This window comes from Sphingomonas sp. RIT328 (genome assembly GCF_000632225.1).
GTDB classification, from domain to species: Bacteria; Pseudomonadota; Alphaproteobacteria; order Sphingomonadales; family Sphingomonadaceae; genus Sphingomonas; species Sphingomonas kyungheensis.
Genome location: NZ_JFYV01000023.1, coordinates 1 through 112,800, shown reverse-complemented (window position 1 = coordinate 112,800; position 112,800 = coordinate 1). Strand labels below are relative to the sequence as shown.

The window sequence follows — 112,800 nt, the reverse complement described above, 5'->3', positions numbered from 1 at the left end:
GGCGACGCTGGCCGTCGCCATCGCCACGACCGCCACCGCGCGACCGCCGCGTGCCGCACCGACGGTTCGCGACGGCGGCGGCAGCGCGGCGCGTGCACGCGCCGACGCGCTGGTCGCGAAGATGACGCTGGATGAGAAGATCGCCTTCCTGCACGGCCTGTTCCCGCCGATGGCAGCGGGCAAGACCGGCAACGAGCTGATTCCGTCTGCCGGCCATATCGACGGCCTCGCGCGGCTCGGCATCCCGCTGGTGCGCGAAAGCGATGCGTCGCTTGGCGTCGCCAACCAGGTCGAACAGCGCAAGGGTGACGTCGCCACCGCGCTGCCCTCGGGTCTGGCGACCGCGGCCAGCTTCGATCCTGCGATCGCCCGCGCCGGCGGCACGATGATCGGCGCCGAGGCGCGAGACAAGCGCTTCAACGTATTGCTTGCTGGCGGCGTCAATCTGACCCGCGATCCCTGGAACGGCCGGAATTTCGAATATCTCGGCGAGGATCCGCTGCTCGCCGGCATGCTGGCCGGCGCCCATATCGCCGGCGTCCAGTCGAACCGCATCGTCTCGACCGTCAAGCATTTCGCGCTCAACAGCCAGGAGACGGGCCGTATGGTCGTCGACGCGCGGATCGGCGAGGCGGCGCTCCGGATGAGCGACCTGCTCGCCTTCGAGATCGCGATCGAGCAGGGCAAGCCCGGTTCCGTGATGTGCGCCTATAACAAGGTCAACGGCGACTGGGCGTGCGAGAACAAGCACTTGCTCACGGACGTGCTGAAGCGCGACTGGGGCTATCGCGGCTGGGTGATGAGTGACTGGGGTGCTGTCCATTCAACCGCCAAGGCCGCCAATGCCGGGCTCGACCAGCAATCGGGGCAGGAGCTCGACAAGGCGCTGTATTTCGCCGAGCCGCTGAAGGCTGCGGTGGAAAAGGGCGAGGTGCCGATGGCGCGGATCGACGATATGGTGGCGCGCTACCTGACCGGGCTGATCGAGACCGGCGCGTTCGGCGATACTGTGCCGGCAAAGGCGGTGACGCCCGACTATGCCGCGCATGCCGAGGTGGCGCAGCGCGCTGCGGAGGCGGGCATCGTCCTGCTCAAGAACGACGGCGACCTCCTGCCGATCGCGCGGGTCGCGAAGCGCATCGTCGTGATCGGCGGCAATGCCGATGTCGGCGTATTGTCGGGCGGCGGATCGTCACAGGTCCGATCGGTTGGCGGTGCGCCGGTTGAGATCCCGCTCGCCACCGGCGGGTCGGCGTCGTTCGCGCGCATCACCTATCACGCCTCGTCGCCGCTGCTCGCGCTTCGCAAGGCTCTGCCCGGCGTGCGGGTCGACTGGGTCGACGGCCGCAGCCTCAACGCCACGGTCGAAGCGGCCAGGAATGCCGACCTCGCCATCGTCTTCGCGACGCAATGGACGACCGAGGCGGACGACGTGCCGAACCTGAATTTGCCCAATCAGCAGGATGCGCTGATCGCCGCGATTGCCGCGGCGCAGCCGCATACGGTGGCGGTGATGGAGACGGGTGGCCCGGTGCTGATGCCGTGGCTCGACAAGGTGCCGGCGGTGGTCCAGGCTTGGTATCCCGGCCAGCGCGGCGGCGAGGCGATCGCCGCGATCCTGACCGGTGCGGTCAATCCGTCGGGGCGGCTGCCGATCACCTTCCCCGCCGACGCCTCGCAGCCGCCACGCCCGCATCCCGTTGGGCTCGACCGGCTGAGCGGGCTGGAGGCGGCTGCGGCGGCCAATCCGGCGGCTGCGTCGGCCCATGTGCTGCAGAGCTTCCCGGTCGACTATGTCGAGGGTTCTGACGTTGGCTATCGCTGGTACGAAAAGAGAGGGCTGAAGCCGCTGTTCCCTTTCGGCCACGGCCTTTCCTACACCCATTTCTCCTATCGCAACCCGGTGGCGAAAGGCGGCCGCACATTGAGCGTAACGTTCGACGTCACGAATACCGGCGACCGCGACGGTATCGACGTGCCGCAGATGTACGTCGGGCGTGAGGAGGGGGGCGCTCCGCTGCGTCTCGGCGCCTTTACCCGGATCGCACTGAAGCGCGGCGAGACCCGGCGAATTACGCTGACCGCTGAGCCGCGCGTCGTCGCTGATTACGACACCGCGTTGCCCGGCTGGCGGATTGGGGCTGGGCGTTATCGGGTCGCAGTGGGACAGGATGCCGCTGACCGAACGACGATGTTGAGCGCCACGTTGACCGCCCAAACCCTCAAGCCCTGATCCTTTCACAAACGTTTGGCATGCGCTGAGGCTTTTGGAAACATATGGCACGGAACCGGAAGGCACCATGACCTTCATCGCTTCGTATATTGCTCTTCCAGAAGCTAAGGCGCTTGTCCTCCCGCTAGAGCTGAAGCCTGTCTTCGGCGAATGACGGGGGTCCGCTCTATTCTGCATAACGCATAGGGAGGTGAGAAGTGTTCGCTATGCTTCCTGCTATTCGGCATCGACGGATGGCAGGGGCAGGTAAGTGGAAAATGGCTTGGATGTCCTCTTATGAGCTGGCAGCCCGAACCGTCAGTTGTGCTCGGTCAGACGACAGGCACTTGCAGGTGATCCGAAGAGGATAGGTGCGCATGCGCCGCAATCCGCCGAGCCGCGTCCGCATCAGACCGACAGCTCCGCCATTATCTCCTGTCCCCGCTACGATCGTCGCGCCACCGCATTTGTCTCCGCCATCGCTCCCGCTGCCGCCCTAAAGGCAGACGGCGTGCCGACGGCCTTGTGTGTCGGCTTTGTATCAAAAGGCCCGATGCGACCGGCAACGATGCAATAATCTTTACCATTCTTGTTCTAAGCCCCTGGCGACAGGGGGTTCAGACACGATGGCAGGGGCATTCCGGGGGGCGGCGCAGCTTGGCCGCAGGCTTTGGCGCGATCGTCGCGGTTCGGCGATCACGCTGATGGTGGTCGGGCTTATCCCGGGGATCGCGGCATTGGGCTCGGCCATCGATACCGGTCGCGTCTACATCGTGAAGTCCCAGTTGCAGGCCGGTGTCGACGCTGCCGCGCTGGCCGGTGCCCGCGCCTTCGCGGTCGCTGACACATCGCCGGCGGGGCGCGACGCTCAGGCGATGGCCTATTTCCGGGGAAATTTCACCGACGGCTATATGGGCACCACCGGACTGACCGTGACGCCGACGTTCACGGCGATCGACGGTCGCAACAATACGACGGTGCGGGCCAGTGCGATCGTGCCGATGTCGTTCATGCGCGCCTTCGGCTTCGACCGGCAAACCGTCACCGCCGTCGCGCGGGCGGAGATCCAGCCGCATCCGCTCGAGGTGATGATGGTGCTCGACAATACGGGCTCGCTCAAGGACAATCTGCCCCGCGACGCCAATGGCGTGGTCAAGACGCGCATCACCGCGCTCAAGGATGCGGCGAAGAGCTTTCTCGGCGTGCTCTATCAGGGCGGTACGGCGCGGCCCGATCTCGCGATGGGAATGGTGATGTATGATATCACCGTCAACGTCGGCAAATTGCTGCCGAACTGGCAGTCGCCGACCGTCATCCGGCAGCAGTTCGCCTTCAATGACCAGTATATGGCGCAATATGGCGGATCCTGGCCGGCCAATCATCTCGCCTGGAAGGGATGCGTCTTCGCCGATGACAGCGTCAAGGATCTCAACAGCACGCTGACCTATCGCGAGCCGGATGCCTGGGATATCGATCGGACCTTACCGGGGGAGGGCGGCCACCCACCGCTCTCACCCTATTTCATTCCGCCGATGTACGTCCCGCAGCTCGCGCAGGATAAGGCCACCGCCGCAGAGCGTGCCCTGAACACCGGCGGTTTCTACAAGGTCGCCGGCGTCGAGCCGAACAACAACCTGTACCGCCTCGACGCCACCTATGCCGACCCCATGCTCAACTACGACGCCTATAGTAACGATTTTCAGAACAACCCGTACCGGCGGTGGCTGTACATGATGTACATCGGACTGAACGACGGTGCCGGCAGTGCGGGCAACGACGTCATCACGCGCACCGATGGCAGTTATTATGATCCCGCGGTGGCACCGTGGAATTTCTCGACGCGCACGGGCACGCCCTTCAAGATCAATTACGGACGGATTCCGAACTTTTCCACCGACTGGAAGGTCGCAACCGAATATAGCGTCAATCCGCTCGGCGGCAGCGTCAACGACGGCACCAAAAACAGGACCGAATTCCCGTCCCCCAATTGGCAATGCCCCGAAGAGGCGCTGCCGGTCGCGTACGGGCGGGACCGCAGCGCCTATACGACGATGATCGACCAGAAGAATGCGGCCATCTATCCGGCCAACGGCACGCTGCACCATGCCGGCTTGCTGTGGGGCTATCGGCTGCTCGTCCGCGACGACGTCTTCCGGCGGACGAACCCGTCGCGGGAATCGCCGAAGCGGGCGCTGGTCTTCATGACCGATGGCGAGACGGCGCTCGGCACCTCGCAAAACGGCTATACCGACCGGACCTGGACCTTCTACGGCAATTACGCCGACAGTCCGATCTCGTCGACGCCGGGCGGATTGACCGGCCAGTCCGAACGGCGCTTCGCCAAGACCTGCGCATCGCTGCAGGCGGAGGCGAATCCGCCGACGGTCTACATCGTCGCGCTCACGACGACCGATGCGAATACGCTGAGCATGTTCGAGAAATGCGCTCCGGGGCATGTCTATCGCACCTCCGATGCGGCGACGTTGACGGCGGCTTTCAACGACATCGCGGCCGAACTCGTCGATCTCCACCTGGTGCAGTGATGATGCGACCTGTCCTTCGCGATGCCCGCGGCGTCACCGTCGTGGAGTTTGCCATCATCCTGCCGGCGATGCTGACGCTGATCTGCGGCACGATCGAAATGGGTCATATGATCCTGGCGCGGCAGGTGCTCGAGGGTGCCGTCGTCGACGCCGCGCGCAAGGCGACGGCCAGTCTGGAAACCGACGAGACGCGTCGTCGGGATATCATGACCGCCAGTATCACCCGATCCATGGCCGCCTTCGCCACCGCGCCCGGACAGACGATGGAGATCCAGACCAAAGTATATGCCGACTTCAGCTCGGCCTACCCCGAAACCTACACCGATCAGAACGGCAACGGGCGCTACGACGCCGGTGAACCGTATGTCGACCGCAACCGCAACGGCAAATGGGACGATACCACGGCGAAGACGGGGGCGCTCGGTGGCCCCGGCGACGTCGTGAGCTATACCGTGCGCTTTCCCAAGCGGCTTTTGTTCGGCTTCGTCGGTCGGTTCATCGGGCGGAGCGTCACGCTGCCGCTCAGCGTGACGACCGTCGTCCGCAACGAAGCCGTGGTGCGCGGTTGAACCGGATGCCGCTTGCGCAGCCATTGCGACGGCTCGCCGGCGACACGCGCGCCGTGTCGATCCTGGAATTCGCGCTGATGCTGCCGCTGTTCCTCGGTTTTGCGCTCACCGGGATCGAATTTGCCAATTACGTCATGGCGAACAACCGCGTGCAGCGGCTGGCGGCGATGAGCGCCGATCTCGTCGCGCAGAGCGGCACCGGCAAGATCGGCATCGGTGAGGGGCAGGTCTACGATCTGTTCAGCGCGATCGATCTTTCCGCGCAGCCGTTCGATCTGCGCCAGTTCGGCCGCATCGTCATCACCGGGGTCCAGGGGACCGATTCCGATAATGACGGCACGATCGAAAATCGCATCCTCTGGCAAAGGTTCGATGGCAATTTCGTCACACCGCCGATGCTGGGCTGCAATCAGTCGACGTCGATCGCGACCTTGCCGCAAAATCGCCAGCTGATCCGGGACGAGATCCTGTTCCACGTCCAGGTGAGTTACAAATATCAGCCGCTGTTCAGCAGTGTTCCGTTCACATGGTTGACCCTGCCGACCAGCTTCACCCGCAGCGCCATGTTCCGCGCGCGTAACAAGGATTTCACGACGCCGACGCCGGATAGCCGTTTCCCGCCGAAGAAGTATTGTACTTCTGCAACGGGGCTGTGAGCCGACGAGCATAACGTTCCGCGGCTCCTGGCGCGGGTCAGGCGGCCGTTCCTTGAATCCGGAACGGCGCGGTGCGGCAGACTCCCTACGCATCCTGACGGAAGCAGGAGTGATAGATGCGGTCGAGCAGGCTGCTGAGGACCTGAAGGTCGTCGGGGCTCAGCGCGTTGAGCACATCACGCTCGACGGTTTCGAGCTTCGCGAACAACCGGTCGAGCGCCGCTTCGCCATCACCGGTGACGTAGAGCGCGTGGCGTCGACGGTCCGCGGTCAACCGGCGGCGTTCGGCGAGGCGCAGGCGTTCGAGGTCGTCGATCACCGCCACCGCGGCGGACTTGTCCAGCCCGACTTCGCGCGCCAGCGTGCCCTGCGATACGCCGGGATTGGCCGCGATCACGGCCAGGGCCGAGAATTCACCGGGGCGCAGCCCGAGCGCGACGCTTTCCGCCGTGAACGCGCTGGACAGGTAGTTCTGGATGCGACGGAGCCGGAAACCTATGAAATTGTCGAGGCGGCCGAGCGACATCGGCTCTGTAGGCGCGGGAGCGGGCATGGCCTTCGGCTGTAGAGGCTGATCCCCCGGAGACAAGGCAGAACCGCGCACCGGTACATCGGCATCCCCCGGCGGCCTTCGGGCCCCGCTGTAAGACGGGCATGCCGCGCAGCGACGCGACCGATGTCAGCGGCGTCCGCCCGCGCGCACGATGCCGGTGCGGCTGTGTCGCGTGCGGCAGGCGGAGGCTCAGCCGCTGCCGTCGTCGGTCAGCACGACCCAGTCGTCCGCCCACGTATAAGCGAGCGGGGGCAGCCCGGCGGCGATGCCGATCGCGTCGATGTAGCGGGCGACGGCCTCCGCCCGCGGCCCGGTCGCCGGCTCCGGGCGGCCGGGCGGGGCGCTCCACATCGGGCGGAAGCCGGCTTCGATACGCCCGTCGTCGCCGATCCGCAGTCGCGCGATCAGGCCGTTGACCGCCTCGGGATGAAAGGGGGCGAGCGGATAGGCGGGGTCAGGCTCGAAGCCGAACATCCGCTGCCGCCGCTCCGCCCATTCGGCGCGCGCGGGATGATCCTGCGCCGGGCTGAGCGCATGCGTGACGACCACGCCATTGCCGAGACCGTGGAAGATCGGCCGGCCGCGATGGAATTCGATGCCGCGCGCGATGTGCGCATGATGGCCGATGACGGCATCCGCGCCGGCGTCGATCGCCGCACGGGCGAGCGGGCGCTCATAGGGAGCGAGCGCGGCGGGGCGGTGGGTGATGCCTTTGTGCAACGCGACGAGGACGATATCGGCGTCCCGTCGGGCCGCGGCGATCGCTGCCTGCATCCGCGCAACCGAGGCGGGATCGGCTTCGGTCAGATCGGCCTGCGGCCGCGTCGGGCTGCCGTCCGCCGTGGCGATGCGAACGAAGGCGCAACCGGCACGATCATCCCCAGCCCAGGCGATCTCCGGACCGACGCAATTGTAGCTGAGCAGCGCAATCCGCCGCCCGTCGCAGATGACGATCGCCGGCGCCTCGGCCGTCGCGCGATTGCGATCCGCACCGGCGTGCGCGATGCCCAGCCGGTCGAGCTCGGCAATCGTATCGGCGATGCCGATCGCGCCGCAATCCGCGATATGGTTGCCCGCCGTCGACAGCAGCCGGACGTTCGCCCGCGCAATCGCGGCGAGGTGCGCCGGGTCGGCTCCCGGTGCGGGAACGTCGCCCGACAGCTCTTCGCCGCGGCGGGTATGCGGCACTTCGAGATGGCCGATGGCGAGATCGGCCTCGCGCGTCACTGCGGCGACGCCGCCGATCCAGTGATCGGGAACGGGGACGTCGAGGATGATGTCGCCGAGCATCATCACGTCGAGCCGGTTCATGCCACCACTCCCTCACGACGCAGGTCGGCGATCTGCGCCGCGTCGAGGCCGAGTTCGCCCAGCACCGCGTCGCTGTGGCTGCCGAGCACCGGCACGGTCGCCGGCGGATGGTTCGCCGTGGCGAAACCGGCGCCGACCACCGCCAGCGGCCGGTCCCAACCGGGCAGTACGACCGGATGCAACGTGCCGCGCTCGGCAAGATGCGGATGCTGCGCGATCTCACCGACCTCGCGCAGCATCGCCGCGGGTACGCGTGCGGCGGCAAGCCGCGCCTCCAGCTCCTCCGCCCGCCAGTCGGCGAGCGTCACGGTCAGCCAGTCGCGCAACGCGTCATAATGGGCGACGCGCGCGTCATGCGTCGCAAAGCGCGGATCGGTCGCCATGTCCGGATGGCCGAGCACCGCGAACAGCGTTTCGACCTGCTGCTGGGTGTTGGCGCCCAGCGCGATCCAGCCCGCCCCCGTCGGATAGAAATCGGCAGTCGCGACGAGGCGGAAGCCGCGATTGCCGGTGCCGCCCGGCGTCCGACCGGTATAGGAATGGACCGAGACGCTGGTGTTGACCAGCTTGAGCGCCGCGTCGAGCATCGCCACGTCGACATGCTCGCCGATGCCGGTACGATCGCGCCGACGCAACGCGGCGAGCAGGCCGATCGTGGCGAGATAGCCGGTAAACCCGTCGACGATCGGCAGGCCGATCTTCTTGGGGCCCTCGGCATCGGCGTTGAGCAGCGCGATCCCCGACATCGCCTGCGCAATATGATCATAGGCGCCGCGATCGGCGAGCGGCCCGGTCTGGCCGAAGCCGGTGATCGAAACGAGCAGCAGCCGCGGGCAACGGGCGTGCAGCGCGTCGAAGCCGAAGCCGAGCCGGTCAAGCGCGCCGGATCGGAAATTCTCGACGAGAATGTCGGCGCGCTCGACCAGCCGCCACAGCACCTCGCGCCCCGCCGCGGTCTTGAGGTCGAGCGCGAGCGAGCGCTTGCCGGCGTTCATCGCCGCGAACGGAATGCTCAGCATCGGTTCGCCGCCATGTTCGGTATAGTGGCGGAAGCCGTCGCCGGTTTCCGGCGGCTCGACCTTGACGACGTCCGCGCCCAGCTCGACCAGCATGTTGGTACAGGTCGGCCCGGCGATCGCATGGCTGAGGTCGACGACGCGCAGGCCCTCGAGGGCATCGATCATCGTGTGCTCCTGTCGCCGGTGAAGACGCCCGCGTCGGCAAGAGCCTGTTGCGCGGCGACGTCGAGACCGAGTTCGGTAAGGATGTCACTCCGTTCCGCACCGGGCAGGCCGGCGGCGCGGTGCGCGGGCGGGTCGATGCCGGCGATGTGGAACGGCGTGCCGATCTGCTCGACCGCTCCGTCGCCGACCGGCAGCGTGACGTGCATGCCGCGCGCCCTCGCATGCGGGTGGCGCAACGCCTCGGCGGGGGTGAGCAGCGGCATCGCCTGCGTGTCCGCGGCGGCGAGCAGGTCGAGCCAGGCGTCGCGCGGGCGGGTGCGGAAGAGTGCGGCGAGATCGTCGTGTATCGCCGGATGCGCGTCGCTGTCGAACTGCCGCGCGGCATAGTCGGGGCGGTCGACCGCGGCGCAGAAACGCTGCCAGTAGCGCGGCTCCATGTCGGTGGTGCAGAGCCATCGATCGTCGGCGCAGCGCCAGACCCCGCCCTTGGGATGCCAACGACCGTCGACCGGGGGAATGGCGTCGGGTGCCGAGCGGCCGAGCGCCACCGCGATCAGCGGCAACGCCGCATCGGTCATCGCAATGTCGACCTGCGTGCCCTTGCCGGTCTGCGCGCGCTGCTGCAACGCGACGAGCATCGCAATTGCCGCATGCGATCCGGCGAGCACGTCGGCGACCTGCACACCGGGCAAGGTCGGCGTCGCAGTGCCATTGAGCCGCGACAGCGCCCCGGCGAGCGCGAGCGCGGCGGGATCGTGGCCCGCGCGGCCGTGCAGCGGGCCGGTCTGCCCGGCGAAGGACACCGAGCAATAGATCAGCCGCGGGTTGACCTTCGCGAGCGCCTCATAGCCGAGCCCCATCGCCGCCATGACACCGGGCCGATAGTCCTCGACCAGGATATCCGCGCTGGCGACGAGCGCGTGCAGCACCGCCTGCGCGGCGGGATGGCCGGGATCGATCACGATCGATCGCCGGTTGCGCCAATAGGACGGGCGGGCGCGGCGCAGCCGTGCCGTCGCGGGATCGTCGTCCTGCCCGAACATCCGCGCATGTTTGGCAAGTTCGCGCGGATTCTCGACGCGGATCACGTCCGCGCCCATGTCGCCGGCGATCCAGCCGGGATAGGCGCCGGGCAGAAATCGTGAAAACTCGATCAGGCGGAGCCCGGCGAGCGGCGCGGTCATGCCGTTGCCCCGCAGCGACGCAAGTCGGCGCACCGCGTCGCCGGCCCTTCGATGAAGGTGGTGATCCGTCGATCGAGCGCGTCGGCGGTGGCCGCGTCCATCGCGAAATTGTCGATGCCGAGTTCAAGCACCGGAATGCCCGCGGCGGCGAGCGCGCGCAATACGAACGGATCGGCATCGGCGAGCGCCACCGCGCCGTCGACCTGATGCGACTGCGCCTCGTGGACGTGCCACGGTCCGGCCCAGCTCGGCATGCGCAGTTCGTCGCCCATCGTCAGGAAGCGCGCCGCGAGCGCACGCATCGGATCGCGGCCGCGATCGAAGCGGCGGATATAACCGTCCGCGGCGAGCGCGAGATACATCGACCAGACGAACACCGCGCCATGGCTCTCCTCCCAGCGCTGGTAGAACGCCGTCTCGCTCCACAGGCCGCGACCGACCCACATCAGCCGGACGCGTTCGTCCGGTACGGCGGCCGCCCCGGCAGCGACGCGGGCGGCGACCTCGTCATAGAAGGCGCGGGCGGCGTCGCGCGCCCAGACGGTGCCGCGGTGCCATTGCGGCACCATCGTCGCCGGCATCGAATCGACGATGCTGATCGGTGCGGGGACGCTGCGCGCGACCAGGTCGCGGGTGCGGCGGTAATAATCCTCCTGCTCGTTGACGAGGTCGAGCACGGCGACGAACCGCGCCTCGTCGAAGACGCGGCCGGTCGTTGCCTCCAGCGCCGCGATGACGTCGCGCAATTCGCTGACCAGCAGATCGATCCGTTCGGGTTCGAGCGCTTCGTCCCAATGGTCGGGCAGCACCTCCCACCAGCGCGTCTCGATGTCGAGCCGCGGATCGACGGTGCGTTCGTAGAGGAAGGCCCGGGCGCCGGTCCGACCGGCCCAGGCGTCGAAGATGCCGATCGTCGCGTCGCTCGATCCGACTGCGTGGAGGGAATCGGGACGGGGCAGACCGCCCCAGACACCCTCTGCGTCCATCGCCGCCGCAAGACCTTGCGCGCTATACGCCTCGACATCGGTCGGATAGCCGGCGTCGCGGAGCAGCATGCGGTAGCGCTGCGTCTGCTGCTTGGCGGCAACGATCGACGCCCACCATTGGTTGACGACGAACGGCACGTCGAGCGCACGCAGGATTTCCTGCGGCGCATTGGCGTTGACCATCGCGAAGGGCGCACCGGCGGCGACCTGCGCACGCAGTTCGGCGAACCAGTCGCGCTGATAGGCACCGAAGCCGGCGAGCGCGGCGAGCGACTTGCGGCTGCGCGGCGGCGGCGCGGCGGCCGGTCGCGCCGGGGCAGGGTCGGCGGCGGCTGGTCCGTCGATCGTCCGCAGCGTCAGCGTCATGCCATCGGGCAGCGCGCGGGCGATTGCCGGCGCGGTCCAGGCGGCCGCCTCATCGGCATCGATCGTCAGGTGAACGATCGCCGCCGCACCGCAGGCTGCGGCACGCGCGACGATCGGCTCGGCGTCGGCAGTCGGGCGGCGTGCGGCGAGCGGCGCAAGGCCGGGCGCGGCAGCGGCGGCGCGGGTGGCGGGTGCGGCGGCGAGCAGGCGGCGATCACCCCATTCGTGGTCGTCGCCGACGATCGTATCACCGTCCGCCTCCAGTGCGCGATAGGACGCATCGCTTTCGGGCGCGCTGCCGGTCACGAAGACGCGCCGGCCGCTGGCGATCTCGGGCAAGGCGTCGAGTGCGGCGAGGAGTTGGGTGAGCTCGGCGGGGGGCAGGATCGTGCTCGCGCCGATGATCCGCAGCCGGTCGCTGCCGCGCAACTGCCTTTCCCCTAGTGCACGTAGGAGCGTACGGGCCGCTTCATCCTCCGCCGCGGCCTGCGCCAGGGCGGCATCGGTGGGTGCCCGTCCGCCCAGCGCGATCAGCCATGCATCAAGCTGCGCCAGCCGTGCCGCATTATAGCGGTTCGAGGCGGGACGATCGTGGTGAAGCAGATCGAGCAGGTGGAAATGCGCCGGCGCTGTTTCGCCGAGTCGGCGGCGCTCGCGCAACGCGGCGAAGATTTGCGCCTGTTCGGCATCGGCGCGGGTGATCAGCACCGCCTCGTCGAGGCGATCGGCGGCGAGCAGCCGCTCGACCAGCCGGTGCGCGCGCCGCCGCCCGGTCGCCGGACCCATGACCGCATCCGCGATCGGGGTCGCCGGTCCCTCCGTCGCGGCGAGGCGGACGGGCGCAAAGCCTGCCGCACGCAACCAGGTGAAGGGCGCGTCGCTGCCGATCGTGCGGATGACGCGCACGCCCTCTGCGGCGAGGCGGTCCGCGACCGCATCGGGGTCCGCATAAGCGGCGGCGATGGCGGCGAGCGCGGCGGCGGCGTCCATCAGATCACACCCGCATCGCCGAGCGCGCGCAACCGCTCCTCGTCATAGCCGAGCAGATCGCGGAAGACGTCGCGATTGTGATCGCCGATGCCGATCGGCAGCGTCGCATCGAATCCGGTGCTCGCTGCCGAGAAGCGGATCGGGATGCCCGCGGTCCGCAGCTCCGACTGATGCGGATAGCGGGGATGCGCGATCGGCATCGTCTCGCCGCGCCCCATGACGCGTGGATCGCTCAGCGCCTCTTCCGGATGACGCACCGGCGCGACCGGCACGCCTTCGGCTTCGAGCCGCGCCACCACCTCGTCCACCGCGAGCGTGCGCGACCAGGCGGTGATCGCCGCCTCCAGCACCGGCGCGTTGGCGACGCGCGAATCGCGGGTGGCGAAGCGCGGGTCGGCGGCGAGGTCGGGCTGACGCATCGCGCGGAACAGCCCCTGCGCGAGCTTCTCGTGCACCGCGACGATCGCGACATAGCCGTCGGCGCATTCGAAGACGCCGAACGGCGACAGCCGCTGGACGGTGAGGCCGGTCCGCGCCGGCATCCCCGCAGCGGCAAGGGCCGACCAATTCTCGATCGCGACGAACGAGGTCAGTGCGCCGAGCATCGAAACGTCGACGTGCTGGCCGACGCCGCTGCGATGCCGCTGTTCGAGCGCGGCGAGGATGCCGATCACCGCGAACACCGGCGCGAGCATGTCGGCGATCGGGATGCCCATCCGGACCGGCGGCGCGTCGGGAGCGCCACTGGTGTACATCGCCCCCGACAGCGCCTGGATGATGACGTCCATCGCCTTGCCGCCCTCCGGCGCGTCGGCGCCGAAACCCGACAGCGAGCAATAGATGATGCCCGGATTGGCCTCGCGCGCGACGGCATAGCCGATGCCGAGCCGGTCGGCGGTGCCGGCCGTGAAATTCTCGACGACGATGTCGGCGGTGCGGCACAGATCGGCGAACACCGTCTGCGCGCCGGGTGCCTTGAAGTTGAGCGATACCCCCTTCTTGCCGCGGGCTCGCGACAGATGGGAGATCGACACGTCGTCGTCGTGCATCCGTTCGATGCTCACGCCGTCGCGACCGACATAAGGGCTGTTCTCCCGCGCGAGATCACCGCCGCGCGGATCCTCGATCTTGATCACCTCGGCGCCGAGGCCGGCGAGCAGCAACGTCGCATAGGGTCCGGCGAGTGCGCGGGTGAGGTCGATGACGCGCAGGCCCTCCAGCGGGCGCGGCGGAGTGGAGGTATCAGTCATGGGCACCTTGCGGATCGGAGGAGGGGCAGGCGGTCGGCATGCTGGCGCGATGCGCCGCGATCAGGCGTTGCGCGGCGGCGAACAGCGGCGTGCCGTCGCGGCCGTAGCGAGCGAGGTCGCGGGCGATGCGCGCGGCATTGGTGTTGTAGAGCGTATCGAACCGGCGCTGGTCGGCGGGGTCTATCGGCAGGAAGGCGACGCCATGGCTTTTGCCGAAGGCGATGCCGGCGCGTTCGGCGGCGTCGATCTCGTCGATCAGGGCTGCTTCCCACACGCCTTCGCTGTCGGCCAGCAGCCGTTGCAAATCGGGCGGCAGCGTCCGCCAGCGACGCAGGCCGATCGCCCGCGCCGGATAGGAGCCGCGGCTGACCTTCAGCGTGGTGAAGAAGCGCGCGACCTCGGCGAAATGAAGGCTCTTGAGGGTATCCGCGGGGGCGACGACACCATCGATCACCCCCTTGGCGAGCGCCGAATAGACGTCTGCCATCGGCATATCGACCGGATCGGCACCGAGGGCGCGCAGCACCTCGAGATTCTCCGCCGGCGCGCGCAGGCGCAGGCCGCGCAGGTCGGCGAGGCGACGGATCGGGCGGTTGCGGGTCAGGATGCCGGGGAAGTTGCCGGGCTGAACGGCGAGCACGCGAAGGCCGTGCAGTTCGTCGTCCAGAGCGGGGAAATGTGCGGCGAGACACTGATAGACGGCGATCTGTTCGGGCATCGACGCGACGCCGCCGTAGAAGCCGGCCTGCGCGCGCTGGGTATGTGCGCCGCCGCGCGTGTAGATGGGGGTGATCAGGCCGATGTCGGCGACGCCGTGGCGGATCTCCTCCATGCTCTGGTCGCTCGACAGCAGCGCACCGGCCCAGAACGGCTTGATGCGCAACCGCCCCGCCGAGGCCTGTTCGACGTGGCGCATCCAACGGATGTCGGCGCGGCTGAACGGATGGCCGGGCGGATAGGGACTGGCATAGGTCAGCGTCGTCACGCCCGCCGGCGGGGCCGGTGCCGCGCCGCAGGCGGCAAGCAGCCACAGCGCGGCGAGGGCGGCGAGATGGCGGATCATGCGAGCGCTCCGGGCAGCCACAGCACCACCGCCGGCACCGCGATGAGCAGCGCGAGATGCAGGAAGTCGGCGAGCAGGAAGGGGACGATGCCGCGGAAGATCGTGCCGAGCGGAATGTCACCGGCGATCCCCTGGATGACATAGACGTTGAGCCCGAGCGGCGGGTGAACGAAGCCGATCTCCATCGTCCGCACCAGGAAGATGCCGAACCAGATCGGACTCAGCCCGAGCTGGTGGACGATCGGCAGGAAGATCGGCGTGGTGAGCAGCATCAGCGCGAGTCCGTCGAGGAACGAGCCGAGCAGCAGCAGCACCAGCGCCATCGCGATGATCGCGATCGTCGGCCCGGCGTCGAGCCCGGCAACGAGGTTGGACAGCATCGCGGCGATGCCGGTGACGCTGATGAAGGTCGCGAACAGCAGCGCGCCGATCACGACGATATAGATCATGCCGGTCGTGCGCAGCGTCGCCTCCAGCGCGCCGCTCACCGCCACGCGGGTCAGATGGCCGCGCTTCCAGCACAGCGCGAGCGCGGCGACCGAACCGACCGACGCCGCCTCGGTCGGGGTGAACCAGCCGACGAACAGGCCGCCGATGACGAAGACGATCAGCAGCCCGACGTCACCGATCTTGCGCAACGCCGGCCAGCGCTCGCGCCACGGCGCGCGTGCTGCCGGCGGCCCGAGTTCGGGGCGGAGGCGGCAGAGCAGGGCGATCGTCGCGATGTAGAACAGCGCCTGGGTGATGCCCGGCACGATCGCGGCGGCGAACAGCTTGCCGATCGACTGTTCGGCAATGATGCCGAAGACGATCAGCGCCCCCGACGGCGGCACCAGCGACCCCAGCGTTCCGCCGGCGGCCAGCGCGCCGGTGGCGAAGGAGGGGGCGTAATTCGCCTTGCGCATCTCGGGCAGCGCGACCGAGGTGATCGTCGCCACGGTGGCGAGGCTCGACCCGCTGATCGCGCCGAAGCCCGCGCAGCCGCCGATCGAGGCCATCGCCAGTCCGCCGCGGCGATGGCCGATGAACCGTGCCGCCGCGTCGAAGAAGTCGCGGCTGGCGCCAGCGGCGAAACAGAGATGCGCCATCAGCACGAACAGCGGCAGCACGCCGAGTTCGTAGCGCGAGATCGTATCGAAGGTGATGACGCCGACCTTGATCAGCGCCGCCTCGGGCGACAGCAGCAGCGTCAGCCCGACCCCGCCGACCAGCGCCAGTCCGACGCCGATCGGGATGCCGAGGGCGAGCAGGGCGAGCAGCACGACGATGCCGCCGCCGCCGATCCATTCGGGCGCGATCACGACCGCGCTCCGCGCAGCGCCCGGCGGGCGAGGATCAAGGCGGTGGCGATCGCACCGGCGATCCAGGCGGCGCGCAGCCAGCGCAGCGGGATATGGAGGATTTCGCTCAGCTCGAATGCCGACCAGAGATCGGCGAGCAACCACGCCGAACCGATCGCGATCCACAGGAAGATCAGCGCGCTGACCGCATCGGCGCCGCGCAGCAGCCGGGCCGATGCGGCGGCGTGCAACCGTTCGAGCAGGATGTGCACGCGGGCGTGACCATCGACGATCGTGGTGAGCAGGATCGCGCTGGTCGCGACCAGCACGATACAGGCCTGGACGATCTCGATCGCGCCGAACAGGCGGATACCGGCGTGGCGACCGGCAACGGCGAGCGCGTCGGTCGCCATCGCCCCGAGCAGCCCCGCCGACCCGATCGCGAGCATGGCCCGCGCCAGCCGCGACGGGCCCGCCCTCGCCGCCGGCATGGGCTCGAGGTCAGCGGTGACGAGCGGCACGCGTGGCTCGGGCCCGATCGGCGTGCCGTCGGCGGCATTCGGGTGATCGGTCACGTCGGTCTCCGCAAGGATCGGCCAGCCCGGATCATCGTCAGAAGCGCTTGCGCAGCGTCACCGCGATCTCGCGCCCGACGGGATTGGCGGCGGTGGCGTCATAGCCGCCGCTGCCGTTGATCGTCGGCGCGAAATCGAGGAACGGCGGCTTGCGGTCGAACAGGTTGAGCGCATCGAACGACACGCTGAAACCGCCGGCGAACAGGCTGCGGCTCGCCGGATCGCCGACATCGAAGGTCACGCCGAGGTCGACGGTGGTATAGCTCGCCACCTTCTGCACGCCGTTGTTGGGCAGGGTGTTATTGTCATAGCCGCCGACATGATTGACGGTAAGCCGCGTGTTGGCGCCGTCATAAGCCCAGTAGAGACTGCCGCGACCCTTGAACTTGAGCGGATTGAACACGGTGTTGCGGCGATCGATCAGGTCGCCCGCCGGAGTGATCGCGCTGCGATAGCGGGTCAGATAGGTGGCGTTGGCATTGAGCGTGAAGCGGCCGGCGCCGTTCGTGTCGAAGGTATAGCTTGCCACCGCATCGATGCCGCTGGTCTTCGAGCGGCCGAGGTTCTGGGTCCGGCCGTCGATGAACAGCGTCGGATTGGCGGGGAGCACGCCGCGCGCGATGGTGATCCCCTGCGCGAGCAACTCCTGCACGCGCGCCGCGGCGGCGGCGCCGCGCAGGATGACGCCGGTGCCGGCGAATTGCGCCTCCCGGCTGAGGATGGCGAGATCGCCGAGGTAGCTGTCGACCTGTCCGGTGTAGTTGACGTCGAAATAGGTCAGGCTGATCCGCCCGCCGGGCAGCGGATCCCAGTCCAGCCCGGCCGACCAGGTGGTCGCCTCCTCCGGGCGCAGCGCGGTATTGCCGCCGGACAAAGCCGCACCCTGGACGATCGCGCCGCCCAGCGCCGGATCGGCATAGGGCTGGACGAAGATGTTCGAGCTGTTGCCGTAGATCTGCGAGAACAGCGGCGCGCGGAACGACGTGCCGTAGCTGCCGCGGATCACCAGCCCGCGCAGCGGCGACCAGTTGGCGCCGAACTTGGGATTGGTGGTGCTGCCGACATCGCTATATTTGTCGTAACGAACCGCAGCGGTGAGCTCGAGCCGGCGCAGCCCGGGCAGGGCATTGGCCGAGCCGAAGATCGGCACGTAGAGTTCTGCATAACCGGAATCGACCTGGCGGTCATAGTCGCGGAAGGTGAGCGGGCTGGTCGGCGCGCCGCGCTGGATGCCGAGCGCGACCTCCAGCTCCTGCCGCTCATAGCCCGCGGCGAGCTTGACGCCGCCGCCGGGCAGATCGAACAGCGTGCCGTTGACCGTCGCCTCGACGCCGGTGAAGCGGTTGCGCGTCGGCGCGTTGAACACCTGATCGTTGATCGCGGCGAGCACCGCCGCCGAGGTGCGGCCGAGGCCATAGGGATCGAAGGCGGTCGCCGGGTTCGAGCTGGCGAGTGCGGCGTTGAGCGCGGGTGTGTTGATCCCGTTGGGGGTGTTCGACACGTCGTCGTTGCGGCCGTAGATCACCTGCCCCTGCACCTCCCAACCGCCGAACTTGGCGCGCAGGCCGCCGGCGGTCTGCCAGCTTTCGGTCGAGCCGAACGACAGATTGTTGGGCAGATCGTCAAGGCGGATCTGTACCGTTTCCGCGCCGGTCGTGCCGGGCGGGCGGGTGAAGAAGGCATTGGTTCCCGGCACGCTTACCGTCGCGCCGGTATAGCCGCCGAACCGCTTGAACTGGCGTTTCGAATAATAACCGTCGCCGAACGCGTCGAGCCAGTCGGTGAGGTGAACGGTAAAGGTGGCGTTGGCGCTGTCGTAGCGCGTCTCCGGAAACAGGTCCTGGCCGGTGAAGCCTTCGCAGAGGTTGGCGGTGCCGGCCACCAGCTGCCCGGCGCTCGCCGGTGTCACGCCGCCCTGCGGAATGGCGTAATTGCGCCCGCCGACGGTGAGCGTGCCGGGATTGCACTGGCTGACGCGGAAATCGCGGCCGCCGTAGCGGCGCTGGTCGCTGGTGAAGAAGTCGCGATTGTCGCCCGACAGATTGCTGCGGAAGACGTGTTCGTAGGCGACCATCACCTGGCCCCAGTCGCCGGTCTTGCCCGCGGCGATGCCGAACTGGCTTTCGTGGAAATTGCGTGCCGCGCCCATCCGCGCGATCGTCTCGACACCGTTGAGGGTGCGGCGCGGGATCAGGTTGACGACGCCGGCGATCGCGTCCGATCCATAGACGGCGGAGGCGCCATCGGCGACCACCTCGACGCGTTCGAGCCCGAGCGAAGGGATGATCGACGGATCGACCGAGCGGCTGTTGTTGACGACGCGGTGGCCGTCGAGGATCGTCAGCGTCGCATAGGGGCCGATGCCGCGGATATTGATCGCGTTGCCGAAGGTGATGTTGCTGTTGCCGCCCGACTGGCCGCGTGAGTTTTCCGACGTGCCGAGATCGAAGACCTGCGGAATCTCCTTGATCAGCCGATCGGTCGTGACCGCCCCCGATGCCTCGATCGCGCGGCGGTCGATCGCGATGACGCTTGATCCGACCGGCGCGGCGCCGCGGATCCGGCTGCCGGTGACGACGATGTCAGCGGCAGGGACGTCCTCCGCGCCGATCGTCACCGGCCCGGCGGCGGCAGCGTCGGACTGTACCGGGGCGGGGGCACCAGTGCGGCCCTGCTGCGAGGCGCTCTGCCCGTCGGCCGGCGTGACGCTGTCGGTGGCCGGTGACGGCGTGTCCTGTGCGGCGGCAAGATTGCTCCAGCCGAGCGCGGCGAGCGCGACACCGGAGACGAGGGCAAGGCGACGACGCGACGTGATGCGATGCATGATCCGTATCCTTGATGAAGTCGGGCGGCCAGGCGCGTCAGCGGAAGCGGACCGGCGCGGTGAAGGGGATGTCGATGTGCGAGGCGGCACCGGTGGTCAGCGTCACCGTCCGCGCCAGTGCGTCGCGGATGGCGGGCAGGTTGCGCTGGCGCGGGTCGGCGCCGGTGATCGTCACGCGCAGCCGATGCCCGGCGGGGATCGTATAGGCCCGCGGCGACAGCGCGAAGGTGAGCGTCTCCGCCCGACCCGGCGTCGCCGGTGCGACATCGGCCCTGAGCCCCGAGTGATAGGGCAGGTCGAGGTGGTTGTAGGGCGCGACACCGGTCTTGCGGTGGCTCATCGCCAACCGGCCGAAGGCGAGCATCGTCACCTTGCCCGTCGGATCGACCGACTCGAGATACCCAAAGACATTGCCGTCGGGGCGGTCGATCGCGGCCCGTACGGTAAGGATCGGAAAGCCCTCGATCGCCGCATCGGCGGCGAGCGGACGGCTGGTGAAGGTCAGACCCTTGCCGTCGAGCGGGCTCGGCCAGAACTGGAAATAATCCTTGGTGGCGACGTCATAATCGACGCGGAAGGGGCGCGGTGCCGCGGTGCCGGCGCGCAAGGCGAGGCTGCCGGAATCGACCGCGGCAGGCGTATCGTTGGCCGCGGCCGTGAGGTAGATGGCGGTGCGGCCGATCCCGGTGCCGGGCAGACGGGCGCGATGGACGAGTGTGCCGCCGCCCTGCCGTTCCTGCCACCAGCTATAGCGCGGCTCGCGATCGATGCCGTTGTCGACGTCCTTCAGATAGCGATCGAAGAAGCGCTTCTGTTCGCCGACGATGTCGAACACCTTGGGCGGTTCGCAATGGCTGCCCGGCCCGACGATCAGCTTGGCGTCGAGATTGGCCGCGGCCTGGATGATCTGTTCGGTCGGCTCGTCGTTCCAATTGCCCCACAGATACCAGGCGAGCTGCGGGCTTTGCAGCGCCTTGAGGTGGGTATAGGGGCCGACCTCTTCCCAATAGCGGTTGCCGGTGAGCGGCGAGACGCTGTCGCGATACGGCATTCCGGCCCACAGCGGTGCCATTGGCGTGTTGCGAACATGGTCGGCGACCGCTTCGCGGAGCAGCGCGCCGTCGCGATCGGCGTCGACCGGTACGCTCGCCAGGTCGACATCGAGCGGTTCGTCGGGGCGGGTATTGAACTGGGCGGTGATGCCGCCGTTGCGGACGAAGGCATATTTGTCGATGTCGGTCGCCGCGGCGAACACCGCCTTCAACGCCGGTGGCAGCGCGCCCGCAACGAGCATCGCGCTGCCGCCGAGATAGGAGCAGCCGGTGATGCCGACTTTGCCGGTGGTGTAGGGGCGGGCCGCAAGCCACTGGACGATATCATTGCCGTCATGGGCCTCGGTCTGGTCGAGGAAGCCGCGTCGCGCCCCGAACGAGGCGCCCTTGCCGCGCACGTCGGCGGTGGCGACGACATAGCCTTCATGGACGAGATCGCGCAGCCCGAAGGTCGTCGAGTCGATCAGATCGACGAGTTCGCCGTCCTTGCGGTAGCGCGCCCGGTACGGGGTGAAGGCAAAGACGACCGGAAAGCGCCCAGCGCGCGCCTTGCCGCCGTCGGCGGGGCGGTAGACGTTTACCGCGAGGCGGGTGCCGTCGCGTACCGGCAAATAGAAGGACGAACGGACCACCGACGGATCGTCACGCACGGTCCCGATCACATCGGTCTGCGCACCTGCCAGGGTCGTCAGTCCGGCGAGCCCGATCGCAGCGGCGCACGGCAGCGCATAGCGTAAAACCGCCATCATCCTCTCCTATCCCGGCAGCTTCTGCGAGCACCGTGAAATCGTGGAGACCACATTTTGTATGATCATACAACTGTTATATAAGAAAACTTATTATGGACCGGGTGGCCTCGCCCGCATCCGGACACATGAGGGACGACGACGGCATCCGCATCGTGCTGTCGTTGACGGCGGGATCGGCCTTCTGCGGTCCTAGACAGGCGGAAAATGCGTTCGGACCGCCGCGGGAACTCTTGGGTTTGAAGCTTGCGCCTCGGTCATGGCCGGATGGCGGACGCAGGGGCATTCCGGACGATCAAGACGCTGCCGAGGTTCGGCTTTGCCTGCCTCTGGCTTTGTCTTGCCCCGGTCGCGATCGCCCGATTCCCTCCTCACCCATTTGCAAACCGAACGGGGTAGATTGCGGAGCGAGGTCGCGCGTTCCAGCCGTCGCGCGACCCTTTCGTAACGTCCGATACTTTTCCGTCGCAACCGTGCGGCGCTGCCGATACACTCTCACGCCAACGATGAGAGGATGCGCCTGATGAAACTCGCCAGTCTGAAGCACGGCCGTGACGGCAGGCTCGTCGTCGTATCCAGCGATTGCGCCTGGTATGCCGAGGCGACGCAGATCGCGCCGACGTTGCAGGCGGCGCTCGACGATTGGGACCGGCTGCTCCCCGATCTGCGCAACCTCGCCACCGATATCGATCATGCGGTCATCCCGCGGCTGCGCTTCCACGAACATGACGCCGCCGCGCCGCTGCCGCGCGCCTATCAATGGGCGGACGGCTCGGCCTATGTGAACCATGTCGCGCTCGTCCGGCAGGCGCGCGGCGCGGAGATGCCCGACAGCTTCTGGCACGATCCGCTGATGTACCAAGGCGGATCGGACGGCTTCCTCGGCCCGCGCGACGCGATTCCGCTCGCCGACGAAAGCTGGGGCTGCGATTTCGAGGCGGAGGTGGTGGTCGTCACCGGCGACGTGCCGATGGGGGCGAGCCGCGACGCGGCGCTCGCCGCGGTGCGGCTGGTCGGGCTGACCAACGACGTGTCGCTGCGCAACCTCATTCCCGGCGAGCTCGCCAAGGGCTTCGGCTTCTTCCAGTCGAAGCCGGCGAGCGCCTTCTCGCCGGTCTTCGTCACGCCCGACGCCTTGGGCGACTGGTGGCGCGACGGCAGGCTGCACCGCGCGCTGCACGTCGATCTCAACGGCCAGCCGTTCGGCCGTGCCGATGCGGGCGAGGACATGACCTTCGACTTCGGCACGCTGATCGCGCATGCGGCGAGGACGCGCGCGCTCGGGGCGGGGACGATCGTCGGCTCGGGCACCGTCTCCAACCGCGGTCCCGACGGCGGGCCGGGCCAGACGATCGCGGCGGGCGGCGTCGGCTATTCCTGCCTCGCCGAGCTGCGCACGATCGAGACGATCGCGGGCGGCAAGCCGGTCACGCCGTTCCTCCGATCGGGCGATACGGTGCGTATCTGGGCGGAGGACGATCGCCACCATCCGATCTTCGGGGTGATCGAACAGACCGTCGCCTGACCTCGACAGGCCACTATCCATCGAAAAGACGCTTGAAATTTAATTACAGGCGCGCAACACGATCCAACAACAGCGCCGACCTCCCGGTCGCGCGTCGAGGAGAGAGATGGTGGCCAGCGAGTTGCCTCGCGCCGATGCACCGCCCCGGAATCTGCCCGGGCTGACGCTGCACGTGCCCGAGCCGAAATTCCGCCCGGGCGATGCGGTCGACTTCGTCGGGATCGAGGTGCCCCCCGCCGGCGCCGCCCGCCGCCCCGACACCGCCGCACCGGCGAAGGACTTCCCCGAACTCGCCTACACGCTCGTCCGCGTGCTCGACGAGGAGGGCCGTGCGGTCGGCGCCTGGGACCCGAAGCTGTCGCCGGATACGCTGCGCCGCATGCTGCGCAACATGGCGCTGCTGCGGGCCTTCGACGAGCGGATGTTCCGTGCGCAGCGCCAGGGCAAGACCAGCTTCTACATGAAGGCGACCGGCGAGGAGGCGGTGGCGATCGCCGCGGCGCAGGCGCTCGCCGACGACGACATGTGTTTCCCCTCCTATCGCCAGCAGGGGCTGCTCATCGCGCGCGGCTATCCGCTGGTCGAGATGATGAACCAGATCTATTCGAACCGTGGTGACAAGTTGCAGGGCAAGCAGCTGCCGATCATGTATTCGGCGCGCGATCACGGCTTCTTCTCGATCTCGGGCAATCTGACGACGCAATATCCCCAGGCGGTCGGCTGGGCGATGGCCTCCGCCGCCAAGGGCGACACGCGCATCGCCGCCGCCTGGTGCGGCGAGGGATCGACCGCGGAGGGCGACTTCCACTCCGCCTGCACCTTCGCCGCGGTCTATCGCGCGCCGGTGATCTTCAACGTCGTCAACAACCAATGGGCGATCAGCAGCTTTTCGGGCTTCGCCGGCGCCGAGGCGACGACCTTCGCGGCGCGCGCGATCGGCTATGGCATCGCCGGGCTGCGCGTCGACGGCAATGATGCGCTGGCGGTCTATGCCGCGACCTTATGGGCGGCGGAGCGCGCGCGGACCAATCAGGGCCCGACGCTGATCGAGCATTTCACCTATCGCGCTGAAGGTCATTCGACCTCCGACGATCCGACGCAATATCGCAGCGCCGGCGAGCCCAATGCCTGGCCGCTCGGCGATCCGATCGCGCGGCTGAAACAGCATCTGATCACGCTCGGCGAATGGGACGAGGCGCGTCACGCCGCGCAGGATCGCGAGCTCGCCGAATATGTCCGCGCCGAGCAGAAGGAGGCCGAGAAGAACGGCATCCTCGGCCATGGCCTGCACCAGCCGCTTGATTCGCTGTTCGACGGCGTGTTCGAGGAGATGCCGTGGCACCTGCGCGAACAGCAGCAGCAGATGATCGCCGAGGAAGAGGCGAGCGGCCGGCCATGGGCGCGCAAGTAATGGCCGCGTTTGCATTCCTCCCCGGCACGGGGAGGGGGACCAGCGAAGCTGGTGGAGGGGGGCTGCCCCAGACGCATCGCTGGTGGAGCGCCCCCTCCACCAGCCTGCGGCTGGTCCCCGTGCCGGGGAGGATTTTGGCGTGACGATGAACGAAGACGAACCCACCACCCGCATGAACATGATCCAGGCGATCAATTCGGCGCTCGACATCTGCATGGCGCGCGATCCCGACGTGCTGGTGATGGGCGAGGACGTCGGCTATTTCGGTGGCGTGTTCCGCGCCACCGCGGGGCTGCAGGCGAAATACGGCAAGACCCGGGTCTTCGATACGCCGATCACCGAGACGGGGATCATCGGCGTCGCGATCGGCATGGGCGCCTATGGCCTGCGCCCGGTGCCCGAAATCCAGTTCGCCGATTACATCTACCCGGCGCTCGACCAGTTGGTCAGCGAGGCGGCGCGGCTGCGCTATCGTTCGGCGGGCGAGTTCATCAGCCCGATGACGGTGCGATCGCCGTTCGGCGGCGGCATCTTTGGCGGCCAGACGCACAGCCAGAGCCCGGAAGGCATCTTCACCCACGTCTCCGGCATCAAGACGGTGATCCCGGCGACGCCCTATGACGCCAAGGGCCTGCTGATCGCGGCGATCGAGGACAATGATCCCGTCCTCTTCTTCGAACCCAAGCGCATCTACAACGGCCCGTTCAACGGCTATTGGGATCGCCCGTCGGAGAATTGGTCGAAGCATCCCGCCGGCGAGGTGCCGACCGGTTACTACAAGGTCCCGCTCGGCAAGGCGGCGGTGGTGCGCGAGGGCGAGGCGCTGACCATCCTCTGCTACGGCACGATGGTCCACGTCTGCACCGCGGTGGTCGCCGAACAGGGCGTCGATGCCGAGATCATCGATCTGCGCACGTTGGTGCCGCTCGACATCGAGGCGATCGAGGAATCGGTGAAGAAGACCGGCCGCTGCATGATCGTCCACGAGGCGACGCGGACCAGCGGCTTCGGCGCGGAGCTGTCGGCGCTGGTGCAGGAGCGTTGCTTCTACCATCTCGAAGCGCCGATCGAACGCGTCACCGGCTATGACACGCCCTATCCGCACAGCCTCGAATGGGCGTATTTTCCGGGGCCGGTGCGGATCGGCCAGGCCCTCAAGAAGATCATGAAGGACGCATAGGATGGCCCGCTTCACCTTCAAGCTGCCGGACATCGGCGAAGGCATCGCCGAGGCCGAGATCGTCGCCTGGCATGTCGCGGTCGGCGACCGGGTCGAGGAAGACCAGAATATCGCCGACATGATGACCGACAAGGCGACCGTTGAGATGGAATCGCCGGTCGCGGGCGTCGTCGTCGAACTCGCCGGCGAAGTCGGCGATCAGGTCGCGATCGGCGCCGCGCTGGTGGTGATCGAGACCGAAGCGGCCGCCGGCGATACGGTGGCGGCGGCACCGCCGAGCGCGGAACAGGCCGAGGTGGCGGCGCAATATGAGGCGGAGAATCCGGGGGTGGAGGAGGCGCAGAGCGCTGCTACCGGCCCGGCGCCCGGTGTTTTTGCCAAGCGCGATACCGCGAATATCGTTGGTGCTGAGCCTGTCGAAGCAGGGGACGCGGGCCGCACGCCCGGGGAAGCTCGTCCTGCGACGAGCGCAGGGCTGACGGGGAAGGGGAGCGAGGCGACAGGCCCGACCAGTTCGGGGCCATCACGGGCGGAGGACAGCGCAGCCACCACCGGCCACGCCCCGGTGCTCGCATCCCCCGCGGTGCGTGCCCGCGCCCGCGATCTCGGCATCGACCTCGCGCAGGTGAAGACCGACGCCGATCGCGTCCGCCATGCCGATCTCGACGCCTTCCTCCGCTACAATGCCGGCCAGGGCTATCAAGCGCCCGGTGCGAGTCGCGCGCGCGCCGACGAGCAGGTCCGCGTCATCGGCATGCGCCGTCGCATCGCCGAGAATATGGCGGCGGCGAAGCGGCATATCCCGCATTTCACCTATGTCGACGAGATCGACGTCACCGCGCTGGAAGGCATGCGCGCCGACCTCAACGATCATCGCGGCCAGCGGCCCAAGCTCACCCTGCTGCCGCTGCTGATCGTCGCGATCTGCCGCACCTTGCCCGACTTCCCGATGCTCAACGCGCGCTATGACGACGAGGCGGGCGTGGTGACGCGCTCGGGCCGCGTCCATCTCGGCATGGCGACGCAGACCGATGCGGGGCTGACCGTGCCGGTGATCCGCGACGCGCAGGACCGCAACGTCTGGCAGCTCGCGACCGAGATCGCCCGCCTGGCCGAGGCGGCGCGCGCCAACAAGCTGCGCCCCGACGAGCTGGGCAACGGCACGATCACCGTCACCTCGCTGGGGCCGCTCGGCGGCATCGCCACCACGCCGGTGATCAACCGGCCCGAGGTGGCGATCATCGGTCCCAACCGGATCGTCGAACGCCCGGTGTTCACCGGCGCCAAGGTACCGGGAGGGGGCGACGAGATCCGCCGCGCCAAGCTGATGAACGTATCGATCAGCTGCGATCACCGCGTCGTCGACGGCTGGGATGCGGCGAGCTACGTCCAGGCGCTCAAGCGCCAGCTCGAAACACCGGTGCTGCTATTCGCCGACTGACCGCCAGCGGCGCTCCGCCGCGGCGATCCGACGTTCGACCCGGCGCAGCATCAGATCGTAGCTGTCGCGCTCGCCCGGCGTGAGCGCGACGCCGCGCGCGAAGGTACGGCCGACGCCGTCGCGGACGCGGGCGAGATCCTGCCGCATGAAGGTCGCGGGGCCGGATGCGATCAGCCCGGCGCGCTGGCGCTGATCGATCCGCTGCCCGGTCTGGATCAGACGCCGCGCGAAATACGCCTGTTGCGCGACGCCGCTGGCAAGCCGCGGGCGTTGCGGTGCATAGGTCGGGCCGGTGGCCGGCGCTGGCGCCAGGACGGCGGCCGCCGCGACGAGCGCGAGAGGCAGGATCGGATGAGCCATGACGTGTCGATAATCGACAAATGTAAACAAGTCCGTAGCGGCCTTAGTCGCGGCATGCTGACCGGCGCCTGCCTGCTGATCGCGGCCTGTTCGGCGGACGATCGTGCGGCGCGGCGGGCGGCGGCGGGGCCATCGCCCGACCGCGCCGACTGGGCGCGCGTCGCCGATGCGCGGGCAGGCGAGCGGCTCTTCGCCCGTTGCGCCGCCTGCCATGCGGTGCACCGCGGCGCCCCCGACCGCAACGGCCCGACGCTGTTCGGCGTAGTCGGCGCGCCGGTCGCCGGCGTCAGCCCGCGCTTCGGCTATACCGCCGCGCTGCAACGGATCGGCGATCGCTGGACGCCCGAGCGGCTCGACGCATGGCTCGCCGATCCGCAGGCGTTCGCGCCGGGCACGTCGATGGGCTTTCCCGGGCTCGCCGACCCGCTCGACCGGGCGGATGTCATCGCTTACCTGAAGGGGCAGCGTTGAGCCGTGCCGGCTATTTCGCCGCCTTCACATAAGGCGTGAAGCGATCGAAGCGGCAATAGGCCGAGGGGATCGACATGCCCGGCGTGATCACCCGGAAACGATCGTTGCGGCACAATTGCCCGCCATAGACTTCGACCACCAGCGTCGTCAGCGGCGCGAGCGAGGGGCAGGCGCCGACCGGCCCCGTCCGCCACACCCGCCCGGCGCCGCGGCGATAGAGGATGGTCTGGCCGTCGATCACGCTCGGCCCGTCGTTGTTCGACAGGCTGATGCAATCGACCGGCGGCTGGGCGACCAGTCCGGCGAACGGGTCGGACTTGGCGGCGAGCAGCGGCAGTGCGAGCGCGACGAGAGCGAGCGGCCGGATCATTTGCCGCTCTTGCTGTAGCGGACGAAGGGGCCGAACGAGCAGCTGCCGCTGAACGTGCGGCTAGCCGAATCGACCGTCGTCGCGATGTCGCCCCGGCACAATTGACCGGTCGGCGTGCGCGTGATGAGAATATCACCGCGGCCGACGCGCTCGCAGCCGCCCGCCGTGTCGCTGCGGTATTTGACGCCGTTGCTGACCACGTAGACCAGCGTCGGGCCGAAGGCCTTGACCTGGGTCGTCGGGAAGGGCGGCAGGCAGGTGGTTCTGTTGCTCGGCGTCAGGCCGGCGAGTTCCTTGGCGAGATCGGCGGCGGCGGTGGCGGATGCCTGCTGCGCGCGCTCGAGTTCCCGGGGGGTCTGGGTGCAGCCGGCGATGGCGATGGCCGCCAGAGCGACGAATGGCCTTGGGATCATCATCGAAACCTCCTGCACCGGGTTACAAAACGTCTCAGCCGCGAAAACTGTCCTTGGCGGCGCGCATCGTCGCGAAGGCCTCGGCATCGGCAGCGCGGAGGAAGGGATTGGTCGCGCGCTCCACGCCGATCGTCGTCGGCACCGTCGCCTCGCCGGCCGCGCGCTGCGCGGTCACCGTCGCCATCCGCGCGACGAGCGCGGCATTGTCCGGCTCGACGGTGAGGGCAAAGCGGCCGTTCGATTCGGTATATTCGTGCCCGCAATAGACCTGCGTCGCGTCGGGCAGGGTCGCATAGCGTTGCATGTTGGCGAACATCTCCGCCGGCGTGCCCTCGAACAATCGGCCGCAGCCGAGCGCGAACAGCGTGTCGCCGGTGAAGATCGCATCGGCCGCCTCGATATGGAAGGCGATATGGCCGGCGGTATGCCCCGGGACATGCCACACCGCCGCCTCGACCGCGCCGATCCGTACACGATCGCCTTCGCCGACGGTCGCGTCGAGCGTTGGAATCTTGTCCGCCTCGGCCGCCGGGCCGGTGATCCGGGCGCCCTGCGCCTGCAGCGCGGCATTGCCGCCGGTGTGATCGGGATGCCAGTGCGTCGTCCACACCTGCCCGATCGTCCAGCCGCGGGCCGCGGCTTCGGCCTGCACCGGTGCCGCTTCGCCGGGATCGACCGCCACCGTCTCGCCGCTCGCCGGATCGTGGATCAGCCACGCATAATTGTCGGCGAGCACCGGCACGCGGACGATCGCCAGCGTCATCTCACCAGCTCCCGGTGTTGGGCATCGACGCCCAGGGTTCGGCAGGGGCGAGCGCGGCGCCGGCCTGGAGCAGCTCGATCGAGATGCCGTCGGGCGTCTTGACGAAGGCCATGTTGCCGTCGCGCGGCGGGCGGTTGATCGTCACGCCTGCGTCCATCAGCCGCTGGCAGCTGTCGTAGATATTGTCGACGCGATAGGCGAGGTGGCCGAAGTTGCGGCCGCTGCCATAGGTTTCCGGCGGAATACCGTCCTCGGCAGGCCAATTGTAGGTCAGCTCGACCTCGGCGCGGCGATCGCCGATCTTCTGATCCTCCGCGGTGGCGAGGAAGATCAGCGTGAACCGCCCCGCCTCATTCTCGATCCGCCGCACCTCCTCGAGCCCGAGCAGGCGGAAGAAGGCGATCGTCGCGTCTGGATCGCTGACGCGGATCATCGTGTGGAGATAGTGCATGGCCGGGTCCTGATTTTGACGGAAGCGATGTACCCCTGCAACGCCCGGCAGGCCAGAGGGTGTCCGTACCGATCAACGTCCCGTCGGTGGCTTCGCCGCGGCCGGCGCGTCCCCGAACTGGGCGAGCGCGGCGCGCGCGTTGCGGCCGGCGGGCGCATCGGGGGCGAGCCGCGCCGCCGCCGACCATGCCGCGCGCGCGCCCGCCTCGTCCTGCGCGAGCGCGGCGATATTGCCCGCCTCGAGCTGCACCGAGGCATCGTCGGGCGAGCGGCGCAGCGCCTCACCGATATCGGTCCGCGCGCGGGTCAGATTGTTCATTCGCCGCGCCAGCGTCGCCGACAGCAGCCAGGCGAGCGGATCGTCGCTCGCCTGCGCCAGAGCGAGATCAAGGTCGCGCCGCGCCGCCGGCAGGTCGTTCGCCGCGACCAGCGCGCGCGCATGATCGAGCCGCGCCTCGCCGAGCGCGAGGCCTTCGAGCGTGCCCGCGACCAGCGCGGTGTCGAGCGAGACCCGCGCCGCCGGCACGTCGCCCGCGGCGAGCTGCGCATTGCCCGCCTGCGCCCAGTAATTGGCGGCACGCTTGTCATGCGCGGCATCGGCAGCCTTGGCGGCGGCGGTGAAGGCGAGCGCGGCGGCGGCGAAATCACCCTGCTGCGCCAGTGCCAGCCCATTGCACTGGCGCGCGAAATAGCCGCCGCCGCGCAGCGACCAGCGCAACGCTTCGGCCTGCGCCGCGGCGGGATCGGTCTGGGCGAGGGCGCGGCAGCGCGCGAACCGCAGCTCGCGTGCGTCGACGTTGGGGACGGTCGCCTTGGCGGGCGCGGCCGGTACGGCGGCGTGATTCGCGGTCACCGCCGGTACGGCGGCGGGGGCGGCCTGGATCAGCGCGGCCAGCAGCAGGATCATCGCATTACGTCCTCGGTCGCCCGGATGATCAGCGCGATGTCCGATTCGCGCGACAGCCGGTGGTCGCCGTCCTTGATCAGCAGCGTCTGCACGTCGGCTGAACGAATCATCTCGCCGAGCCGCACGGTGCGGTGCCACGGCACGTCGCCATCCGCCTGTCCCTGGATCAGCCGCACCGGGCCGTCGAAGGGAATCGTCCCGAACATCAGCCGATTGGCTTCGCCCGCCTGGAAGAAACCGCGGGTGTAGACGGTCGGCTCCGGGCCATAGGGATTGGCGCGCTCGATCCGGCCGTCGCTGAGGATCGTCATCTTCTCCTCGGTGGTGAAGCCCCAGTCGGTGAAATCGGGCGCGGGCGCTATGCCGACCAGCGCGACGACCTGCTCGGGCCGCGCCTTGGCGGCGAGCAGCATCAGCCAGCCGCCCATCGATGATCCGACCAGCACCACCGGCCCCTGCGCGACGTGATCGAGCATCGCCAGCACGTCGTCGCGCCAACCGATCAGCGTCTGCTCCTCGAACGCGCCCTCGCTCTGCCCGCAACCGCCGTAATCGAAGCGCAGGAACGCCCGGCCGCGCGCCTTCGCCCAGGCTTCGAGCGCAAGCGCCTTGCTGCCCTGCATGTCGGAGGCATAGCCGGGTAGGAAGACGATCGTCGGCGCGGTGCCGGGCGTGTGATGATAGGCGAGGCGGGGGCGCTGGGCAGTCATCCCCGCTCTGTATCGCGCCGGCGCGGGTGCGTCATCCTTGGCTTTTCCATCGCTTGACCGCGGCGGCGGCCGGCTAGAAGCGCCATTCGATCCGGTTGGTCTCGCCGCGGCAGATGCCGCGCAGCGCCTGCCAGTCCGCCGGATCGAGCGCAGGCGTATAGCCCGCATCCGCCTTCGCACTGGTCCGGAAACGCGCGGCGCGGGCGTCGGAAAGGGGGTGGCTGGCCAGATAGGCGAACATCCGCTCGGTGCCGGCCTGCGCCTTCGCCAGCCGGGCGAAGAAGGCGGCGGTGGGGCGCGGCGAGACATGCGCCTCGTCGAGCAGCCGGATCGCATAGCCGTCGGCACGCGCCTCCGCCCCGCGCGAATAGGCAGTGGCGAGCAACGCATTGGTATAGCCGCCGACATGCCCCTCCATCCCGCCGAGCAGCACCGACAGGCCGAGCTGGCGCAGCAGCGATTCCATCACGTCGCGGCCGCGGACATGGCCGATCTCATGTCCGATCACGCCGGCGACCTCGTCGGGCGAGCGCGCTGCCTGGAGCAGGCCGTCGAAGACGACGATCCGCCCGCCGGGCAGCGTCACCGCATTGACCATCGGCAGCTTGACGACGTGGATGTCGCGCGTCGGGTCGTCAGGGTCGATGCGCTGCGCCAGCCGGGCGAGCGCGGCGGTGCCGGCGGGGGCGGCGCAGCCGGTGCGGCCGAAGTCGCCGACCATCACCTCGCCGAGCCGCTGCTCGACCGAGGTCGGGATCAGCCGCGCAAGCAATGCCGGCGTTTGCAGCACGATCGCGACCGCGACCGCGGCGAGCATCGCGGAGATCGCCGCCGCCCGCCACAGCCCGAGCCGGTCGATCCAGCCGCCATAGCGTTGCGCCCCCGGCAGTCGTGCGGCGATCTCCGGCGGGACGGGAGCTGCGAGGCCGATCCGCCAGCCCGGCCGTCCGCGCAGTCCGAAGCTGCGCCGGTCGCCATCGGCATCGGCGGGGGTGAGTGCGGCGAAGGCGTGGCGCTCGTCACTGACGCCGTCGCCGACGAGGCGGAAGCCGTCGTCGCCGTCGACGGTCAGCCGTGCCGACCGGCGCAGCGCGCTGCGGCCGTCGTAATGCCAGACCTCGGCGCTTGGGTCGCTCACCTCAGAAGGCGCCGACATCGAAGGCATCGAGCAGCCCTTCGCCCTGACCTGGCGCGCGCTCGCGCGACTGGAGCAGATCATCCACCGCGATCTCGCCATAGGCGTTGAGGTGGCGGATGAAGAACGCCCAGTTGCGATATTGCAGGAAGATCGCGCCGATCCCGAAGGTGACGACGACGAGCGCGAGATTGCCGAGGTAGAGCAGGATCCAGTCGCGCGTCGTCGCCTCGAAGCCGAAATCGAGCGACCCCAGCGACGTCGCGCCCACCGCCTCGCGGAAGAAGGCGGCGTAGAAGGTCATCGCGATGAGCCCGAGCACGCCGAAGAAGACGATATAGAAGGCGAGACCACCGAGCGCGATCGCCAATACCATGCCGGGGCTGGGGACGGTGCTGCGCGGCCCGTCGAACCCTCCGCTGAAGCCAATCGCCGCGACGAGCAGCGCCACCGCGCCGAACAGGATCACCGGCAGGAGGTAGAAGAGCAGGAAGCGTCCGAACACCGGCTGCCAGCGCGCGTGGCTGCGGAACGGCAGCGAGCCGAAACTCATCGCGTTCCAGCGCTGGTTCCACAGCCGCACCATCGACCAGGGCATTAGCAGATAGACGGTGAACGTCGCGACGATCGTCTGCCAGAAATAGCGCCAGCCATAGCCGAGTCCGGCCTGACTGCTGCCGCCGCGGATGCCGTGCCAATAGGTGCGGCTGAGCCGGTAGCGCAGCGCCCGGAAGCGCGCGACGCCGACCAGATAGAGGATGGCGAGATAGACGATCATGCCGGTCACCGCCGCCGCACCCTGATGCCCGCGCATCAGCGTTCCCTGGATCGCGAGATTGACGATGCCGAACGGCAGCACGATCACGAAGAAGGCGATGACATAGCCGAGGAACAGCTCCAGTCCCGTGCCGGTATATTCGAGCCGGTCGTCGATGAAGCGCGTCCGGCTCCACAGATAGCGCCGCGTCCGCGCCCGCCCCCAGAAGGTGTAGATGCCGAGCGTGACGATCGTCAGCAGCAGATTGGTGAAGGCGATCGGCGCATAATCCTGCCACCGCCCGGTGAAGCGGAACGCTCGTACCGGCGCCGCCGATGGATCGCTCATGATAGTCCCCCCGCGGCGAGTGGAGCGGAGCGGGAGGGGCAGGTCAACGGGGGAACGTGGTTAATCGCAAGGCGGGGCCGCGAGCGCGGGTTTCGAGCGCAAGGGTCGCCTATCGGCAGGAGAGCGGGGCAGCGGGGAGCAGATGGCGGATGTCACCCTGTCATTACACGCGCCTCATCGCCTCGGCGGTGTTTGGAGGTGCGGCGGAGGTCGGTCCCCTTGCCGCAAACATTCCCGCGAAGGCGGGAATCCAGTGGCCAAGCAGAACATCGGCTGCTCAAAAGAAGAAACTGGGCTCCCGCCTTCGCGCGAGTACTGGGCGCAATAAGGCGGAGTCTTCCGCCAATCCTCGCCTATCGCGCTGCCGCCCCTCTACTCCCGTCGAACCACGAATGCCGGAACGCCCTCGATGCACCGGCCGGTCGTCACCTGTTCAGATCACGAATTCCACCGTGTTGACCTGCGCCGTGTCGGCGCGCTTGGCGACCATCTCGGCGTGGAGCGCGGCGATGGTGCGGCTGCCGGTGGTCTGGAAGGCGAAGGGCAGCACGCCATGGACCAAAGCGGCAAGGCCGCCGCCGATCATCCGCAGGCCGAACCGCGTCGCGACGCCGAAATGCTCGCCATAGCTTTCGCCGACCGAGGCCGGATGCTGGGTGAAGAGCTTCATGACTACCTCCTGCGTATCACTCTAGCCGCGTCGCCGCAGCGACTCCAGCATCTCCGCGGCGAGCAGGCTCAGCGTGTCGTCGCGCGCGCCCATCACGACGATCCGGTCGCTGGGCCGCGCCGCCGCGACGAGCGCCGCCGCCGCCGCGGCGCGATCGGCGATATGTACCGCATCGCGTCCGCCAGCGCGGATGTCGGCGACGAGGTCGGCGCTGGTCACCTCACGCGCGACGGTGCCGCCCTGATAGACCGGATCGGGCAGCACCAGCCGATCGTCGGGCGCGAGCCGCTCGGCGAACATCGCCGCCAGTTCGTGGCGCATCACCTTGAGCGGGCCATAACCGTGCGGCTGGAACAGCAGCAGCAGTCGGCCGGGAAAGGCGTGGAGCGTGTCGAGCGTCGCGGCGATCTTGTCCGGGTTGTGGCCGAAATCGTCGATCACCGCGACTCCCGCCGCCTCGCCGACCAGGTCGAAGCGGCGGCGCAGCCCGGTGAAGCCGCCGATCGCCACGGCGGCGCGATCGAGCGGCACGCCCGCGGCGACCGCGGCGGCGATCGCGGCGAGCGCATTGGCGACATTGTGCCGGCCGGGCACCCGCAACCGCACCTTTATCGGCGCATTGCCGGCCGCGATCAGATCGAAGCCGATGCCGAACGGCGCCTCGACCAGCGCGTGCGCGGCGAAATCGGCGTCGCGATCGATGCCGAAGGTCGCCACCTGCGCCGGCGGCAGCGTCGTGGTGAGCGCCGCCGCCTCGTCATTGTCGAGGTTGACGATCGCCGTCTCAGCCTTGGCGATGAACGCGCCGAACAGGCCGCGCAGCTCGTCGAGCCCCTTATGGTCGAGGCTGACGTTGTTGAGCACGGCGATGCGCGGCGCATAATGCGCGATCGACCCGTCGCTCTCGTCGACCTCGCTGACGAAGGCGTCGCCGTCGCCGACCAGCGCGCTGGCGAAGGGCGCGTCGGGCGCGGCGAAATTCTTCATCACCGCGCCGTTCATCACCGTCGGGTCGCGCCCCGCCTGATGCAGGATCCAGCCGATCATGCCGGTGACGGTCGACTTGCCGCTGGTACCGGCGACGCCGATCGGCAGCGCGCTCTGGTTGAACAGCGTGCTGAGCAATTCGGCGCGGGTCGCGCGCGCGCAGCCGAGCCGGCTTGCCGCGACCATATCGGCGACCGTCTCCTCGACCGCGGCGGAGGCGACGACGATCTGGTCGGGCGCGACGATACCCCTGCCGTCCTGCGGGAAGAGCGCGATGCCGCGCGCGCGCAATGCGTCGAACTTGGCGGGCACACGCCCTTGATCGAGCCCGCGATCGGAGCCGGCGACGATCGCGCCGCGCCCCGCCAGGATCGTCGCCAGCGGCATCATCCCCGATCCGCCGATCCCCACGAGGAAGAAGCGTTTGCCGGCCACCGGGCCGCCGAGCGGGGAGGGGGAAAGATTGCCGTGCGCCATGACGCTGCGCTATCGACCCGGTCTGGCAGGGGCAAGGCTCTGCGATGCGGCGGAGCGACGGACGGCATGCGAATTGGGGTGGTGGCACCGGCGAGCGTCGGCAACAAGGATGCCGAGGCGCCGTTCATCGCCTTCGCCGCGCTCGCCTATCCCGAGGTCGATCTCGTCATCCACCCGCAATGCTGGGAGGTGGCGGGCCATTTCGCCGGCGACGACGCGCGCCGGGCCTCCGCCTTCCTCGAATTCGCCAACGATCCCGGCTTCGACGCGATCTGGTGCCTGCGCGGCGGCTATGGCTCGAACCGCATCCTGCCGCTGGTGCTGCCGCAGCTCGGCCCGGCGGCGCGGCACAAGAGCTATCTCGGCTATTCGGACATCGGCTTCCTGCTCGGCGCGCTCTATGCGCGGCGGATCGGCCGGCCGGTGCACGGCCCGATGGCGAGCGACATCCGCCGCAAGGACGGCGATGCGACGATCGCCCGCTCGCTCGGCTGGCTGGCGCGCGGCGACCGGGCGGGGCTGGAGCCGGGGCTCGACGGCCGGCCGGCGGCGGCGTTCAACCTGTCGATCCTCGGCGCGCTGATCGGCACGCCCTATCTGCCCGACCTCACCGACCACGTCCTGCTGATCGAGGAAGTGTCGGAGCCGATGTACAACATCGACCGGCTGCTGTTCCACATGGGGCATGCGACGCAGCTCAAGGGCATCGCCGGCGTCCGGCTGGGCGCGGTGACCGCGGTGCAGCCCAACGAGCCCGAATGGGGCGATAGCCTCGAATTCATGATCCGCCGCTGGTGCGGCGACCTCGGCGTGCCCTATCTCGGGCGGGCGGAGATCGGCCACACGCAAGCCAATCGTGTCGTGCCGTTCGGCATCGCCTGAATCCTCCCCGGCACGGGGAGGGGGATCAGCGCAGCTGGTGGCGGGGGGCTTCCACAGGCGGGCCGTCTGATGAGGGGCCCTCCGCCACCGATGGGTGGCGGGGAGGATTTGCACCAGAGCTTGCCTATATACCCCGCGGCGCTTTATTCGCGGGCGCCTCACCCCAGTTGAAAGTTCATCATGTCTGCCATGTTCCGTATCACGCTGCCCGACGGTTCCGTCCGCGAGGTTGCGCCCGGGACTACCCCCGCGGACGTCGCCGCCGCGATCGGCCCCGGCCTCGCCAAGGCGGCGATCGCCGCGCGGATCGACGGGCAGGTGCGCGATCTCAACCGGCCGTTCGAGGGCGACACCAACCTCGCGCTGGTCACCGCGAAGGACGAGGCCGATGCGCTCGAACTCGTCCGCCACGATCTCGCGCACGTGATGGCGGAGGCGGTGCAGCACCTCTTCCCCGGCACGCAGATCACCTTCGGTCCGGCGACCGACGACGGTTTCTATTACGACTTCGCGCCGAAGGATCGCCCCTTCACCGACGAGGACCTGCCCGCGATCGAGGCCGAGATGCGCCGCATCATCGCCCGCGACGAGCCGTTCACCCGCGAGGTGTGGACGCGCGAGCAGCTGATCGAGACCTGGACGAAACAGGGTGAGACCTTCAAGGCCGAATGGGCCGCCGAACTGCCCGACAATGAGGAACTGACGATCTATCGCCAGGGCGAATGGCTCGACATGTGCCGCGGCCCGCACATGGTTTCGACCGGCAAGCTCGATCCCAACGCCTTCAAGCTGACGCGCGTGTCGGGTGCCTATTGGCGCGGCGACCAGAAGAACGCGATGCTCAGCCGCATCTACGGCACCGGCTGGCTCAACAAGAAGCAGCTCGACCAGCATCTCTTCATGCTGGAGGAGGCGGCGAAGCGCGATCACCGCAAGATCGGGCAGGAGATGGACCTGTTCCATCTCCAGCCCGAGGCGCAGGGGTCGGTGTTCTGGCATCCCAAGGGCTTCATCCTGTGGCGCCAGCTCGAAGCCTATATGCGCCGCCGCCTCGACGCCGCCGATTATGCCGAGGTGAAGACGCCGCAGCTGATGGACGCCAAGCAATGGGAACAGTCCGGCCACTGGGGCAAATATCGCGAGAACATGTTCGTCGTCCCCGACGAGGTGCCGAACACCGCCGACGAGGGGGCGGTGCTGTCGGGCGAGGGCGATCTGATGGCGCTCAAGCCGATGAACTGCCCGGCGCACGTGCTGATCTTCAAACAGGGGATCAAGAGCTATCGCGACCTGCCGATCCGCATGGCCGAATTCGGCTGCTGCCACCGCAACGAGGCGCATGGCGCGCTGCACGGCATCATGCGCGTGCGCCAGTTCACCCAGGACGACGCGCATATCTTCGTCCGCGAGGATCAGCTGGTCGATGAGGTGCGCAAATTCTGCGAGCTGCTCGACTCGGTCTACAAGCACCTCGGCTTCGAGCGCTATGCGATCAAGCTCGCGCTGCGCCCGGAGAAGCGGTTCGGCTCGGAAGCGATGTGGGACTGGTCCGAACAGTCGCTGCGCGACGCGGTCGCCGCGACTGGCCGCGACACCGCCGACTATGGCTGGGAAGAGCTGCCGGGCGAGGGCGCCTTCTATGCGCCCAAGCTCGAATTCCACCTGACCGATGCGATCGGCCGGACCTGGCAGGTCGGCACCATCCAGACCGACACGGTGCTGCCCGAGCGACTCGACGCGAGCTACGTCGGCGAGGACGGCAATCGCCATCGCCCGATCATGCTTCACCGCGCGATCCTCGGCACGTTCGAACGCTTCATCGGCATTCTGATCGAACATCATGCCGGCCGCTTCCCGCTGTGGCTGTCGCCGGTGCAGGCGGTGGTCGCGACGATCGTCTCCGAGGCGGATGGCTATGCCGAGGAGGTCGCGGCAACGCTGCGCAAGGCGGGGCTTCGCGTCGAGACCGATCTGCGCAACGAGAAGATCAACTACAAGGTGCGCGAACATTCGGTCGCCAAGGTGCCGGTGCTGCTCGTCGTCGGCAAGCGCGAGGCGGAGGAAGGCAAGCTCGCCGTCCGCCGGCTCGGCAGCCAGGCGCAGCAGATCGTGACTGTGGAGGAAGCGGTCGCTATGCTGCGCGAGGAGGCGACCCCGCCCGATCTGCGCTAACGCCGGGTCACCAGCCAGCCGTCGAGTAGTTCGTATCGGCCCGGTAATCGCAGGACATCCTCCGCAGTGCCGGGCCATCGGATCGGGTGGCCACGACAGAGTTGTGCGCATTCGGCATCGGTCAGTGGGAACGGTGTGTCCGGGTCCCAGGTCCACAGGCCAAGGCGTTCGGCCGTTACCGGTACATCATCGTGCATAGACATCTTCCGAAAGCGATCCGGAAAGCCTATATCTAACCCAAACCACCACAGGAGCTATACCCATACGTCCTCCCATGATGCGCCGACCAAATCAGGCGCCGCCGATGAATGGCCCTCGTTTCAACGAGTGGATCGTCAGCCCCAAGGTCCGCGTGATCGACCATGAGGGCGAGAATCTTGGCGTGATGTACACGCGCGAGGCGATGGCGCAGGCGCAGGAACTCGGCCTCGATCTGGTCGAGGTGTCGCCCAACGCCGATCCGCCCGTCGCCAAGTTCCTCGACGTCGGCAAGTTCAAGTACGAGGCGCAGAAAAAGGCGAATCTCGCCCGCAAATCGCAGAAGACGCAGGAGATCAAGGAGATCAAGATGCGTCCGAACATCGACGACCACGATTACGACACCAAGATGAAGAAGGTCGTCGAATTCATTGAGGAAGGCGACAAGGTCAAGGTGACGATGCGCTTCCGCGGTCGCGAGCTCAGCCACGGCCAGCTCGGCATGGCGGTGCTCCAGCGCGTCGCCGAACAGGTCGCCGAGGTCGCCAAGGTCGAGGCTTATCCGCGCATGGAAGGCCGGCAGATGCTGATGGTGCTCGCGCCCAAGTGAATTCCGGCCGCAATTGCGGCCTGCCGTAGCGTCATGCATTTTCGAACACCGGGTCCGGCGACGGGCCCGGTGTTGCGTATAAGCGACACTCGGTTCGAAAATGCTGGCGACGTCTATAAAATTGTAGACGTTCACGCCTGGGCGATCCTAGCTTCCGAAGAAACCCGATATTCGAAAACGAGATCGGTACAGGGAGAGGATGACCATGCGCCTTACTGCGTATCTGCTGTCGGCCGCCACGATCGCGCTCGCTTCGCCGGCCGCCGCGCAAAACAACTCGCCCGAACCGTCGAGCCCGGCGACGCAGACGACCTCGACGAACGCCGCGGCATCGGTGACGCAGGACGAGGCGCCCGCCGCCGACATCGTCGTCACCGCCCAGGGCCGCGTCCAGGCGCTCGCCGACGTGCCGGTCGCGGTGTCGGCGATCACCGCCGAAACGCTGCAGAACTCCGGCGCGAGCGACATCCGCCAGCTCAACCAGCTCGCGCCGTCGCTGCTCGTCTCGTCGACCGGCTCCGAATCGAACGGCTCGGCGCGCATCCGCGGCATCGGCACGGTCGGGGACAATCCCGGCCTCGAAAGCTCGGTCGCGGTGTTCATCGACGGCGTCTATCGGTCGCGCTCGGGTATCGGCCTCACCGAACTCGGCGAGATCGACCGGGTCGAGGTGCTGCGCGGTCCGCAGGGCACGCTCGGCGGCCGCAACGCCTCGGCGGGCGTGATCAGCATCATCAGCAAGGCGCCGTCGTTCCAGGGGGTCAGCGGCGGCGGTGAGGCGACCTACGGCAATTACAATTTCTACCGCTTCGCCGGCAATCTCAACGTGCCGCTCAGCCAGACGATCGCCGCGCGTGTCGACGGCGTCTACGTCAAGCGCGACGGCTTCTACCGCGACTATACGAACAACACCGACGTCAACGATCGCAACCGCTATTTCGTCCGCGGCCAGTTGCTGTTCGAGCCGACCGACGCGATCCGCTTCCGCCTGATCGGCGATTACACGCATCGCGACGAGAAATGCTGCGCGGCGACCTATGTCGACCGGTCGGTCAACGAGGCGGTCGGCAACCTCAACAACCCCGTCGCCTCGGTCAACGCCGGCCTCGCGGCGGGCGGCAACGGCAACAATATTGTCAACGTCATCCGCGATCTCGGCCAGCCGCTCAACCTCGTCACCAACCCGGGCTACAGCCGCGACGTGTCGACCAGCCCGGGTCGCAGCTTCGCCGGCATCACCAGGGACTGGGGCGTGTCGGGCCAGCTCGACTGGACCTTCGGACGCACCAAGCTGACCTCGATCACCGCCTATCGTGACTATGATTCGGACCAGGGATCGGACACCGACTATAGCCGCGTCGACATCCTCTATCGCGCCGCCGACGGCAATTCGGCCCGGCGCTTCCGCACCTTCACGCAGGAGCTGCGCCTCAACGGCTCGCTGTTCGCGGACAAGCTCGACTGGCTGGTCGGCGGCTTCTTCGCCAACGAAGACCTGCGCGTGCTCGATAACCTGCGCTTCGGCACGCAATATGGCCGATTCGCGACCTGCCGGCTCGTCTCGGGCAGCGCGCTCGCGCCCTTTTACGCGCCGGGCAACACCGGCTGCCTCAGCAACACCGGCCGCGCGGTACTCGCCGGCCGGGTACCCGGCGTCGCCTCGCCCTTCGGGGCGGCGGGGGCGACGATCGTCGGCGCGATCGATACGCTCGATGCGATCAACGACAAGGGCTCAACCCGCGACGTCTACAATCAGAACAGCCGCAACTGGGCGATCTTCACGCACAATATCTTCCACGTCACCAGCACGGTCGATCTGACGCTGGGCGCGCGCTACACCAACGAACGCAAGCGCTTCGACGCGACCTTCACCAACGACAATGTCGGCTGCGTCACCAACCAGCGTGCGCTCGCGCCCTTCCTCGCCAATGCCGGGCTCGCGGCCACCGCGGCGGGGATCATCGGCCTGTCCTGCCAGGGCAACAACACCGCCGAGCTCAACGGCGTGTCGATCAACAGCCGCCGCAAGGAGGATCGCGTCACCGGCACGGCGATCCTGTCGTGGAAGCCGATCGACCATCTGCTGCTCTACGGCAGCTATTCGCGCGGCTATAAGGCGGGCGGCTTCAACCTCGACCGGTCGGCGCTCAAACAGCCGGTCTTCAGCTTCGCGCAGCTCGGCGGCGCGCAGGCGCTCGCCAATTCGCTGCAATTCGCGCCCGAGACGGTCAATGCCTTCGAGGTCGGCGCCAAATACGGCACCGGGCCGTTCACGCTGTCGGCGGCGGCGTTCATCCAGGACTTCAGCAACTTCCAGCTCAACACCTTCAACGGTACCGTCTTCCTGGTGCAGAACATCAACGGCTGTTCGTCGAGCCTCAACGGCGGCGATCGCGATCAGAGCAAGTTCACCGCCGCGAGCAATTACAATGCCGCCGCAACGACCACCGGCGTCTGCCCGTCGGGCGATGTCGGCTATGGCGTCCGCGCCAAGGGCGTTGAGCTGGAGGCGGCGCTGGTGCCGGCACGCGACGTGCGCGTCAGCCTCGGCCTGACCGTCACCGACACCAAATATCGCGACCAGCTCGTCGGCTCCGCGGCGGGGGCGCCGCTCGATCAGGCGCTGCGGCTGCTGCCAGGGCGGACGGTGTCCAACTCGGCGGACATCGTCGCGACCTCGTCGGCGTCGTGGACGCCGCAGCTCGGCGGCGGCTATTCGGCGCTCTTCTACGTCGATACGCGCATGACCGGCGACTATAACACCGGCTCCGACCTGTTTCCGCAAAAGGCGCAGGACGGCTATGCGATCGTCAACGCGCGCATCGGCCTGCGCCTGCCCGACGAGCGGATCAGCCTCGAATTCTGGGGGCAGAATCTGACCAACGTCACCTATGCGCAGGTCGCCTTCAACTCGCCGTTCCAGGAGGGCGCCGCCAACGCGGCATTCCAGGATCCGCAATATCCCGGCGGCCGCCAGCTCTTCTCGCAATATCTCGCCGAGCCGCGCACCTATGGCGCGACGATCCGCGCGCGGTTCTGATCCGCGCGCCGACACACTCTTTCATCAGGCAACGACACTCCGGCCGGCCGCAGCGATGCGCGCCGGCCGCTTTGTGTCAGGCGGCCATCTCGACCATGTCGCCCGCCGCCGCGGTCCGCAGCCGGCGCTCGAGCGTCTTGAGCCGGGCCGAGGCGGTGATGCGGTCACCGGTCAGGTCGGTCACGTAGAAGGTGTCGACCGCGCGCTCGCCATAAGTGGCGACATGCGCCGAGTGCAGCGTCACCTTCGACTGGAACAGCGCCTGGGCGAGCTGGTTGAGCAGGGCCGGCCGGTCGCGCGCATTGACCTCGATCACCGTGAAGCGGTTGGAGGCGTGATTATCGATCAGGACGTTGGGTTCGATGTCGAAGGCATCGGCGCGGGTGCGCGGCGCGGGCTTGGCGACCAGCCGGTCGGTCAGCTTGCCGCGATTGGCGAGCGCATCCTCGATCGCCATCTTGAGCCGCCGGAGCTGCGCGCTGTCGTCGAACGGCCGGCCGAACGGGTCCTGGACGAGGAAATTGTCGATCGCCATGCCGTCGCGCGTCGTGTGGATGCGCGCGTCGATGATATTGCCGCCGGCGACGTGGATCGCGCCGGCGATGCGGTAGAACAGGCCGGGATGGTCGGCGGCATAGATGGTCACCAGCGTCGCGCCGCGCGTCGCATAGACCTGCGCGTCGATCGACAGCTGCGCGGCGCCCGCGGCGTCGATGAAGCGCGCGTTATGCGCGAGCACGTCGTCGGGTTCGGCGATCCAATAGGCTTCGGGGAAACGGCGGACGAAGGCGTCGAACCGCGCCGGCTCCCAGCCGAGCGTCGCCTGCAGCGTCTCCTGCCGTGTCGCGATGCGCTCGGCACGGCCGCGCTGCTTGTGACCGAGGCGCAGCACCTCCTCCGCGCCCTCGTAGAGGTCGGCGAGCAACTGGCGCTTCCAGCCGTTCCAGGTGCCCGGGCCGACCGCGCGGATATCGACGATGGTGAGGACCAGCAGCAGCCGCAGCCGCTCCGGGCTCTGCACGACCGCGCAAAAGTCGAGGATCGTCTTGAAGTCGGACAGGTCGCGCTTGAACGCGGTCGCCGACATCAGCAGGTGCCAGCGGACCAGCCACGCCACCGTCTCCGTTTCGGCGGCGGTGAGGCCGAAGCGCGGGCAGAGCTTCTCCGCCACCTCCGCGCCGAGGATCGAATGATCGCCGTCGCGGCCCTTGGCGATATCGTGGAGCAGCACCGCGACGTAGAGCACGCGCCGCGAGACGATATGGCGGATGATCGCCGAGGCGAGGGGGTGTTCGACCTTGCACTCGCCCTTGTCGATCCGCGCGAGCAGACCGATCGCGCGAATGGTGTGCTCGTCGACGGTGTAATGGTGGTACATGTCGAACTGCATCTGCGCGACGACGCGGCCGAAATCGGGCACGAAGCGGCCGAACACGCCCGCCTCGTTCATCCAGCGCAGCACCAGCTCGGGATCGCGCGGCGAGGTCAGCACGTCGAGGAACAGGCTGTTGGCGCGCCGGTCGCGACGATGGCGGGCGATCAGCTTGGCGTCGCGCGCCGCGGCGCGCATCGCCAGCGGGTGGATCTCGACGCCGTGGAGGTCGGCGAGCTGGAAGATCTCGATCAGCCGGACCGGGTCCTCGCTGAAGAAATCGTCGCGGGGCAACGCCAGCCGGCCGCGATCGAGCACGAAGCCGTGCAGGCGGTCGGGCCGCCGCCGGATCGTCGGCAGGCCGAACCGCCGCCCGCGCGCCGCGAACCGCTCGTCGAGATGCGCAAGGAAGACGCCGGTGAGGTTGCCGACCGTCTTCGCCTGGAGGAAGTAATATTGCATGAATCGCTCGACCGCCGATTTGCCGGGGCGGTCGGAGAAGCGCATCCGCGTCGCGATCTCGCGCTGGACGTCGAAGGTCAGCCGGTCCTCGGCGCGGCGGGTGACGCTGTGCAGATGGCAGCGTACCGCCTGGAGGAAATTGTCGGCGCGGTGGAAGAGCCGATATTCCTCCTTGGTCAGCAAGCCGACCTCGACCAGATCGGCGCCGCGCTGCACGTCGTGGATATATTTGCCGATCCAGAACAGGGTGTGGAGGTCGCGCAGGCCGCCCTTGCCCTCCTTGACGTTGGGTTCGACGACATAGCGGGTGTCGCCCATCTTGCGGTGGCGGGCATCGCGCTCGGCGAGCTTGTCGGCGATGAACTCGCGCTCGGTGCCATGCTGCACCTCGGTCTTGAAGCGGCGCGCAGCCTCGTCATACAATGTCACGTCGCCGGTGACGTAGCGCGCCTCGAGCAAGGCGGTCCGGATCGTCACGTCGCCCTTGGCCTGCCGCACCATCTCGTCGAGCGAGCGGCTCGAATGGCCGATCTTGAGCGCAAGGTCCCACAAGGCATAGAGCATCGATTCGATGACCTGCTCCGCCCAGGGCGTCTGCTTGCCAGGGGTGAGGAAGCCGATGTCGACATCCGAATAGGGCGCCATCTCCGCCCGCCCATAGCCGCCGACCGCGATCAGCGTCAGCCGCTCGCCCGCGGTCGGATTGTGGATCGGGTGCAACCGCTGCGTCGCGAGGTCGAACAACAGGCGCAGCAGCTGGTCGGTGAGATAGGCCTGCGCGTTCGAGGCCTCGAGCCCGCGCGACGGGTGCACCGCCAGCCGCCGCTGGATCTCGGCGCGTCCCTCGGCGAGCGCCTCCTTGAGGATCGCGGTCGCCTGCAGGCGCAGCGCGATGCCGTCGGCCGCGATCGCCGCGATCCGCTCTTCCAGCGCCCGGCGGTTGACGATGGCGCGACGGTTGGGGAGGTGGTCGAAACGAAAGTGCATGACGGTCGGCTATAGCGGCGTGCAGGTTAAGGGGACATGCCGTTTCGCGCCCCGGCTATCCCTCGCGCGCCAGCGCCTTCAGCCGGTAGAGCGTGTCGAGCGCCTCGCGCGGGGTCAGCGCGTCGATGTCGAGCGCCTCCACCTCGGCACGGATCGCGTCGCACGTTGCTTCCTCGACCTGGGCGGCGGCGGCGAACAGCGGCAGGTCGTCGAGTCCCGCGGCGAGGCCGCCGGTCTTGGCGCGCCCCGCCTCGAGCTTGGCCAGCACCGCCTTTGCCCGCGCCACCGTTGCCGGCGGCATGCCCGCCAGCCGCGCGACGGCGAGGCCGTAGCTGCGGTCCGCCGGCCCGGTGGCGAGTTCGTGCAGCAGCACCAGCTCCCCCTTCCATTCGCGCGCGCGGACGTGATGCAGCGTCAGCGCGTCGCAGCGTTCGGCCAGCCGCGTCAGTTCGTGATAATGGGTGGCGAACAGGCAGCGGCAGCGATTGTCCTCGTGGATCGCCTCGACCACCGCCCAGGCGATCGCGAGGCCGTCGTAGGTGCTGGTGCCGCGGCCGACCTCATCGAGGATGACGAAGCTGTTGGGCGTCGCCTGCGCGAGGATCGCCGCGGTCTCGACCATCTCGACCATGAAGGTCGAACGGCCGCGGGCGAGATTGTCCGAGGCGCCGACGCGGCTGAACAGCCGATCGACCAGCCCGAGCGTCGCCCGCGTCGCGGGGACGTAGCTGCCCGCCTGCGCAAGCACCGCGATCAGCGCATTCTGGCGCAGGAAGGTCGACTTGCCGCCCATGTTCGGGCCGGTGACCAGCCACAGTCGCGAATCCGGCGTGAGCGTACAGTCGTTGGCGACGAACCGGTCGCCCGACCTGGCCACCGCCGCCTCGACCACCGGATGCCGGCCGCCGACGATATCGAAACAGGCGTGTTCGGCAAGCGCCGGCCGCGCCCACTGCCCCTCGGCGGCGCGCTCGGCGAGCGCCGCGGCGACGTCGATCCGCGCCAGCGCATCGGCGGTGGCGGCGATCGCCTCGCGGCTGGCGAGCGCGGTGCCGATCAATTCCTCGAGATGCGCGGCCTCGGCGGCGAGGGCATGCGCGCCGGCCTGCGAGACGCGCGCGGCGACCTCGTGCAGCGCCGGCGTGTTGAAGCGGACGACGCCCGCCAGCGTCTGGCGGTGGGTGAAGCCGCTGTCCGGCTGCATCAGCGGATCGGCGGCGCGCGCTGGCACCTCGACATGATAGCCGAGCACGTTGTTGTGGCGGACCTTGAGCGTAGCGATCCCGGTCGCGCTTTTCATCTCCGCCTCGAGCGCGGCGATCGCGCGCCGGCCGCCGGCGCCGGTGTCGCGCAATTCGTCGAGCGCATCGTCATAGCCCGCGGCGATATAGCCGCCGTCGCCCGCCTCGATCGGTGGCGCGGGCACCAGCGCCCGGCGCAGCAGGTCGACGAGCGCGCCATGGCCGCGCAGCCGTGGCGCGATCCGGTCGAGCAGCGCGAGCGGCGTATCGATCGCAGCGAGCCGCTCGCCGAGATGCCAGGCGCCGTCGAGCCCGTCGCGGAGCTGGCCGAGATCGCGCGGGCTGCCCCGCCGCGCCGCCAGCCGCCCGAGCGCACGGCCGATATCGGGAAGCGCGCGCAGTGCCGCGCGCACCGCCTCGCGCTGGGCCGGCGCATCGTGAAAATATTGAACGAGGTCGAGCCGCGCATCGATCGCCGTCCTGTCCATCAGCGGCGCGCCGAGGTCGCTCGCCAGCAGCCGTGCGCCGGCGCCGGTCACCGTACGGTCGATACAGTCGAGCAGGCTGCCCTTGCGCTGGCCGCCGGTGGTGCAGGTGAGTTCGAGGCTGTCGCGCGTCGCCGCGTCGATCGCCATCGTCTCCGCGGCGGCGGTGAGCCGCGGCGGCCGCAGGAAGGGAAGCGCGCCCTTGGCGGTGTGGTCGAGATAGGTGATCAGTCCGCCCGCCGCGGCGAGGCCGGCGCGGCTGAACTGGCCGAACCCGTCGAGCGTCGCGACGCCGAACAGCGCCTTGAGTCGCGCCTCGCCCTCGCCGCTGTCGAACGTATGGCGCGGGCGCAGCGTCGTCGCGCCGGGCTGCTCGCCGGCGTCGGACGCGATCACCTCCGCCGCGCCGAGCCGTGCAAGCTCTGCCCCGAGCGCGTCGGCGGAACAGTCGATCACCTCGAACCGGCCGGTCGAGACGTCGGCGGCGGCAAGCGCCACCGCGCCGGCCGCCTCGCCGATCGCGACGCACCAATTGTCGCTGCGGGCGTCAAGCAGCGCCTCCTCGGTCAGCGTGCCGGCGGTGACGACGCGGACGATACCGCGCGCGACCAAGGCTTTGTAGCCGCCGCGCGCCTTGGCCTCGGCCGGCGTCTCGGTCTGTTCGGCGATCGCGACGCGGTGGCCCGCCTTGATCAGCCGTTGCAGATAGGCGGTGGCGGCATGGACCGGCACGCCGCACATCGGGATCTTCTCGCCGTCATGCTCGCCGCGCGCGGTGAGGGCGATATCGAGCACGCTGCTCGCGATGCGCGCATCGTCGAAGAACAATTCGAAGAAATCGCCCATGCGATAGAAGAGCAGGCAATCCTCCGCCTCGGCCTTGAGGCCGAGATATTGCGCCATCATCGGGGTAGGGGTGGTCATCAGGGTAAGGTCAATCCAGAAGACGGGCGCCGTGGCGGACGGAGAGGATGAACACGGTCTCGTCCGCGACCGAATAGCGGAGAATGTAGGGAGGAACAGAGGTCATCTCGCGAATGCCGTCCTTGGGCCGGCCGCGCCGCGGAAAGATGGCGAGGCTGTTGCCTAGATCGAGCAATCTGGCTGCCACGTCCTACGCCGCGACGGGGTCAAATCGATGGATGTAGCGGGCTATTTCCCGGATATCGTCGACGGCTCCGGGACGCCAGACGACATTCGCCATCGCCTCTATTCATTCTGTTCGGCAAGCCAAAGGGGGAAGTCCTTGAACCCCGGCTGCCCCCAGGTCCGCAGCCACTCACTGACGATGACATGATCGACACCATAGCCGGACTCATAGCCCGCCTTCGCCCGGGCGACGTCATCCCGCGTCGCTGGCCGCGGATAGCGGGGGGGTATTTGAGCATCGGGCGTCATGCCGGCAGCATAACCCCTGACGCTGCGGGTTGAAAGCCCGGCCCGAACCCGTCAAGAGCCGTAGCGTCAGCCCGTCAGCGAGGTCCCATGTCCGACGAAGCGTCCGTCCAATACTCCGAGCGCGAGGCGCTGCTGTTCCATTCGGAGGGGCGTCCCGGCAAGATCGAGATCATCGCATCCAAGCCGATGGCGACGCAACGCGACCTCGCGCTCGCTTATTCGCCCGGCGTCGCGGTGCCGGTGCAGGCGATCGCCGACGATCCCGCCGCGGCCTATGATTACACCGCCAAGGGCAATCTCGTCGCGGTGATCTCGAACGGCACCGCGATCCTCGGCATGGGCAATCTCGGCGCGCTCGCCTCCAAACCGGTGATGGAGGGCAAGGCGGTGCTGTTCAAACGCTTCGCCGACGTCGACTCGATCGACATCGAGTTGAAGACCGAGGACGTCAACCGCTTCATCGACGCGGTCGAGCTGATGGAGCCGACCTTCGGCGGCATCAACCTCGAGGATATCAAGGCACCCGAATGTTTCATCATCGAGCAGACGCTGCGCGAGCGGATGAACATCCCGGTCTTCCATGACGACCAGCACGGCACCGCGATCATCGCCTCGGCGGGGCTGATCAATGCGTGCCTGCTCACCGGGCGCAAGCTCCAGGACGTCAAGCTCGTCGTCAACGGCGCCGGTGCGGCGGCGATCGCCTGCACCGAGCTGATGAAGGCGATGGGCGTGCGCCACGACAATGTCATCATGTGCGACAAGACCGGGGTGATCTATCAGGGTCGCGACGGCGTCAATCAATGGCAGTCGGCGCATGCCGCCAACACCGACAAGCGCACGCTGACCGAGGCGCTGGAGGGGGCGGACGTGTTCCTCGGCCTGTCGGCCGCGGGCGCGCTCAAGCCGGAGATGGTCGCGCATATGGCGCCGTCGCCGATCATCTTCGCGATGGCCAATCCCGAGCCGGAAATCCGCCCCGAGATCGCCAAGGCGGCGCGGCCCGACGCGATCGTCGCCACCGGCCGCTCGGACTATCCCAATCAGGTCAACAACGTCATCTGCTTCCCCTTCATCTTCCGCGGCGCGCTTGACGTGCGCGCGACGGGCATCAACGATGCGATGAAGATCGCCGCCGCCAACGCGATCGCCGAACTCGCCCGCCGCCGCGTGCCGGAGGAGGTGGCGGTCGCTTATGGCGTGCAGCACAGCTTCGGCCCCGAATATATCATCCCGTCGCCGTTCGACCCCCGGCTGATGGAGCTGGTGCCGTCGGCGGTCGCCAAGGCGGCGATGGATTCGGGCGTGGCGCTCAAGCCGATCCTCGACATGGAGGCCTATCGCCAGACGCTGCGCGCGCGGCTCAACCCGACCACCTCGGTGCTCAGCCTCGCCTATGAGGGTGCACGGGCGCGGCCGAAGCGCGTGCTGTTCGCCGAGGGCGAGGAAGAGGTGGTGCTGCGCGCCGCCATCTCGTTCAAGGAAGGCGGCTATGGCACGCCGGTCCTGGTCGGCCGCGATGACGTCTATGACCGGTTGAAGGCGCTGGGCGTCGCCAATCCGCAGGAATATGAGGTCCACAACAGCCGCCATTCGCCGCTCGTCCCGAAGATGGTCGACTTCGTCTACGGCCGCCTCCAGCGCCGCGGCTATCTGCGCCGCGATGTCGAGCGGATGATCAACCAGGATCGCAACGTCTTCGGCGCGGCGTTGCTCCAGCTCGGCGAGGCCGACGTGATGATCACCGGCATCACCCGCACCTGGGCGGAATCGATGCGCCAGGTGAAGCGCGTGATCGATCCCGAGGCGGGGCGCACGCCCTTCGGCATCCACGTGCTGGTCGGCCAGAGCCACACCGTGTTCATCGCCGACACCACCGTCAACGAACGGCCGACCGGCGAGCAGCTCGCCGATTTCGCCGAACAGACCGCGCAGGTCGCGCGCCGCATGGGCCACGAACCGCGCGTCGCGATGCTGAGCTATTCGACCTTCGGCAACCCCAAGGGTGCCTGGGTCGACAATATCCGCGAGGCGGTGGCGGTGCTCGACGGGCGCAACGTCGGCTTCGAATATGAAGGCGAGATGCCGCCCGACGTCGCGCTCAACCCGCGCCAGCTCGCCAATTATCCGTTCGCGCGCCTGTCCGGCCCGGCCAACATCCTGATCATGCCGGGCCTGCAATCGGCGCATATCTCCGCCAAGCTGCTCCGCGAGCTGGGTGGCGACAGCGTCATCGGGCCGATGCTGGTCGGCATGGAAAAGCCGGTGCAGATCGCGCCGATGACCTCGACCGCGAGCGAATTGGTGACGCTGGCGGTGCTCGCCGCAGGCGGCATCGCCCGCTGATCGGGGGCGGGCCGCGCCCCGGCTATCATGGGCTTCACACGCGGGCGACGCGTGTGGAGCCCGTCCTACGATGGGCGCAGGGCTCACGGCCGGGGAAGCGTACGCCTGATCTCCGTCCGTGCTGAGACTGTCGAAGCACGGGCTTCCACACGCGGCGGGCGCATATGGCACCCCCGCCTCGGAGACGCCCAGCGCCCGCTTTGTCGGCGGGCGCCGCCGTCATTACCCCGCGTCGATGCTCGTCCCCAGGGCGGCATGAACCAGGCCACCGTCGACGGCGATCGTCTCGCCGACGACATAGTCGCCCGCGCGGCTGGCGAGATAGATCGCCGTCCCCGCCATATCCTCGTCGACGCCGATCCGGCCGGCGGGAATACCGCGGGCGATCGCATCGCCATGATCGCGCGCCGCCTTGTTCATGTCGCTCGGGAAGGCGCCGGGCGCGATCGAGGTGACGTGGATACCGTCACGCACCAGCCGCGCCGCAATCCGCTTGGTGAGGAAGATCAGCGCCGCCTTGGAGGCGTGATAGCTGTACGTCTCCCACGGATTGAGCCGCAGGCCGTCGATCGAGGTGATGTTGATCACCTTGGCGGGACGGGCGCGCGATCCCGCCGCCTTGAGCAGGCCGTGCAGCGCCTGGGTCAGGAAGAAGGGCGATTTGACGTTGAGGTCCATCACCTTGTCCCAGCCCGCCTCGGGGAAATCCTCGAACGGCACGCCCCAGGCCGCGCCGGCATTGTTGACGAGGATGTCGAGCCGTTCCTCGCGCTCCGCCAGTTGCGCGGCGAGCGCCTGGCAGCCGGCGACGGTGCTGACGTCCTGCGGCAGCGCGATGCAGTTCGGCCCCAGCTCCGCCGCCGCCGCCTCGCACGCGTCCGCCTTGCGCGACGAGATATAGACGGTCGCCCCCTGCGCGACGAAGCCCGCGGCGATCATCTTGCCGATGCCGCGGCTGCCGCCGGTGACGAGGGCGATCCGGCCGTCGAGCCGGAACAGCGTGCTGATGTCCATGTGTCTCTCTCCTGATACGGGGCCGGCTTGGCCGTGACCGTCACGATTGCCGTCTGCGCCACCCCCGATGTCATCCCCGCGCAGGTGGCGATGACGGGGAAGGGGATGAAGCGAACCTCATCCGCCGCGCTTGATCGTCTCGCGTGCGATGATCACCTGCTGGATCTGGCTGGTGCCTTCGTAGATGCGGAACAGCCGGACGTCGCGATACAGCCGCTCGATGCCGTAATCGGCGATATAGCCGGCGCCGCCATAGATCTGCACCGCCTTGTCGGCGACGCGGCCGACCATCTCGCTGGCGAAATATTTCGCCGCCGCCGATTCGAGCACGACATCGTCGCCGCGATCCTTCGCCGCGGCGGTCTCCAGCACCAGAGCGCGCGCTGCCAGCGCCTCGGTCTTCATGTCCGCGATCATCCCCTGGATGAGCTGGTGCTGCGCGATCGGCTGGCCGAACTGGCTGCGGCCGGTGGCATAGCCGACGCTGTCGGCGATCAGCCGCTCGGCGACGCCGACGCAGACCGCGCCGATGTGCAGCCGGCCGCGATCGAGCACGCGCATCGCGATCTTGAAGCCTTCGCCCTCCGCCCCGAGCCGGTTGGCGGCGGGGACTGGCACGTCGTCGAAATGGACGTCGGCGACCTTGGCGCCCTTCTGCCCCATCTTCTTCTCGGGCTCGCCGACCGAGACGCCCGGCAGGTCGCGCGGCACGAGGAAGGCGGAAACGCCGCGCGCGCCCGCCTCGCCGGTGCGCGCCATCACCGTGAACAGGTCGGCGCGATCGGCATTGGTGATATAGCGTTTGGTGCCGGTCAGCCGGTAGACATCGCCGTCGCGCACCGCGCGCGTCTTGACGCTGCCCGAATCGCTGCCGACGTCGGGCTCGGTCAGCGCGAAGCTGGTGATCACCGCGCCGCTCGCGATCCGCGGCAGCCAGTGCGCCTTCTGTTCGGGCGTGCCGGCCATCACCAGCCCCTGGCTGCCGATGCCGACATTGGTGCCGAAGGCGGATCGGAAGGCCGGCGTCGTCCGCCCCATCTCGATCGCGACACGGCATTCCTCGACCATGTCGAGCCCGAGCCCGCCATGATCCTCGGCGATCGACAGGCCGAATAATCCCATCTCGCGCATCTCGGCGACGACCGCGTCGGGGATCGCGTCGGCCGCCTCGACCTCCGCCTCGAGCGGGCGGAGCCGTTCGGCGACGAACCGCCGCACGGTGTCGATCAGCGCATCGAAGGTTTCAGGGTCGAGAGCCATGTCGCTTCCACTGCCATTTGGTTGGCAGAGAGGTAATGCGATGCGCCCGCGCCTGCAAACCCGAACTTCGAAAAACAGGCGGATGCTCTTGAGCGAGGCCATACTGGAACGGCTGCGGAAAAAGCCTTCCGCCATCCCGGACGTGTTGGGGCGTCGACCGGCCGCGGCAATAGGGCCCGTACCTGCCGCCATTCGTCCCGCCGCACGGTCCGGTTTCCGCGCGGGGCTGCGATGACGGGGCGGTAGAGGCGATCGGTCGAGCCCGATGGCGAGGGGCGGCGCGCGGACGATCATCGCATCGTCATGGGAATGACAGGAAACCCACCCGATTCCACATTCTTGCGCCGTTCATCGGCCAGAAAGAGACAAGGCTCCGGACGCATCCCGTCGTCTCGTCGGCGCCGCAACACCGTTCGTCTCTTATGGTTCCTCCGACCATTGGAGAAAAGGAATCGGGCGGCTAGCGACATCCTCGACGAACGGGTTTTGACCGGGGGGTCAGCAAGTGACTGTAAAGACGTTGGCGGCGCGTTTTGCGCTGGTGTTTTCCTGTGCCTTGATGACGACGACGCCGGCATTCGCGCAATTCTGGCAGTGCGCGCCTTATGCTCGCGAGATCTCGGGCATCGATCTGCACGGCAACGCCAACACCTGGTGGGGCCAGGCCGCCGGCCGCTACGAGCGTGGCCATGCGCCGAAGGTCGGCGCGGTGCTCGCCTTCCAGGCGACGCGGCGGATGCGCGTCGGCCATGTCGCGATGGTCTCGCAGGTGGTCAGCGATCGGGAAGTGCTGCTCACCCACGCCAATTGGTCGCGCCCCGGCGGCATCGAGCGCAACGTCCGCGCGATCGACGTCTCCGCCGCCGGCGACTGGAGCGAAGTCAAGGTCTGGTACGGCCCCAACGGCGATCTCGGCACGTCGAGCTACCCCACCAGCGGCTTCATCTACTCGGGCCACGCCCCCGCCGCGACCGCGACCGACGCGGATACCGACACCACCATCATCGCCACCGCCGCCACCGTGCCGGTGGTCCCCGTCGCCGGCGAATAAGTCGGGAGCCTCGCGGGCGTCAGCCCGACAAACCGACCGCCAAGACTTTCTTGTTCGTCATCCCGGCGCAGGCCGGGATCCATGGGCACGGGCGGCACGCCATGGCGCGGGACCGTCCCATTCATCCGCCGCCGACGCCAAACCGAAGCGCGCGCGCCCCCCAATCCACTTCTCCGCGCCTCCGCGTGAACCCTCTTCACCTTCGCGGCATCGCGCCTTCGCGTGAATCCGTCGATCGGTGCGCCTAGCGCGAATCTTTGATTCACGCGGAGGCGCGGAGGCGCGGAGGGGGTGCGATGAAGGGCAGCGATACGCCACGAACGGGCGTGAGTTAGCGAGCGGGCCGCACTCCGCGCCGACTGCTGCGCCGGACGAAACAGCGCCCTCCGGAAGCTCCCGGTTACGCCGGGCGGAAGGTCATCGCGACGCCGTTCATGCAATAGCGCTTGCCCGTTGGCTTCGGCCCGTCGTCGAAGACGTGGCCGAGATGGCCGCCGCACTGGCGGCAATGCACCTCGACGCGCTGCATCATCAGCGATGAATCAGTGCGTGTCGCCACCGCCTGCGGCAGCGGCGCGTAGAAGCTCGGCCAGCCCGTGCCGCTGTCGAACTTCGTGCGCGAGGCGAACAGCGGCAAAGCACAGCCCTTGCACAGGAAGGTGCCGGCGCGATGCTCGTCGTTGAGCGGGCTGGTGAACGGTCGTTCGGTGCTCTCGTGACGCAGCACCGCCCAGGCCTGATCGCCGAGCTTCTTGCGCCACGCCGCATCGCTCATCTGCACCGGGAAACGCTCGGCGGCGGCGGCGGGCGCGCTGCGGCAGCCCCAGAGAGCGACGCCGGCGACGCCTGCGGCAGCCAGCGAAAATAACGAACGGCGAGAAGGATCGTGAGCCATGTCCGCTATGTAAGGCGCCGCCGCCGTCGCCGCATCCCCCGCGCCGCGTCGGTACGCTGGCGTACCCGTCACAGGTTGAAGGCGAACTGGCGGATCACGCCGATATGGTCGGACAGCCGGTCGCCATCGGGCAGCGTGCCGAAGCTGCGCGTCGCGCCCGCCGTGGTCAGCGTGCCGCGATAGGCGACCAGGGTCTTGGCATGCGCCAGCGTCGGCGTCGGCGCGATCGCGCGGCAGGTCGCGCCGCATGCCGTCTCCGACGCGGCGATCGTCATGCCGTCGCCGCCGAGCGTCGCGCCGAGATAGGCCTGCCGCTGCGGATCGTTGCCGACGTTGAAGTCGCCGGCGAGCATCACCGACGCGCCGCCCTCGCCGACGCCGGCGATGAAGCTGCGCAGCGCATCGGCCTGCCGCTGATAGGCATAGAAGCTGCGCGCGTCTTTGACCCCGGAGGCGGCACGCGAGTTGAGGTGGGTGTCGACGACGACCAGCGGCGCGCTCTGCCCCGGCACGCGCAACGCGACCGCGAGCATCCCCTTGTTGGCGAGGCAGTCGAAACCGGCACAGGCATAAGCCGGGAAGGCGACGCGCTTGACCCACAGGATCGGATAATCGGAAAAGACGGCGAGGCCGCTATCCTCGCGCGCGCCTTCGGTCTCGCCATGCCACAGGCTCGCGTCGGCGACGAAGGCGCGCTGGTCGGCGGTCTTCGGCGCAGCGCGATCGTCTGTGGCGCTCGGGCCGTAAGCGACGTAGCGATAGCCGGCGGCGCTGCCGATCGCCTTTTGCGCCGCGCCGAACGCCTCCTGCACCGCGACCACCTGCGGCCCGTCGCCGCGGTCGTGCATCGCGCGCAATTCGGCGGCGATCGTCGCGGCGGCGGCGGTGCGGCCATGCGTCAGCGGCCAGGGCAGACCTTCGACATTATAGGAGAGCACCGTCACCGGGCCGGCCGTGGGCACGGCGTGGACGACCGACGGCTCCACCGCCATCACCGATTTCGGCTCGGCAAGACCGGTGACGAACAGCACCGACGCCAACAGCAGCACACCCGGCATCCGCATGATACGAACCCCCCATCACGTTGGAACCGTCATTAGGCTCAGGCGTGTGACGCGGTGAGGTACGAGCGATGACATAGGTGTCATCTGACATGGGAATCGTGCCGTCGCGGCAGGTTGGCGGCGCTCAGCCGGAGCGGGCGCGCTTCCAGAACGGCCGCGCGCTGCCCGATTGCAGCACGCCGCGGCGGAACAGCCGCGCGCCGAGCGTGATGAAGATCGTCACCCACAGCAATTGCCACGCGATCGCCGCGACATGCGGCCACAGCGACGGCGAGGTCGCCGCCTGGCCCGCCATCGCGAACGGCGACGACAGCGGGAAGAGCTGCGCGGCCGTCGCGATCCAGCTGTCCGGCCGCGCGGTGCCGGCGAGCGCCAGCGCGAGCATCCCCATCTGCACGATCGAGATCGGCAGCGCGAGCATCTGGATCTCGCGCGGGGTCGACGCCTGCGCGCCGACGACGAGGAAGGCGGAACCGAGCAGCAGATAGGCCATGGTGAAATAGAGCACGAACAGTGCGACGAACGCCGGCATGCCGACCGCCGCCTGGATCGCCAGCGCCGAGGCCACGTCGGGCGGCAGCAGCGCGCCGAGCCGCGCGATGATCGTCCCCCAGAAGCCGACGAACAGGATGGCGACGCCGAACATGCCGAGCAGCTTGCCGAGGAACACGCTCTCCAGCGGCACCGCGGCGGCGAGCACCTCGATCACCTTGTTGTTGCGCTCCTCCGCCATCGTGCCGACCACCTGGCTGGCGAGGAACAGGTTGAGCAGGAAGACGCCGAACACCGCGAACGACGCGGACTGGCGGCGATTGGCCGCCGAGCTGCGCGGCCGTTCGCTCGCCGTCTTGACCGCGGCGATTGTCGGCGTCGTGCCGCCGCGTTCCGCCGCGACCGTCTCCGCGGCGAGCAGCGCGAGATAATCGGCGGCGCGGCCGCCGCGCGCGCCATAGGAGATCTGCGGCCGGTCGAGCGGGCCGTAGAGGACGGCGCTCGCCTCGAACTGATCGCTGGCGAAGGCGGCGCGGGCCTGGGCGGCGGGATCGCGGCCGGGCCGTTCGGTGACCAGCACCGGCGGCGCCTCGTCGTCGCGGCGGAAGGCGGTGCGCAGCCGCTTGTCCGCCGCCGCCATCGCGCCCGCGGCCCGATCACCGACGATCGCGATGATCCGCGTCTTGTCGGCACGGCTGTCGGCGACGCTCGCCGCGCCCATCCCGCCGATCGCCGAGAAGGAGCCGAGCAGCACGGGCGCGAACAGGAACAGCAGGAAGACGGGGGTGAACACCGTCGCGACGAAATCGCGCCGCGCGATCGTCAGCGCCTGACGCAGGGTGCGCATCGCGCTCATGCCATCTCTCCTTCGGCTGCGGCGCGGCCGACGATGCGGACGAAGGCATCGTGCAGGCCCGGCCGCTCGATCGACAGGCCAGCGATGCCGTGGCCGCGCTCGATCAGCGTCACCAGCAGCCGCTCGATCCCCTCGGGCGGCAGTTCGAACCGCCAGGCGTCGCCGTCGGCGACCGCATCGGCGGGCAGCACCGCCGCGATGGCGGGATCAGGGCGGCTTGGCAGATAGCGCACGCGGCTCGGCAAGGTGCCACGCGCCGCGTCCACCGTCCCCTCGAAACGGCGCTTGCCGCCGGCGATGATCGCCAGCCGGTCGCAGACGCGCTCGGCATGCGCCATGATATGCGTCGAGAACAGCACCGTCGCGCCGCGGTCGCGCTCGGCGAGGATCAGCGCCTCGAGCTTTTCCTGATTGACCGGGTCGAGCCCCGAGAAGGGCTCGTCGAGCACGAGCAGGTCGGGGCGGTGCACGACCGAGCCGAGCAACTGCACCAGCTGCGCCATGCCCTTGGACAGTTTCTTGATCTTCTCGTCGACGGCATGGCCGAGGCCCGCCGCCTCCATCATCTCGGCGGCGCGGGTGCGGCCGGTGCGGCGGTCGAGGCCGCGCAGCGCGCCCATGAAGGCGATCGCGTCGCGCGCCTTCATCGACGGATAGAGGCCGCGTTCCTCGGGCAGATAGCCGATCCGGTCGCTCGCCTCGCGCGGCGCCTCGTGGCCGAGCACGACGCGCCGGCCGCCATCGGGTTCGACGATGCCGAGCAAGGTGCGCAACGTCGTCGTCTTGCCCGCACCATTGGGGCCGAGCACGCCGTAGATCGCGCCGCGCGGCACCGCGAGATCGATCCCGTCGACCACCCGCCGGTCACCGAAGCGTTTCACCAGCTGTTCGGCGAGCACCGCCCAATCGTCCGCCAAACCCCGTCCCCCGTTCGCCGCGTCACGAGGCGTGTATCGCGGCGCTGCCTGTGGTAGCGGGCGAACGTGCCGCAAGACAAGCCGCAAGCCGATATCGCCAGCAGGATCAAGGCCAAGGCGGCGGAGCTGGGCTTCGTCGCCTGCGGCATCGCGCGCGCCGACGCCGCGCCGCACACCGCCGCGCGGCTGCGCCAATGGCTCGACGAGGGGCGGCACGGCGACATGATCTGGATGGAGGAGCGCGCGCATCACCGCGGCTCGCCTGCCGGACTATGGCCGGCGGTGCGCAGCATCGTCGCGCTCGGCATGAGCTACGCGCCCGCCGCCGATCCGCTGCGGCTGGCCGGGGAGGGGGAGCGCGCGCGCATCTCCGTCTATGCGCAGGGCGGCGACTATCACGATGTCGTCAAGAAGGCGCTGAAGGCGCTCGGCCGCTGGCTGGCGCAGGAGGCGGGCTGCGACCTCAAGGTGTTCGTCGACACCGCCCCGGTGATGGAAAAGCCGCTCGCCGAGGCGGCGGGGCTCGGCTGGCAGGGCAAGCACACCAATCTGGTCAGCCGCGCGCATGGCAGCTGGCTGTTCCTCGGCGCGATCTACACGACGCTCGACCTCGCGCCCGATGCCGCGGGCCGCGACAGTTGCGGCTCGTGCGATGCCTGCCAGCGCGCCTGTCCGACCGAAGCCTTCCCGGCACCCTATCGGCTCGATGCGCGGCGCTGCATCTCCTATCTGACGATCGAACATGCCGGGCCGATCCCGGACCAGTTCCGTGCCGCGATCGGCAATCGCGTCTATGGCTGCGACGATTGCCTCGCGGTCTGCCCGTGGAACAAGTTCGCGGCGGCAGCGGCGGCGAACCTCGCCTTCCAGCCGCGCGCCGAGCTGACCGCGCCCGCGCTCGCCGACCTGCTCGATCTCGACGATGCCGGCTTCCGGCAGGTCTTCGCCGGATCGCCGATCAAGCGGATCGGCCGCAACCGCATGGTGCGCAACGCCGCGATCGCCGCGGGCAACAGCGGCGCGGCAGAGCTGCTCCCGGCGCTCGCCCGGCTGCGGGACGACGCCGACCCGGTCGTCGCGGAAGCCGCCGCCTGGGCGATGGCGCGGCTAGCCGGCTGACCGCAGGACGCGGCGCGCCGGCCGCGCCCGCCGCTGCCGCGCCTGCCAGCGCGTCCGCCAGAAGCCGTAGACGGCAAGGCTGCCGAGCATCGCCAGCGCCAGTCCGGATGTGGTCATCGCCAGTTTCCAGACGATCCCGCCGACCTTGGCGGCATGGATCGGATAGAGCTTCTCGCGCCACCAGCCGCTGCCGGCCGCCTGCGCCGGATCGACGACCCCCGCCACCGCCAGCGTCGCGGGATCGAAATAGAGGAAGGTGCGCCCGTTCGGCGTCCATTCGAACGGCTGCCGCAACCGCAGCGCGATCGGCTTGCCGGGCTTGCGCGGCCATTGCAGCCGCCGCGGCTCGGCTTCCGGGAAGCGGGCCGCTGCCTCGGCGAAGACCAGGGTATAGGCCGGCCGCGCGCCCGCCGGCACCGGCGGCACGTCGGGCAATGCCGGCTTGGTGTCGCGCCCGACCAGCAGGTCGCCGACCGCGGGCAGCGCCATCATCGCGCCGGTGAGCAGCGACACCGCGAGCAGCGGCGCGGTCAGCACGCCGAGATCGCGATGCTGGTGGACGATCGCCCCCGCGGTCATCTTCGCCGGCCACAGCCGCGGCCGGAAGCGCGCGCGCATCCGCCACCACAGGATGACGCCGCTGATGACGAAGCCCAGGCCGATCAGCGCGGCGATGCCGTTGATCGTCTCGCCCGTCTCGCCGAGCAGCAGCCGGTGGTGCAGGTCGAACAGCCACAATTCGGGGCGCTGCCACAGCGACGACCAGCGCGCGACGGTCTCACCGCTCTGGCTGAGATAGGCGCCGCCGCCATCGGCAAAGGCAACCTGATGAACGCCGATCGCGTCGCTCGCGAAGCTGATCCGGTCGATCGCACGGTCGCCCTGTGCCAGCGTGTCGACGATCCGCGCCAGCGCCGCCGGATCGTGGTGCGGCGCATCACCGGCATGCGGCACGAAGGTCAGCCGGTCGCGCCAGACCAGCAGCGCCCCGCTGAGGCCGAGCAGGGCGAGCAGCAGCCCGGCAATCCCGCCGATCCAGCGATGCAGCAGCGACAGCAGCCGCATTGTGATGTCCCCCGATGGTGAAACGCGGGACTTAAACGGCGTGGGATAGTATCGCAAGTGGTTCGCAATAGCGATGAAGGTTTCACCGTGATGTGAGGTACTTGCCGGGTAGGCCCGTCAGGCGGGACGTGCCCGACAGTCATCGGTCGCCGTCGCGGCCGCTCCTAAACGGGGCCAACATGGGTCCCGGAACGAGTCGAAACGTCTGCGGACGTCACGAGCCACCACTCTCACCACCCCGGCGAAGGTCGGGGGCCAGTTGGGGAAGGTCTGTGATGAGGCACCACGGCCCCCCGACTGGACTCCGACCTCCGCCGGGGTGGTGGGTGATTTGGGGCAGGCGTCGCGAACCCACTAACGATGACGATAGGCTCCCGCCCGGCTCGGGCTCGTCACGGTGTTGCGGGAACGGTCATCGCTCAGGCAAGCGACATCACCTCGCTCCCCCGCGCCCCACCAGCGAACCGCCTGCTACTTCCCGCCGTCGCGCCGGGTCAGCGCCGCGACGCAGCTCGCGCGATCGATGCTGCTGCCGTCGGGTTCGCGCGCGTCGAGATAGGTGACGCGCGGCGGCTGCGATCCGTCGGGGTAGAGATAGGCGTCGAGCACGCAGATCGGCCCGGCGAACTGCAGCTTGCGCGCGGCGCCTTCGCGGATGTCGGCGTCGGGCTTGCCGAACAGCGTGACCAGCCCCGCCTCGTTCTGGCCGATCACCCGCTCCAGCCCGGCGCTGGTATAGGGGATGACCGGTTTGCTGGCGGTCGGCGGCGCGACCCCCGGTGCGGCGCACGCTCCCGCCAGCAGGGCCAATCCCAATACCGCAACCGTCTTCACGCCTTCATCCCCTTCGACGCATGGAACAGGTGCGTCGCCATCGCGGCGCCGAGGATCGGCGCGACGAGGTTGACCAGCGGAACCACGAACAGCCCGGTGCCGACAAGCCCGAGGAGGAAGCGCTGCCCCCGCGTCGCCGTGCGCCAGCCCCGCATCGTCGCATCGTCCATATGCCGGCTCGCCACCATCTCGCCGAGGTCGCGGCCGAGCAGCACCGCATTGACCAGGAAGAAGCCGATCGCCGGTCCGATCCCGGTGAACAGCAGCGCGATATAGACGGGCAGCATCAGCAGGTTGACCGCCACCGCCCGCGCCGCCGAGCCGAGCGCCAGCCGCACAGAGCGCGCCGGGCCGACCGTCCGCGCCGCGGCGTGGGCGGCGGGATAGTGGCGCGCCTCGACCGCCGCGACCACCTCGTCGCCGAACAGCCCGAGCACCGCGACCGCGATCACCCGGAACAGCAGCCATGCGCCGAGCACCATCAGCACCACCGCCGCCGCGCCGGCAAGGCCATCGCCATAGCCGCTGCCGAGCCCGCCGACGAGCAACGCCCGCAATCCGACATACAGGCCGGCGCCCAGCGCCGCGAAGACCGCGAGCGTCACCAGCAGCGACTTGACCAGCACGCGCAGCACCGCGCCATCAGTCAATTGGGCGACGGACAGGGCGAGCGCGCGCAGCATCGTCCCGGCGTGACGCGCACCGGCGCCCGCGTCAACCGCCGCCACGTTGCGCGCCCGCCGCGCGCCCTCTAGGGACGGCGTTTCGCTTTCGGAGCCTTATCCTTGTCCCAGCCCAAATATGACGTGGTCGCGATCGGCAATGCGATCGTCGATATCCTTTCGCAGGCGGACGACGCCTTCATCGAATCGATCGGCGTCGCCAAGGGATCGATGCAGCTGATGTTCTCGCCCGAGGATGCCGACGCGCTCTATGCCAAAATGGGTCCGGGACGCGAGGTGTCGGGCGGTTCGGCGGCGAACACCGTCGCCGGCATCGCCGCGCTCGGCGGCCGCACCGCCTTCATCGGCCAGGTCGCCGACGATCAGCTCGGCGAGGTGTTCGCGCACGACATCCGCGCCGCCGGCGTCGATTTCGCCACGCCGGTCCGTCCCGGCCAGCCGACCACCGCGCGCTGCCTGATCTTCGTTACGCCCGACGGCCAGCGGACGATGAACACCTATCTCGGCGCGTCGCAATATCTGCCCGAGCAGGCGCTCGATCTGGCGATGATCGAGGATGCGGCGATCCTCTACCTCGAAGGCTATCTGTGGGATCCCGAGGAGCCGCGCGCGGCGATGCGCGCGGCGATCGAGGCGGCGCGCAAGGCCGGCCGCAAGGTCGCCTTCACGCTGTCCGACGTCTTCTGCATCGGCCGCCACGGCGGCGATTTCCGGCAACTGATCGCCGATGGCCTCATCGACATCCTGTTCGCCAATGAGGGCGAGCTGACCGCGCTCGCCGAGGTCGAGGATTTCGATGCGGCGGTCGCCAAGCTCGCCGCGCAGGTGCCGACCCTGGTCGTCACCCGCGGCGCGGCAGGGGCGAGCGCGATCCAGCACGGCCAGCGCGCCGACGTCGCCGCCGAGCCGATCGCGCGCGTCGTCGACACGACGGGGGCCGGCGACCTGTTCGCGGCGGGCTTCCTCCACGGTCAGGCGCAGGGCAAGGGGCTGGAAGCGTCGCTCAAGCTCGGCGCGATCTGCGCGGCGGAGATCATCAGCCACTTCGGCGCCCGCCCCAACGTCGACATGAAGGCGCTCGCCGCGAGCAAGCTCGGCTGATCCTTGCCCTCTGCGCCGCCGCGTGAGCTTTTGCGCGCGGAGGCGCAGGGGACGCAGAGACAGCGCTTCGGCGATAGAATGTAGCTGCCGGACGCTACCCCGCGTCCGCCGCGCGGCTGCGCAAATATCACGCGAAGACGCGAAGGCGCGAAGATGGCGCGTCCGTCTCGACGCAGCGATTCCCTCGAACGGTAACGGGGCAGGGGCTTGGCCCCGCTCACATCCTCTTCGCGTCTTCGCGTCTTCGCGCGATCATCGTCACGCGAAGGCGCGGAGAAGAGCAGGGCTCATCGCGTCATCGATCGGCGCCCCTCCCGCCACGAAAAAGGCCGGAGGATCGCTCCCCCGGCCTTTCTCATGTCGATCGTCCGGACGGTCAGTCCAGCGGCTTGGCGACTTCCGGTTGCATCGCCGGATCGTCGACGGTGTCGAAGATGCCGCGCCCGACGTAGGAGCGGCGGCGGCTGTAGCCGAAATAGATCAACAGCCCGATCAGCCCCCAGATCGGCAGCACCAGCTTGGCGGTCAGCGGCAGCGACAGATAGAGGCCGACGCAGCCGATGATCGCCAGCGGCGCGACGATATAGACCCCCGGCGTGCGGAACGGCCGCTTGCGGCCCGGATCGGTCTTGCGCAGCACCATCACCGACACCGCCACCATCAGGAAGGCGAACAGCGTTCCCGCGTTGGAATAATCGGCGAGCTTGCCGACCGGCAGCACCGCCGCCGCGATCGCCGCGGCGACGCCGGTGACGACGGTGACGACGTGCGGCGTGTGGAACTTCGGATGCACCGCGGCGAGCCGTTCGGGCAGCAGCCCGTCGCGCGCCATGGTAAAGAAGATGCGGGTCTGGCCGAACATCATCATCAGCACCACCGACGGCAGCGCCAGCACCGCGGCGAGGCCGACCAGCCGCCCGATCGCCGGCCAGCCGATCGTGTCGAGCACATGGACCAGCGCCTCCTTCGAACAGACCAGCGGCTCGACGGCGCCGCCCGCGACGATGCTGGCGCAGCGGCCGGCGAGTTCGGCCGATCCGGGCGCGAGCACCTGACCGGCGCTCATCACCGGCTGCGCGCCGATCGCGCCGATCGCGCCGCTCGCGACGAGCAGGTAGAAGATGGTGCAGATCACCAGGCTGCCGATCAGGCCGATCGGCACGTTGCGCTGCGGGTTCTTGGTCTCCTCCGCCGCGGTCGACACCGCGTCGAAGCCGACATAGGCGAAGAAGATCGACGCCGCGGCGCCGAGCACCCCGACGCCGCCGGTCGGCAGGAAGGGATCGAAATTGGTCGCATTGGCGACCGGCACGGTCAGCGCCACGAAGGCGGTGAGCGCGGCGATCTTGATCAGCACCAGCACCGCGTTGACGCGCGCGCTCTCGGTGGTGCCGATGATGAGCAGCCAGGTGACGAAGGCGACGACGATCACCGCCGGCACGTTGATCCAGCCGCCGACCGACATGGCGGTCTGCAGGTCGGCATTGGGCGTCGCGCCGAACGCGATCTGCATATGCGCCATCAGCGCATCGGCGTTGCTGATCGCCGCGGGGAAGGCGACGCCCAATCCGCGCAGCAATCCGACCGCATGGTTCGACCAGCCGACCGCGACCGCGCTCGCGCCGACCGCATATTCGAGGATCAAGGCCCAGCCGACCATCCAGGCGAGGATCTCGCCCGTCACCGCATAGGTGTAGGTGTAAGCCGATCCCGATACCGGCACCATCGAGGCGAGTTCGGAATAGCAGAGCGCCGCGACCGCGCAGACGAAGCCGGCGACGACGAACGACAGCAGCATGCCCGGCCCCGCCTTTTGCGCGGCTTCGGAGGTGAGGACGAAGATGCCGGTGCCGATGACGGCGCCGATCCCCAGCATGGTCAACTGGAACGCGCCGAGCGAGCGGTGCAGCCCGCGTTTTTCGGCGGTGGCGAGAATGGCGTCGAGAGGTTTGACGCGCCCGAAAATCATGAAGCTCTATCCCCCCAGATGCGGACGGTCGTTGACTGCCGCCGCATGGTGAAGCGAACGATGCTAACCCCTAATGGGGCAGAGGCAATCCCTTATCTGGGTAAGCGGCCCGGCTCACCGCAGCGCGCGGCGCCGGTGCCATCGCCGAGACGGGTGTTTTCAGCCCGCCAGCATCGGCCCCAGCGGACGCCCGCCGAACAGGTGGACGTGGAGGTGCGGCACCTCCTGCCCGGCATCGCCGCCGATATTGGCGAGCAGGCGATAGCCCGGTGCGACCAGCTCGTGCTCGCGCGCGACATGGCCGATCGCGCGGACGAAGCCGGCGATCTCCTCGGCCGAGCCGCGCGCGCTGAAATCGTCCCAGGAGACATAGGCGCCGCGCGGGACGACGAGGATATGCACCGGCGCGACAGGCGCGATATCGTGGAAGGCGACGGCATAATCGTCTTCGTAGACGCGTCGCGACGGGATCTCGCCACGCAGGATGCGGGCGAAGACGTTCTGGTCGTCATAGGGCTGCGTGGCGTCGATCGGCATGTCGGTCCTCCTAGCGCGAGGCTTTCTCGTCATGGCCCGATACGCCCTCGCGCCGGGCCAGTTCGGCGCGCACGTCGTCCAGCCCCAGTCCGGCGTCGGCGAGCAGCACGAGCAGGTGGAAGACGAGGTCGGCCGCCTCGGCGGCGAGCGTTTCCGGCGCGGCGAGCGCGGCGATCACCGTCTCGGTCGCCTCCTCGCCGACCTTCTGCGCGATCTTGGGTCGCCCCTTGGCGAACAGGCTGGCGACATAGGAGCGGCCGGGGTCGGCGGCGTCGCGGCGGGCGCGGATCGTGGCGTCCAGGCGGTCGAGCGGGTCCATCGCCCCCGCTTGGCGCGAGAGGCGGGTGCCGGTCAATCCTTACCTGTGAACCGCCGCCGCAACGCGCGCCGCACCAGCCACAGGCCGAGCGCCGCGACGACGAACAGCGCAAGGTCGGACCATTCGGGGCCGGTGCGACGATGGACGACGCCGGAGTGGCCGCCCGCGACGGAGAGAAGCGCGATCATGGGCGGTTCCGTAGCACGTCTTTGCGGTCCTCACCCCTCGCCGGCTATGCCGTCTCGTCCCCTCTGCCGGCGGGAGAGGGGAAGGCGCGCAGCGCCGCGGGGTGAGGGCAGGGCGATGCGCTCAGTGGCGGCGCACCGGTATCCCCGCCGCGGCGAGGGCGGCGTGCGCGTCGGCGATGCTCGCCTCACCGAAATGGAAGATCGAGGCGGCGAGGACGGCGCTCGCATGGCCGTCGCGCACCCCGGCGACGAGATCGTCGAGGCCACCGACGCCGCCGCTCGCCACCACCGGCACGCTCACCCGGTCGGCGATCGCACGGACGAGGGCGAGGTCGTAGCCGCTGCGCGTGCCGTCGCGGTCCATCGAGGTGACGAGCAACTCGCCCGCGCCGAGCGCGGCGAGCCGTTCGGCATGGGCGATCGCATCGATCCCGGTCGGGCGACGGCCGCCATGGGTGAACACCTCCCAGCGTTCGCCGACGCGGCGCGCATCGACCGAGGCGACGCAGCATTGGCTGCCGAAACGCTCGGCGATGTCGGCGACCACCTCGGGCCGTGCCACTGCCGCCGAGTTGACCGCGACCTTGTCCGCCCCCGCGAGCAGCAGCGCGCGCGCGTCCTCGGCGGAGCGGACGCCGCCGCCGACGGTCAGCGGCATGAAGCAGACCGACGCGGTCCGCCTAACCACGTCGAGGATTGTGCCGCGATCCTCATGGCTGGCGGTGATGTCGAGGAAGCAGAGCTCGTCCGCCCCGGCGGCATCATAGGCGCGCGCCTGTTCGACCGGATCGCCGGCGTCGCGCAGCGCGACGAAATTGACGCCCTTGACGACGCGCCCGTCGGCGACGTCGAGGCATGGGATGACGCGGGCGCGGACGGTCATGACAGGAATGCCCGCACGACGAGGATCGCCGAGACGATCAACAGGATCGCGACACATCCGACCATCGCGACGCTACAGAGCAGGAAGGCGAGCGGATGCTCGTCGCGCCGCACGCCGATCGGGTTGATCCCGCCGAGCGGCATCTCGATCCGGCCGTCGCGGATCTGGTCGCGCAGCGTCGGCACATAGACGCCGGCCACGCCCCCGGCGAACAGACCGGCGAGACCCGGGTTCATCATTCCGCCGCCTGTGCGACGCTGAGCGCGGCGGCGAGGTCGAGCCGGCCGTCGTACAGCGCGCGACCGGTGATGACGCCCTCCACGCCGTCGCGCGCGTGCAGCGCGAGGACGTGGATGTCCGCGATTCCCGCGACGCCGCCGCTGGCGATCACCGGAATGTCGACCGAGCGGGCAAGGTCGACCGTCGCCTCGATGTTCGCGCCCTTGAGCAATCCGTCGCGACCGACGTCGGTGAACAGCAGCGCCGCCACCCCGGCATCCTCGAACCGCCGCGCGAGATCGACGACGCTGGTCGTCGACACGTCCGCCCAGCCCTTGGTCGCGACCATGCCGTCGCGCGCATCGACCGCGACGACGACGCCGCCGGGAAAGTCGCGCGCCGCGCCGCGGACGAATTCAGGATCGTCGAGTGCCGCGGTGCCGATGACGACGCGCGACACGCCGAGGTCGAACCAGCGTTCGACGCTCGCGCGGTTGCGGATGCCGCCGCCGAGCTGCACGTGGCCGGGAAAGCGCGCGACGATGCCGCGCACCGCCTCGCCATTGACCGATTCCCCCGCAAAGGCGCCGTCGAGGTCGACGACGTGGAGATGCTGCGCCCCCGCCTCGGCGAACAGCATCGCCTGTGCGGCGGGATCGTCGCCATAGACGGTGGCGCGGTCCATATCGCCCTCGGCGAGGCGGACGACCTGGCCGTTCTTGAGGTCGATGGCGGGGAAGACGATCAGGCTCACGGCCGCCACTCCAGGAATTTGGCAAGCATCGCCAGGCCGTAGCGCTGGCTCTTCTCGGGATGGAACTGGACGCCGAGCATCGTGTCGCGTGCGATCGCGGCGGTGACCGGGCCGGCATGGTCGCTGGTCGCGATCACGTCCTCGCCCTCGAACATATAGCTGTGCAGGAAATAGGCCTCGCCCGCCGGCACCAGCGGATGGTCGCCGCGCGGCACGACGTCGTTCCAGCCCATATGCGGCACCTTGGCGTCCGTCGTGCCCGGCTCGATCCGCCGCACCCGGCCGCGCACCCAGCCGAGCCCCTGATGGACGCCCATCTCCTCGCCGGAATCCGCCATCAACTGCATGCCGACGCACACCCCGAGGAACGGCGCGCCCTCGCGCCGGACGCGGCGCTCCATCGCCTCGATCATCCCCGGCACGTCGCGCAGCGCCCGCGCGCAGGCGCCGAACGCGCCGACGCCGGGCAGGACGATGCGATCGGCGCGCGCCACCACCTCGGCATCGGCGGTGACGGTAAGGTCGGTGGCGCCCGCCGCACGCAGGGCATTCTCCACCGAATGGAGGTTGCCCGCGCCATAGTCGATCAGCGCGATCGTCATGACAGCAGGTCGCCGAGCGGCAGCGCCGCCATGCTCGCGGTGAAGGGGATGATCTCCGCCGTCGCCAGCCCGCGCGACACGAAGGGATCGGTGGCGATCAGCTCCTCGGTCACGCTCTTGCTGCCGACGACGATGATGATCCCGCCGCTGCGCGGCTGCTTGCGGCCCGAGGCGACGAACCGGCCGTTGGCATAGCCGTCGGCGAGCCAGTCGACATGATCGCTCATCGCCGCGTCGATCGCATCGAGGTCGCCGCCATAGGTCAGCGAGACGATGCACATATGGGCGCCCGGCCGGGCGAAGGGCTCGCTCACAGCACGCCCTTGGTCGAGGGGATCGCATCCGCCTTGCGCGGATCGATCTCGACCGCGGCGCGCAGCGCGCGGGCGAGGCCCTTGAACGCCGCCTCGACGATATGGTGGTTGTTGCTGCCGTACAGCGTCTCGACGTGGAGCGTGATGCCGGCGGTCTGGGCGAAACTGTGGAACCAGTGTTCGATCAGCTCGGTGTCGAGCTCGCCGAGCCGCGACACGGTGAAGGCGGTCTTCCACACCAGCCACGGCCGCCCAGAAATGTCGAGCGCGACGCGGGTCAGCGTCTCGTCCATCGGCGACAGCGCGTCGCCATAACGGCGGATGCCGCGCTTGTCGCCGAGCGCCTGCGCCACCGCCTGGCCGAGCGCCAGCGCCGAATCCTCGACGGTGTGATGCCCGTCGATATGCAGGTCGCCGTCGACCTTGAGGTCGATGTCGATCAGCCCGTGGCGGCTGAGCTGTTCGACCATATGATCGAGGAAGCCGATGCCGGTGTTGATCGAATAGACGCCGGTGCCGTCGAGATTGACGGTGACGTCGATCCGCGTTTCGGCGGTGGAGCGGTTGATCGTGGCGCTGCGCATGTCGGCTCGTCCCATAGGAGCGTGTGGCGTCACACACAATCTTGACCCGTCCGGGCGATACGCTACCCAAGGGGCATGACCGATGGCCTGCCCGATAGCCTTATCCCGTATGACGAGATCGTCCAGGAGGCGCTGCGTGCCGTCGTCGGACGGGTGCTCGGCTCCGTCGCCGAATCGGGCGGCCTGCCCGGCGAGCATCACTTCTACATCACCTTCAAGACGCAGGCGCCGGGCGTCGACATCCCGCAGCGGCTGATCGAACGCTTCCCCGACGAAATGACGATCGTGCTGCAGAACCGCTATTGGGACCTGCTGGTCGACGAGCGCAAATTCTCCGTCGGGCTGAGCTTCAACCAGGTGCCGTCCAAGCTGGTCATCCCCTATTCGGCGATCACCGGCTTCCACGACCCCGCGGTCAATTTCGAACTGCGCTTCCAGGCGACCGAGGACCCGAGCGACGGCCCCGAGCCGCATGACGAGGCGGAGAACGACGGCCCGACCGCGACACCCGCGCCGGACGGATCCAACGTGGTCAGCGTGGACTTCAAGCGGAAGAAATAAGCGTGATCGAGATCGTCGCCGCGCCCGGGGATCGGGAGCGCGAGGCGATCCTCGCGCCGCTCGTCGCCTTCAACGATGCGGCGGTCGGGCCGACCGAGCGTCACCCGGTCGCGATCGTGCTGCGCGACGAAGCCGGCGCTATCGTCGGCGGTCTGTGGGGCATGGCGAGCTATCGCTGGCTGTTCGTGCAATATCTCGTCGTTCCGAGCACAATGCGGGGGCAGGGGCTCGGCCGGCAGCTGATGGCCGCGGCGGAGGCGGAGGCGCGGCGTCTCGATTGCGTCGGCCTGTGGCTCGATACCTTCAGCTTCCAGGCGCGCGGCTTCTACGAAAAGCTCGGCTATCGCTGCTTCGGTCAGATCGACGACTATCCACCAGACGAAGCGCGATTCTTCCTGTCGAAGCGGATCGGCTGACCGTGGCTGGGCGGCGATGCTATGCCGGATCGGGTTTCGTCACTCGAAACAACGGCTTCGCGCACGCATAGGCCGCCTTGTACGGCTTGTCCCAACACCGCGCGAGACCCTCGAAGACGTTCATATTCAACGGCCAGGAGACAGGGTGCGGCTTGCCGTCAGGACCGTTGAAGGTAACGCCGGTCGGGCGCGGCAGCGCGGCGAGCTTGGCCTTCGCCATGTCAAACGCCGGGCGGTCGCGGCGCAGGAAGGCGATCGTGCCGTCGACATAGAGATTCCAGCCGAAGCCATGATCCTGCTCGGCAGTCTTATAGGCCCGGCGGAACAACGCGATCGCCGCAGCGGTCTGGCCTAGATCGGCGCGCAACTGCCCCTCGTGCCAGTACAGGATGGTTTCGCGGGCATGATGCGCAACGCGCCAGTCGCGGATGAGGTCGGCCGCGTCCGCCTCGCACCCATCCTCCTCCAACTTGCGCCAACCGCCGGTCATATCCTGATCGAAAGCGTTCAGATCGAGCGCGAGCAGCCGATCGCGATCATAAGCGCAGGGCGCGGCGGCGGTCGGCTGCGCGACCAGCAGGGCGATCCAAATCATCAGCGCCGAGACTGCGCGACCGCTGCCCTTGAATCAACCCACCCCGACGGTGATATTGCGTCGCATGACCACGCGCACCGAAACCGACTCGATCGGCCCGATCGAGGTTCCCGCCGACGCCTATTGGGGCGCGCAGACCGAACGCAGCCTCGAGAATTTCCCCTTCGGTCCGCGCGAGCGGATGCCGGTCGAGATTGTCCATGCGCTGGCGATCGTCAAACAGGCCGCGGCGCGGGTCAATCGCCGCCATGGCCTCGCCGCCGACAAGGCCGAGGCGATCGAGGCCGCGGCGGCGGAGATCGTCGCCGGGACGCTCGACGATCAATTCCCGCTGGTCATCTGGCAGACCGGCAGCGGCACCCAGTCGAACATGAACGTCAACGAGGTGATCGCCGGCCGCGCCAACGAGCGGCTGACCGGCACACGCGGTGGCAAGACCCCCATCCACCCCAATGACGACGTCAACCGCGGTCAGTCGTCCAATGACAGTTTCCCGACCGCGCTTCACGTCGCCGCCGCGCTGGCGGTGACGCGACAGCTCTATCCCGCCTTGCAGAGCCTGCACGACGCGCTCGCCGCCAAGGCGGCGGAGTGGGACGATCTCGTCAAGATCGGCCGCACGCATCTGCAGGATGCGACGCCGCTGACGCTCGGCCAGGAATTTTCGGGCTATGTCCAGCAGCTCGCCAATGCGCGGGCGCGGATCGAGAGCACGGTCGAACGCGCCATCCTGCCGCTCGCGCAGGGCGGCACCGCGGTCGGCACCGGGCTGAACGCGCCGCAAGGCTTCGCCGAGGATGTCGCGGCGGAGATCGCCGCGCTGACCGGCCTGCCGTTCGTCACCGCGCCCAACAAGTTCGAGGCGCTGGCGTCGAACGACGGGCTGGTCGACCTCCACGGCACGCTCAACGTCCTCGCCGTCGCGCTGACCAAGATCGCCAACGACATCCGCCTGCTCGGCTCCGGCCCGCGCTCGGGCCTCGGCGAGCTCGACCTGCCCGCCAACGAGCCCGGCAGCTCGATCATGCCCGGCAAGGTCAATCCGACGCAGGCCGAGATGCTGACGATGGTCGCCGCGCAGGTGATGGGCAACAATGCCGCGGTCACCGTCGGCGGATTGCAGGGCCATATGGAGCTCAACGTCTTCAAGCCGCTGATCGGGGCGAACGTGCTCCGGTCGATCGCGCTGCTCAGCACCGGCATGCAGAGCTTCGCCGACCGCACTGTCGCCGGCCTCCGCGCCAATCGCGACCGTATCGCGCAACTGGTCGAGCAATCGCTGATGCTGGTGACGGCGCTGGCGCCCGAGGTCGGCTATGACAATGCCGCCAAGATCGCCAAACACGCCCATCAGACCGGCACGACGCTGCGCCAGGCCGTTCTGGCGCTCGGGCTGGTCGACGAAGCGACCTTCGACCGGCTGGTGCGGCCGGAGACGATGATCGGGCGGTAGATGTCGCGATACGGCAGCCGGTGACGCGCTGATCCGGACGCTTTTGCCGGCTGAACCACGTTCGCGGCGCGATCCCGTCCGGGTCGGGACGGGATCGGCGACAGCAATTCCGGTCGCCGCGATACGGAGATCGCCTCCGTATCGGCGGTGAAAATAATTCTTCTTCCGCGTTCGGGCGAAGCCATTCGGATTAACCAGATACTGTCGTCGGGCGGCGGCCACTAGCGGCGAAAGCCGCCAATTCCCTATGCGGACGGCCGCGATGCCGCCGAAATTTGCTCTAGATTAGTTAATCAGAGCGATGGGGGAGGCGGATAAGCGGTGCGAAACTGGATTGTCGGGCGGAAGCGTCCATCGATGGCCGAATTTTACTTCAATGCCTCGCCGGAGGCGATCTACATGGTGCAGGACGGGCGGTATATCGACTGCAATCCTGCGGCGCTGCGGCTGTTCGGCCGCACCCGCGACGACTTCATCGGCCAGCCGCTGGGACTGACGTCCCCCGAATTGCAGGACAATGGCGTATCCTCGCGCGCCGCGACCGCCGCTCTGTTGCAGGAGGTGGAGCGTACCGGCGTCGCGCGGATGCCGTTCCGCGGGTTGCGCAAGGACGGCAGCCAGTTCCCCGCCTTGGTGTCGGTCTTCCTCGCGGAGAATGACGGGCGCCCCGCGATCATCGCGACCTGCATGGACATCAGCGAGATCGACGCGCTCATCACGGCGATCACCGGCGGGCTGAGCCGGCTGGCCGGGGGCGATCTCACCCAGCCGATCGCCACCAGGCTCGATGAGCGGTACGAGCCGGTGCGCGCCGCCTATAACAAGGTGCTCGTCGATCTGCGCGCGATCATCGCCGGGGTCGGCGAGCGTGCCGATGCGATCGATGCCGACACGCATGCGATCCGCCGCGATGCCGAGGCGCTTGCCGAGCGCACCGAACGCCAGGCCGCCGCGCTGGAAGAAAGCGCCGCCGCGCTCGAGGTGCTGACGCGCGATGTCGCGGCGGCGGCGACGGACGGCATCCGCGCCGATCAGCTCGCGGCCGAGGCGAGTGCGGCCGCCGCGGCGAGCGGCGACGTGGCGCAGCGCGCGATCGCGGCGATGCATGGCATCGAGCGGAGCGGCACCGAAATCGGTGACATCATCGCGCTGATCGACGGCATCGCCTTCCAGACCAATTTGCTCGCGCTCAACGCGGGTGTCGAGGCGGCGCGGGCGGGCGATGCCGGCCGCGGCTTCGCGGTGGTGGCGCAGGAGGTGCGCGCGCTCGCGCAGCGGTCCGCCGAAGCCGCGCGCGAGGTCAAGGCGCGGGTCGGCGCGGTCGGCGGCGAGATCGCCACCGGCGTGCGGCTGGTCGGCGAGACCGATGCGGCGCTCCGCCATATCCGCGAACGCGTGGAGGACGCGCGTGCGCTCGTCGCGCGGGTCGCCGACAGCGGACGCAGTCAGGCGGAGGGGCTCGGCCAGATCAACACGGCGATCAACGAACTGAGCGTGATGACGCAAGAAAATGCCGCAATGGCGCAGGAGACCAAGGCGTCCTCCTCCGGCCTGGCCGGTCGCGCCGCCGAACTGGGGCAGCAGATCGCGCGCTTCCGGCTCGAACCCGCCCCGGCCGGCGGCGGGCGGGTGCTGACGCCGATAGCGCCGCGCCGCGCCGCGCTGACCCGCCGGAGCGGGTAGGGCGGGGCCTATCGGCGGCGTGATGGCCTATTCGTACCGGACCGGACCCTAAACGAGGAACTTCCCTTCGACTCGCGCGCTTGCTTTTCCGCAACGTCAAGAGGGGACGCACGTGAGCACCACCACCACCGGCGCGCTGATCGGCGCGGCGATCGATTCGCTGTCCGGCGATGACGACGGCGTCGCCGATGGCGCGATCATCGGTGCGGTGACCGCCAACGTCCTCAAGGTCGTCGCACCGCTCGTCGTCACCTATGCGGTCGGCTGGGGGGTGTTGCGCGGCGCGGCGGAACTCAAAGACTGGATTTTCGGAGAGGTAGAATGATCGGCAGGATTATCGGTGCGCTCGTCGGACGCGAGATGGATCGTCGCGAGGGCGGCGGCGGGCTTAAGGGCGCCGCGATCGGCGCGCTGACCATGGGCGCGATGCGCCGCATGGGTCCGCTCGGCATGCTGATCGGCGGCGGCTACGTCGCCAAGAAGGCCTATGATCGCCGCCGTCAATCGCGCGGCGCCTGACCCCTCCGGCTCCCGCCGCCGCGCGGGAGCCGTGACCTTCCGTGACTTTTCAACGGTCGCGCGCTTGACGCCTGCCCCCGGCAGACGCCACTAGCGCGCATGCCGTCGTCACACCCCGCCGATCCGCACCACTTCCGCCGTCGCGGCGTGTTGTTCGTGCTGTCCTCGCCGTCCGGCGCTGGCAAGTCCACCATCGCGCGCAAATTGCTCGCCGACGAACCCGAACTGGCGATGTCGGTCTCGGCGACGACGCGGTCGATGCGGCCCGGTGAGGTCGACGGCAAGGACTATCATTTCGTCGATCTTGAGGAATTCCGCCGCATGGTCGCGGCGGACGAGTTCCTCGAATGGGCGCATGTCTTCGACCATCGCTACGGTACGCCGCGCGCGCAGGTCGAGGCGATGCTCGCCGCCGGCAAGGACGTCTTGTTCGACATCGACTGGCAGGGCGCGCAGCAGCTGTTCCAGATCGCGGGCGGGGACGTCGTCCGCGTCTTCATCTTCCCGCCGTCGATGGAAGAGTTGCGCGCACGGCTGACCAACCGCGCCACCGACAGCAGCGCGGTGATCGAGGCGCGGATGGCGCGCGCGGCGAACGAGGTCAGCCACTGGGACGGCTACGACTATGTGCTGGTCAACGACGATGTCGAGCAATGCTTCCAGGGGGTGAAGACGATCCTCGCTGCCGAGCGGCTCAAGCGCTCGCGTCAGACCGGGCTGATCGGCTTCATCCGCAAGCTCACCCGCACGTCCTGAGCGCGTTCAGGAACGCCACCGCCGCGTCATAATCGCGGCGGGCGTTGGCGAGCGCCTGCGCGGCGAGCGCATCCTCGCCCCATTGTTCGGCCTGGAACGTCTGGTCGACCTGCGCCGCCGCCCACAGGGTGTCGGCATCGCCGGCCCGGTCGAGCAGCGCGAGCGCGAGCACCAGCGATCCGGTGATCGTCACCACCGGCGACAGGCCGGCGAGCGTGAACGGATCGCCCGCCGCGACCGCCTCGCCGAGCCGCGCCAGCGTCGCCGCTGGCTGCGCCCGCGGCATGACGCCGCTCACCGTCTCGAAATGCACGTCATAGCGGGCGCGCGCCCAGTCGAGCCACGGATCCCACGCCGCCCGCTGCCGCGCGACCAGCGCCTCGGGCGATTCGGCGCGATAATAGAGCAGGTCGCTGTCGGCATAAGCGGCGAGGCCCGCGGCGAAGGCGGCGGGGGCGGGGGCGATCCGGTCGATCGCCGCATTGGCGAGCCCGGTCAGCGGCATCGCGCGCGGATCGATCGTCTCGCCGACCGCACGCCATTCGTCGGCGACCAGCGCGGCGAGCGCCGGCGTCGGCAGGGCAAGCGGCGTCCGCCCCGGCGTGCGCACCGGCCGCCCGTCGAGCGTGACGACGCGATCGGCATCGACGCCGACCTCCTTCCAGAATCGCTTCACAAGCGCGGCGTCCGCCAGCGCTGCGCCAGGCTCGCCGGCACGATCGCGATCACCGCCAGCGCCGACAGCGTGATCGCGACGCCGAGCAGCTTGCTGGGCCAGTCGTGCGCGCGCACCGCCAGCACCAGCCCGAACACCGCGCCGAGGCTGCCGGCGATCCGGCTGCCGACGATCGCCAGCCAGCGGTTGCGTGCCTGTGTATCGTCGCGGCTCATGCGAGGATCTCCAGCAGCGCCTGCGTCCGCGACGCGACGACCTGCGCACCGCCGCGGACCAGATCGTGGACGTCGTGATAGCCCCAGGCGACGCCGACCGCGCGGGCGCCCGCCGCCTTGGCCATCGCCATGTCGAAGCTGGTGTCGCCGATCATCGCGCAATCGGCGGGTGCCGCCCCCGCCTCGGCGATGGCGGCGAGCAGCATCGCCGGATCGGGTTTGGACGGGTGCCGGTCCGCCGTCTGCAGCGTCACGAAATGGTCGGACAGGCCATGGTGGGCGAGGATATGGGCGAGCCCGCGATCCGATTTGCCGGTGGCGACGCCGAGCCGCCAGCCGCGCGCGCGCAGCGTATCGAGCACCTCGACAATCCCCTCGAACAGCGGCTCTTCGGCCATCCGGCCGCTGGTCCGCAACTCGAAGAAGGCGTCCTTGTAATCCGCCGCGATCCGGCGGTGGTCGGCGTCGTCCGCGTGCGGCACCAGCGCCCGCACCGCCTCGACCAGGCTCAGTCCGACGATCCGGCGGATCTCGGCGCGCGGCGGCGGCGGCAGTTTGGCGATGGCGAAGGCGGTTTCCATCGCGAGACAGATATTGGCCTGACTGTCGACCAACGTCCCGTCGCAATCGAACACGGCAAGCCGGATCATGGGCTCAATCCTTGCTGCCGCGGCGCCGGCGTTCGCCGCGATGTTCCTTGCGCATCGTCTTGGCGTGCGCCTTGGCGCGCTGCTTCAGCACGGCCTTGGGGGGCGGGCCCTTCTTCGGCTCCTCGAACGGCATCGCATCGCCCTTCGCCTCGTCGAAGCCGAGCGTCGCCAGGCTCTCCGCGAAATGCGTCGGCAGCGCGGCAGTTTCGTCGATGCTGCCGCCGTCGGGATGGTCGACGCGGATCCGGCGCGAGTGGAGGTGCATCTTGCGGCTGACCCCACCGGTGAGGAAGGCCGCGGCGCCGCCATATTTGCCGTCGCCGACGATCGGATGGCCGATCGCCGCCATATGGACGCGCAACTGGTGCGTGCGCCCGGTGAAGGGTTGCAGCTCGACCCAGGCGCAGCGATTGCCGGCGCGCTCGATGACGCGATAGCGGCTGCGTGCCGCCTGGCCGTTCTCCTCGTCGACGTGCATCTTCTCGCCGCCGGTGCCGGGCTGCTTGCCGATCGGCAGATCGACCATGCCGTCGTCGATCGACGGGACGCCGACCACCAGCGCCCAATAGACCTTGCGCGCGGTGCGGCCCGAGAAGGCCTTGGCGAAGAAGCCGGCGGCGCGCGTCGTCCGCGCGACGAGCAGCGCGCCCGACGTATCCTTGTCGAGCCGGTGGACGAGCTTGGGGCGGCCCTCCGCCTCATATTGCAGCGCGTCGAGCAGGCCGTCGACATGTTCGGAGGTCTTGGTGCCGCCCTGCGTCGCAAGGCCGGGCGGCTTGTTGATCACCAGCGCCTGGAGATCCTTGTGGATCACCATCTCGCGCGCATAGGCGATCTGGTCGTCGCTGAGCGGCGGCCGCTCGCGCTTGGGGCGGGGGGCGTCGGCGGTATCGGCGATCGCCGGTTCGGGCGGCGGCACGCGCAGCGTCTGGCCTGCCTTGATCCGGTCACCGGGCGTCGCGCGCGCGCCATCGACGCGCAGCTGGCCGGTGCGCGCCCATTTGGCGACGGTGGTGAAGCTCGTCTCGGGCAGATGACGCTTGAACCAGCGATCGAGCCGGATGCCGTCGTCGTCATAGCCGACGTTATACTGGCGGACGCCGTCGCGCCCTTCGGTCTTGCCCTCGCTCATGCCGCCGCTCCGCCGAGCACGGCGCGCGTCAGGGCAAGGCCGGCGAACAGCGCGACGATCGATCCGATCACCGAGACGAGGGCATAGCCGAGCGCCGGGCCGATCGCCCCGCGCTCGATCATCGTCACCACGTCGAGGCTGAAGCTCGAGAAGGTGGTGAAGCCGCCGAGCACGCCGACGCCGATGAACAATCGCCACGATTCGGCGCTGCCGCCGGCGCGGGCGAGGATCGCGGTCAGCATGCCCATCAGCAGCCCGCCGATCAGATTGACCGCGAGCGTGCCGACCGGAAACGCCGGCCCGAAGACGGCGAGCGCGGCGCGGCCGGTGAGATATCGTGCGGCAGACCCGAGGGCGCCGCCGATCATGACGAACAGAAGAGGCATGGTGCCAGCCCTAGAGGACTATTCAAGCCAAGGGAATGCGGGGCGTTGGCGCGCCGGTCAGTGCAGCAGCCCGGCGGCGCGCAAGGCGTCGTTGATGACGCCGGCCACACCGCCCGCGCGCTGCGGAGTGGGAGGCGTGACCCGGGTCAGCCTCGGGCGCGCCTCGCCGGTCGAAAGGGCAGGGGCGAGACCCCAGAAGGCGGCGATCCGGCGCGTCGACGAAATGCCGACGTCGAGCATGAACGGCGCGGGCATGCCGCACGCCTCCGGTCCGTGCGCGGCGATCGGCGTGCCATGGCCCATGCCGTGGATGCGATGATCCTCCAGCACCAGCCGCCCGCCGGCGTCGCGCCAGCCGCGATAGGCGCGCTGGCCTTCGCTGGTGCGGATCGCCGGTTCGGCGGACAGGTCGTGCATCGCGCGCCATTGCGTCAGCAGCGCCTCGGCATTGACGGGATCGACGGTGGCGTCGGCATCGCCGTGCCAGACCGACAGCGTCGGCCAGCCGCCGCCGTGCCGCGATGCCTGATGCGCGAGCCGGCCGAGCGCGGCGGCGTCGGGCATGTTCTGCCCGCGCATCCGTTCGAGCGCCTGCATCACCCCCGAAGCGGTGCCATAGGGCAGGCCGCCAAGGATCGCGCCGCCGGCGAACAGCTCGGGATAGGTGGCGAGCATCACCGCCGCCATCGCGCCGCCCGCCGACAGGCCGGTGACGAACACCCGTGCCGGATCGACATCATGATCCGCGCTGACCGCGGCGATCATCTCGCGGATCGAAAACGCCTCGCCGTGATCGTGGCTGACATCCTCGGGCGCGAACCAGTTGAAGCAGAGATTGGGATTGTTGGCGCGCTGCTGTTCCGGGAAGAGCAGCACGAAGCCCTGCGCATCGGCGAGCTGCGACCAGCCCGATCCGGCATCATAGCCGGCGGCGGTCTGCGTGCAGCCGTGCAAGACGACGACGAGCGCCGGGCGGGCGGGCACCGTCGCCGGCACATAGACGCGCGCGCGCAGGTTGCCGGGATTGCGGCCGAAGCCGGGGCGGTCGCCCAGCCGGTCGACCCCGTCGGACGACGGCATCCGTTGCGCCTGCTCGGCGGCGAGCCGGGCGATCGTGTCTGACAAACGACGCATGCGCGCACTCCGAAAGGGACAGGATCGCCACCCGACGTGTGATGCTGCAATGCACAATATGGCGTGGGCGTCAGCGATAGCAAGGAAGCCGCCGTATCTTCTCGCGGCGACTGCCTTTCCTGCGACGCTCAGCGGACGATCAGGTCGATTTCGCTGCCGCCGCCGGGCGCGGCGCTGGCGTAGACGACATAGGCCGAGTCGCCGCGCGTGCCGCCGAGCACGTGTTGCGCGCCCGAGGCCTGATGGTCGACGCTATAGCCGGCGCGGCTGACGCGCGCATTGTACCAGTCGAGGATGCGCCCGACCGGGGCGCTGCTGGTGAAGCTGACGGCGCGAAGGCCGCAGGCATCGTTGCCCGCCGCCTCGCGTACCCGCGCATCGGGGTAGAGCGGCACCGCCGCGGGCAGCCGGTTCGCCCAGCCCGCCGAATAGGTGACACGCTGCGCACAGGCCGCCTGTCCCGCCGACTGGCGCTTGGCGAGCTCGCCGAGCGTCAGGGCGCCGTCGGCGGCCCGGCATCGCGGGCAGTCGCGTCCGGCGGCGGGGGTCGGCTTGAGGTCGGCGGCGGCGACGTGGTCGCTGGTCGGGACGACCGGCTCGGGCGGCGCCGACAGCGGATCGGGGCGGCTCGGCGGCCGGACGACGTTGGTGTTGGCGCTTTGCGTCAGCGCCGGGTCGACCATGATCTGGTCGCGCAGCGCCGCGGTCAGCGTCGGATCGGCCTGATTGCCCGATCCCGCGGTCAGCTCGCGGTCGAGGCTGTCGAGATCCTGCTGCGAGGCGGGCGGCTTGCTGCACGCCGCCAGCGCGAGCGTCAGCAGGAGGAGGGCGGGGCGGGCGGTCACCCCCTTGTCATGGCGCAGCAGCGGTTAAGGCGCCACCGGCATGTGCGGTTAACAGAACGTCACGCGGCGGTGGCTTGTCCCGTGCGGGGACGGCAGCCATATCGTCGCCATGCTCAACATCGTCTCCATCGCCCTCGGTCTGGTCACGCTGACGCTTGGGTTGGTCGCCTTCATTCCGCTGCTCGGCTGGATGAACTGGATCGTCATCCCGATCGGCATCGTCGGCGTGGCGGTCGGCGCATTGTCCTCGTCCAACGGCGGACGCAACCTCAACCTCGTGCTGATCGTGATCTTCGCGATCCGGCTGAGCCTGGGCGGCGGGATCTTCTAACGCTGGTCTAACCCTCGTCGGGTGGGGCGACGGGCTCGGTCTCGACCGCCGTTGCCGCCTCGTCTTCGGGCGTCACCGTCTGCGGCCGATCGCGGAGAGCGGCGCGTCGGTCGCGGCGCAGATCATCGGCGGTGTCATGGCGGTCGCCGTGACGCGCGCGCAGATCGGCGCGGGGATCGTCGTCGCGGCTGTCGTGATCGAGATAATCGCCGCGATGCGCGCGCAGGTCGCCGCGCGGATCATTGTCGGCCAGCGTGTGCGCCCGCAACGGGTATAGGATGATCGTATCGCCGTCGCGCACCTGTCCGGGCGACAGGGCAAGTGCTTCATCGACTCCGGGCAGGGCCGCGAAACCGACGGCGGCGAGGATCAACGGACGCATCGGACCATCCCTGTGGCGGATGGCCGATCGTATACCGTCGGTCGGATCGGTCGACAATGGTCCCCCGGCCGCGGTCGCGGCCGGGAGAGCCCGGCTCAGCCGAAGGTCGTGTCGAGCGTAATGTCGCAGTCGAGCACCTTCGACACCGGGCAGCCCGCCTTCGCCTCATTGGCGATACGCTCGAATTCGGCGCGGTCGAGGCCCTCGACATGACCGGTCAGCGTCAGCGCGGACTTGGTGATGGTGAAGCCGTCGCCATCCTTGTCGAGCGTCACCTTGGCGTCGGTCTTGAGATTGCCCTGGCTATGGCCGGCGCCGGCGAGCGCGAAGGCGAGCGCCATCGTGAAGCAACCGGCATGGGCGGCGGCGATCAGCTCCTCGGGGTTGGTGCCGGGGCCATCCTCGAACCGGGTGTTGAAACCATATTGCGCGTCGGACAGGATACCCGATTGCGTCGAGATCTTGCCCTTGCCTTCTTTGCCAAGGCCTTCGTAGCTCGCCGAAGCGCTGCGCGACACCATCTTCTGTCTCCAATTGGGAAAGGTCCGGTTGCGATACGCAGAAGGGGCGCCGCGAGTTGCCCCGCGACGCCCCTGCCGATCGAATTAGCTGCGGCTTAGCGGCAGCGACGCTTGCCGCCGCGGTCGATCTCACGACCGAGCAGACCACCCGCTACCGCGCCGCCGAGCGTGCCGACCGTGCGGTCGCCGCGCGTGTCGATCGTGCGGCCGAGCAGCGCACCGCCGACCGCGCCGACCACCGCGCCGGTGGTGCCGTCGGGCTTCTTGCAGCGCAGACGGCCGCGATCGTCGCGCCATTCGCGATACTTGTGGCGCTGCGCATCCGCCTTGGAGACGGGGATCGCCATCGTCGCCGGGACCACCATTGCCGCACAGCCCATCGCCAGCATCAAACTCCGCATTCTACTACTCCCGTGGTTCGAAAATCATGTTGCAACAACGTCATCCTGTTAGGCGCGGTTGCATGAACCTGAAACAACGTTCCGTTCAGGAAACGATTTCGGTATCGGCCTCCGCCGTGCGCCGCTTGCGATAGCGGTCGGCGAGCAGCGCCGCGCCGAGGACGAAGCCGCCCGGTGCGAGCAGGATGACGGCGGCGAGCCCGATCTGGGTTTTGGTGATACGCATCCGTCCGGACGTAGCGGCCGGTGATGAACGACGGATGAGGGCGGCCTAGAACTTCGTCTTGAAGTGCAGCATCGCCCGCGGTGCGCTCTTGCCGTCGGGCATCGTGCCCTGTTCGGCCTGTGCCGCCATGTCGACCGTGCCGATCGTCGTGCGGGCGCGGATCGGCCGTTCGGCGTAGCGCGTCGGATCGAGCCGAGGGAGCCGGTCGGCGGTGCGGTCGCGCCCGCAGACGACGATATCGCCCCGTGCGTCCTCCGTCCCGCACGGCACCGCCGCCGTCGCGGGCGCGACCGGGCGCATGTCGGCGGGCAGGGGCGGACCCGCGACCGGCAGGCTCTGCAACGCCATCATCACCGCCAGCCGCATCCCGATCGCCTCCCGACGACGGCGATGCTGCCGAGGGATTGCGGCAAAGGCGTGACGGCTGCTTCGGTAGACCGCAGCGGTTCGGAATTGAAAAGGTTCACGCGGAGGCGCGGAGATGTGGCTTGCGGGGAGGTCCTCCCGATTCCTTGGTCGGAGAGGAGATGCCGCTGACGCGGCGGGCGCGACGCCGCGTGGGGTCCTATCCGCTGGCGGACAGTCCCCCGACCCTAGCGATAGTTGAAGCTGATGCTAATCCGTTCGCCCTTGGCGGCATTGGCGACCACCTCGTGCCGCAGCCAGCTTTCCCACAGGAAGACGCTGCCCGGCTGCGGTGCGGCATAGACGAAGGTGGCGTGATCCTCACCCGCGTCGGCGCGGCGGGTCGGTGCCGCCATCATCATCGCCAGCCGCGGGTCCTCGAGCTTGAGCGCGCCGGCGCCCGGCGGCGTCGCGATATAGAGCGTGCCGCTCACCGCGCTGTGCGGATGGATATGGCCCGAATGCGTGCCGCCCGGCTTGAGCACGTTGACCCACAGGCTGTCGAGCTTGAGCCGCCGCCCGCCGAGGTCGAAGGCACAGGCTTCGGCAAAGCGCGCGACATGCTTGTTGAGCAGCCGGACGAGGTCGGCGAAGCGCGGATCGCGCGCCGGCAGATCGTTGAGCGAGGCATAGGAGGTATAGCCGCGATAGCCATGCGCCTTCGACCAGGCGACGCCGGCGCGATCCTCGCGTGCGAGATCGTGGCACGCCTCCTCGAGTTCGGCGAGCAGCGCGGCATCGCCGAGATCGTCCTCGTAGAAGCGCGTGGCGAAGAGCGAGCGGACGGTCATGCCGCGAGCCGCATCGCGACATCGTTCATAAAGCGGACGTCGTCACCCGCGGCGAGCCACGGCGCCTCCGCACCGATCGCGCCGAGCATGTCGGCGAGCGGATCGAGCTCCGCCTTGGCGTAATTGCCGAGGACATAGCCGGTGACGCGATCCTTGTGGCCGGGATGGCCGATGCCGATCCGCACCCGCCGGAACTCGGGGCCGAGATGCTGGTCGGTCGAGCGCAGCCCGTTGTGCCCGGCGGTGCCGCCGCCGCGCTTCACCTTGACCTTGAACGGCGCGAGATCGAGCTCGTCGTGGAAGACGGTGAGCGCGTCGGGTTCGAGCTTGTAGAAGCGCAACGCCTCGCCGATCGCGCGGCCGCTGTCATTCATGAAGGTGGCGGGCTTGAGCAGCAGCACCTTCTGGTTGCCGACGCGGCCTTCCTGCGTCCAGCCCTGGAACTGCTTCCGGACCGGCGCGAAGCCGTGCATGTCGGCGATCAGGTCGATCGCCATGAAGCCGACATTGTGGCGGTGCATCGCATATTGCGGCCCCGGATTGCCGAGCCCGGCCCAGATCTGCATGGGAAATCCTTCTTCGCTGGCGGCCTCTTAGGCGAGGCCGTCGCCCGCGTCATCCGTGCGTTCGGCAAGGCTGCCGCGTGTCGCGGCGGCGGGGGAGCGGGCCGGCACCGTCATCAGGCACGCAGCAGCCGCTCGGTATCCTCATGCGCCTGTTGCAGCAGCACGATGGTGGCGTCGCGCGCGGCGGCGGGATCGCTGGCCGCGATCGCGTCGAACAGCCGGCGGTGCTGCGGCATCGAATCGCGCGGGCGGCGGCGGTCGCGGAACTTGAAGATCGTCGTCCAGCGCACCGCCGAACCGATGCTGCCCGACAGGCTGACCAGCAGTTCGTTGTCGGTCGCTTCGAGGATGACGTTGTGGAAACACTGGTCGGCGGCCTGGCCCTCGGCGGTGTCGAGCCCGAGCGACGCCATCCGCAGCAGCGCCTCGTCCATCCGCGCCAGCTGATCGGCGCTGCGGTAGCGCGCGGCGAGTTCGGCGGCGGCGGGCTCGACGATCATGCGCAGCTGGAACAGGCTGCGCACGAAGGCGGCGGGCGGTTCGCCCTCGAACATCCAGGCGAGGACGTCGGGGTCGAGCAGATTCCACAGGCTGCGCTCGCGCACCCGCGTGCCGGACTTGGGCCGGCTTTCGACCAGCCCCTTGGCGGAGAGCATGCGCAGCGATTCCCGCACCACGCTGCGCGACACGCCGCGCCGGCCGGCGATGTCGATCTCGCCGGGGATGACGCTGCCGGGCGGATACTGTCCGGTGACGATGGCGATGCCGAGGTCGCGGGCGATCAAACTGTGCGCGGGTTCGCGCCGTTCACCCTTGACCATGCGTTCTCCCTTCTATGTCTGACAAGCGTTAAGCGTCCCGTCGCCGCTTGGGAAGCCTTGGCGCGTCCCGGCATCCGGGCTAGCGCATCCGCCATGGCCGTTACCGACATCGCCACGCGCACCTGGGATCACAATTGGCGGCTCGATCCGATCGTGCGCAGCCTGCTCGACACCGATTTCTACAAATTGCTGATGCTGCAGATGATCCGCCATCTGCACAGCGATACGCAGGCGACCTTCCGGCTGATCAACCGCAGCACCGGCGTGCGACTCGCCGAGGTGATCGACGAGGCGGAGCTGCGCGCGCAGCTCGATCATGCCCGCACCGTCCGCTTCGCCAAGAAGGAGCTGATCTGGCTTGCCGGCAACAGCTTCTACGGCAAGCAGCGCATGTTCGCGCCCGACTTCATCCAGTGGCTGGGCGATTTCCAGCTGCCGCCCTACCATCTGCACCGCGTCGACGGACAGTTCGAGCTGACCTTCGACGGGCCGTGGACGCATACGACGATGTGGGAGATCCCCGCGCTGGCGATCGTCAACGAACTGCGCGCACGCGCCGCGCTGCGCGACAAGGGCCGGTTCGCGCTCGACGTCCTCTATGCCCGCGCCAAGGCGAAATTGTGGGAGAAGGTCGAGCGGTTGCGCGCGCTGCCCGATCTGGTGATCTCCGATTTCGGCACGCGCCGCCGCCACGGCTTCCTGTGGCAGCGCTGGTGCGTCGAGGCGTTGAAGGAGGGGTTGGGCAGCCGCTTCATCGGCTCGTCCAACGTGCTGCTCGCGATGGACAATGATCTGGAGGCGATCGGCACCAACGCGCACGAGCTGCCGATGGTGATGGCCGCGCTCGCCGACGACGATGCCGGCGTCGCGGCCGCGCCCTATCGCGTGCTGCAGGAATGGCAGGCGCATTACGACGGCAATCTGCGCGTCGTGCTGCCCGATGCCTTCGGCACCACCGCCTTCCTGCGCGATGCTCCCGACTGGGTGGCGAACTGGACCGGCTTCCGCCCCGACAGCGCGCCGCCGATTCCCGCGGGCGAGCAGATCATCGCCTGGTGGCAGGCGCACGGCCAGGACCCGCGCGACAAGCTGCTGATCTTCTCCGACGGCATGGATGTCGACAGTATCGAGCGCGTCTATCGCCATTTCCACGGCCGGGTGCGGATGAGCTTCGGCTGGGGCACCAATCTGACCAACGACTTCCGCGGCTGCGACCCCGATGGCGCGGCGGGGCTCGAACCGATCTCGCTCGTCGCCAAGGTGACGCGTGCCGACGGCCGCCCGGCGGTCAAACTGTCCGACAATCCCGCCAAGGCGACCGGCGAACCGGACGAGATCGCCCGTTACCTGCGCATCTTCGGCGCGGACGGGCATAAGGAAAGCGCGGTGCACGTATGACGCCTCCGATCGACATCCTCGCGCTGTCACCGCTGCCCGATACGCTCGCGCCGTCGCTCGCCGGGCGATATGCCACCCATATCGGGCTCGACGATGCGCCGTGCGATCGGGTCCGCGCGCTGGTCGGGGGCGGGGCGATGCAGGTGGATGCGGCGCTGCTCGCGCGGCTGCCGGCGCTGGAGATCGTCGCGATCCACGGCGTCGGCCATGACGGCGTCGATCAGGCGGCGCTGGCGGCGCGCGGCATCCGCCTTGCGATCACTGCGGGAACGCTGACCGAGGATGTCGCCGATCTGGCGATCGGGCTGTGGCTGGCGGTCGAGCGGCGGATCGTCGCCAATGATCGCGCGGTGCGCGGCGGCGGCTGGGACGTGCCGCTCGCCCGGCGCGCGACCGGACGGCGGATCGGCATCTTCGGGCTCGGCGCGATCGGTCGGGCGATCGCCGCGCGTGCCGCGCCCTTCGCCGCCGACCTGATCTACACCGCGCGCAGTGCCAAGGACGTGCCGTGGCGCTTCGTCGCCGATCTTACGACGCTGGCGGCGGAGAGCGACGTGCTGTTCCTCGCCGCCGCGGCCGGTCGCGAGACGCATCATGCGGTCGATGCCGCGGTGCTCGCCGCGCTCGGGCGGCAGGGCGTTCTGGTCAACGTCGCGCGCGGGGCGCTGGTCGATCAGGATGCGCTGATCGCCGCGCTCGCCGAGGGGAGGATCGCCGGCGCCGGCCTCGATGTCTTCGCCGACGAGCCGACGGTGCCCGCCGCGCTGCACCGGGACGATGTCGTCCTGTCGCCGCATCAAGGCTCGGCGACCGTCGCGGCGCGCGGCGCGATGGCGGCGATGGTCGTCGCCAATCTCGACGCGCATTTTGCCGGAGACCGGCCGCCGGGGCTAATCGACTGATTTGGCTGGACGCTTGCAGGCCGCTACAGGCGGTCCGATGCAAGCTGTGATCCTCAGTGCGGGCATCGGTTCGCGGTTGCTGCCGCTGACCCGCGAAATCCCCAAATGCCTGGTCGAGGTCGGCGGGCGCTCGATCCTCGACCATCAGCTCGACGCGCTGCACGCCGCGGGGGTCGAGCGGGCGGTGATCGTCGGCGGCTATCGCTATCGCCAGATCGGCGCGCATCTCGCGCAGGCACGGCCGCCGCTGCCGGTCCGGCTGGTATTCAACCCCTTCTGGGCGGTGGCGAGCAGCATCGGCAGCGTGTGGATGGCGCGCGACCAGCTCGATGCGCCCTTCTGCCTGCTCAACGGCGATACCGTCTTCGCCGCCGATCTGCTCGCCGCGGCGCTGGCGGCGCCGGGCGAGGGCGTCGGACTGCTCGTCGAGCGGCTCGGCGAGGCGGAGCCGGACGACATGCTCGTCACCGTCGCCAATGGCGGCATCTGCGCGGTCGCCAAGGATCTGGCGCTCGACGTCGCGACGCATCGCTCGCTGGGCGTGATCGTCTCGCACGGCGGCGACGCCTATGCGCAGGCGCTCGAACGCGTCATCGCCCGGCCCGACGGGATCGACGCCTTCCATCATGCGGTGATCGCCGAGCTTGCCGGCTATGCGCCGGTCCGCGCGATCGTCGCGGGCGAGGGGGCGTGGCAGGAGATCGACCGCCCCGCCGATATCGCCGCCTGGACCGGGCGCGGCGGATGAGCGCCGATGTCGCCTTCCTGTTCCTCGGCGAGACGCTGCTGATCCCGCACCTCTATCCGGTGGTGGAGGCGTTGCGCGCGGCGGCGCCCGATCTGCGCGTCGATTGCTGGGTGGCGACGTCGATGCACGAGGCGTTGCTCGGCGAGTGGCTTGGTCCGGCGCCGGGGCTGCGCATCCGCCGCGCGCCGGGCTTCCGCGATCTCGGCGACTGGCCGGCCGGGCGCAATCCGCCGCTGCCCGCCAAGCTGCCGTTGCTCGCCCGGCTCGCGCCGCGGCTGTGGCGCACGCGCGTCGTCGTCTCCGCCGAACAGACCAGCCTGTGGATTCCGGCGCTGCTGCCGGTGCCCAGCCGCTACGTCAACATCCTCCATGGCGCCGGATCGATGATGAATCGGGACGACCGCCGGCGCAAGGCGGCGCGGCTGACCATCGTCGCCGCGGAGCGCGAACGTGCGGCGCTGGCGGCGCATGGCGTCGACCCCGCGGCGATCGCCGTCACAGGCTATATCAAGGCGGGCTTCGACCGGCGGCAGGGCGCGGCGCTGCGCTTCGCGGCAGACCGGCCGAAGCTGCTCTATGCGCCGCACTGGCAGCGGCATCGGTCGTCCTGGTGGGACTGGGGCGCGGCGGCGGTCGAGGCGATCGTCGCGTCGGGCCGCTTCAACCTGATCTTCGCACCGCACCAGCGGCTGGTCGAGACCGCGCCCGACGTGCGCGACGTCGCCGCGGCGCTGGCAGGACGCGGCGACGTCCACGTCGACCTCGACAGTTTCGCGATGGTCGACGGCAGCTATACCGCCGCGGCCGACCTCTATCTCGGCGATACGTCGAGCCAGGTCGTCGAATATCTGATGCGGCCGCGCCCGTGCGTCTTCCTCGACCCGCGCGGCGTCGCCTGGGCGGGCGATCCCAGCTACGACATGTGGCGCGCGGGCGAAGTGGTGACTGAGCGCGCCGCGCTGTTGCCGGCGCTCGACCGCGCCGGTGCGCGGCATGGCGACTATCTGGCTGCGCAACGCGCGTTCGCGGCCGAATCGCTCGGCGATACGAGCGGGGCGGCGCCGGCGCGGGCGGCCGCGGCGGTGCTGGCGGTGCTGCGCGGCTAGCCGGATCGTGACACTGTCGCTATCCGGCGGAAATGGTTCCCGATCCTTCTACCTTGCCGACCGTCGTCCCGGTCGGCGACAATCCGACGCCGATCTGGGGCATGTCGGTCGCCGAACGGCTGCGGCGGATCGTCGCGGCGCGCGGCCTGCGCAACGGCGAGGCCGGCGGGGGGGCGGTGCTGCTCGCCAACCTCACCTTCGTCTTCGATCCGTCGTGGCTGCCGCATCTGCTCGCCCGGCCGGGGACGATCCTGACCCGCGACGGCGTGCCGGTGCTCGCGCATGTCGCGGCGGCGGACGCCGACCGGATCGCCGCGGCGATGCGCGCGGATCAGCCGGTCGCGCCTGGCGGCCTCGCGGTGATCGCGGCCGAGGATGAGGCGGGGATCTTCAACGAGGCGCTGCGCAAGCGCGAACGTCCCTTCGCCGAGCGGCTGACCCCGGCGAGCGTGCCCGCGATCGAGCGCGCCAGCTATGTCGGCGCGTACAAGGGCGTCACCGACCTGCTCACCAAATATCTGTGGCCGGAATGGGCCCTGTGGCTGACGCGGCGCTGCGCCCGTGCCGGCATCTCGCCCAATCAGGTGACCGCGATCGGCTCCCTGCTGTGCATCGTCGCGACCGTCGCCTTCTGGTACGGCTGGTTCTGGAGCGGTCTGGCGATCGGCCTCGTCTTCATGGTGCTCGACACCGTCGACGGCAAATTGGCGCGCTGCACGATCACCTCCTCGGCGCTCGGCAATGCCTGGGACCATGGCGTCGACCTCGTCCATCCGCCCTTCTGGTGGTGGGCCTGGGCGACGGGCTGCGCGGCCTATGGCCGGCCGCTGTCGCACGATGCCTTCGTCGCGGTGATCGCCGCGATGCTGTTCGGCTATGTCGCGCAGCGGCTGATCGAGGGCGCGTTCATCGCCCGGTTCGGCATGCACATCCATGTCTGGGAACGGTTCGACAGCCGCTTCCGCCTCGTCACCGCGCGGCGCAACCCGAATATGGTGATCCTGTTCGCCGGGCTGCTGATCGGCCGGCCCGACTGGGGCATCATCGCGGTCGCGGCGTGGACGATGCTGTCGCTCGTCGTCCATCTCGTCCGCCTCGTCCAGGCGATGGCGGCGAAGGCGCGCGGGCGGAGGATCGTCAGCTGGCTGGCGTGAGTTCCGACGACGCCGGACCGGATGCGCCGCGGCTGTTTCCCGGCGGGCCGATGCGGGCGATCGCGCGCAATCTCGGCTGGATGCTGGCGAGCCGCGGCGTGCTCGCCGTGCTCAGCCTCGTCTATCTGGCGATCGTGACGCGCACGCTCGGCGTCTCGGGCTTCGGCCGCTTCGCGCTGATCACCGGCGCGAGCCAGGCGCTCGCCACCGTGGTCGGCTTCCAGACGTGGCAGATCATCGTCCGCTACGGCACCGGCCACCTCGATCCCGGCGGCGAGACGCGGCTGGCGCGGCTGTTCAGGGCGTGCGGGCTGCTCGATCTCGGCAGCGCGATCCTCGGCGTCATCCTCGCCGCGGTGATCATCCGCATCTGGGGCGAGCCGCTCGGCGTCCGCCCGGTGCATATGCGCGCGACGATGCTGTTCACCATCGCGCAACTGCTGTCGATCCGCTCGACCCCGCTCGGCATCCTGCGGCTGCGCGACCGTTTCTCCTTCGCCGCGGCGGCGGACAGCGTGACGCCGGTGATGCGGCTGATCGGTGCGGTCGCCGCCGCGGTGCTGCTGCCGAGCGTCACCGGCTTCCTGATCGCCTGGGGGCTGGCCGAGGTGCTGACCGCCGCGGCCTATTGGGCGGCCCTGGCGCGGACCGGCGACCTCAAATTGCTGTTCGCGCGCGGCATCGGCGTGCGCGACGTCGTTCGCGATCATCCCGGCATCGTCCGCTTCTCGCTCGCCACCAACGCCAGTTCGTCGCTCGGCCTGTCGAGCAAGCAGATCCCGCTGCTGCTCGTCGGCGGCACCGTCGGCACCGCATCGGCGGGTGCGTTCCGACTCGCGCTGCAACTCGCGCAGGCGCTGACCAAGGTGTCGCAGCTGCTCGCCCGCGCCGCCTTTCCGGAAATCGTCCGCGCGGTCGCGGCGGGCGGGCTCGCGCGGGTGCGGCGGATGATCCTGCGCTCGTTCCTGATGGCGACGGTGGTCGGTGCGGTCGCCTTCCTGCTCGTCGTGCTGCTCGGTCATCCGGTGCTGACGCTGATGGGCGGCAAGGCGTTCGGCCGGGCCTATCCGATCCTGCTGTGGCTCGCCGCGGCGGGGTGCATCGATCTCGTCACCGTCGGCTTCGAGCCGTTGCTGCTCGCCGCCAACCGGATCGGCGCGACCTTCGTCGCGCGCGTCGTCGGCATCGTCGCGCTGTTCGGCATCAGCTTCTGGCTGAGCCCGTCGCTCGAGGTGATCGGCGTGTCGATCGCGGTGCTGGTCAACGCGCTCGTCGTCGCGCTGTTGCTCGGCCTGGCGACGCAAAGCTTGCTCCGGGTGAAACCAAGCGCCGCCGACTGAGTTGGCCCAGTCCCGACTGCGTCAGCGAAAATATCACACCGTTCCAGAGCTTTTTATCGTAACGGCCGTAATCCTGCCCCTTTCGTCTGTGACAGTTTGGTGAAAATTGCATGACAAGGATTGCAGATTGGCGACGCGGATCGAACGACGGTGGACGGGGCAGGCGATAGGATCGGCCGGCGCGGCGCTGTTGCGGCGCTCGGCGCCGGCCTGTCTGCCGCGGCCGGAGCGCGCGCCCGTCGCGCCCGCATCGGCACCGTTGCTGGTCGGCGTCATCGCCAACGGGCGCAGCCATCGCAACCTCAAGCACGGCATGCGGCTCGATCACTGGCCCGACGTTGCCTATGACGCGCCCGAGACGTTCGAGGCGCTGGAGGCGACGCTGCGCGACTATGCGGCGCGCGACATCGGCCTGCTGGTGGTCAACGGCGGCGACGGCACGTTGCGCGACGTCTTGACCGCCGCGGCGCGGGTGTTCGAGACGCTGCCGGCGATGGCGATCATCCCCTCGGGCAAGACCAACGCGCTGGCGCTCGATCTCGGCATCCCGCAGGACTGGACGGTGCGCGACGCGATCGCCGCGGCGCGGGCCGGACGCTTCGTCACCCGCGCCCCGATCGAGGTGCTGCGCGGCGACGATCCGTGCCCGGCGGCGCGTGGCTTCCTGTTCGGCATGGGCGGCTTCGTCCGCGCCACCGAACTCGCGCAGAGCACGCATCGCGTCGGCGCGTTCAACGGCATCGCGGTGGCGCTGTCGCTCGGCTGGAGCATGGCGCAGACGCTGTTCGGCGGCGCCGGCAACGTGTGGCGGCGCGGTACGACGATCCGCCTCGGCGAGGACGGCGCGACCCCGGCGACGCGGCAGCTCTACCTGCTGCTCTGCTCGACGCTCGAACGCCTGCCGCTCGGCATCAAGCCGTTCGGCCGCCCGCGCCCCGGCCTCAAGCTGCTCACCGTCGAGGCGCCGCCGCGGCATCTGCTCCGCATCCTCCCCGCGATCCTCAACGGCACACGGGGCAGCAAGGCGGTGGCGCAGGATTTCACGCGCAGCGACCCGGCCGTCATGCACGTCACCGCCGGCGAGGGCTTCATCCTCGACGGCGAACTTTACGAGGGCGGCGAGCTGACCCTGCGCGCGGGAGAGCCGATCCGGTTCGCCGCCGCGTGACGCAGACGCTGCTGTCGTTCGTCGCCGACGAGCTCGACGCGGCGGTCAGCGCCCCCGTGGCCGCCGCGGCGGAGGCGGTGACGCGGCGGCTCGGCGGCGTCGCGGTGCTGTTCTACGGATCGGTGCTGCGGACCGGCGATCTCGACGGCGTGCTCGATTTCTACGTCCTGACGCCGCGCCTGCGCGGCTGGGGCTTGCGCACGCTGGCGACGCGCACGTTATGGCCCGACGTGAGCTTCCACGAGGTCGAGGTCGACGGCATCATGATCCGCGCCAAGGTGGCGACGCTGCCGCTCGACATCTTCTGCCGCGCGGTCGAGGGGCGGAGCGTCGACACGACGATCTGGACGCGCTTCGCGCAGCCCGCGGCGCTGATCTGGGCGGCCGATGCGCGGGTGCGCGACCGCGTCGTCCGCGCCGTCGCTTATGCCACGGCGACCGCGGCGCGCTTCGCCGCGGTGCTGGGGCCGCAGCATGGCGCCCCGGCGGATTTTTGGCTCGCGCTGTTCCGCCAGACCTATTCCGCCGAGCTGCGCGTCGAGGCGCCGGGGCGCGAGCGGCAGATCCTCGCCTTCGTACCCGAACGCTTCGACCGGCTGCTGCCGCTCGCCTGGCAGGGCGCCGGGATCGGCCATCGCCGACAGGGCGGCGACTATGCGCCGATCGTCGCCGAACGCGACGTGCGCGCGACGCTCGCTGCCTGGTGGCTGCGCCAGCGGCTCGGCAAGTGGCTCAACGTCGCGCGGCTGGTCAAGGCGGCCTTCACCTTCGAAGGCGCGGGGGCCTATGGCCTGTGGAAGCTGCGTCGTCACACCGGCGTCGACCTGCCGCTGACCCGCTGGCGCGAACGTCATCCGATCCTCGCCGCGCCGGGCGTGATGTGGCGGGTGTGGCAGGCGCGGGCATGAGCTTCAACGCGCTGGTGCTCGCCGGATCGCGCGGCGGCGTCGATCCGCTCGCCGCTTATGCCGGGGTCAGCGACAAGGCGCTGATCGTCATCGACGGCGAAACGATGCTCGCGCGGGTGATCGGGGCCTTGCGCGCGGCGGGAGCGGCGCGGATCGCGGTTTCCGCCAACGCCCCGGCGGTCCGTGCCGAGGCGCTGCGGCTTGATGCCGAACCGATCGACGCCGCCGCCGGGCCGAGCCGCAGCACGTTGCTCGGGCTGGAGGCGCTCGGCGCGCCGCTGCTCGTCACCACCGCGGATCATGCGTTGCTGCGGCCCGAGTGGATCGCCGACTTCCGCGCCGATACGCCCGCCGATGCGGACGTTGCGGCGCTGCTCGCCCGGCGCGCGCTGATCGTCCGCGATGCGCCGCCGACCCGGCGCACCTATCTGCGCTTCGCCGACGGTGGCTGGTCGGGCTGCAACCTCTTCCTGCTCCAGACCCCGGCGGCCGCAGCGGCGCTGCAGCTGTGGATGGCGGTGGAGCAGGACCGCAAGCGGCCGTGGCGGATCGTCCGGCGGCTCGGCCCGGCGACGCTGCTGCGCTATGTCACCGGGCGATTGACGCTCGATGCGGCGCTGGCGCGGCTCGGCGCGCAGGTCGGCGTGCGCGCCGCGGCGGTGGCGGCGCGACACGGGCTCGCCGCGGTGGATGTCGACACACCCGCCGATCTCGATCTCGTCCGGACGCTGGTCGCGCGCGGCTGAGCCGTCAGCCCCAGTCGACGACTGCCCAGCCACGCTGCTCGGCGACGCGGCGCAGGGCGGCATGCGGATTGACCGCCACCGCCGCATCCGCCCAGGCGAGGCTCGGCACGTCGGTGACGTGATCCGAATAGCAGCGCACCTCCGCCTGCGCGCGGTCGATGCCCTGTTCGGCGAACCAGGCCTCGATCATCGCGAGCTTGGCGGGGCCGTAGCAATTGCCCCCCTCGATCCGCGGCAGCAGGTTGCCGTGCGTGTCGGTCGCGGTGCGGGTGGCGATCAGCGCATCGGCATCGACCGCCTGCGCGATCGCCTTGGCATAGAAGCGATAGGCGGCGGTGGCGATGACGATGCGAAAGCCCGCGGCGCGATCCGCGGCGATCTGCGCGCGCGCGCCGGGGCGGATCTGCGCCGGGCCGAAGCGCGCGACCCATGCCGCCGCCAGCGCCTCGGCGCGCGCCGGCGACAATCTGCCGAGCGCCGCGCGATGCATCACCTGCTTCAGCCGGTCCCGGTGGAGCAGCCCGGCCGCGCGCAGCCCCGCCGCGCCGAGCACCAGCGGCAGCGCCGTCAGCCGCCACGGCGCATGGCGCAGCACCGCGTGGAGCAGGAACGGCGTCCAAGTCGGCGCGCGGGTGATCGTGCGATCGAGATCGTAGATCGCGATCCGCCGGCGCGGCGATGCGGGGGAATCTGTCGGAGCCATGACGCGGCGATGACAAGCGAAGGTGGCAAGCGCGTGGCAGTGTAGAAGCTGTTGCAGGACATTCACCTGCGCGCTACGCGCGAGCTTCCATGCGGTCCTATCAGCCTTCGTCGGACCGTCGCCGGGCGATCTCGCTGACGCTGACGATCCTCGCGCATCTGCTCATCGCCTTTCTGCTGTGGCGGCTCGCCCCGGTGCTCGACCAGACCAAGGAGCCGGGCCGCTCGCTCACCGTCAACATGCTGCCGGTCGGCGACGCCGAATCGACCGCGACGAAGAGCGAGAAGGCGCCCGCGCGCGCCGCCGCCAAGGCGAGCCGCCGCACCGCGCCCGAGCCGCCCGCCGCGCCCAAGACGCCGGCGCCCGATGCCTCCGTGCCGCCGCCGGTCGATACGCCGTTCCCGGGCTATCTGGTGCTCAACAAGAATGATTTCGCCGCCTCCGACGTCGGCAAGATGCCGTCGCGCAAATCGGGCGGCAGCGCCGGCAAGCAACTCGCCGCGGCGGACGGCGCGGGCGACGGCGATGCCGGGGATTCGAGCGCCGCGGCGGGGACGGGCCCGGGCGGCCAGCGGCTGTACAACGCCGAATGGTATGTCGAGCCGGCGCAGTCGCAACTGTCGCCCTATCTGCCGCCCAACGTCCCCAAGGGTGCCTGGGCGGAAATCGCGTGCCGCACCGCTGCCCGATATGCGGTGGAGGATTGCGTCCAGCTCGGCGATTCGCAGCCCGGATCGGGCCTCGCCCGCGCGATCCGCGAGGCGGCGTGGCAGTTCAAGGTCCGCCCGCCGCGGATCAACGGCACGCCGCAGGTCGGCGCCTGGGTGCGCATCCGGATCAGCTTCACCAAGTGATCGGAAGTGGCTTGCACGCGGAGTCGCTGCATAAGGGTGCAGCCCTATCTTCCTCTTCGACCGGTTACAGCGCACAATCTGCCCTTCTGCACACCCCCTCCGCGCCTCCGCGCCTCCGCGTGAACCGAATTTCTTAGCGTCTTCGCGTGATGTAGGTTCCGCCAGCGGGTGGGCAGCCGGCGGATGGTTCACGCGGAGGCGCGGAGGCGCGGAGGGATTGGATCGTTTCAGATGGTGCTTGGCAGAGCGTCGCTGCAAATCGCCGTCGTTACCCCCGCTCGCGCGCGCGGCGATAGGTGCCGAGCAGGCGCAGCCATTTGGAATGGAAGCCGAGTTCCTCCATCGCGCGGTCGAAGGCGGGATCGCCGGGCTTGCCCTCGACATCGGCGTAGAATTCGGTCGCCGCGAACGAGCCCGACCGCTGGTAGCTTTCCAGCTTGGTCATGTTGACGCCGTTGGTCGCGAAGCCGCCCATCGCCTTGTAGAGTGCGGCTGGGACGTTCTTCACCTCGAAGATCAGCGTCGTCATCCACGGCCCGTCGCCCGCCGGCGGCTTGCCGCCGCGCGCCAGCACGACGAAGCGCGTGGTGTTGTGATCCGCATCGGCGATGTCGACCGCAAGCAGGTTGAGCCCGTACAACGCCGCCGCGCCCGGCGGGGCAAGCGCGGCGATGGCGGGATCGCGCCGCTCCGCGACGAAGGCGGCGGCGCCTGCGGTATCGGGGTAGGAGACCTGGTGGATGCCGTGCGCCTTCAACCAGTGCCGGCACTGGCCGAGTGCCTGCGGGTGGCTCATCGCCTCCCGCACCGCGTCGCGAGCGCCGCTGCCCATCAGCGCGTGGCGGATCGGCAGGAAATGTTCGCCGGTGATCACCAGCCCCGATTCCGGCAGCAGGAAGTGGATGTCGGCGACGCGGCCGTGCAGCGAATTTTCGATCGGGATCATCGCGCAGTCGGCGCGGCCGTCGCGGACCGCGTCGATCGCATCTTCGAAGGTGAAGCAGGGCAGCGGCAGGCCGTCCGGAAAGGCTTGCATCACCGCGACATGGCTGTTCGCGCCGGGTGCGCCCTGAAAGGCGACGGCGCGGTCGGGTCGGGCGGCGGCGGCGGCGGTCATCGCGGCGACGATCGGGCGGGCGGGGGCGGCGTAGGTCTCCATCGACCGGCGGCGGTAGAGCGGGCGGCGGGCGGCAGCAAGCGCGCGCTTGCGGAGGGGTTCGCCGTTTCCTATGGGTTCATGGCGCAGAGCAGAACATAGGGGCAGCGTTAGGCAGATGGATAACCGCATCAACACGATCGCCGGGTGGACTCTGGCAGCCTGCGGGGTTGCGCTCGGTCTGTCGATCGTCGGCGGCATGGCCTTCCACAGCGAGCGCCCCGAAAAGCTCGGCTATGCGATCGAGGGCGTCGAGGCCGAGGGCGGCGCGGGCGGCGGTGCCGCCGAGGTGCCGATCGCGACCTTGCTGCCGACGGCGGACGTCGCCAAGGGCGCGGAAGTCTTCAAGAAATGCGCCGCCTGCCATACCGCGACGCAGGGCGGCGCGAACGGCATCGGCCCCAATCTCTATGCGACGCTGGGTGAGCCGATCGGCCAGGGCAAGGGCGGCTTCGCCTTCTCCGACGCGCTGAAGGGCGTCGGCGGTAACTGGGATTTCGACAAGATGAACGCGTGGCTGACCAGCCCACGCAAATTCGCGCCCGGGACCAAGATGACCTTCGCCGGCCTCGGCAATCCGCAGGATCGCGCCAACGTCATCGCCTATCTCAACTCGCAGGGTTCGAACCTGCCGCTGCCCGCCGCGCCCGCCGCCGGTGCCGCGCCGGCCAAGCCGGACGCCAAGGCGCCGGAGGGCAAGGATTCGGTAACCAACACCGATGCGGTCAACAATCTCGCCAACACCGGCACGCCGGCATCGGGCGCGCCGTCGATCGGCCCCAACGCCGCCAAGGAAGGCGCGAAGGCGGGGAAGTAAGCCTCGGGCGTCTCGCCCCTGGCCTTACCCTGCGGCGCTGCGCGCCTTACCCCTTCTCCCGCTGGGAGAGGGGGAAGACGGCGAAGCCGGCGCGGGGTGAGGGCAGGGCGAGCCGGTCGTGAAAGAGGTGCTCACCCCTCCTTCTTCGCCTGCTCCTCGTAGAATTCCCGCACCACGTCCCACGCCTCTTCGGCGGTCTCGACATAGGTGAAGATGCCGAGGTCGCGCTGGCTGACCACGCCCTCGTCGACCAGCGCCTGGAAGTTGACCACCTTCTCCCAGAATTCGCGGCCGAACAGGAGCACCGGGATCGGCTTGATCTTGCCGGTCTGGATCAGCGTCAGCAGCTCGAACAGTTCATCGAAGGTGCCGAAACCGCCGGGGAAGGCGGCGAGCGCCCGCGCACGCAGCAGGAAGTGCATCTTGCGCAGCGCGAAATAGTGGAACTGGAAACTGAGCGACGGCGTCACATAGGGATTGGGCGCCTGTTCGTGCGGCAGCACGATGTTGAGGCCGATCGATTCCGCGCCGACATCCGCCGCGCCGCGATTGGCCGCCTCCATGATCGACGGCCCGCCGCCCGAGCAGACGACGAACTGGCGCATCCCGCGCTGGTCACGCGGCACGCGGCTGGCGATCTGCGCCAGTTCGCGCGCGACCTCGTAATATTTGCTCTTGGCGACGAGCCGTTCGGCGATGCCGCGCGACACGTCGTCGCTCGCCAGTTCGAGCATCGCCTGCGCCTTGGCGGGCTCGGGGATGCGGGCCGAGCCGTACATGACGAAGGTCGAGGCGATCTGCGCCTCCTCGAGCAGCAATTCGGGCTTGAGCAGCTCGAGCTGGAAGCGCACCGGGCGCAGATCCTCGCGCAGCAGGAAGTCCATGTCCTGGAAGGCGAGCTTATAGGCGGGATGCTCGGTCTGCGGCGTCGAGATGGCTTGCTGGGCGCTCGCGGCATCCTGGCTGGCGCGCGGGAAAACCCGTTCGGGAAGGCGTGTGTCGGTCATCCGCGGGCGTTAGAGCAAAGCCCCCGACGGCTCAACGCCCGATCGTCAGCGGCAGACGCCGGCGCGGTCGTCCTCCAGATGCAAGTGATTGCGATGCGCGGCATTATAGCCGGGCGACAGCACCGTGCCGAAGCGCTTGCAGGCGGAAGCGTGGATCGTCGACAGGAAGCGCTGCACCTGCGGGTCGGGCGAGGTCCAGTCGCGCAGGATCGTCACCCGCCGCCCGTCCTTCAGCGTCACCCCGCCGACGTCGATCGCATTGGCGATGGCATGGCCCGACCGCCGGTCGCCGCCGCGCCGCGTGCCGACGACGTTGCGGCAGGCATAGCTGCCCATGCTCTGCACGCTGGCCAGCTCGCTGCCGAGGATCTGATAGGCGGCGGGGGCGACCGCGTTGCGCACCCAGCCGGAGAGGGCGCGCGCCTCGTCGCAGCGGATCGCGGTGATGCCGGTGACGGGTACGCCGATGTCGATCAGCTGGACCGCGCCCGACAGGCCGCAGCCATTGCCGAAATCCTTGTCGGGCAGCGTCTTGTAGCTGACGTCCATGTTGCGCAGATCGGCGAGGCATTGCGCGGTCTGGCGGGAGGAGACGGTGGCGATCGAATCGCGCGGCGGCGCCGGACGTTCGGCGCGCCCGCAGGCGGCAAGCAGGAGGACGAGGCCGAGCGCCAGCGCCCGCCGGTCAGGGCATGGGATCATCGTCCCCGTCTACAGCGCCGCGCTGCGCCGCCAAGAGCGCGGTTTGGCGTGCCAACAGTCTTGCGATGACGCGGGTAGCGAGCAGGGTGAACAGACAGGACGGTGCCGCCCTGATGGAAAAAGCCCGCAGCGGCCCGCCCCGCGAGGGTCCCTTCGCACACCGCTGTCGGGATCATGCGGCGGTATCGGCGGCTCAGCTCCGCCGTCCCCAGCGCCGCGACCCGGTGTTGCTGTGATAGATTAGCGCGACGCGCTGCAACGCCGACAGTTGCAGGATGATGACGGAGAAGACCGCGCTCAACGCGATGTCGACGGCGACCTTGACCAGCAGCAGCATGTCGGCGGTGAGCAGGTCATGCTGCAGCGTGGCGCCGATGTACTGGCGCAGGCCGACGAGGCTGAGCACGCCGTTCGCCAGCCACAGGCCCCACCACCAGCGCAGCATGGCGGGCACCTCGACCAGCGCCGCCGCCTTGGGCGCGACGGAGATGCGCCACGTCTCGCTGATCAGGCCGAGCGGCTTGATCAGCCCGGCGACGGGTACGAAGAACCAGCCGACCGCCCAGGCCGGGCTGGTCTGCGGCGCGGTGGAAAACCGGTCGTCGAGGGCATGCGCGTTGCGGTTGGTGACATAGACCCAGCGCAGCACCGCCAGCGCAGCGAGCGCGAAGGCGACGGCGGTCAGCGCCTGCAAGGCGGACGACAGGGCCGCGACCTGCGTAAACGCCCATCGGGGGATTGCCCCCTTGCCAAGACCGCTGACCGCGCAAATTTCGATGATCCGGCCGATCCCGTCGAGCATCACCGGCACGGTCCACAGCCAGATCGCCCCCACGGCGATGCCGCCGGCGGTGGTGGGATCGCGCCGTTTCGGGTTGGTAACGCCCATTCCGCTTCCTCGTCGCATTGCATCAATGGCTCATTGTAGACGGATCGCCTCGTGTTGGAGCGTCGACAGCCGGGTGATGATCCGGCACGCCGTGCCGGCGAGCGGCAAGGCCGCGACGGCGGCGAGCAGGATCAGCCACGGTCCGGCCGGCGCCGTGGCGGGCAGCAGCGTGGCGAGCGCGTCGGATACGGTGGCGACCAGCCACGATCCCCACCACCAGCGCAGGATCGACGGCGCCGCCACCTCGCCCGGCGCGGTGGGGGAGAGGGTGACGCGCCACGTCTCGTCGAGGTCGCGGAGCGGCATCAGCAGCGTGGCCTTTTCGTTGGCACTCTGGATCTGGAGGCGGTTGATGCCGCCGCACAGGATCATGGTCGCCACCCATAGCTGCCACCAGAGTTCCATCCACTGCGGCGCAGCCACCGCCTCGGGGGCGCCCGGATCGACGGTCGCCGACCAGCTTTGCCGGATGCCTTGATACGGATGGAAGAGCGAGACGACCGGTATGAAGAACGAGACGACATTTCATGCCGGACTGATCGTCACGGCGTCACTCCAGCATCGTGCGTTGCAATTCACCCGATACACCCACCGCAGGATCGTCCCGAACGTCACGATCGAGACGAGCGCGGACGCGGCACTCGAAATCAAGATCACCGGGCTTAGCGTGTTGTGGACGGCAAGGATGGTCGGCGGGTCGGATGCGGCTATGGCGAGGCCGCTTTACGCGGCGAGCGCGAGGTTCGTCGCCAGCCGTATCCACGCCATCCCGCGCGCCGTCTCCGCCGACCCGGTCGGGTCTAGCAACACCTGTCGCCCCCTCGTCGCTTTGCCAAAGTTTCTTGTAGAGGCGTTTTCGCGACCGAAGCTTTTTCGATTGTCACGGTCGCCGCGTGTCTCTAGGGCCGTCGGCGGGCCACGCCGTCCCAACGCGGCGCGTGCTCTCTGTGAGGAGAGACTATTTTGACGGATACCTTCACCGCCCCCGATGCACGGGGTGCGTCCAAGCCCGCCACCAAGCCGGCGCGCCCCTTCTTCAGCTCCGGACCCTGCGCCAAGCCACCCGGCTGGGAGGCGTCGAAGCTCGCCACCGATTCGCTCGGCCGCTCGCATCGTTCGAAGATCGGCAAGCAACGGCTGCAATATGCCATCGACCTGATGCGCGAGCTGCTCGGCCTGCCCGACACGCACCGGATCGGCATCGTCCCCGGCTCCGACACCGGCGCGTTCGAGATGGCGATGTGGACGATGCTCGGCGCGCGGCCGGTGACGACGCTCGCGTGGGAAAGCTTCGGTGAAGGCTGGGTGACCGATGCGGTCAAGCAGCTCAAGATCGATCCCACCGTCATCCGTGCCGATTACGGTCAGTTGCCCGACCTTGCGCAAGTCGACTGGTCGAACGACGTGCTGTTCACCTGGAACGGCACCACCAGCGGCGTGCGCGTGCCGAACGCGGACTGGATTCCGGCGGAGCGTGAGGGGCTGAGCTTCGCCGACGCGACCTCGGGCGTGTTCGCCTATGATATCGACTGGGCAAAGATCGATGTCGCGACGTTCAGCTGGCAGAAGGTGCTCGGCGGCGAGGGCGCGCACGGCGTGCTGATCCTCGGCCCGCGCGCGGTCGAGCGGCTGGAAAGCTATACGCCGGCCTGGCCGCTGCCCAAGGTGTTCCGCCTCGTGTCCAAGGGCAAGCTCACCGAGGGCATCTTCAAGGGCGAGACGATCAACACGCCGTCGATGCTCGCGGTCGAGGATGTCATCGTCAGCCTCGAATGGGCGAAGTCGCTGGGGCAGGGCGGGCTGATCGCGCGCTCGGACGCCAATGCCGCCGCGCTCGACCGGATCGTCGAGGCGCGCGACTGGCTCGGCCATCTCGCCGCCGATCCGGCGACGCGGTCGAAGACCAGCGTCTGCCTCACCGTCGAGGGCGCCGACGAGGCGTTCATCAAGGCGATGGCGTCGCTGCTCGACAAGGAGGGCGCCGCCTATGACGTCGCTGGCTATCGCGACGCGCCACCGGGCCTGCGCATCTGGTGCGGCGCGACCGTCGACACCGCCGATATCGAGGCGCTCGGGCCATGGCTCGACTGGGCCTATGCCACCGCCAAGGCGGCGGCCTAACCCTCTCCCACCCCAGGTTCGTCATTCCGGCGAAAGCCGGAACCCATGGATACGCGACGTGCGCCCCTGATGCGCATCGTGTCCATGGGCCCCGTCTTTCACCGGGGTGACGAAGGGGTGTCCCCCCGACTTCCCTATTCGAAAGCCACACCCATGCCCAAAGTCCTCATCAGCGACAAAATGGACCCCAAGGCCGCGCAGATCTTCCGCGAGCGCGGCGTCGAGGTCGACGAGATCACCGGCAAGACCCCGGACGAATTGAAGGCGATCATCGGCCAGTATGACGGCCTCGCCATCCGCAGCTCGACCAAGGTGACCAAGGAGATCCTGGAGCACGCCACCAACCTCAAGGTCGTCGGCCGCGCCGGCATCGGCGTCGACAATGTCGATATCCCCGCGGCATCCGCCAAGGGCGTCGTCGTGATGAACACGCCGTTCGGCAATTCGATCACCACCGCCGAACATGCCATCGCGCTGATGTTCGCGCTCGCCCGCCAGCTTCCCGAGGCCGATGCCTCGACCCAGGCGGGCAAGTGGGAGAAGAACCGCTTCATGGGCGTCGAGCTGACCGCCAAGACGCTCGGCCTGATCGGCGCGGGCAACATCGGCTCGATCGTCGCCGACCGTGCGCGCGGCCTTAAAATGAAGGTGGTGGCGTTCGATCCGTTCCTCACCCCCGAGCGTGCGATCGAGATGGGCGTCGAGAAGGTGTCGCTCGACGATCTGCTCGCGCGCGCCGACTTCATCACGCTGCACACGCCGCTGACCGACCAGACGCGCAACATCCTCTCGGCCGAGGCGCTCGCCAAGACAAAGAAGGGCGTACGGATCATCAATTGCGCGCGCGGCGGCCTGATCGACGAGGCGGCGCTCAAGGAGGGGCTCGACAGCGGTCATATCGGCGGCGCGGCGCTCGACGTCTTCGTCGAGGAGCCGGCCAAGGCCTCGCCCTTGTTCGGCACGCCCAATTTCGTCAGCACGCCGCACCTCGGCGCGTCGACCACCGAGGCGCAGGTCAATGTCGCGATCCAGGTCGCCGAGCAGATGGCCGACTTCCTCGTCTCGGGCGGCGTCACCAATGCGCTCAACATGCCGAGCCTGTCGGCGGAGGAGGCGCCCAAGCTCAAGCCGTATATGGCGCTCGCCGAAAAGCTCGGCAGCCTCGTCGGCCAGCTCACCACCGGCGCGATCACCCGCATCTCGGTCCATACCGAGGGCGCGGCGGCGGAGCTCAACGCCAAGCCGATCACCAGTGCGGTGCTCGCCGGCTTCCTGCGCAACCAGACCGACACGGTCAACATGGTCAACGCACCGCTGCTCGCCCGCGATCGCGGCGTCGAGGTGCGCGAGGTGCGCACCGAGCGCGAGGGCGATTATCACACGCTGCTGCGCGTCTCGGTGAAGACCGCCGACGGCGAGCGCTCGGTCGCCGGCACGCTGTTCGGCGATCAGGCGCCGCGGCTGGTCGAATTGTTCGGCATCAAGGTCGAGGCCGATCTGGTCGGGCCGATGCTCTATGTCGTCAACGAGGATGCGCCCGGCTTCATCGGCCGGCTCGGCACCGCGCTGGGCGAGGCGGGGGTCAATATCGGCACCTTCCATCTCGGCCGGCGTCAGGCGGGCGGCGAGGCGGTGCTGCTGCTCTCGGTCGACGAGCCGGTCGATGCCGACCTGCTCGCCAAGGTCAAGGCGCTGCCGGGCGTCAAGACCGCGATGGGTCTGACCTTCTAGGTTCGGTCGACGCTCCGTGTCCGGCGCGGCTGTGCCGCGGCGGTCCACCGGTCCGCGCGGAAGCGCGGTGGGCGCGGGGGCGGCTGTGCCCGGGCGGTACGCGCCGGTTCGTCCGCGGCATGGCGTCGCGGTCGCCGGTGCGTCGCCGGCGAACCCTCCGCGCCTCCGCGCGAACCCCGTTGCCCCACCCGGATTCGCGCAACGGTGATCGTCGATCCGTGCCAACCCGCGGTGGGGGCACGCGATCCGGCGTTGCCCCCGTTCCCGCCCGCGGATAGGGGACGGCTACGATGACACCCCTGCTTCCCGAAGGCTTCCGCGACCGGCTGCCGCCACATGCCGATGCTGCCGCCGCCGTCGAGGCCCGCGCGCTCGAAGCGGCGCGCCTCTATGGCTATGAGCGCGCCGATCCGCCGCTCGTCGAATATGCCGATGCTTTGGGCTCGCGGCTCAAGGACGGCGCGCTGACCGACGCGGTGCGCTACGTCGATCCGGTGTCGCAGCGCACGCTGGCGATCCGCCCCGACGTCACCGCGCAGATCGCGCGGATCGCCGCGACCCGCATGGGCCACCACCCGCGCCCGGTGCGCTTGTCCTATGCCGGGCCGGTGCTCAAGCTGCGCAGCCCCGAACTCGCCCCGGCGCGCGAATGGCGGCAGATCGGCTGCGAGCTGATCGGGCTCGATTCGATCGCTGCGGCGCAGGAGGTGGTGGCGGTCGCCGTCTCGGCGCTGACCGCAGCGGGGGCGAGCGGCCTGTCGATCGACTTCACCTTGCCCGATCTGATCGACACGCTCGCCGCCGGGCCGTTGCCGGTCGCCGCGGAGCGGATCGCGCTGCTCCAGGAGCGGCTCGACGCCAAGGATGCCGGTGCGGTCGCGGCGATCGCGCCCGACTATCTGCCGCTGATCGAGGCGGCGGGTCCGTTCGACGGCGCCATCGCCCGGCTGCGCGCCTTCGACACCAGACAGGTGCTCGCCAGCCGGCTCGACGGCCTCGCCGCGATCGCCGCGGGGCTGGGCGAGGACGTCACGCTGACGCTCGATCCGACCGAGCGGCATGGCTTCGAATATCAGTCGTGGCTCGGCTTCTCGCTATTCATCGCCGGCGCGGCGCGCGAGGTCGGGCGGGGCGGCACCTATGCGGTGATGCACGAAGGCGGTGCGGAGGAAGCGGCGACCGGCTTCTCGCTCTACGCCGATGCGATCCTCGCCACCGCGGGCACGGCCGATCGCCGCCGCCTGTTCCTGCCGTTCGGCACGCCGGCCGAGGCTGGGACGGCGATGCGTGCCGCCGGCTGGGTCGCGGTCGCGGCGCTGACCGCGGGCGACACGCCGGAAGCACAGCTCTGCACGCACCTCTATGTCGATGGCGAGGCGCGGGCGCTCTGATCGGCTCGCATTGGTGACGTGTCGGTGGCGGGACGCAATGCGCTCGTCCCGTCACCGACGGCAGAGCCATACCGTTCCTGCCTTCAATTCCCGCCAAGCGGTTGACCCCGCCGGCGCGCGCCGGTAGGCGCGCGGCATCTCAGGACCGTTCGTGTGCCGAGTCCTGTCGAAGGGCGCACGGATCAACGCCGGCAGGCGGAGACCTGTATCCATGGCCAATGTAGCAGTCATCGGCGCGCAATGGGGCGACGAAGGCAAGGGCAAGATCGTCGACTGGCTCGCCGAGCGCGCCGATATGGTGGTGCGCTTCCAGGGCGGCCATAACGCCGGCCATACGCTCGTCGTCGGCGACAATGTCTACAAGCTGTCGCTGCTGCCCTCGGGCATCGTCCGCGGCACGCCGAGCGTGATCGGCAACGGCGTCGTGCTCGACCCCTGGGCGCTCAAGGCGGAGATCGAGCGGCTGGCGGCGCAGGGCGTCACCGCGACGCCCGAGACGCTGCGCATCGCCGACACCTGCGCGCTGATCCTGCCGCTCCACCGCGACCTCGACGCCCTGCGCGAGGATGCGAGCGGCGCGGGCAAGATCGGCACCACCCGTCGCGGCATCGGCCCGGCCTATGAGGACAAGGTCGGCCGGCGCGCGATCCGCGTCTGCGATCTGGCGCATCTCGACGATCTCGGGCCGCAGCTCGACCGGCTGCTCGCACATCACGACGCGCTGCGCGCGGGGTTCGGCTCGCCCGCGATCGATCGCGCCGCGCTGCTCGCCGAACTGCGCGAGATCGCCGGGTTCGTGCTGCCGTTCGCCAAGCCGGTATGGCGCGACCTCAACGAGGCGAAGGGCCGCGGCAAGCGTATCCTGTTCGAAGGCGCGCAGGGCGTGCTGCTCGATGTCGATCACGGCACCTATCCCTTCGTCACCTCGTCCAACACGATCGCCGGTACGGCGGCGGGCGGATCGGGGCTGGGGCCGGCGGCGGTCGGCTTCGTGCTCGGCATCGCCAAGGCCTATACCACCCGCGTCGGGTCGGGGCCGTTCCCGACCGAGCTGGAGGACGAGACCGGCGAGCGGCTCGGCCAGCGCGGCCATGAATTCGGTACGGTGACGGGGCGCAAGCGGCGTTGCGGCTGGATCGACACGGTCCTGCTGCGCCAGTCGGCGGCGGTCGGCGGCATCACCGGCATCGCGCTGACCAAGATCGACGTGCTCGACGGCTTTGAGACGATCAAGATCTGCACCGGCTATCGCCTCAACGGCGAGGCGCTCGACTATTTCCCGGCGCATGCCGCAGATCAGGCGGCGGTCGAGCCGGTCTACGAAGAGATGGAAGGCTGGCAGGAGTCGACAGCCGGGGCACGGAGCTGGGCCGATCTGCCGGCGCAGGCGATCAAGTATATCCGCCGCGTCGAGGAGCTGATCCGCTGCCCGGTCGCCCTCGTGTCGACCAGCCCGGAACGCGAGGACACGATCCTCGTCCGCGATCCGTTCGCCGACTGACGGCGGACACGAAAAAGCCGGGCGGTGTGACCCGCCCGGCCTTTTGTTCGCAGCTTCGAAAAGCTTATTGCGGGGTGGCGGTCCCACCCGTGGTGGTGCCGCCCATCGTCCCGGTGGTCGACGTGCCGCCCATCGTGTCGGTGGTGCCGCCCATCGTGCCCGTGGTCGAGCCGGTGCCGGTGCCGGTCGTGCCGCCCATCGTATCGGTGGTGCCCATCGTGCCGGTGGTCGAGCCGCTCATGCTGCCCGAACCGGTCGTGCGACCGCTACGGGTGCTGCGCGACTTGCGCGACGAACGGCTCTGCGTCGTGGTGCCGCTCGACATCGTCGAATCGGTCGGCGAGGTGGTCGTCTGACCGCCCATCGTACCGGTCGTGCTGCCGCCCATCGTGCCCATGCTGCCCGAGGTGCTGCCGCCCATCGTGCCGCCAGCGGTGCCGCCGGTCGTCGTCTGGGCATAGGCTGCGGCGGGGATCAGCATCGCGGCGGCCATCAGCGGAATGATCTTACGCATCGTTCTCTCCTGCTTTGTCGTCCGCCCCCAACGGGCCGATGCAGGGAGGGTTCCGTTTTATTAACCTTCAGCGCCCCGTCTGGCCGCGATGCAGCAACGCCTGGTCGGCAAGTACTAGGGCGATCATCGCCTCGACCACGGGTACGCCGCGGATGCCGACGCAGGGGTCGTGACGGCCCTTGGTGGCGATATCCGCCGCCGCGCCGCTGCGGTCGATCGTCGGTACCGGGATGAGGATCGAACTGGTCGGCTTGAACGCGACGCGCAGCCGGATCGGCTGGCCGGTGGCGATGCCGCCGGTGATCCCGCCGGCATGGTTGGCGAGGAAATCGGGACCGTCGGCGCCCGGCCGCATCGCATCGGCATTCGCCTCGCCGGTCAGCGCCGCGGCGGCGAAGCCGTCGCCGATCTCGACGCCCTTGACCGCATTGATCCCCATACAGGCATGCGCCAGCTCGGCGTCGAGCTTGGCATAGAGCGGCGCGCCCCAGCCGGCCGGCACCCCGGTCGCCTCGCACGCGACCACCGCGCCGAGCGACGAACCCGCCTTGCGCGCGCTATCGACCAGCGCCTCCCAGCGTGCGGCCGCGGCGGCGTCGGGGCAGAAGAAGGGGTTGGCATCGATCGCCGCGTCGTCAAACGCAGCATAATCGATGGCATCGCCACCGATCGCCTCGACCCAGCCGCGGATGCGCACCTGCGGGATCACCGCTCGCGCCACCGCGCCGGCGGCGACACGCGACGCCGTCTCGCGCGCCGAGGAACGACCGCCGCCGCGATGATCCCGCAGGCCGTATTTGGCGTCATAGGCATAATCGGCATGGCCGGGGCGATAAGCCTTGGCGACCTCGGAATAATCCTTCGATCGCTGGTCGACGTTCTCGATCATCAGGCTGATCGGCGTACCGGTCGTCCGCCCCTCGAACACGCCGGACAGGATGCGCACCTGATCGGGCTCGCGCCGCTGCGTCGTGAAGCGCGAGGTGCCGGGGCGGCGCTTGTCGAGCCACGGCTGGATGTCCGCCTCGCCGAGCGCGATCCCCGGCGGGCAGCCGTCGACCACCGCGCCGATCGCCGGACCATGGCTTTCGCCCCAGGTGGTGAAGCGGAACAGATGCCCGAAGCTGTTGATGCTCATGCGGCGCTACGCTTTGCCTGGGTCATGTGGCCGCGACCGGCGAGCAAGCCCGCGACCGAGATATCCTCGTCGAGCTCGTCCCAGTGCAGACCGCTGGGGCTGATCCACACCTTGTCGCGATCCGCCGCCGATCCGTGCAGCAGCCGGGGATACCAGGCGAGCGGCACGCCCAGGGTGCGGCCATCGTCGAGGCGGACCCACATCTGATCGTCATCGAACTCAACGCTCGTCGCGCGTACCGAAATGCTCATGCCAGGCGCTCGTAATCTCAGGTCGACGAAGGCTGACCTGCTCGATGATCCATCGCAGGGCGCGGGCGTCCAGTCCATGATTATCGGCCAACGTCACCTCGGGATACAGCCAGAGCTTCGCATCACCGATGCCGCGTTTGGCAACATGGACGTGGATCGGCTCGCGCGGGTCACCTTCATTGGAGTAGAAGTGGAACCGCCATCCGCGATCGACGAAGACGACCGGCACCGCCGTCGTCTTACGCCAGCGCGATATCCGGGGCGTCCTCCGCCTTCATGCCGATGACGTTATAGCCCGCGTCGACATGGTGGATCTCGCCGGTCACGCCCGCCGACAGGTCGGACAGCATGTACAGGCCGGCGCCGCCGACATCCTCGATCGTCACGGTGCGGCGGAGCGGCGCGTTGAGCTCGTTCCACTTGAGGATATAGTTGAAGTCGCCGATGCCGCGCGCCGCCAGCGTCTGGATCGGCCCGGCGGAGATCGCGTTGATGCGGATATTGTCGGGGCCGAGATCGACCGCGAGATATTTGACGCTGGTCTCCAGAGCCGCCTTGGCGACGCCCATCACGTTGTAATGCGGGATGACCTTCTCGGCGCCGTAATAGGTCAGCGTCAGGATCGCGCCGCCGTCCGGCATCATCGCGCGCGCGCGCTGCGCCACCGCGACCAGCGAATAGGCCGAGATGTTCATCGTCATCAGGAAATTGTCGAGCGTCGTGTCGTAATAACGGCCGCGCAGCTGCGACTTGTCGGAGAAGCCGATCGCATGGACGACGAAATCGATCGTCGGCCATTCCGCCTTGAGCGCATCGAAGGTCGCGTCGAGCGCCGCCATGTCGGCGACGTCGCAATCGAACAGTCGCGCGACGCCGAGCTGTTCGGCGAGCGGCCGGACGCGCTTCTCCATCGCCGCGCCCTGATAGGAGAAAGCGAGTTCGGCGCCATGTTCGGACAGGTGTTTGGCAATGCCCCAAGCGAGCGACTTGTCGTTCGCCAGCCCCATGATCAACCCACGCTTGCCCGCCATCAAACCCGTCACGCCGTCTTCGCCTTTTCTGTCACCGATTGCCCCTGTAGCGCCGGTTCGGGGGGTTCCGCCAGTGCCGCGTTGAGATGCGCGCCGAACACCAGTCCCAATCCGATCAGGTAGAAAAACAACAGCATCACGACGACCCCGGCCAGGCTGCCATAGGTCATGTCATAGCCGCCGAGATGCCCCAGCACCCATGGCAGCAGCGTCGTCATCCCGACCCACCAGACCGTGGTGAACGCCGCACCCGGCCATTTGCGGCAGTCGGTATAACGATATTTGGACGGCGTCACCGAATAGAAGAGCAGATAGAGCGCGCCGAACATCACCAGCCCCGGGATGATCCGCGACAGGCCGACCCATCCGGCGAGCCCTTCCGCAAAGGGGAGCAGACGGTAGATGAACTGTTCCGCCGCGGTCAGGATGCCCTGGACGAGGAAGCTGAGCAGCGCGATGATCACCGACAGGATGATGACGCCCGACGACGAGAGGCGCGACCGCCAGAACGGCACGCTTGCCTTGACGCCATAAGCGCGATGGAAAATGTCGCGGATCGTCTCGACGAAGCTGCCGACCGTCCACAATCCGACCAGCCCGCCCAGCCACAGCAGCGATCCCGTCCGCGCGAGCAGCACGTCCGCGATCGGCTTGCGCAGGATATCGGCGACATCGGGCGGCAGCACGTGGAGGAACGAGGCGACCGCCCGCTGCGTCTCGGCGCTCTGCCCGAGCAGCGACAGCACCGCCGCGGCGGTGATGAAGAACGGGAACACCGTCATCAGTGCCAGATAGGCGAGATTGCCGGCGTGGATGAAGCCATCGGTGAACACGCCATAGGCGGCGCGCTTGGTAATCTCCCACGCCGCGGGGCCGGGTTTCAGCTTGGCGAGCTGGTGGCGCGCGCGATGATGCGCGCGCGCCTCGGGGGTAAGGACATTCGTTTCGGTCACGACCGCGTCAGACGCCCATGGCGGCTCGCGGGTTCCGCGGGTCGTTCCACCCGGCGACGAACTGTTGCAGCGCTGCATCATCGGCCGGCAGGTCGATCAGCAGCGTGACGAGCTGATCGCCGCGCGTGCCGTCCTTCTTGTGAAAGCCCTTGCCCTTGAGCCGCAGCGTCTTGCCCGAGCTGGTGCCCTTGGGGATGGTCAGCATCACCGGCTTGTCGACGGTCGGCACGCGCACGGTGCCGCCGGCGACCGCTTCCTTGAGCGTGATCGGCAGGTCGAGCCGTACGTCGTCGCCGTCGCGCTCGAAGAAACGGTGCGGCTGCACCTCGATGGCGACGATCGCATCGCCGGCGCCGCCCGGCCCGGCCTCGCCCTTGCCGGCGAGCTTCATCTGCGTGCCGCTTTCGAGCCCGGCGGGCAGTTTGAGGTCGATCGTCTTGCCGTCGCCGAGCGTCACGCGCTGCGGGCTGAGCGTCGCCGCGTCGATGAAGGGCACCTGCAGCCGATAGGTGACGTTGGCGCCCTTGGGCTGCGCACGCCGGCCAAAGCCGCTAGAAAAGCCGCCGCCCCGCGCCTGTCCGCCGCCGAACAGCCCTTCGAAGATGTCGCTCATGTCCGGATCGCCGCCGGCGCCGAATTCATAGCCGGCGCTGTTGAAGCCTGCCGATCCGGCGCGGCCGCCGCCCGGTCGCGCGCCGCCGAAGCCGAAGGGCGCGGCGGGGTTGCCGTCGCCGTCGATCTCGCCGCGGTCGAACTTCGCGCGCTTGTCCTTGTCGTTGAGCAGGTCGTAGGCGTTGGTGACCTGGCTGAACCGCTCGGACGCTTTGGGGTTGTCCTTGTTGCGGTCGGGATGCAGTTCCTTGGCGAGCTTGCGGTACGCCTTTTTGATGTCCGCCTCGGACGCGCCGCGCGCGACGCCCAAGGTTTGATATGGATCGGCCATTGGGTCCCCGTTGGTGTATTACGGACCCATGTGGGGGAGGGCGCGACGCAACGCAATCGCTCGCTGCATCGTTGGGTCTTTCAAGGAGATACGATGTGACCGACAAACAACCGATGCAGGCGATCGACCCGAATCACGCCGAAAAGGCCAAACAGGACGACGGTGTCGAATGGCCTTCGGGCAAGGGCGACAGCGAAAGCAGCGGCGGCGCCTACCCCAATCCGCACACCGGCAAGGGCAAGCAGGACGATGTCGGCGGCGGCTTCCTCGGCCATGGCGGGCAGAGCCATATCGACTATTCGGGCACCGGCGACGACGACACCGACGAAGCGGTCGGCAATGAAAACGCCGTGACCAAGTAAAGCGTGTCCCTTCGCGGTAGATACGTCGCTCCCGTCGCCACTGAACGACGACGGGAGCGTTTTTTTTACCGCTGGCTCAGCGCGCCGGGGTGGGCGCCGGGGCCGGCGCGACCGGCGCGACCGGGGCGGCACCGGCGCGGGGCGCAGGCGGGGCGGCGCCGTTCACCGG

Annotated in this window: 115 protein-coding genes (1 of these 115 only partly in view); 42 read left to right on the top strand and 73 right to left on the bottom strand. The window is 69.1% G+C overall.

What is annotated here, in order from left to right:
• The 4 genes from BW41_RS11425 to BW41_RS11410 form a co-directional block, all read left to right on the top strand.
• On the top strand, positions 1-2,233 hold the 3' portion of the coding sequence (locus BW41_RS11425; protein ID WP_037534525.1) for a beta-glucosidase. It extends 35 nt beyond the left edge of the window; only the last 2,233 of its 2,268 coding nucleotides appear in the window; its start codon lies off the left edge, out of view; its stop codon occupies positions 2,231-2,233.
• A gap of 605 nt (positions 2,234-2,838) precedes the next feature.
• Positions 2,839-4,755 (top strand): TadE/TadG family type IV pilus assembly protein, encoded by a 1,917-nt coding sequence (locus tag BW41_RS11420; RefSeq protein ID WP_081793053.1) that lies wholly within the window; start codon positions 2,839-2,841, stop codon positions 4,753-4,755.
• A complete protein-coding gene (locus BW41_RS11415; RefSeq protein WP_327195594.1) occupies positions 4,755-5,324 on the top strand; it encodes a TadE/TadG family type IV pilus assembly protein in 570 nt (189 codons plus the stop codon). Before BW41_RS11420 ends, BW41_RS11415 begins: the two co-directional genes overlap by 1 nt.
• A gap of 5 nt (positions 5,325-5,329) precedes the next feature.
• Positions 5,330-5,980: a TadE/TadG family type IV pilus assembly protein gene (locus BW41_RS11410; RefSeq protein ID WP_037534521.1), complete on the top strand. Its 651-nt coding sequence runs from the start codon at positions 5,330-5,332 to the stop codon at positions 5,978-5,980.
• An 85-nt stretch (positions 5,981-6,065) separates the two neighbouring features.
• Here BW41_RS11410 and BW41_RS11405 read toward each other — a convergent pair whose 3' ends face one another.
• From BW41_RS11405 to BW41_RS11355, 11 genes are all read right to left on the bottom strand, one after another.
• Positions 6,066-6,506: a MarR family winged helix-turn-helix transcriptional regulator gene (locus BW41_RS11405; RefSeq protein WP_051583450.1), complete on the bottom strand. Its 441-nt coding sequence runs from the start codon at positions 6,504-6,506 to the stop codon at positions 6,066-6,068.
• A gap of 216 nt (positions 6,507-6,722) precedes the next feature.
• Positions 6,723-7,844 (bottom strand): CapA family protein, encoded by a 1,122-nt coding sequence (locus BW41_RS11400; protein ID WP_037534517.1) that lies wholly within the window; start codon positions 7,842-7,844, stop codon positions 6,723-6,725.
• Positions 7,841-9,028, bottom strand: a complete 1,188-nt coding sequence (locus BW41_RS11395) for a CaiB/BaiF CoA transferase family protein (protein WP_037534516.1) — start codon at positions 9,026-9,028, stop codon at positions 7,841-7,843. The genes BW41_RS11400 and BW41_RS11395 overlap by 4 nt, the downstream gene beginning before the upstream one ends.
• Positions 9,025-10,212 (bottom strand): CaiB/BaiF CoA transferase family protein, encoded by a 1,188-nt coding sequence (locus BW41_RS11390; RefSeq protein ID WP_152542278.1) that lies wholly within the window; start codon positions 10,210-10,212, stop codon positions 9,025-9,027. Before BW41_RS11390 ends, BW41_RS11395 begins: the two co-directional genes overlap by 4 nt.
• Positions 10,209-12,554: a 2-hydroxyacyl-CoA dehydratase family protein gene (locus BW41_RS20120; protein ID WP_081793052.1), complete on the bottom strand. Its 2,346-nt coding sequence runs from the start codon at positions 12,552-12,554 to the stop codon at positions 10,209-10,211. The genes BW41_RS11390 and BW41_RS20120 overlap by 4 nt, the downstream gene beginning before the upstream one ends.
• On the bottom strand, positions 12,554-13,804 hold the full coding sequence (locus tag BW41_RS11380) for a CaiB/BaiF CoA transferase family protein (RefSeq protein WP_037534513.1): 1,251 nt from the start codon (positions 13,802-13,804) through the stop codon (positions 12,554-12,556). Before BW41_RS11380 ends, BW41_RS20120 begins: the two co-directional genes overlap by 1 nt.
• Positions 13,797-14,867 carry a TRAP transporter substrate-binding protein DctP gene (dctP, locus tag BW41_RS11375; RefSeq protein ID WP_051583449.1) on the bottom strand — a complete coding sequence of 357 codons (1,071 nt, stop codon included), beginning with the start codon at positions 14,865-14,867 and terminating at the stop codon, positions 13,797-13,799. Before dctP ends, BW41_RS11380 begins: the two co-directional genes overlap by 8 nt.
• Complete coding sequence (locus BW41_RS11370) at positions 14,864-16,168, bottom strand: TRAP transporter large permease (RefSeq protein ID WP_235199739.1); 1,305 nt, start codon at positions 16,166-16,168, stop codon at positions 14,864-14,866. Before BW41_RS11370 ends, dctP begins: the two co-directional genes overlap by 4 nt.
• A complete protein-coding gene (locus BW41_RS11365) occupies positions 16,165-16,722 on the bottom strand; it encodes a TRAP transporter small permease (RefSeq protein WP_037534511.1) in 558 nt (185 codons plus the stop codon). The genes BW41_RS11370 and BW41_RS11365 overlap by 4 nt, the downstream gene beginning before the upstream one ends.
• A gap of 37 nt (positions 16,723-16,759) precedes the next feature.
• Positions 16,760-19,546, bottom strand: coding sequence for a TonB-dependent receptor plug domain-containing protein (locus BW41_RS11360; protein ID WP_037534510.1), 2,787 nt, complete (start codon positions 19,544-19,546; stop codon positions 16,760-16,762).
• A 37-nt stretch (positions 19,547-19,583) separates the two neighbouring features.
• Positions 19,584-21,344, bottom strand: a complete 1,761-nt coding sequence (locus BW41_RS11355) for a CocE/NonD family hydrolase (protein WP_037534509.1) — start codon at positions 21,342-21,344, stop codon at positions 19,584-19,586.
• A 523-nt stretch (positions 21,345-21,867) separates the two neighbouring features.
• Between BW41_RS11355 and BW41_RS11350 the strand changes: the two genes are divergently transcribed.
• From BW41_RS11350 to BW41_RS11335, 4 genes are all read left to right on the top strand, one after another.
• Positions 21,868-22,869, top strand: a complete 1,002-nt coding sequence (locus BW41_RS11350) for a fumarylacetoacetate hydrolase family protein (protein WP_037534750.1) — start codon at positions 21,868-21,870, stop codon at positions 22,867-22,869.
• Between the two features lie 109 nt (positions 22,870-22,978).
• Positions 22,979-24,280: a thiamine pyrophosphate-dependent enzyme gene (locus BW41_RS11345; protein ID WP_443027644.1), complete on the top strand. Its 1,302-nt coding sequence runs from the start codon at positions 22,979-22,981 to the stop codon at positions 24,278-24,280.
• A 172-nt stretch (positions 24,281-24,452) separates the two neighbouring features.
• Positions 24,453-25,460 (top strand): alpha-ketoacid dehydrogenase subunit beta, encoded by a 1,008-nt coding sequence (locus tag BW41_RS11340; protein WP_037534748.1) that lies wholly within the window; start codon positions 24,453-24,455, stop codon positions 25,458-25,460.
• A 1-nt stretch (position 25,461) separates the two neighbouring features.
• Positions 25,462-26,901, top strand: a complete 1,440-nt coding sequence (locus BW41_RS11335) for a dihydrolipoamide acetyltransferase family protein (protein ID WP_037534507.1) — start codon at positions 25,462-25,464, stop codon at positions 26,899-26,901.
• Here BW41_RS11335 and BW41_RS11330 read toward each other — a convergent pair.
• Positions 26,887-27,261, bottom strand: coding sequence for a hypothetical protein (locus tag BW41_RS11330; protein ID WP_037534506.1), 375 nt, complete (start codon positions 27,259-27,261; stop codon positions 26,887-26,889). The genes BW41_RS11335 and BW41_RS11330 overlap by 15 nt on opposite strands.
• Before the next feature lie 54 nt (positions 27,262-27,315).
• Here BW41_RS11330 and BW41_RS11325 point away from each other — a divergent pair, with 54 nt between their 5' ends.
• A complete protein-coding gene (locus BW41_RS11325) occupies positions 27,316-27,732 on the top strand; it encodes a c-type cytochrome (RefSeq protein WP_037534505.1) in 417 nt (138 codons plus the stop codon).
• Between the two features lie 10 nt (positions 27,733-27,742).
• Here the strand turns inward: BW41_RS11325 and BW41_RS11320 are convergent, their stop codons facing one another.
• The 10 genes from BW41_RS11320 to BW41_RS11275 form a co-directional block, all read right to left on the bottom strand.
• Complete coding sequence (locus BW41_RS11320; RefSeq protein WP_235199738.1) at positions 27,743-28,102, bottom strand: hypothetical protein; 360 nt, start codon at positions 28,100-28,102, stop codon at positions 27,743-27,745.
• Entirely contained in the window at positions 28,099-28,518 is a 420-nt protein-coding gene (locus BW41_RS11315; protein WP_235199737.1) for a hypothetical protein, read from the bottom strand. The genes BW41_RS11320 and BW41_RS11315 overlap by 4 nt, the downstream gene beginning before the upstream one ends.
• A gap of 31 nt (positions 28,519-28,549) precedes the next feature.
• Entirely contained in the window at positions 28,550-29,278 is a 729-nt protein-coding gene (gene gloB / locus BW41_RS11310) for a hydroxyacylglutathione hydrolase (RefSeq protein ID WP_037534504.1), read from the bottom strand.
• Between the two features lies 1 nt (position 29,279).
• Positions 29,280-29,729 carry a VOC family protein gene (locus tag BW41_RS11305; protein WP_037534503.1) on the bottom strand — a complete coding sequence of 150 codons (450 nt, stop codon included), beginning with the start codon at positions 29,727-29,729 and terminating at the stop codon, positions 29,280-29,282.
• A 72-nt stretch (positions 29,730-29,801) separates the two neighbouring features.
• The gene (locus BW41_RS11300) at positions 29,802-30,635 is read right to left on the bottom strand and encodes a hypothetical protein (RefSeq protein ID WP_037534502.1); all 834 of its coding nucleotides are present in this window, start codon (positions 30,633-30,635) and stop codon (positions 29,802-29,804) included.
• Positions 30,632-31,345 carry an alpha/beta hydrolase gene (locus BW41_RS11295; protein ID WP_037534501.1) on the bottom strand — a complete coding sequence of 238 codons (714 nt, stop codon included), beginning with the start codon at positions 31,343-31,345 and terminating at the stop codon, positions 30,632-30,634. Before BW41_RS11295 ends, BW41_RS11300 begins: the two co-directional genes overlap by 4 nt.
• A 73-nt stretch (positions 31,346-31,418) precedes the next feature.
• On the bottom strand, positions 31,419-32,483 hold the full coding sequence (locus BW41_RS11290; RefSeq protein WP_235199736.1) for a M48 family metallopeptidase: 1,065 nt from the start codon (positions 32,481-32,483) through the stop codon (positions 31,419-31,421).
• 1 nt (position 32,484) lies between these two features.
• On the bottom strand, positions 32,485-33,585 hold the full coding sequence (locus BW41_RS11285) for a YjgN family protein (RefSeq protein ID WP_037534499.1): 1,101 nt from the start codon (positions 33,583-33,585) through the stop codon (positions 32,485-32,487).
• Positions 33,586-34,018: 433 nt separating this feature from the next.
• Positions 34,019-34,255 carry a DUF6356 family protein gene (locus BW41_RS11280; protein ID WP_037534498.1) on the bottom strand — a complete coding sequence of 79 codons (237 nt, stop codon included), beginning with the start codon at positions 34,253-34,255 and terminating at the stop codon, positions 34,019-34,021.
• A gap of 21 nt (positions 34,256-34,276) precedes the next feature.
• Complete coding sequence (locus BW41_RS11275) at positions 34,277-35,719, bottom strand: Mur ligase family protein (RefSeq protein WP_051583448.1); 1,443 nt, start codon at positions 35,717-35,719, stop codon at positions 34,277-34,279.
• A 66-nt stretch (positions 35,720-35,785) separates the two neighbouring features.
• On the opposite strand from BW41_RS11275, the gene BW41_RS11270 reads away from it, so the two are divergent.
• The 4 genes from BW41_RS11270 (at position 35,786) to BW41_RS11255 (ending at position 42,621) form a co-directional block, all read left to right on the top strand.
• A complete protein-coding gene (locus BW41_RS11270) occupies positions 35,786-36,601 on the top strand; it encodes an LD-carboxypeptidase (protein WP_037534497.1) in 816 nt (271 codons plus the stop codon).
• Between the two features lie 180 nt (positions 36,602-36,781).
• On the top strand, positions 36,782-38,773 hold the full coding sequence (thrS, locus tag BW41_RS11265; protein WP_037534496.1) for a threonine--tRNA ligase: 1,992 nt from the start codon (positions 36,782-36,784) through the stop codon (positions 38,771-38,773).
• 274 nt (positions 38,774-39,047) lie between these two features.
• Complete coding sequence (gene infC, locus BW41_RS11260; RefSeq protein ID WP_037534495.1) at positions 39,048-39,581, top strand: translation initiation factor IF-3; 534 nt, start codon at positions 39,048-39,050, stop codon at positions 39,579-39,581.
• A 205-nt stretch (positions 39,582-39,786) separates the two neighbouring features.
• Positions 39,787-42,621: a TonB-dependent receptor gene (locus tag BW41_RS11255; RefSeq protein ID WP_037534739.1), complete on the top strand. Its 2,835-nt coding sequence runs from the start codon at positions 39,787-39,789 to the stop codon at positions 42,619-42,621.
• 76 nt (positions 42,622-42,697) lie between these two features.
• Here BW41_RS11255 and BW41_RS11250 read toward each other — a convergent pair whose 3' ends face one another.
• From BW41_RS11250 to BW41_RS11240, 3 genes are read right to left on the bottom strand one after another with little or no spacing between them, the layout of a single operon-like run.
• Positions 42,698-45,442 carry a [protein-PII] uridylyltransferase gene (locus BW41_RS11250; RefSeq protein WP_037534494.1) on the bottom strand — a complete coding sequence of 915 codons (2,745 nt, stop codon included), beginning with the start codon at positions 45,440-45,442 and terminating at the stop codon, positions 42,698-42,700.
• Between the two features lie 55 nt (positions 45,443-45,497).
• Positions 45,498-48,074: a DNA mismatch repair protein MutS gene (mutS, locus tag BW41_RS11245; protein ID WP_037534493.1), complete on the bottom strand. Its 2,577-nt coding sequence runs from the start codon at positions 48,072-48,074 to the stop codon at positions 45,498-45,500.
• A 28-nt stretch (positions 48,075-48,102) separates the two neighbouring features.
• Positions 48,103-48,279 carry a type II toxin-antitoxin system RelE/ParE family toxin gene (locus BW41_RS11240; protein WP_235199735.1) on the bottom strand — a complete coding sequence of 59 codons (177 nt, stop codon included), beginning with the start codon at positions 48,277-48,279 and terminating at the stop codon, positions 48,103-48,105.
• 374 nt (positions 48,280-48,653) lie between these two features.
• Between BW41_RS11240 and BW41_RS11235 the strand changes: the two genes are divergently transcribed.
• Positions 48,654-50,912 (top strand): NADP-dependent malic enzyme, encoded by a 2,259-nt coding sequence (locus BW41_RS11235; RefSeq protein WP_037534492.1) that lies wholly within the window; start codon positions 48,654-48,656, stop codon positions 50,910-50,912.
• 222 nt (positions 50,913-51,134) lie between these two features.
• Here the strand turns inward: BW41_RS11235 and BW41_RS11230 are convergent, their stop codons facing one another.
• Complete coding sequence (locus tag BW41_RS11230; RefSeq protein WP_037534491.1) at positions 51,135-51,926, bottom strand: SDR family oxidoreductase; 792 nt, start codon at positions 51,924-51,926, stop codon at positions 51,135-51,137.
• 117 nt (positions 51,927-52,043) lie between these two features.
• The gene (locus tag BW41_RS11225) at positions 52,044-53,186 is read right to left on the bottom strand and encodes an acyl-CoA dehydrogenase family protein (protein WP_037534490.1); all 1,143 of its coding nucleotides are present in this window, start codon (positions 53,184-53,186) and stop codon (positions 52,044-52,046) included.
• Positions 53,187-53,745: 559 nt separating this feature from the next.
• Between BW41_RS11225 and BW41_RS11220 the strand changes: the two genes are divergently transcribed.
• Positions 53,746-54,237, top strand: coding sequence for a CHAP domain-containing protein (locus BW41_RS11220; RefSeq protein ID WP_051583447.1), 492 nt, complete (start codon positions 53,746-53,748; stop codon positions 54,235-54,237).
• A 400-nt stretch (positions 54,238-54,637) separates the two neighbouring features.
• On the opposite strand, the gene msrB is transcribed toward BW41_RS11220, so the two are convergent.
• The 4 genes from msrB to BW41_RS11200 all read right to left on the bottom strand — a co-directional run bounded on the left by msrB (position 54,638) and on the right by BW41_RS11200 (position 58,461).
• Positions 54,638-55,132: a peptide-methionine (R)-S-oxide reductase MsrB gene (gene msrB / locus BW41_RS11215; RefSeq protein WP_037534489.1), complete on the bottom strand. Its 495-nt coding sequence runs from the start codon at positions 55,130-55,132 to the stop codon at positions 54,638-54,640.
• Positions 55,133-55,200: 68 nt separating this feature from the next.
• Positions 55,201-56,196, bottom strand: coding sequence for an endonuclease/exonuclease/phosphatase family protein (locus BW41_RS11210; protein WP_051583446.1), 996 nt, complete (start codon positions 56,194-56,196; stop codon positions 55,201-55,203).
• Positions 56,197-56,320: 124 nt separating this feature from the next.
• Entirely contained in the window at positions 56,321-57,544 is a 1,224-nt protein-coding gene (locus BW41_RS11205) for an ABC transporter permease (RefSeq protein WP_037534488.1), read from the bottom strand.
• Entirely contained in the window at positions 57,541-58,461 is a 921-nt protein-coding gene (locus BW41_RS11200) for an ABC transporter ATP-binding protein (protein WP_037534487.1), read from the bottom strand. Before BW41_RS11200 ends, BW41_RS11205 begins: the two co-directional genes overlap by 4 nt.
• A gap of 66 nt (positions 58,462-58,527) precedes the next feature.
• On the opposite strand from BW41_RS11200, the gene queG reads away from it, so the two are divergent.
• The gene (queG, locus tag BW41_RS11195) at positions 58,528-59,580 is read left to right on the top strand and encodes a tRNA epoxyqueuosine(34) reductase QueG (RefSeq protein ID WP_037534485.1); all 1,053 of its coding nucleotides are present in this window, start codon (positions 58,528-58,530) and stop codon (positions 59,578-59,580) included.
• Here the strand turns inward: queG and BW41_RS11190 are convergent.
• The 3 genes from BW41_RS11190 to BW41_RS11180 form a co-directional block, all read right to left on the bottom strand.
• Entirely contained in the window at positions 59,569-60,645 is a 1,077-nt protein-coding gene (locus BW41_RS11190) for a PepSY-associated TM helix domain-containing protein (protein WP_037534483.1), read from the bottom strand. The two genes, queG and BW41_RS11190, sit on opposite strands and share 12 nt — an antisense overlap.
• 471 nt (positions 60,646-61,116) lie before the next feature.
• Positions 61,117-61,479: a hypothetical protein gene (locus tag BW41_RS11185; RefSeq protein ID WP_037534480.1), complete on the bottom strand. Its 363-nt coding sequence runs from the start codon at positions 61,477-61,479 to the stop codon at positions 61,117-61,119.
• Positions 61,476-62,162, bottom strand: a complete 687-nt coding sequence (locus tag BW41_RS11180) for an EI24 domain-containing protein (protein WP_037534479.1) — start codon at positions 62,160-62,162, stop codon at positions 61,476-61,478. Before BW41_RS11180 ends, BW41_RS11185 begins: the two co-directional genes overlap by 4 nt.
• Before the next feature lie 102 nt (positions 62,163-62,264).
• Between BW41_RS11180 and BW41_RS11175 the strand changes: the two genes are divergently transcribed.
• Entirely contained in the window at positions 62,265-63,263 is a 999-nt protein-coding gene (locus BW41_RS11175; protein WP_037534476.1) for an adenosine kinase, read from the top strand.
• 376 nt (positions 63,264-63,639) lie between these two features.
• On the opposite strand, the gene BW41_RS11170 is transcribed toward BW41_RS11175, so the two are convergent.
• The 10 genes from BW41_RS11170 to hisB all read right to left on the bottom strand — a co-directional run bounded on the left by BW41_RS11170 (position 63,640) and on the right by hisB (position 69,632).
• On the bottom strand, positions 63,640-65,232 hold the full coding sequence (locus tag BW41_RS11170) for an amino acid permease (protein WP_037534474.1): 1,593 nt from the start codon (positions 65,230-65,232) through the stop codon (positions 63,640-63,642).
• A gap of 159 nt (positions 65,233-65,391) precedes the next feature.
• Positions 65,392-65,769, bottom strand: coding sequence for a histidine triad nucleotide-binding protein (locus BW41_RS11165; RefSeq protein ID WP_037534472.1), 378 nt, complete (start codon positions 65,767-65,769; stop codon positions 65,392-65,394).
• Positions 65,770-65,779: 10 nt separating this feature from the next.
• A complete protein-coding gene (locus BW41_RS11160; RefSeq protein ID WP_037534469.1) occupies positions 65,780-66,088 on the bottom strand; it encodes a phosphoribosyl-ATP diphosphatase in 309 nt (102 codons plus the stop codon).
• Between the two features lie 32 nt (positions 66,089-66,120).
• A complete protein-coding gene (locus BW41_RS21585) occupies positions 66,121-66,276 on the bottom strand; it encodes a hypothetical protein (protein ID WP_200870405.1) in 156 nt (51 codons plus the stop codon).
• Positions 66,277-66,397: 121 nt separating this feature from the next.
• Positions 66,398-67,159: an imidazole glycerol phosphate synthase subunit HisF gene (hisF, locus tag BW41_RS11155; RefSeq protein ID WP_037534468.1), complete on the bottom strand. Its 762-nt coding sequence runs from the start codon at positions 67,157-67,159 to the stop codon at positions 66,398-66,400.
• Complete coding sequence (locus BW41_RS11150; RefSeq protein ID WP_037534466.1) at positions 67,156-67,395, bottom strand: hypothetical protein; 240 nt, start codon at positions 67,393-67,395, stop codon at positions 67,156-67,158. Before BW41_RS11150 ends, hisF begins: the two co-directional genes overlap by 4 nt.
• Positions 67,395-68,132 carry a 1-(5-phosphoribosyl)-5-[(5-phosphoribosylamino)methylideneamino]imidazole-4-carboxamide isomerase gene (gene hisA, locus BW41_RS11145; RefSeq protein ID WP_037534733.1) on the bottom strand — a complete coding sequence of 246 codons (738 nt, stop codon included), beginning with the start codon at positions 68,130-68,132 and terminating at the stop codon, positions 67,395-67,397. Before hisA ends, BW41_RS11150 begins: the two co-directional genes overlap by 1 nt.
• Entirely contained in the window at positions 68,129-68,734 is a 606-nt protein-coding gene (gene hisH, locus BW41_RS11140) for an imidazole glycerol phosphate synthase subunit HisH (RefSeq protein WP_037534464.1), read from the bottom strand. The genes hisA and hisH overlap by 4 nt, the downstream gene beginning before the upstream one ends.
• Complete coding sequence (locus BW41_RS11135; protein WP_051583445.1) at positions 68,731-69,048, bottom strand: YciI family protein; 318 nt, start codon at positions 69,046-69,048, stop codon at positions 68,731-68,733. The genes hisH and BW41_RS11135 overlap by 4 nt, the downstream gene beginning before the upstream one ends.
• Positions 69,045-69,632, bottom strand: coding sequence for an imidazoleglycerol-phosphate dehydratase HisB (gene hisB / locus BW41_RS11130; protein WP_037534462.1), 588 nt, complete (start codon positions 69,630-69,632; stop codon positions 69,045-69,047). The genes BW41_RS11135 and hisB overlap by 4 nt, the downstream gene beginning before the upstream one ends.
• Before the next feature lie 75 nt (positions 69,633-69,707).
• Between hisB and BW41_RS11125 the strand changes: the two genes are divergently transcribed.
• Both BW41_RS11125 and BW41_RS11120 read left to right on the top strand, forming a co-directional pair.
• A complete protein-coding gene (locus tag BW41_RS11125) occupies positions 69,708-70,193 on the top strand; it encodes an SspB family protein (protein WP_037534460.1) in 486 nt (161 codons plus the stop codon).
• 2 nt (positions 70,194-70,195) lie between these two features.
• Positions 70,196-70,609, top strand: coding sequence for a GNAT family N-acetyltransferase (locus tag BW41_RS11120; RefSeq protein ID WP_235199734.1), 414 nt, complete (start codon positions 70,196-70,198; stop codon positions 70,607-70,609).
• A gap of 19 nt (positions 70,610-70,628) precedes the next feature.
• Here BW41_RS11120 and BW41_RS11115 read toward each other — a convergent pair whose 3' ends face one another.
• Positions 70,629-71,204, bottom strand: coding sequence for a hypothetical protein (locus tag BW41_RS11115; protein ID WP_037534458.1), 576 nt, complete (start codon positions 71,202-71,204; stop codon positions 70,629-70,631).
• A gap of 64 nt (positions 71,205-71,268) precedes the next feature.
• Between BW41_RS11115 and fumC the strand changes: the two genes are divergently transcribed.
• The 5 genes from fumC to gmk all read left to right on the top strand — a co-directional run bounded on the left by fumC (position 71,269) and on the right by gmk (position 75,615).
• Positions 71,269-72,657 (top strand): class II fumarate hydratase, encoded by a 1,389-nt coding sequence (fumC, locus tag BW41_RS11110; protein WP_037534456.1) that lies wholly within the window; start codon positions 71,269-71,271, stop codon positions 72,655-72,657.
• Between the two features lie 357 nt (positions 72,658-73,014).
• Positions 73,015-74,340 carry a methyl-accepting chemotaxis protein gene (locus BW41_RS11105; protein WP_051583444.1) on the top strand — a complete coding sequence of 442 codons (1,326 nt, stop codon included), beginning with the start codon at positions 73,015-73,017 and terminating at the stop codon, positions 74,338-74,340.
• Positions 74,341-74,452: 112 nt separating this feature from the next.
• Positions 74,453-74,665: a hypothetical protein gene (locus BW41_RS11100; protein WP_037534455.1), complete on the top strand. Its 213-nt coding sequence runs from the start codon at positions 74,453-74,455 to the stop codon at positions 74,663-74,665.
• Complete coding sequence (locus BW41_RS11095) at positions 74,662-74,859, top strand: hypothetical protein (protein ID WP_037534453.1); 198 nt, start codon at positions 74,662-74,664, stop codon at positions 74,857-74,859. Before BW41_RS11100 ends, BW41_RS11095 begins: the two co-directional genes overlap by 4 nt.
• Before the next feature lie 99 nt (positions 74,860-74,958).
• The gene (gene gmk / locus BW41_RS11090) at positions 74,959-75,615 is read left to right on the top strand and encodes a guanylate kinase (protein WP_037534451.1); all 657 of its coding nucleotides are present in this window, start codon (positions 74,959-74,961) and stop codon (positions 75,613-75,615) included.
• On the opposite strand, the gene BW41_RS11085 is transcribed toward gmk, so the two are convergent.
• The 7 genes from BW41_RS11085 to BW41_RS11055 form a co-directional block, all read right to left on the bottom strand.
• Complete coding sequence (locus tag BW41_RS11085; protein WP_037534449.1) at positions 75,599-76,291, bottom strand: ATP12 family chaperone protein; 693 nt, start codon at positions 76,289-76,291, stop codon at positions 75,599-75,601. The genes gmk and BW41_RS11085 overlap by 17 nt on opposite strands.
• Positions 76,288-76,506, bottom strand: a complete 219-nt coding sequence (locus tag BW41_RS21580) for a hypothetical protein (protein WP_037534447.1) — start codon at positions 76,504-76,506, stop codon at positions 76,288-76,290. The genes BW41_RS11085 and BW41_RS21580 overlap by 4 nt, the downstream gene beginning before the upstream one ends.
• Positions 76,503-77,156, bottom strand: coding sequence for an HAD-IA family hydrolase (locus tag BW41_RS11075; protein WP_037534445.1), 654 nt, complete (start codon positions 77,154-77,156; stop codon positions 76,503-76,505). The genes BW41_RS21580 and BW41_RS11075 overlap by 4 nt, the downstream gene beginning before the upstream one ends.
• Before the next feature lie 4 nt (positions 77,157-77,160).
• On the bottom strand, positions 77,161-78,288 hold the full coding sequence (locus BW41_RS11070; RefSeq protein ID WP_037534444.1) for an RluA family pseudouridine synthase: 1,128 nt from the start codon (positions 78,286-78,288) through the stop codon (positions 77,161-77,163).
• Positions 78,285-78,674 carry a fluoride efflux transporter CrcB gene (gene crcB, locus BW41_RS11065; RefSeq protein WP_037534442.1) on the bottom strand — a complete coding sequence of 130 codons (390 nt, stop codon included), beginning with the start codon at positions 78,672-78,674 and terminating at the stop codon, positions 78,285-78,287. The genes BW41_RS11070 and crcB overlap by 4 nt, the downstream gene beginning before the upstream one ends.
• A gap of 57 nt (positions 78,675-78,731) precedes the next feature.
• Positions 78,732-79,808, bottom strand: a complete 1,077-nt coding sequence (locus BW41_RS11060) for an extracellular catalytic domain type 1 short-chain-length polyhydroxyalkanoate depolymerase (protein WP_037534440.1) — start codon at positions 79,806-79,808, stop codon at positions 78,732-78,734.
• 128 nt (positions 79,809-79,936) lie between these two features.
• Positions 79,937-80,653 (bottom strand): hypothetical protein, encoded by a 717-nt coding sequence (locus BW41_RS11055; protein ID WP_037534438.1) that lies wholly within the window; start codon positions 80,651-80,653, stop codon positions 79,937-79,939.
• A gap of 109 nt (positions 80,654-80,762) precedes the next feature.
• On the opposite strand from BW41_RS11055, the gene BW41_RS11050 reads away from it, so the two are divergent.
• Positions 80,763-80,984 (top strand): hypothetical protein, encoded by a 222-nt coding sequence (locus tag BW41_RS11050; RefSeq protein WP_037534436.1) that lies wholly within the window; start codon positions 80,763-80,765, stop codon positions 80,982-80,984.
• Positions 80,985-80,991: 7 nt separating this feature from the next.
• Here BW41_RS11050 and BW41_RS11045 read toward each other — a convergent pair whose 3' ends face one another.
• The 8 genes from BW41_RS11045 to BW41_RS11015 all read right to left on the bottom strand — a co-directional run bounded on the left by BW41_RS11045 (position 80,992) and on the right by BW41_RS11015 (position 85,097).
• Complete coding sequence (locus BW41_RS11045; RefSeq protein WP_037534434.1) at positions 80,992-81,366, bottom strand: hypothetical protein; 375 nt, start codon at positions 81,364-81,366, stop codon at positions 80,992-80,994.
• A 95-nt stretch (positions 81,367-81,461) separates the two neighbouring features.
• Complete coding sequence (locus BW41_RS11040; RefSeq protein ID WP_037534432.1) at positions 81,462-81,887, bottom strand: OsmC family protein; 426 nt, start codon at positions 81,885-81,887, stop codon at positions 81,462-81,464.
• A gap of 95 nt (positions 81,888-81,982) precedes the next feature.
• Complete coding sequence (locus BW41_RS11035; RefSeq protein WP_037534430.1) at positions 81,983-82,288, bottom strand: glycine zipper 2TM domain-containing protein; 306 nt, start codon at positions 82,286-82,288, stop codon at positions 81,983-81,985.
• 85 nt (positions 82,289-82,373) lie between these two features.
• The gene (locus BW41_RS21575) at positions 82,374-82,514 is read right to left on the bottom strand and encodes a hypothetical protein (RefSeq protein ID WP_200870404.1); all 141 of its coding nucleotides are present in this window, start codon (positions 82,512-82,514) and stop codon (positions 82,374-82,376) included.
• Between the two features lie 45 nt (positions 82,515-82,559).
• A complete protein-coding gene (locus BW41_RS11030) occupies positions 82,560-82,880 on the bottom strand; it encodes a hypothetical protein (RefSeq protein WP_037534429.1) in 321 nt (106 codons plus the stop codon).
• Between the two features lie 227 nt (positions 82,881-83,107).
• Positions 83,108-83,710, bottom strand: coding sequence for a TIGR02466 family protein (locus tag BW41_RS11025; protein WP_037534427.1), 603 nt, complete (start codon positions 83,708-83,710; stop codon positions 83,108-83,110).
• Positions 83,707-84,276: an aminoacyl-tRNA hydrolase gene (pth, locus tag BW41_RS11020; RefSeq protein ID WP_037534426.1), complete on the bottom strand. Its 570-nt coding sequence runs from the start codon at positions 84,274-84,276 to the stop codon at positions 83,707-83,709. The genes BW41_RS11025 and pth overlap by 4 nt, the downstream gene beginning before the upstream one ends.
• Positions 84,277-84,389: 113 nt before the next feature.
• A complete protein-coding gene (locus BW41_RS11015) occupies positions 84,390-85,097 on the bottom strand; it encodes a FadR/GntR family transcriptional regulator (RefSeq protein ID WP_037534424.1) in 708 nt (235 codons plus the stop codon).
• 93 nt (positions 85,098-85,190) lie between these two features.
• Here BW41_RS11015 and pncB point away from each other — a divergent pair, with 93 nt between their 5' ends.
• From pncB to BW41_RS10970, 9 genes are all read left to right on the top strand, one after another.
• Positions 85,191-86,495 carry a nicotinate phosphoribosyltransferase gene (gene pncB / locus BW41_RS11010; RefSeq protein WP_037534422.1) on the top strand — a complete coding sequence of 435 codons (1,305 nt, stop codon included), beginning with the start codon at positions 85,191-85,193 and terminating at the stop codon, positions 86,493-86,495.
• Entirely contained in the window at positions 86,492-87,397 is a 906-nt protein-coding gene (locus BW41_RS11005) for an NAD(P)-dependent oxidoreductase (RefSeq protein ID WP_037534420.1), read from the top strand. The genes pncB and BW41_RS11005 overlap by 4 nt, the downstream gene beginning before the upstream one ends.
• Positions 87,398-87,434: 37 nt before the next feature.
• On the top strand, positions 87,435-88,145 hold the full coding sequence (locus BW41_RS11000) for a phosphocholine cytidylyltransferase family protein (protein WP_037534418.1): 711 nt from the start codon (positions 87,435-87,437) through the stop codon (positions 88,143-88,145).
• On the top strand, positions 88,142-89,251 hold the full coding sequence (locus tag BW41_RS10995) for a hypothetical protein (protein WP_037534416.1): 1,110 nt from the start codon (positions 88,142-88,144) through the stop codon (positions 89,249-89,251). Before BW41_RS11000 ends, BW41_RS10995 begins: the two co-directional genes overlap by 4 nt.
• A 32-nt stretch (positions 89,252-89,283) precedes the next feature.
• On the top strand, positions 89,284-90,405 hold the full coding sequence (locus BW41_RS10990) for a CDP-alcohol phosphatidyltransferase family protein (RefSeq protein ID WP_037534414.1): 1,122 nt from the start codon (positions 89,284-89,286) through the stop codon (positions 90,403-90,405).
• Complete coding sequence (locus BW41_RS10985) at positions 90,402-91,745, top strand: lipopolysaccharide biosynthesis protein (protein ID WP_235199733.1); 1,344 nt, start codon at positions 90,402-90,404, stop codon at positions 91,743-91,745. The genes BW41_RS10990 and BW41_RS10985 overlap by 4 nt, the downstream gene beginning before the upstream one ends.
• A 127-nt stretch (positions 91,746-91,872) precedes the next feature.
• Complete coding sequence (locus BW41_RS10980; RefSeq protein ID WP_051583443.1) at positions 91,873-92,913, top strand: diacylglycerol/lipid kinase family protein; 1,041 nt, start codon at positions 91,873-91,875, stop codon at positions 92,911-92,913.
• On the top strand, positions 92,910-93,821 hold the full coding sequence (locus tag BW41_RS10975) for a hypothetical protein (RefSeq protein WP_037534412.1): 912 nt from the start codon (positions 92,910-92,912) through the stop codon (positions 93,819-93,821). The genes BW41_RS10980 and BW41_RS10975 overlap by 4 nt, the downstream gene beginning before the upstream one ends.
• A complete protein-coding gene (locus BW41_RS10970) occupies positions 93,818-94,567 on the top strand; it encodes an NTP transferase domain-containing protein (protein ID WP_037534723.1) in 750 nt (249 codons plus the stop codon). The genes BW41_RS10975 and BW41_RS10970 overlap by 4 nt, the downstream gene beginning before the upstream one ends.
• Positions 94,568-94,571: 4 nt before the next feature.
• Here the strand turns inward: BW41_RS10970 and BW41_RS10965 are convergent, their stop codons facing one another.
• The gene (locus BW41_RS10965; protein ID WP_051583442.1) at positions 94,572-95,270 is read right to left on the bottom strand and encodes an HAD family hydrolase; all 699 of its coding nucleotides are present in this window, start codon (positions 95,268-95,270) and stop codon (positions 94,572-94,574) included.
• An 89-nt stretch (positions 95,271-95,359) separates the two neighbouring features.
• On the opposite strand from BW41_RS10965, the gene BW41_RS10960 reads away from it, so the two are divergent.
• Complete coding sequence (locus tag BW41_RS10960) at positions 95,360-96,124, top strand: hypothetical protein (protein WP_037534409.1); 765 nt, start codon at positions 95,360-95,362, stop codon at positions 96,122-96,124.
• 268 nt (positions 96,125-96,392) lie between these two features.
• On the opposite strand, the gene BW41_RS10955 is transcribed toward BW41_RS10960, so the two are convergent.
• Positions 96,393-97,283 carry a prephenate dehydratase gene (locus BW41_RS10955; RefSeq protein WP_037534407.1) on the bottom strand — a complete coding sequence of 297 codons (891 nt, stop codon included), beginning with the start codon at positions 97,281-97,283 and terminating at the stop codon, positions 96,393-96,395.
• A 115-nt stretch (positions 97,284-97,398) separates the two neighbouring features.
• Here BW41_RS10955 and BW41_RS10950 point away from each other — a divergent pair, with 115 nt between their 5' ends.
• Entirely contained in the window at positions 97,399-98,097 is a 699-nt protein-coding gene (locus tag BW41_RS10950) for a c-type cytochrome (RefSeq protein WP_037534404.1), read from the top strand.
• Positions 98,098-98,228: 131 nt separating this feature from the next.
• On the opposite strand, the gene BW41_RS10945 is transcribed toward BW41_RS10950, so the two are convergent.
• The 4 genes from BW41_RS10945 to BW41_RS21570 all read right to left on the bottom strand — a co-directional run bounded on the left by BW41_RS10945 (position 98,229) and on the right by BW41_RS21570 (position 101,076).
• Positions 98,229-99,104, bottom strand: a complete 876-nt coding sequence (locus tag BW41_RS10945; RefSeq protein WP_037534402.1) for a TIGR00730 family Rossman fold protein — start codon at positions 99,102-99,104, stop codon at positions 98,229-98,231.
• Between the two features lie 45 nt (positions 99,105-99,149).
• Positions 99,150-99,806 (bottom strand): extensin family protein, encoded by a 657-nt coding sequence (locus tag BW41_RS10940; RefSeq protein ID WP_037534400.1) that lies wholly within the window; start codon positions 99,804-99,806, stop codon positions 99,150-99,152.
• Positions 99,807-99,999: 193 nt separating this feature from the next.
• Positions 100,000-100,695 carry a DUF4328 domain-containing protein gene (locus tag BW41_RS20115; protein ID WP_051583441.1) on the bottom strand — a complete coding sequence of 232 codons (696 nt, stop codon included), beginning with the start codon at positions 100,693-100,695 and terminating at the stop codon, positions 100,000-100,002.
• Between the two features lie 30 nt (positions 100,696-100,725).
• Complete coding sequence (locus BW41_RS21570) at positions 100,726-101,076, bottom strand: hypothetical protein (RefSeq protein WP_152542269.1); 351 nt, start codon at positions 101,074-101,076, stop codon at positions 100,726-100,728.
• 124 nt (positions 101,077-101,200) lie between these two features.
• Here BW41_RS21570 and BW41_RS20105 point away from each other — a divergent pair, with 124 nt between their 5' ends.
• From BW41_RS20105 to BW41_RS10910, 5 genes are all read left to right on the top strand, one after another.
• Positions 101,201-101,662, top strand: coding sequence for a hypothetical protein (locus BW41_RS20105; RefSeq protein ID WP_051583439.1), 462 nt, complete (start codon positions 101,201-101,203; stop codon positions 101,660-101,662).
• On the top strand, positions 101,659-102,816 hold the full coding sequence (locus BW41_RS10925) for a phosphoserine transaminase (protein WP_037534398.1): 1,158 nt from the start codon (positions 101,659-101,661) through the stop codon (positions 102,814-102,816). The genes BW41_RS20105 and BW41_RS10925 overlap by 4 nt, the downstream gene beginning before the upstream one ends.
• Before the next feature lie 153 nt (positions 102,817-102,969).
• Complete coding sequence (gene serA / locus BW41_RS10920) at positions 102,970-104,547, top strand: phosphoglycerate dehydrogenase (protein ID WP_037534396.1); 1,578 nt, start codon at positions 102,970-102,972, stop codon at positions 104,545-104,547.
• Positions 104,548-104,837: 290 nt separating this feature from the next.
• Positions 104,838-105,938: an ATP phosphoribosyltransferase regulatory subunit gene (locus tag BW41_RS10915; protein WP_037534394.1), complete on the top strand. Its 1,101-nt coding sequence runs from the start codon at positions 104,838-104,840 to the stop codon at positions 105,936-105,938.
• Between the two features lie 211 nt (positions 105,939-106,149).
• Complete coding sequence (locus BW41_RS10910) at positions 106,150-107,439, top strand: adenylosuccinate synthase (RefSeq protein WP_037534392.1); 1,290 nt, start codon at positions 106,150-106,152, stop codon at positions 107,437-107,439.
• A gap of 64 nt (positions 107,440-107,503) precedes the next feature.
• Here BW41_RS10910 and BW41_RS10905 read toward each other — a convergent pair whose 3' ends face one another.
• From BW41_RS10905 to BW41_RS10875, 7 genes are all read right to left on the bottom strand, one after another.
• Positions 107,504-107,953, bottom strand: a complete 450-nt coding sequence (locus BW41_RS10905; RefSeq protein ID WP_037534390.1) for a hypothetical protein — start codon at positions 107,951-107,953, stop codon at positions 107,504-107,506.
• A gap of 67 nt (positions 107,954-108,020) precedes the next feature.
• Positions 108,021-109,091 carry a chorismate synthase gene (gene aroC / locus BW41_RS10900; RefSeq protein ID WP_037534388.1) on the bottom strand — a complete coding sequence of 357 codons (1,071 nt, stop codon included), beginning with the start codon at positions 109,089-109,091 and terminating at the stop codon, positions 108,021-108,023.
• The gene (locus tag BW41_RS10895) at positions 109,088-109,342 is read right to left on the bottom strand and encodes a DUF2442 domain-containing protein (RefSeq protein WP_200870403.1); all 255 of its coding nucleotides are present in this window, start codon (positions 109,340-109,342) and stop codon (positions 109,088-109,090) included. Before BW41_RS10895 ends, aroC begins: the two co-directional genes overlap by 4 nt.
• Positions 109,311-109,571: a DUF4160 domain-containing protein gene (locus BW41_RS10890; protein ID WP_037534386.1), complete on the bottom strand. Its 261-nt coding sequence runs from the start codon at positions 109,569-109,571 to the stop codon at positions 109,311-109,313. Before BW41_RS10890 ends, BW41_RS10895 begins: the two co-directional genes overlap by 32 nt.
• A gap of 10 nt (positions 109,572-109,581) precedes the next feature.
• A complete protein-coding gene (fabI, locus tag BW41_RS10885) occupies positions 109,582-110,373 on the bottom strand; it encodes an enoyl-ACP reductase FabI (RefSeq protein WP_037534384.1) in 792 nt (263 codons plus the stop codon).
• Between the two features lie 8 nt (positions 110,374-110,381).
• Positions 110,382-111,326, bottom strand: coding sequence for a YihY/virulence factor BrkB family protein (locus tag BW41_RS10880; protein ID WP_037534382.1), 945 nt, complete (start codon positions 111,324-111,326; stop codon positions 110,382-110,384).
• Between the two features lie 7 nt (positions 111,327-111,333).
• Complete coding sequence (locus BW41_RS10875) at positions 111,334-112,269, bottom strand: DnaJ C-terminal domain-containing protein (RefSeq protein WP_037534380.1); 936 nt, start codon at positions 112,267-112,269, stop codon at positions 111,334-111,336.
• A 95-nt stretch (positions 112,270-112,364) separates the two neighbouring features.
• Between BW41_RS10875 and BW41_RS10870 the strand changes: the two genes are divergently transcribed.
• On the top strand, positions 112,365-112,631 hold the full coding sequence (locus BW41_RS10870; protein WP_037534377.1) for a hypothetical protein: 267 nt from the start codon (positions 112,365-112,367) through the stop codon (positions 112,629-112,631).
• Positions 112,632-112,800 lie beyond the last annotated feature (169 nt).

Coding starts and splice junctions, on each gene's coding strand:
- BW41_RS11420 (WP_081793053.1), top strand. CDS start 2,839: ATGGCAGGGGCATTCCGGGGGGCGGCGCAGCTTGGCCGCAGGCTTTGG.
- BW41_RS11415 (WP_327195594.1), top strand. CDS start 4,755: ATGATGCGACCTGTCCTTCGCGATGCCCGCGGCGTCACCGTCGTGGAG.
- BW41_RS11410 (WP_037534521.1), top strand. CDS start 5,330: ATGCCGCTTGCGCAGCCATTGCGACGGCTCGCCGGCGACACGCGCGCC.
- BW41_RS11405 (WP_051583450.1), bottom strand. CDS start 6,506: ATGTCGCTCGGCCGCCTCGACAATTTCATAGGTTTCCGGCTCCGTCGC.
- BW41_RS11400 (WP_037534517.1), bottom strand. CDS start 7,844: ATGAACCGGCTCGACGTGATGATGCTCGGCGACATCATCCTCGACGTC.
- BW41_RS11395 (WP_037534516.1), bottom strand. CDS start 9,028: ATGATCGATGCCCTCGAGGGCCTGCGCGTCGTCGACCTCAGCCATGCG.
- BW41_RS11390 (WP_152542278.1), bottom strand. CDS start 10,212: ATGACCGCGCCGCTCGCCGGGCTCCGCCTGATCGAGTTTTCACGATTT.
- BW41_RS20120 (WP_081793052.1), bottom strand. CDS start 12,554: ATGGACGCCGCCGCCGCGCTCGCCGCCATCGCCGCCGCTTATGCGGAC.
- BW41_RS11380 (WP_037534513.1), bottom strand. CDS start 13,804: ATGACTGATACCTCCACTCCGCCGCGCCCGCTGGAGGGCCTGCGCGTC.
- dctP (WP_051583449.1), bottom strand. CDS start 14,867: ATGATCCGCCATCTCGCCGCCCTCGCCGCGCTGTGGCTGCTTGCCGCC.
- BW41_RS11360 (WP_037534510.1), bottom strand. CDS start 19,546: ATGCATCGCATCACGTCGCGTCGTCGCCTTGCCCTCGTCTCCGGTGTC.
- BW41_RS11355 (WP_037534509.1), bottom strand. CDS start 21,344: ATGGCGGTTTTACGCTATGCGCTGCCGTGCGCCGCTGCGATCGGGCTC.
- BW41_RS11350 (WP_037534750.1), top strand. CDS start 21,868: ATGAAACTCGCCAGTCTGAAGCACGGCCGTGACGGCAGGCTCGTCGTC.
- BW41_RS11340 (WP_037534748.1), top strand. CDS start 24,453: ATGAACATGATCCAGGCGATCAATTCGGCGCTCGACATCTGCATGGCG.
- BW41_RS11335 (WP_037534507.1), top strand. CDS start 25,462: ATGGCCCGCTTCACCTTCAAGCTGCCGGACATCGGCGAAGGCATCGCC.
- BW41_RS11330 (WP_037534506.1), bottom strand. CDS start 27,261: ATGGCTCATCCGATCCTGCCTCTCGCGCTCGTCGCGGCGGCCGCCGTC.
- BW41_RS11325 (WP_037534505.1), top strand. CDS start 27,316: ATGCTGACCGGCGCCTGCCTGCTGATCGCGGCCTGTTCGGCGGACGAT.
- BW41_RS11320 (WP_235199738.1), bottom strand. CDS start 28,102: ATGATCCGGCCGCTCGCTCTCGTCGCGCTCGCACTGCCGCTGCTCGCC.
- BW41_RS11315 (WP_235199737.1), bottom strand. CDS start 28,518: ATGATGATCCCAAGGCCATTCGTCGCTCTGGCGGCCATCGCCATCGCC.
- gloB (WP_037534504.1), bottom strand. CDS start 29,278: ATGACGCTGGCGATCGTCCGCGTGCCGGTGCTCGCCGACAATTATGCG.
- BW41_RS11305 (WP_037534503.1), bottom strand. CDS start 29,729: ATGCACTATCTCCACACGATGATCCGCGTCAGCGATCCAGACGCGACG.
- BW41_RS11300 (WP_037534502.1), bottom strand. CDS start 30,635: ATGATCCTGCTGCTGGCCGCGCTGATCCAGGCCGCCCCCGCCGCCGTA.
- BW41_RS11295 (WP_037534501.1), bottom strand. CDS start 31,345: ATGACTGCCCAGCGCCCCCGCCTCGCCTATCATCACACGCCCGGCACC.
- BW41_RS11285 (WP_037534499.1), bottom strand. CDS start 33,585: ATGAGCGATCCATCGGCGGCGCCGGTACGAGCGTTCCGCTTCACCGGG.
- BW41_RS11280 (WP_037534498.1), bottom strand. CDS start 34,255: ATGAAGCTCTTCACCCAGCATCCGGCCTCGGTCGGCGAAAGCTATGGC.
- BW41_RS11275 (WP_051583448.1), bottom strand. CDS start 35,719: ATGGCGCACGGCAATCTTTCCCCCTCCCCGCTCGGCGGCCCGGTGGCC.
- BW41_RS11270 (WP_037534497.1), top strand. CDS start 35,786: ATGCGAATTGGGGTGGTGGCACCGGCGAGCGTCGGCAACAAGGATGCC.
- thrS (WP_037534496.1), top strand. CDS start 36,782: ATGTCTGCCATGTTCCGTATCACGCTGCCCGACGGTTCCGTCCGCGAG.
- infC (WP_037534495.1), top strand. CDS start 39,048: ATGATGCGCCGACCAAATCAGGCGCCGCCGATGAATGGCCCTCGTTTC.
- BW41_RS11255 (WP_037534739.1), top strand. CDS start 39,787: ATGCGCCTTACTGCGTATCTGCTGTCGGCCGCCACGATCGCGCTCGCT.
- BW41_RS11250 (WP_037534494.1), bottom strand. CDS start 45,442: ATGCACTTTCGTTTCGACCACCTCCCCAACCGTCGCGCCATCGTCAAC.
- mutS (WP_037534493.1), bottom strand. CDS start 48,074: ATGATGGCGCAATATCTCGGCCTCAAGGCCGAGGCGGAGGATTGCCTG.
- BW41_RS11235 (WP_037534492.1), top strand. CDS start 48,654: ATGTCCGACGAAGCGTCCGTCCAATACTCCGAGCGCGAGGCGCTGCTG.
- BW41_RS11230 (WP_037534491.1), bottom strand. CDS start 51,926: ATGGACATCAGCACGCTGTTCCGGCTCGACGGCCGGATCGCCCTCGTC.
- BW41_RS11225 (WP_037534490.1), bottom strand. CDS start 53,186: ATGGCTCTCGACCCTGAAACCTTCGATGCGCTGATCGACACCGTGCGG.
- BW41_RS11220 (WP_051583447.1), top strand. CDS start 53,746: ATGACGACGACGCCGGCATTCGCGCAATTCTGGCAGTGCGCGCCTTAT.
- msrB (WP_037534489.1), bottom strand. CDS start 55,132: ATGGCTCACGATCCTTCTCGCCGTTCGTTATTTTCGCTGGCTGCCGCA.
- BW41_RS11210 (WP_051583446.1), bottom strand. CDS start 56,196: ATGCGGATGCCGGGTGTGCTGCTGTTGGCGTCGGTGCTGTTCGTCACC.
- BW41_RS11205 (WP_037534488.1), bottom strand. CDS start 57,544: ATGAGCGCGATGCGCACCCTGCGTCAGGCGCTGACGATCGCGCGGCGC.
- BW41_RS11190 (WP_037534483.1), bottom strand. CDS start 60,645: ATGCGGCTGCTGTCGCTGCTGCATCGCTGGATCGGCGGGATTGCCGGG.
- BW41_RS11180 (WP_037534479.1), bottom strand. CDS start 62,162: ATGCTGCGCGCGCTCGCCCTGTCCGTCGCCCAATTGACTGATGGCGCG.
- BW41_RS11170 (WP_037534474.1), bottom strand. CDS start 65,232: ATGATTTTCGGGCGCGTCAAACCTCTCGACGCCATTCTCGCCACCGCC.
- BW41_RS11165 (WP_037534472.1), bottom strand. CDS start 65,769: ATGCCGATCGACGCCACGCAGCCCTATGACGACCAGAACGTCTTCGCC.
- BW41_RS11160 (WP_037534469.1), bottom strand. CDS start 66,088: ATGGACCCGCTCGACCGCCTGGACGCCACGATCCGCGCCCGCCGCGAC.
- BW41_RS21585 (WP_200870405.1), bottom strand. CDS start 66,276: ATGATCGCGCTTCTCTCCGTCGCGGGCGGCCACTCCGGCGTCGTCCAT.
- hisF (WP_037534468.1), bottom strand. CDS start 67,159: ATGACCGTCCGCGCCCGCGTCATCCCATGCCTCGACGTCGCCGACGGG.
- BW41_RS11150 (WP_037534466.1), bottom strand. CDS start 67,395: ATGAACCCGGGTCTCGCCGGTCTGTTCGCCGGGGGCGTGGCCGGCGTC.
- hisH (WP_037534464.1), bottom strand. CDS start 68,734: ATGACGATCGCGCTGATCGACTATGGCGCGGGCAACCTCCATTCGGTG.
- hisB (WP_037534462.1), bottom strand. CDS start 69,632: ATGCGCAGCGCCACGATCAACCGCTCCACCGCCGAAACGCGGATCGAC.
- BW41_RS11125 (WP_037534460.1), top strand. CDS start 69,708: ATGACCGATGGCCTGCCCGATAGCCTTATCCCGTATGACGAGATCGTC.
- BW41_RS11115 (WP_037534458.1), bottom strand. CDS start 71,204: ATGATTTGGATCGCCCTGCTGGTCGCGCAGCCGACCGCCGCCGCGCCC.
- fumC (WP_037534456.1), top strand. CDS start 71,269: ATGACCACGCGCACCGAAACCGACTCGATCGGCCCGATCGAGGTTCCC.
- BW41_RS11105 (WP_051583444.1), top strand. CDS start 73,015: ATGGCCGAATTTTACTTCAATGCCTCGCCGGAGGCGATCTACATGGTG.
- BW41_RS11095 (WP_037534453.1), top strand. CDS start 74,662: ATGATCGGCAGGATTATCGGTGCGCTCGTCGGACGCGAGATGGATCGT.
- gmk (WP_037534451.1), top strand. CDS start 74,959: ATGCCGTCGTCACACCCCGCCGATCCGCACCACTTCCGCCGTCGCGGC.
- BW41_RS21580 (WP_037534447.1), bottom strand. CDS start 76,506: ATGAGCCGCGACGATACACAGGCACGCAACCGCTGGCTGGCGATCGTC.
- BW41_RS11075 (WP_037534445.1), bottom strand. CDS start 77,156: ATGATCCGGCTTGCCGTGTTCGATTGCGACGGGACGTTGGTCGACAGT.
- BW41_RS11070 (WP_037534444.1), bottom strand. CDS start 78,288: ATGAGCGAGGGCAAGACCGAAGGGCGCGACGGCGTCCGCCAGTATAAC.
- crcB (WP_037534442.1), bottom strand. CDS start 78,674: ATGCCTCTTCTGTTCGTCATGATCGGCGGCGCCCTCGGGTCTGCCGCA.
- BW41_RS11060 (WP_037534440.1), bottom strand. CDS start 79,808: ATGCGTCGTTTGTCAGACACGATCGCCCGGCTCGCCGCCGAGCAGGCG.
- BW41_RS11050 (WP_037534436.1), top strand. CDS start 80,763: ATGCTCAACATCGTCTCCATCGCCCTCGGTCTGGTCACGCTGACGCTT.
- BW41_RS11045 (WP_037534434.1), bottom strand. CDS start 81,366: ATGCGTCCGTTGATCCTCGCCGCCGTCGGTTTCGCGGCCCTGCCCGGA.
- BW41_RS11040 (WP_037534432.1), bottom strand. CDS start 81,887: ATGGTGTCGCGCAGCGCTTCGGCGAGCTACGAAGGCCTTGGCAAAGAA.
- BW41_RS11035 (WP_037534430.1), bottom strand. CDS start 82,288: ATGCGGAGTTTGATGCTGGCGATGGGCTGTGCGGCAATGGTGGTCCCG.
- BW41_RS21575 (WP_200870404.1), bottom strand. CDS start 82,514: ATGCGTATCACCAAAACCCAGATCGGGCTCGCCGCCGTCATCCTGCTC.
- BW41_RS11030 (WP_037534429.1), bottom strand. CDS start 82,880: ATGCGGCTGGCGGTGATGATGGCGTTGCAGAGCCTGCCGGTCGCGGGT.
- BW41_RS11025 (WP_037534427.1), bottom strand. CDS start 83,710: ATGACCGTCCGCTCGCTCTTCGCCACGCGCTTCTACGAGGACGATCTC.
- pth (WP_037534426.1), bottom strand. CDS start 84,276: ATGCAGATCTGGGCCGGGCTCGGCAATCCGGGGCCGCAATATGCGATG.
- BW41_RS11015 (WP_037534424.1), bottom strand. CDS start 85,097: ATGGTCAAGGGTGAACGGCGCGAACCCGCGCACAGTTTGATCGCCCGC.
- pncB (WP_037534422.1), top strand. CDS start 85,191: ATGGCCGTTACCGACATCGCCACGCGCACCTGGGATCACAATTGGCGG.
- BW41_RS11005 (WP_037534420.1), top strand. CDS start 86,492: ATGACGCCTCCGATCGACATCCTCGCGCTGTCACCGCTGCCCGATACG.
- BW41_RS11000 (WP_037534418.1), top strand. CDS start 87,435: ATGCAAGCTGTGATCCTCAGTGCGGGCATCGGTTCGCGGTTGCTGCCG.
- BW41_RS10995 (WP_037534416.1), top strand. CDS start 88,142: ATGAGCGCCGATGTCGCCTTCCTGTTCCTCGGCGAGACGCTGCTGATC.
- BW41_RS10990 (WP_037534414.1), top strand. CDS start 89,284: ATGGTTCCCGATCCTTCTACCTTGCCGACCGTCGTCCCGGTCGGCGAC.
- BW41_RS10970 (WP_037534723.1), top strand. CDS start 93,818: ATGAGCTTCAACGCGCTGGTGCTCGCCGGATCGCGCGGCGGCGTCGAT.
- BW41_RS10965 (WP_051583442.1), bottom strand. CDS start 95,270: ATGGCTCCGACAGATTCCCCCGCATCGCCGCGCCGGCGGATCGCGATC.
- BW41_RS10960 (WP_037534409.1), top strand. CDS start 95,360: ATGCGGTCCTATCAGCCTTCGTCGGACCGTCGCCGGGCGATCTCGCTG.
- BW41_RS10955 (WP_037534407.1), bottom strand. CDS start 97,283: ATGGAGACCTACGCCGCCCCCGCCCGCCCGATCGTCGCCGCGATGACC.
- BW41_RS10950 (WP_037534404.1), top strand. CDS start 97,399: ATGGATAACCGCATCAACACGATCGCCGGGTGGACTCTGGCAGCCTGC.
- BW41_RS10945 (WP_037534402.1), bottom strand. CDS start 99,104: ATGACCGACACACGCCTTCCCGAACGGGTTTTCCCGCGCGCCAGCCAG.
- BW41_RS10940 (WP_037534400.1), bottom strand. CDS start 99,806: ATGATCCCATGCCCTGACCGGCGGGCGCTGGCGCTCGGCCTCGTCCTC.
- BW41_RS20115 (WP_051583441.1), bottom strand. CDS start 100,695: ATGGGCGTTACCAACCCGAAACGGCGCGATCCCACCACCGCCGGCGGC.
- BW41_RS20105 (WP_051583439.1), top strand. CDS start 101,201: ATGAAGAACGAGACGACATTTCATGCCGGACTGATCGTCACGGCGTCA.
- serA (WP_037534396.1), top strand. CDS start 102,970: ATGCCCAAAGTCCTCATCAGCGACAAAATGGACCCCAAGGCCGCGCAG.
- BW41_RS10915 (WP_037534394.1), top strand. CDS start 104,838: ATGACACCCCTGCTTCCCGAAGGCTTCCGCGACCGGCTGCCGCCACAT.
- BW41_RS10910 (WP_037534392.1), top strand. CDS start 106,150: ATGGCCAATGTAGCAGTCATCGGCGCGCAATGGGGCGACGAAGGCAAG.
- BW41_RS10905 (WP_037534390.1), bottom strand. CDS start 107,953: ATGCGTAAGATCATTCCGCTGATGGCCGCCGCGATGCTGATCCCCGCC.
- aroC (WP_037534388.1), bottom strand. CDS start 109,091: ATGAGCATCAACAGCTTCGGGCATCTGTTCCGCTTCACCACCTGGGGC.
- BW41_RS10895 (WP_200870403.1), bottom strand. CDS start 109,342: ATGAGCATTTCGGTACGCGCGACGAGCGTTGAGTTCGATGACGATCAG.
- fabI (WP_037534384.1), bottom strand. CDS start 110,373: ATGGCGGGCAAGCGTGGGTTGATCATGGGGCTGGCGAACGACAAGTCG.
- BW41_RS10875 (WP_037534380.1), bottom strand. CDS start 112,269: ATGGCCGATCCATATCAAACCTTGGGCGTCGCGCGCGGCGCGTCCGAG.